We start from the raw sequence: 115,343 nt of genomic DNA, 5'->3' as shown, positions 1-115,343 counted from the left end.
TGGAGTACCAGTACAGGGTGCCGCGCACGTTCGTGGGGTAAAACACCGCCCGCTGTGCCAGCTCGGTGCCTTGCTGACTCTCGCGCACCGTGAACTCCAGCCACGCCTCGCCCGCGACCTTCATCTCGGCGCGCAGCGTCAGAGAACGCCCCGGCTCCAGGTCCACCACGCGCCACCAGTCCACCGGGTCGCCCACGCGCAACACGTCGGGCAGTCGTCGCCCGCGATTCAGGCCGGCCCCGCCCACGAGCTTGTCCCACACCCCGCGCACCCGCCAGGCCAGCGGCCAGGAGTACCAGCCGTTGGTTCCGCCGATGCCCTCGATCACCCGCCACACCGCCTCCGCTGACGCCTCGGTGGTGGTCACGCTGCGGGCGTCCTCGTACACCGGGTGACCCGCCCACTGGGGATCGTTGGGCAGGCTGGCCGCCGCCTGATCCAGGGGCCCCACATCGGCATCCCAGGTGGTGTCCACGGCCCCTTCCCGTTCCCGGCGCAGGGCCAGGGTCACCGCCTCCTCGAACGTCAAGAACCCGGAGGCTGGCGGCGGAATCAGCTCATCCACCCGGCGATCCCCGGTCACCGCGTCGAGCTGCAGCGACTGCACCAGCGGGATGGTCAGGCTCATCGGCAGCGGGGTCACCAGCCCCACCCACATGCCGGAAAGGGTGGGCGCCGGGATAGGCAGCGCGATAACGTGCCGGGGCGCGAGCCCGGCCACCTTCGCGAAGGTCTTCATCACCTGGGCGTAGGTCAGTGTCTGACGGTTGCCCACGTCCAGGGTGGCGTTGATGCTGCCCGGGACATCCGCCGCGGCGAGCAAATAGTAGAGGACGTCGCGAATACCCAGCGGTTCCACCCGGTTCGCCACCCAATCCGGTGCCGGCATGAGCCGCAGCGTGCGGGCCAGGTGCCGAATCATTTCAAAGGAAGCAGAGCCGGAGCCGATGATGATGCCGGCCTGGAACGCGATCGTGTCCACGGGACTGTCCAGCAGGATCCGCGCGACGGCGGCCCGGGAGCGCATATGCGGTGAGAGCTCGGCGCCCTCGGGGTGCAGCCCGCCCAGGTACACGATCCGCTGCACCCCCGCCTCGTGTGCGGCAGCCGCGAGGCGTTCGGCCGTCTGCGCCTCCTGCTCCTCGAAGTCGCTGCCGCCACCCATGGAATGCACGAGATAATAGATGACGTCCTGATCTTCCAGCGCCTCGGCCAGCGCCGGGTGCTGCCGCGGGTCCTCATCCAAATCCACCTGGTGCACCGTCACCTCGGCACCCCAGGGGGTGGCGCGCACCTTCTCCGGGGACCGCACCGCCACGCTGACGTCGTGCCCGGCCTGCAGCAGGCGCGGAACCAGGCGCCCGCCGACGTATCCGGTCGCTCCGAGCACCAGCACGCGCCGCGGCTGCGGGCTGGGCGTGATGGACTCCTCGCCCAGGCGCTGCTGTTCCTTGTCGTCCACCGCTGCCTCGCTTCCTTCTCGGGTTCTGCGATCGTGTCATCCCGCACCCGGTGCGGACCAGGGCTGAACCCCCGTGGTCTGAGGTCAATCAGGGGCTACGAACGGGTCAGTAGGGTACCGTTTAACGAGTGAGTGACTATGTGGGCGTGATCGGTGAGGCACTGGTAGATGTGGTGGTTTCGGACACCGCTGTTCCCCGAGCTCACCCCGGCGGGAGCCCCCTGAACGTCGCGGTGGGTCTGGCCCGTCTCGGCGAGACCGTGCTCTTCGCCGGACGCTACGGCGCCGACGAGCACGGCCAGGTCATCCAGCGCCACCTGGAGACCAACCAGGTCCACTCCGTGCTCGACGCCGATGAGCTCTCCTCCTCCGTCGCCACCGCCCGGCTGGACCCCACCGGTGCCGCCACCTACGAGTTCGACCTCGACTGGACCCTGCCCGGCCCCGACGAGCTGTGGGAGCGCTTCCGCACGGTCATGGATCAGCTCGACGGTCAGCAAGACCTCGCCCACCTGCACATGGGCTCCATCGCCACCATGCTCGCCCCCGGGGCGGCGACCGTCATGGAAATGCTGCGCCGGCTGCACCCCACCGCCACCATCTCCTATGACCCCAACTGCCGGCCCTCCATCATTCCCGACCGGGCCGCCTCCCGCGCTCGCGCCGAAGAGTCCGCCGCGCTCGCGGACGTCGTGCACGCCTCCGATGAGGACTTGCACTGGCTCTACCCGGAACTCACCCTCCAGCAAATCGTGGTGAACTGGCAGGCCCTTGGCCCGGCCATCGTGGTGGTCACCCGCGGTGCTACTGACATTCTCTGCGCCACTGCCGAAGGCACCTGGGAGCAGCCCATCGTCCCCGTGGAGGTCGCCGACACCGTGGGCGCCGGAGACTCCTTCACCTCCGCCCTGCTGGTCGCCCTGCACGATCGCGGCCTGCTCGGTGCGGCACAGCGTCCCCGCCTGCGCGAGCTGCCCCAGGCCGAGGTGGCCTCCGTGCTCGCCTTCGCCGCCCAGGCCGCGGCCATCACCTCCTCGCGCCCCGGTGCTGACCCGCCCTCGCGCGAGGAACTCGACGCCGCGGTCGCTGCCCACCCCAACACCGGCGACACCGCGGACGGGGCCCGGAGGCGCCCGTGAACCCCCAGCGCCCCCGTCCCTCCTCCCGCGCGTCCTCCAGCATCGCCGGTGCGCCCACCACTGGACTGAGCCCGCACGGCGCCCACCTGGAGCGCTCCGCCGCCGGTCACCCTGTAGTGCGTCCCAGCCTGATCGCCACGGATCTGGATGGCACCGTCATTAGCTACCGCCACACCCGCACCGGCCACATCTCCCAGCGCACCATCGAAGCCTTCACCGCCGCCCGCGAGGCCGGCATCCAGGTCGTCTTTGTCACCGGGCGACCCATGCGCTGGCTCTCCGGGCTCGCCGACACCCTCGGCCAGGCCGGACCCATCATCTGCTCCAACGGCGCGGTGATCTACGATGTCGTCGCCGACAAGGTCATCGAAGCTCACCCCATGGCCGGGGAAACGGTGCGCACCGTGCACGAACTCATCAGCGCCTCCGTGCCGCACACCAGCTTCGGCCTGGAAACCCTCAGCGGGTTCGTCATGGAGACCGAGCTCTACGAGTCCAGCCGCCGCTCCCGGCGCCAGCACCCGGAATCTCCCGACGACGACACCGCCGCCCCCGAGTTCACCCTCGCCGACCCGGTGATCAGTGCACTGGGCGAGCACCCCGAAGTGGTGAAGTTCCTGGTCAAGGCCGCCGAGGTGCAGCCGGACTCGTTCCTGGCTACCGTGCGCGGCCTCGTCGGAGAGCTCGTCTCCGTCACCCACTCCGCCCCCGGACTGCCGCTGCTGGAGATCAGCCGACCCGACGTGAACAAAGCGCTCACCCTCGCCGACTACACGAACTCCCTCGGGGTTGCCGCCGAAGAAGTCGCAGCGTTCGGCGACATGCTCAACGACCTGGAGATGATCACCTGGGCGGGCACCGGCTATGCGGTCGCCTCGGCGCACCCTCAGCTGATCGATGCCGCCGATGCGGTGGCCGGCGCCTGTGATGACGACGGCGTGGCCCGCGCCATCGAGCACCTGATCACCCTGCCCACCTGATCCACGTCACCCGAGTCCCGAAAGGCTGGACGATAATGCCCCGCTACCTCACCGACTCGCTCCCCGGCCGACACGGCTGGCCCCTGGCCCTGGCCCACCGCGGCGCCGACCCGCGCCGGGAGAACACCTTGGCCGCGTTCAGTGCCGCAGTCGACCGGGGGTTCGGTTACCTGGAGCTGGACGTGCGCACCACCGCTGATGGCGCCGCCGTGGTCTTCCACGACGAGACCCTGGAGCGGATCACAACCGGTCACGGGAACCTCTCCGACCACACCTGGGCCGAGCTCGGCCAGTTCCGGGTGGTGGGGGAGCACCCTGGTGAGCCTGGTTCAGGCGCCACTGGGGAGCCGCTGCTGCTGTTCGAGGACCTGCTCGCCGCCTACCCGCACATCCACCTCAACGTGGACCTGAAGGACGCCGCCTCAGCCGAAGCGGTGGCCTCCGTAGTGCACCGGCACGAGGCGTGGCATCGGGTGCTCGTGGCCTCTTTCGACGACGCCCACCGGATCGCCTACCGGGACCATGCCCGCCGGCTGACCGGGCGCAGCGACCTGCCCATCGCCCACTCCGGGGGAGTCCGTGCGGTGGCCACCCTCGTGTTCACTCACCGACTGCCGCTGCCGCTGTTCCGCAGGGTCGTCGAGAGGCTCCGGCGTGACGTCGATCTGCATGCGGTGCAGGTGCCGGTGCGCTCCGGGCCGATTCCGGTGGTCACCGCCCGATTCGTGGAGCGCTGCCACCAGGTGGGTCTGGCCGTGCATGTCTGGGTGGTGGACGATCCGGCCGAGATGGAGCGGCTGCTGGCCCTCGGTGTGGATGGTTTAGTTACCGACGACGGCGCGGCGCTGGCCGAGGTCATGGCCGCCCGCGGCCACTGGCCCCAGCGGTAGCGGGACGTTTCTACCTAGCGGCTCACGGATAGCTCGAAGATAGCGAGCTCGACCTGAGCGCGAGTGCGGTTGTAGGGTGCTCCCCAGGCATCGAGTAGTTCGAGGTAGCTTTCGTAACTCCGCGTGGAGCGTGGCTTCAGACGGATTGCCCCCTGGTCCTCAGTGTTGCGAGCGATCCAGCTGGAGACGCGCGCATCGAGGATGGGTGCTGCTTCCGACCCATCGAGGGCATCCTTCATGGAGGCAAAGTAGAGCCACTTGGTGAAAAAAGCACCGCCCAGATACTTCACTTTCTTCTCGTTGTTCATGAGGCGAAATGCTTCGAGCGCATCGTCTTTTTGAGCGGCAATGGCTCCCTCACGGAGCTTCTGGGATACGGTCGGGTCAATCGCCGCGTTGATATTCTCGCGCTTCCGGATACCGGTCAAGATCGATCGCGCACGGAAAGGGCCGTAGCCGCCCGGGCCGCCCCAGATGAGCACGGGAATGAAAGCGCCCAGGACTTGGTCCTTCGCTAGCTTTTCCTGAACGATTTTACGAACCACTTCACGGTCGAGAGTTTCGGGGAGGGCTTCGAGGGTAGCCACCACTTCTGGAGCATCTTCCACGGCACGGATCCAGGGCTCTTTGGTCCACTTGAACGCCTCCTGCGATTCGAGTTTTCCATTGAGGCGTTGGGCCAGAGTATCGGGAATCTGAGGGTGAGGCATGCGGTACTCCTGTATTCCGTGGGGCGTGCCCTGACTGAACAAACACTGATCAGCTGCTTGTTACCTCCACAGAATACGTAACCGCCGACAGTCGTGTAAGAGCCGGGCTACAAGGTATGCCGCAGGTCAGTCAGCGGCTCAGTACGCGGCGGGCTCGTAGCCCACCAGGTCATCCTCTGCGAAGCGGGTGCGCACGTTCTCGAGTTCATCCCAATCCACGTACACCACAGACTGACCGCCGCCTTCGCGGCCCGTGCCGTTGGTGGGCAACGTGAAGCTGGAGATATCCGAAGCCCGCGTGGACGACATGGAGGAACCCAACTGGATCATCTTCGTCAGGCCCAGCTCATTGTCCAGAGCCACGTACGGGGTGGTGGCGCCGATCAGATCAGAAAGCTTGCCCGGATTGGTCATCGTCTCGCGGGAAAGTACCTGGCCGGCCATAGACTGCAGGAACAGCTGCTGGTTGGCCACGCGGCTGTAGTCGCCATCCGAGAAGGACTTGCGCTCGCGGACGAAGGCCAGCGCCTCGTCGCCGGTCAGTGTGATCTCGCCGGCTTCGAAGGGGATGTTCACCGGTGAGGAAGCGGTGAAGGCGCGCGGGTTATTCACGGTGACCCCGCCCAAAGCATCGGTGATGTTCTTGAAACCGTTGAAGTCCGCCACAGCCACATGGTCGATGCGCTGATCGATCAGTCCCTCCACGGTCTGCACCATCAGCGGCACGCCACCATAGGCCATGGCAGCGTTGACCTTCGCATTGCCGTGACCGGGGATCTCCACCCACGAGTCACGCATGATCGACATGATCTGCACTGAATCTCGGTCGGAAGGAATATGCGCCACCATAATCGTGTCGGCGCGGCTGCCCAGGTCAGACAGCAGAGAAGTTGAAGTGTCCGCGCGTGTATCCGAACCCAGCAACAGAATGTTTAGCGGGGCGTCTTCGCCTTCCGGTGGTTCCACCGCGGCGGGGCGCAGGGACTCTTCCGGGAAGGCGTTGTCAATGGTCTCGATATCGCCGAGTCGGCCGAAAAGGCTCCACGCGATAAACACGATGGCACCAATGAACAGCACCAGCGCGATGAGAATCGCGATCAAGCCCTTGCGGCTCTTCTTCCGCGGGCGATCACGGCGGGGAGTGTCCATTAGCGCGTCGGTCATGCCCCTTAGTATCGCATAGGCGCGCCGTTACGCCCGGGTCATGAGGTGCTTGACGAGGGTGAAGCCATCGACGAGATATTCCACTTTGTCCGCTGTGAGGTAACCCTTCTGCGATAGACTCCCCGGTGAATCGACTTCATATGAGTGAATCGGCGCGTGAGCACCAGCCGGTTCTTCCCCTGGTCGATGAACTTATTGGACGAAACACGAGGGGCTCCCAAAACCATGCCGACTCCGCTCAAGCGCCTTCGAAAAGGCCTTTGGCACTGGCGCCAGGGCGGCTACTCTCAGTTTCGAGAATGGCGACGGCGGAGCAAGTACGTCCTCCCTTATTACGGGGTTCAGCAGCCGACCGTGGGCTCGTCTCCCCAACGCATCGACGAGTACTATCCGGCGGTCTCCCCGCTGCAACGGCCGAAATCTTTCCCCGGATTACGTGTGGGAGTCATTCTTGACGAATTCTCGCTGGCCGCCTGGGGACCCGAGTTCGAGATGGTGGTGCTCACTCCGCAGCGGTGGCGTGAAGAACTGGTTCGCGAGCCCATTGATCTGCTCTTCGTTGAATCGGCGTGGGCCGGCAACGGTGGCGCCTGGCAGTACCACCTCACCGGCACGACTGCACCACGTCCTGCAGTCCTCGAGCTCGTTAACTACTGCAAGGCCATGGAAGTGCCCACGGTGTTCTGGAACAAAGAAGACCCGCCGCATTTCGAGGACTTCCTGCCCACGGCGAAGCTCTTCGACGTGGTCTTCACCTCGGACTCCAATCTGATCCCGAAGTACAAGGAGCTTGTCGGTCACGACCGGGTGGACTCCCTTAGCTTCGCCGCCCAGCCCTCCATTCACAACCCGGTGCGCATCAAGGGCTTGCACAAGCAGAACGACATGGCCTTCGCGGGCATGTACTTCTCCCACAAGTACGAGAAACGCCGCGAGCAGATGCACATGTTGCTGGGCGCAGCGGTGCGGGTTTTTGAGCGCGGGGTCTACTCCTTCGACATTTTCTCCCGCCACCACGGCGGTGACGAGAAGTATCAGTTCCCCCAGCCGTTCAAGAAGCACGTGGTCGGATCGCTCCCGTACGAGAAGATGCTCGCGGCCTACCGCGCGTACAAAGTCTTCTTAAACGTCAACTCGGTGACGGACAGCCCCTCGATGTGCGCGCGACGTGTCTTTGAAATCGTCGCCTCCGGTACTCCCGTGGTCTCCACGGAGTCGGCTGCCATCCCGAAGTTCTTCCGGGACAATGAAGTGCCGGTCGTGCGTGATGAAGCCACCGCTGCCTACACCTTGCGGGCCATGCTTAACTCCTCGCAGTTGCGAGACCGCACCGTGCACCGGGCCCAGCGCCGTATCTGGGAACAGCACACCTATGCGCACCGCACCGCGAAAATTCTGAAAACCGCTGGTCTGCGAGTTGATTCGCCTTTCCTTTCGGACCCCAGCGTCAGTGCCATCGTTTCGACCAATCGGCCGCAATTCCTCTTCCAGGCCATTGACTCCGTGGCCGCGCAGAAGGACAAGGATAACCTCGAGCTGGTGTTGCTGACTCACGGCTTCGACGCGCAGAAAACTGAGCTGGAAGCCTACGCGCGTGATCACGGGATCGAGAATTTCACGCTGTTGCACGCGCATAAGAACGACTCCCTGGGTGTTTGTCTGAATCGCCTGGTCAAGGCCGCTGACGGCGATGCCATCGCCAAATTTGATGATGATGATTTCTATGCCAGCCATTACCTCTCTGACAGCATCAACGCCCTGAAATACTCTGGTGCTGATCTCGTGGGAAAGCTGGCGGTCTACATGTACTCCCAGACCGACGACGCCATCGTGCTGCGCAATCCCGGTCAGGAGAACATGTTCACCAACTTCATCGCCGGAGCCACCTTCGTAGGCAAGGGCGATCTGTTCCGGAAGGTTCCCTTCTCCCCGGTCCGTCGTGGTGAGGACACCCGCTTTCTGAGGTCTGCCGAGGAACGTGGAGCGCGGATCTATGCCGCTGACCGCTTCAACTTCATGCAGATGCGTGGAAGCCATAGCCACACCTGGGATGTTGAAGACGTTGAGCTCTACGCCAACGGCATCATCGAGTCATACGGCATGAACGCTCGGCACGTCGTGGTCGATGACGATTTCCACGACAACTGAGCGCTCCAAGAATTCGAGGAACCAGAATGCAGAACACCCCTGCAGCCCCTGCCGCTCAGATTTCAGACGCACCCACCGCGAGACGCGAGGCCCTCGCTGAGGCAACGCATCTGTGGGATTCCGGGCACCGAGTGTCATCACTGGAACTCTTGCGGCGCACCCGAGCCACCCTGGGGAACAACGCCAGCATCCTCATCGAGTATGGGGCGCAGGCTTTTCTGCAAGGGCATGTGTGGGCGGCCCGGGAAGCGCTCCACGATGCGGTGGACGCTGACCCCGCTCACTTGGATGCCCTTGAGTTGTTCCAAGACATCAACCGGGATCTCCCTTCGGCCAAAGGTGCGGCGACCCAGCCGTTGATGACCCTTGCCGAGTCTCTGCCGCTGGGTGCTGATCGAGATGCCGAGGCGGCTGCTTTCCTGGTGCCCAGCGTCGCTCTGGTAGACGCGGTGAACCGTGGCATTCGAACCCTGAAGCGCAGCGAGGACCCGGTGGCGCGTCAGATCAGCCTGCTGTCGACGACCCCGCTTGAGCGCTGGGACGAGCTCGAAGAAGAGGTTTCCGGGGACATTGCGGTGCGCGCACGCTTGGTGCTGGACCTGACCTTGGGCAACGTGGACGCCGCAGCGGTCACCCTCGAGGAGGTCGCGGACGACGGGGTGCCCCGTCGCTCCGTGCGCCAGGCCATCCGTCAGGCACAGCGGCTCGGAAACCACGAGCTGGCCCGGGAGCTGCTGGTCCACTACCGCCGCTCCGAATCGCACACGCCCCAGCTCTCGTCCGCCGTGCGTGACGCCTTGGAGTTCCACCTCGACCAGTGACCTGAGAGGGTGCCGCCGCCTTCGGGAATGCACACAAGGGGGCTGGTATCCTCAGATTTCAAGGAGAATTCAAGGTTTTCTACCGGATTTCTCCCCGCAACGATTCCCAGATCAGATCTTGGAGTGAGCTTGACCGCCGATTCATCTACGCACCTGGACACCGCAGCCGCAGAGACAGCCAACGTGGTCGCAGACCTGGTGACCCGCGTGGAGGAGCTGTCCCAAGAACTGCTCACCGCGTACGGACGCGAAGAAATCCTCATCAAGCAGGTGGACGCGTTGCAGACGCACGATCAGCAGACCACCGCTGAATCGGCCACCGCGGCAGCGTTGCAGAGCAAAGTGGAGAACCTCGAGGCGCAGAACGCCGATCTGCGATTCGAACTGTCCTCGGTGCGTGTTGCCGCAGCCGCCGCACAGGCGGAGCTGCAGGCACTACGCCGGGGCGATACGTCAGCCAACACCACGGCGAAGAACAACTCAACCTCTCAGGGGGGTGACTCGACGCTGAAACGCCGCTATCGCCAGCTGCGTCGCCGAGTAGCTCGCGTGGTGCGTCCCTCATGAACGCGGTGGACACCGCCGACCTGCGTGCCGGCACCCTGGCGCAACGACTGAGATCTATCGCTCAGCGCAAGCACGAGCTCGAAGCACTGCGCGACCACCACCGAACACTCTCGGCTCACGTGGCCTCCCCCTATTTCCGCCACGCAACCGAAAACGGCCAGGAATCACCCTGGCCCGCTGCGAGCGCGCAGGACTACTGGGAACGCCAGCAGGCGGTCGCAGCACCAGCACAACAGCAGGTGAGTGCCTGGCTCACCGAGGCGGAACAGTTGCCAAGTGTAAACCCACCGCACTGGGATCGTCCGTATTCCACCCGCATCGGCATCATCGCGGATCCGGAGTTGTTCTCCACGCTGGAAGGCTCCGTTGAGCTGGTGGCGATCACCCCGGAGAACTACGCGCAGCATTTGACTGAGATCGATCTCTTGCTGGTTACCTCCACTTGGGTAGGCGTCGACGGTGCCTGGTCCGGATTGGCCGATCTGCGCTCGCCCCTGCGCGACGTGGTGGTGAAATCCATCATGCGTGGAGCACGCGATCGAGACATTCCTGTTGCGTTCTGGTCCACCGAGGATCCCCTCGGATTCACCCACTTCCGACGCTTTGCTGTCCACGCCGATCACGTCTTCACCACCGCGGCCGAATCGGTCCCGGCCTACGAGAAGATCTTGCGCACCGGTACCCCGGTTCACGTGCTGCCTCTGGGGATCAACCCGAGCCAGCATCACCCACTGGGATGCATGCGACACGAGGAGCAGAGTTTCCTGCTCTCTGGTCCCTGGGATCGAAACGAGTACCCCGAGCGACGCTTCGCCGGTGAGCGCATTCTCGACGGGCTGGTCCGAGCGGGGGCAGATCTCACTATCTTCGACACCCTGCTCGGGGACACTTCTGTTGGCTTGGATGCCCGCTACCCGGATCGCTTCCTGCCTCACGTGCATCCTGCACTGTCAGGGGAAAAGACTGCTCAGTTGCAACGACTGCTACCCCTGGGAGTGGCGCTGAACGCCGACGCCGAAAGCCAGACGGCATTCGACCGCCGCATCCTCGAGCTGCAGGCCTCCGGGACCATAATCCTCGCGAACTACAACGCCGGCGTGAATACTCAGTTCCCGCACGTGCAGATGCCCGACGGCCCCGTCGATGTGGCCCAGATCGTGGAGCAGCTGTCGCCCAAGACCATCCGCGAAGCCCAGGTCGCCGGCATCCGGGCGGCCTTCAGTTCCAACACCGCAGCCGACCGCATCGGCCAGCTCCTGGATGCAGTGGGTCTTGACGCGCAGCAACTCCGCCACCGTGTGCTCGTCAGCGGGCTCAGTGAGGCAGAGTTCGCCACCTTCGTGGAGGGTCAGACCTACCGAGGCCCGATCGAGCACATCCCTTCGGGTCAGGACGATCAGGTCCGTGGCTCCGAAGGCGGGGATGTCCATGTGCGGCTGACCTCGACAAGCAACGTCGGGCCGAACTTGATCACCGATATCGTCTGCGCCTACCGCTATTCGGACGCCGATGCGGTGACGGTCCACCGCCTGGATTCCGAGGAGCCGGTGTACGAGTACCTCGACGATGTACCTGCCACGGGAAACTCACCGCGCGCTGTCTGGCTCCGAGAAGGCCAGTCCCTGGCCGGCGCTGAGGCCAGCACCAACCAGACGCTGAGCATTGCCTCGGACGCGGTGCTGGCCCACCGAACAACAGTGGATCCGCTCCCCGAACCCGAGCTGTCCATCCTGGTGCCGATCTACAACAACGGACCCCATCTGCGGGATAAATGCTTTGAGTCGCTGCGTCGCTCAAGCGTATTCCCGAACGCGGAGATCCTGTTGGTCGATGACGGCTCCACGGACCCCGAGACCATCAGGATCGTTGACCAGCTGGAAGCGCAATATGCGAACGTGCGCGCCTATCGATTCCCACCCGGCGGATCCGGCAGCGCCTCACGACCCCGCAACAAGGGCCTCGACATGGTCCGTACCCCGTACGTGACCAACCTCGACCCGGACGATGAGCAGAGCAACGACGGCTATGCACGTCTGCTCGAGTTGGTTAAACAGGACGACTACGACTTCTCCGTGGGCAACGCGGTGGTCCAGCACAAGCGCCGGGTCGAAATCGATCACGCGAAGATGCTGCGACCACTCGTCCACGAAGACGGCACTGTGGTCGAGGGCGCGCTCTCGCGGCTCAACTATGCCCCGGTGCGCATTCAAACCATCGTGGCACGCACCGAGTGGTTGCGCGGCCTGGGCATCACCCAGGTCGAGGGCTGCCAGGGCCAGGACACGTTCTTCTTCCAACAGCTCTTCCACTCGGCACGGAAGATCGCGATCACGGATGAGATCGTGCACACCTACTTCGCCGCCGTGCAGAACTCAGTGGTGAACACCGTCGGGATCGGCTTCTACCGCAAGTACGTGGAGCTGGAGCGCTCGCGGGCTGCGTGGCTCGCTGAGGTCGGTTTGCTGGACCACTACAACGAGACCCGCCTGGAGCCGTTCTTCCGGAACTGGTTCATCGGCAAGCTGCCTAGGGTGGCGGAGAAAGATCTGCCGGAATGCCGCCGCATCATCCGCCAGCTGGGGTCTTTCTATCGTGCCCCCGACGAATGGAACGACCCCCGGCTGAGGGAGTTCTTCAGCCCCGAAGCCGCTGCGCAGGACGAGGACTGATCAGACCATGAAGCACAAAGTCGTCAATTTCCAAGCGCACCGGCTCAGCGGCTGGTTCTATGACCCCGACACCGACCAGGCCAAGCCGGTCCTGGACCTGATGGTCGATGGTGAGCCGGTCGATACCCTGAAATGCTCGATCTTCCGGGGCGAACTATCGGCTGCGGATTTCCATACCCGCAACGTCGGCTTCCTCGGCAGTCTGCCGGCTCAGTTCTGGGATGGCACCGAGCGTGAGGTGCAGCTGGTCCACCGCGGATCGGGCACCGTTCTGCAGTCTGAGCGACTCGCCGCTCCGGACCGCCGCGTGGCTTCCTCGACCGTGCGCGGTGAATTCCTGCTCACTCCGGCCGGCCAGGTGGCGGGCTGGGCCGTGGTCGGTGCCGCTGCTACGGAGCCCGCCTCCGTGCGCGTCCTGGTGGACGGTGCCACGGTCGCAGAAGGTCTGGCCGAGCTGAAGAAGCTGCCGTGGAAGCACGGTCGCATCGATCTGAAAGCCCCGCTGAAGAAACAATTCGGCATCCAGATTCCGGCGGACTACTTTGACGACGCCACCCACCGGGTCCAAGCTCATGCTCGTGACGTCGATGGCTCCTGGGTGACCTTGCTCGACGAGACCACGGTGCTGGCGTCGGAGCACGCGTGGATGGCCCGGCACGAAGCCGAGCGCATCCGGGAGGGCCGCCCCGACACGTTCTACAACTGGGTCGAAGACCTCTCCGAGCGCCGTGGCACCAAGGTCGTGGAGCTGAGCTACACCGGCTCCTACGCCTCCGTCGCAGTGAAAGGCCCCGTGGGACACCAGCGCGTGGACCTGCGACTCGGTGACACCATCGCCGTGCTGCACGCGGTGGAACAGGCGGACCCGGCGCCCGAGGCCACGGACAGCACGGTGCACATGCGCTTCGCCGGGGAGCTGCCGCACAGCACCCTCATTCCCGAGCAGCTGAGTCTCTATACCGCCGGAGCGAGCCTCACCGACACCTACGACCTCCGCTTGGGTGGGGAAGCCGGACGTCGCCCGCAAGACCTTCCGGGCGTCATCGAGCAGGACCTGCACGGTGAATTCGTCCGCTCAGACACCGAGCTGAACGGCGCCTTCAACGGCTGGGCCTTCCACACGGGGTCGCTCCACTACCCAGCGCACGTCGTCCTGGAAGAGATCACCGAGAACGATGTGCGAGAACTGGCCGGCGTCGAAGCCACTGGTCGCAGCACGACAGCCATCTCCCGCTACGGCGTCAAGAAGGCCGGATACTGGCTGCCCTTGCCGCCCGAGGCGCTGACGGAAGGGCGCAAGCACCTGCGGTTGTGCCTCTCCCACGGCCCCATCGAAGAGATTCTCTGGGAAGACGAGAATTTCGACCCCACCGATGAGGTCCTGCTCGCCATGGCGCGCCAGTCGCACTCCAAGGATGCGGTGATCGAGCTGTGGAAGAACGCTCGTCGCGCCGGACGCATGGAGTTCTATCTCGAGTTCCTGCGCACCCACCAGCAATCCGCGGCGGAGTTCACCCTGGAGCAGCTCGAAGAGGTGATGGCCTCCCTCCACGCATCCCCGGGAACCAGCCTCAATGCTGCGTCTGGTGCCATCTGGTACTGGGTGGACGAGCTGCGCACGAACACCGGCCGCATCCACTGGTTCACCCAGAATGCGATCCACAACCGCAACGGTGGTGCTCGAGACATCCTGGCCTACGCCGCCAGCAACGGCCGGTACGACTTCAACCAACTCCACGGAATACTCGAGTCCTACCGCATCGAGCTGTTCCGTGACCAGGCTCGCGAGATCCTGCAGGCGGATCTGTGGAAGACCGCCATGCTCTCTCTGGCACGGTATCTTTTCGCCGCCCCGCGCGATGACATCGACTATCTGGATGCGCTCACCCTGTACTCCATGGTGGAGGACTGGTTCGGCCTGGCCGAGGTGACCGGTCCCAACCGATCGTTCTACGGGCAGTTGCTGCACTGGCGCGGCGAGTTCGCGGAGTCCCACCGGGTGCTCACTGCAGGCGATCCTGACCCAGAGCACGAGTACTCACAGCGGCTCATGGCACTCAACGTGCTGAACCCACACATCGGCGATCCGGCGCACGGGCGCGAGGCGTGGCTGACCGAATTCAACCGGCTGATGGAGTCCGACCGCGTGGCCGGCATTGAGCTGGGAGACGACGTCAACTTCTACTCCGTACGCACCGCACTGCCCGCGGCCCAGGACGCAGCCGACGGCCCGCTCGTGACCGTGTTGATGCCCATCTACGAGCCGAGCCCCGCCCTGGATGTGGCCGTGCGCTCGCTGTTGGACCAGACCTGGACCAACCTCGAGATCCTGCTGATGGACGACTGCTCCCCGATGGTCGATGCTCAGGGCCATCCGACGCACTACCGGGAGCAGCTCGAAGCCCTGGCCGCACTCGATGACCGCATCCGGCTGGTCTTCAATGACACCAACCGCGGCTCCTACTCGGTGCGCAACGACGGACTCGACCTCTCCCACGGTGACCTGATCACCATCGCGGACAAGGACGATTGGCATCACCCGCAGCAGATCGAGTTGCAGGTGCGCGACCTGATCACCCACCCGGACCGCGTCGCCAACATGACCAACTGGGTGCGCGTTGACGAGCATCTGACGATGACGCTGCGTTCGGCCACCGGGAAGGTCTTCTACCCGTCGTTGCCCTCGGTGATGTTCCGTCGAGACCCCGTGTTCCATGACCTCGGCTACTGGGACATGGTGCGCAAATCGGGCGACTCCGAGTACAAATCCCGCATCGAGAACTACTACGGTGCCAAGATCGAGCCGATCACCGACGCCCCGCTGGCCTTCGCGCTGATGGAAGGCGGCAACCTCACCCGTGACGATATGGGCGTGGGCTACCTGGCCCCGGAACGGCGCGCATACCTGCGCGGCTACAAGGCCTGGCACCGGGAGATCCGCGAGGAGGACGCCTCCCCCTACCTGGCCAAGTCGCCAGCCACCCGTCCCTTCGTGGCGCCAGAAACGTACCTGCCGATCCGCTCCACCGAGCCGGGGCAGTATGACGTGGTGTTCGCCTCGGAATTCGGCTTCCTCGCCGGCAACTCCACCTCGCTGTTCAATGAGATCAATGTCTGTTTGAACGCCGGTCTGAAGGTCGGGGTGATCCCGCTGCAGAACGGGCTGATCCCCTCGGCCGCCAAGCGCCAGTTCATCCCCAAGATCGATGACCTGATCTTCACCGGCCGGATCGACCGGCTCTCCCTCGACGCCGTGAACAACACCGATCTGCTGGTGATCCGCTGGCCCACCGCCGTGCAGTCGGTGCCCGACGGCCGCTCCGGGCTCAACGCCGGACGCATCGTCATCGTCGCCAACCACGTGCCCTACGAACCCAGCGGCGAACGGCGCAGCTACGACATGGGCACCGTCACCCGGAATGTGGATCGGCTCTTCGGGGTACGCCCGGTGTGGGCACCACAGAGCGAGCGGATCAGCGCCATGATCGAGCCGCTGATGCCCGCCTCGGACCTGTCGGGTATGACCTGGAAGGGCATCATCGAGCTGAAAGACGGCATCGACCGGAACCGGTTCCACTCCGGCCAGCCCGTCATCGGTCGACACGCCCGTGATGATGCGGGCAAGTGGCCTTCCAACCGTGAGGTGTTCCGGCAGGTCTACCCCATCGATGGGTCGGCGCAGGTGTGCATTCTGGGCGGCACGAAGATCCCCACCCAGAAGGGGTTCATGCCGCAGCGCCCGAAGAACTGGGAGATCTACGTCTTCAACGAGATCGATGTCAACGAGTACCTCGAAGAGAAGCTCGACTTCTTTGTCTACTTCCACAGTGAGGGCCAGCTGGAGGCCTTCGGCATGGCCATCCTCGAGGCGATGAGCCACGGTGTGGTGTGTGTGCTACCCGAGCATTTCCGGCCCGTGTTCAAGGACGGCGCGGTGTACGCTGAACCAGATCAGGTGCAGGATGTCATTGCCGAACTGTGGGACGCCGGCCGCTACGCCGCCCAGCAGCAGCGCGGTCGCGCATTCATCGAGGACGAATGCAGCCACGAGGCCTACCTTCGACGTTTGGAGCGACTGGGAGTGCAGGTGACGACAAGGTGATCCAGGGTGAACAGTTCCCGCTGTTGGGATTCAATGCGCTGGACCGGTGGGGCAACCAATGGCGGATCAGCAACCCCTCCATCGTGGATGTCAGCCGGGATGATCAGGGACGACTGGCGCTCGAGAAACACGAGAAGTCCCCGATGCACCTGCTGCTGCGGGCCAAGACGAGCGACCTCAAGAAGCTCGGCAGCGGACGCGGCGTCGCCCTGGCGAACGACCGTGCCTACCAGGTGGGTCTGACCGCGGAGATCGGCGGGCGCCTCGTCGCGCAGCTGGTGCTCCACGAATTCGACGACGACGGATCCCGGCTCACCCGCACCTCGCTGGCCGCCGGCCAGCGGGTCCTCTACGTCGCCCACCCCGACGCGGCCCACCTGGTGGTGACGATCCGCCTCACCGGCATCGGACGGGTGATCGTGCACCAGGTCGAGTTCCAGCCCGTGGACGGCGTGCGCAGCGCCGAGCCCGGGGTGCACCCGATCGAAGACTTCCAGGGCGCGCTGAAGGCCCGCCATGTGCAGACCTTCGATGAGCTCAAGGACTTCTGGCTGGAAGACGAGGACCTCTACCAGCGGATCGCCGACGCCACCGCACACAGTGTGACCGACGGCTTCAATGAGCTGCGCGAAGAGAACCGCCACCTGCGCGAGCAGGTGACCTCGCTGACGGAGACCACCCGCGAACTGCAGCGCTCGCTGCACCAGATCAAGAGCCACCTCGCGCACGCGAGCCTGCGGCAGTCGTTGGCCGAGCTGCCGAACGTCACTGTCGAACCCCGCGGCACCACCGCACCGTCGCATCAGGAAGGTCGCCGATGACCGAGCCCACTCCCTACGACGTCGACGTCATCCTCGCCTCGGATCTGCGGCTGCCCGGAGGCACCACCTCCAGCGTGGCCGAGGAGGTGCGCGCCCAGTCCGAGGCCGGCATCAGCACCGCACTGGTGCACATCGTCGGCTCGGTGACCAACTACCCGCTTCCCTGGAGCCAGCACATCCGCCGCGTCGTGGGTCTGCCGCACGTCCGGCTGGTCACCCCGCATTCCCGGCTGCGCGCCCGCCTGCTGATCCTGCGCCACCCCACCGTGGTCTTCTCCACCCGCAGCCGCCTGGAGAACATCACCGCCGATCAGGTCATTGTCGTCGCCAACCACGCCGCTATCGACTCCGGCGGCACTCAGCACTACGACGTCAAGGCCACCGATGCCAAAGTGCGCGAGCTCTTCGGCGTGGACCCGATCTGGGCCCCCATCGGCCCGGTGGTGCGCGGCACCATGCTGCAGCAGACCACCGAGGTGCCCTTCCGCGATGAGGACTGGGTGAACATCTTCTCCCTGCCCATCGACGACGCACCGCGCACCGGCTTCCTCGGCACCCGCCCGGTGATCGGACGCCACTCTCGCCCGCAGCCGGGAAAGTGGCCCTCCACCGGCCGTGACATCCTCGCCGCCTACCCGGACTCGGGCGACTATGACGTCCGTGTGCTCGGCGGCGCCCAGGTGGCTGAGAAGCTCGTCGGCTACCTCCCGGAGAACTGGCAGGTGATCCCCTTCGGCGGTGAGGACCCGGTGGTCTTCCTGCAGGGCATCGACTTCTGGGTGTACATGCACCACCCCGACCTGAAGGAAGCCTTTGGCCGGGCCGCCATGGAAGCGCTCGCCGCTGGCTGCGTGGCCATCATGCCGCCCTACATGGAAGAGCTCTTCGGCGACGCCGCCCTCTACGCGAAGCCGAACGCAGTCCAGGGCATCATCGACGAGTACTACGGTGACCTCGAGAAGTTCCTGGCCCAGTCGCGCCGAGCCCAGGAGTTCGCCCGCTCCTTCTCCCCGGAGATGCACCTGCGGCGCCTGGCCGAGCTCGGAGTCACGCCCAGCCAGCCGACGGACGAGCCCGAGGCGGGCACCACCGCGGTCCAGCCGATTGCTGCTGTCGGGCCGACCCTGGTGCTCGTCGACGGCGACACCTATGAGGAACGGCTGTCTGCCTACGCGACTGCCCTGGAAAGCAACCCGCTGCTGCACGTGGCCGTGGTCGCCACGAGCCCGCCGGAAGAGCTGAACGGACATGAGGTCAGCTACCTGCCCTCGGCCGCGCGGCTGAACATGGACGCTGCCGACTGGCAGGACTACCTCGGCCACCGCCTGAGCCGGCTCATGGACAGCCTCGATGCCGAGACCGTGGTCTACGACGGCGTGCTGCCCCCGGCCTCGGTGATCGAATCCCTCACCGAGCGCCCTGTGGCCAAGGTCTGGGTGCAGCGCACTCCGACTGTCGACACTGATCAGGGCGATCTGCAGAGCGCGCGGCTGGAAGCCGAGCGCCACTTCCCAACCCTGGCCACCGACCCATCCAGTATCATCGGAGGTGCCGCGTGAGCACGGCGACTCAGCATCTGACCACGATCACCTGGTCCCAGAGCCTCGAAGAATGGTGCACGGAGAAATACGGCGTCCGCGCCCAGAAAGTCTCGGGCCGCACCGAGTTCGCCCCCTACGATGCGCACCGACCCGAGCGCTACCGCGGGGTGCCCGCCGTGCTGGTGGTGCTCACCTCGGCCACCCGGCACCTGCACGCGAACTTCGCCGAGGCGCTGGACCTGATCCGCACTGCCACCAGCGGCTTCCGTGCGGTGCTGGTCACCGATGATTATCACTCCACGGCGCTGACCCGCAGCGACTGGCCCACCGAGCAGATCCTGCCCGAGTCGAGCTGGCTGCGTCAGCACCACACGAATTGGCTGGCCTCGGCCACCGACCAGGTGCGGGCCGCGCAGCGCTACTTCGGTGCCTCCTTCGTGGTTGCCCCCTCGGGCACATCGCATGCCCGCGACCTGCTCAAGGACATCGCCCGGGCCTACAACGCACAGCAGCCGGTGCTCGACGCTGCACTGACCCTGTTCGACCAGGATCTGTCCGACCCCACCGGGGTGAACTCTGGCTACCGCGGCGGGTGGCAAGCGATCGAGGAGTCCGACGATCCGCACTCTACCCGGCGTTTCATCTCCGGCGACGGCGTCACTGCGGTCACCGCGAACCTGCTACGGGGTCGAGGGCACGGCGTGGTGGTGGACCACCGCGGTCTGCTCACCGAAGGGCTGCGTGCCGCGTTGGAAAGCGCGGGCTGGGGTATCGCCGAACTGACGGAAGAAACCTCGACAGCCGAGGGTGACAACCCGTTTACTCGTGGAGCCGCGCTGGCCTGTGCTGATGCACTGCGCCATGCGGGTCCCGCGGTGCTGATCGACGACGTGGTGTCAGGCTCGATGGGATCGTTACGCCGAGGCGAAAGTCAGGATGTCTGGGAGCTGGACGTAGACCAGCTCGGACGGGTGAGCTTCACCGAGGAGAACGCCGAGCGCGTCCTCAGTGAGGTTGGTCGGCTCTACGCGGGCCTGTTCGGCTGATCAGATCACGCCGCGCTTGGCGAAGTAGGCGTGGACGCGGGGGTCCTTCAGCAACGGACCGTGCACCTGGAGCACGTTCATGCCGGAGTTGATGTTCGCCTCGAGTATCACCGGACCGGTGGGGCTGATGATCACATCCCAGCCGATGTACTCCATAAACGTCAGGCGTTGCGCCGCTTCGGTGATGAGCGTCCGTACTTCCTCCCAGTAAGGAACCTGGGCGCCCTCGATCTGCGAACCGGTGTCAGGGTGGTGGGTGAACCACTTCTGTTCACGGCCATCCGGTAGTTGCCCTGCCCGGCTGAGCCGTCCGGTTTCCAGATCGATCTTTGCGCTGAGCCCGCCCTGAGTCCAGTTGTCCACGTGGTTCGACTGGGCAGTGCCGATGCGCTGCACAGCCACTGCGATGAATGGCTCCTTGTTGTTGGAAACGTCCGGCAGGGTGAGTAGACGCAGGGTATTCGTCGCATTCGGATTGAGCGCAGCCTGAGCCTCGTGCTGCACGATGCCGCGCTCGAAGAGCATCGGCTTCTTCTGTTCCTCAATCCAGGCGCGGATCTCGGCGACGGTCACGTCCTCACCGTTCATCCGGTAGCCTGTCTCGGTGCGGGTGATCGCACGGACCAACCGACCTTCGGCGCCGCGCAGCGGCTTCACGAAGACGCGCTGGTTTACTTCCAAACGCGTCTGTAGGAATTTCTGCAGGGCGAGCCGGTCGTCGTTGGGGAAAATGTGCACGGCGCCGCGCACATAGAGACCCAGCAGAGGAACCACATCCGACTTGAGCCCCAGCTGGTTCACCAGCAGGAAGAAAGCGAATTTGTTGTCCAGGATCTCTTGAAGCGCGGTGTGCACCATCCGCTTGGTGCGGGTATAGCGCTGCACATCGGAAACGTACTCGCTGGGGTCGTTGTTCTCGAGGTCGTAGAGCGTGACCGAGCGAGAAAGGAAACCCTTGCGCCACCACAGCGGCCGCCGCTCACTCAGCGGTGCTTCCCAGCGGAACTCCTTGCGGAGGAACTTGCGGTAGTCCTCCCAAGTACGTAGCTTCTTCCGAACCGAGGACCGGGTTTCGGCGGAGGCCTGGACGACTTGTTCCGCCTTCTGTGCCAGCGCCGTGGTCACCGTCGAGGGGCGAGCCAGGGCTTTCTTTAGCCGAACCTTCGCGGCGGAGAGGCTGTGACCGGGTCGATCCATGGAGTGTCGCTACCTTTGGGCTTGGGGGGAGGGGCTTGCCAGTCACCAGGGGACAGGGCCAACGGCGCTATTATGATAGCAGTGAGACACCATTCCAGCGCCGCCGAACCCGTCGCAGCTTCCAGCTCCGGGGTGGAGCCTGTTTTTCTCAGCCGAGACGGCGACCAGCCCATGCGGGCCGGGCATCTCTCGGAACTCATCGACCAGCACGATCCCGGCGCAACACCGCTGGTCCCCGACTGGGATGCCTGGGCTCAGATTCTCGCTCTGGGTGCTCCACTTGCCGGACGCACCCCCTTTGCGGGTATCCATCGCCTCCAACCTGCCGAGTCCGCGCGCGTGGAGGGACAATGCTGGCACGTCTCAGCCGAAAGCTGGTCCTGGGAATCCGTGGACGTCGAGCCGGCGCTCGATCCGCGGGACCTCACCGGCGACGTTCTCGATGTACTTCGTGCGAGGATCGCCCGCATCGACGGCCCGCTGAACCCCATGCTGTCGGGTGGGCGGGATTCTCGGCTGCTCACCGCACTCGCGGCACAGCACACCGACGACCTCACCGCATGGACCACCTCGTCCGATACCGGCACCACCTTGGAAGAGCTGATCGCCGCGCGAGTCGCGGGCACACTGGGGGTGCGGCAGCGCATCATCCCTGGCCGGCATGATCGCTTCGCCGACGATGTGATCCAATACGCTCGTACAGTCGACTACATGGCGTCCTTCCACATCTGGTTGATGCCGGTCGCGGATGAACTGCGTCAGCATCCCGGCACCATTCTGGACGGTCTGGGCGGGGGAGTGTTCCTCGGCGGTGGGTTCCCCGACGCCCCCGAAGTGCTCGCCTCGACGCCGACTCCCCAGCAGCTCGTGGAGTCGCGCTTCACCCGCGTGGCCCGCTATCTCGATGCCGCCGACGAGATTTTTGCACCTGGTCTGGCCGAAGAACTCACGGAGCGATCGCGCGCTGACTTCGACCCGATCGCCCGAAAATACACGGACCACCCCAACGGGGCCACCCTCACCGCGTACCTCACTCGCACGCTGCCGGGCATCTCCATGGCACCCTCCCGGGTACTGGGCGGGGCACAGCCCACGGTCATGCCGATCATGGGCGACGAGGTGATCTCCCTGGCGCTGCGGGTGCCTCACGAGCGCAAACTTGATGGGATCTGGTACCCGGATCTGCTGGCTCACGCCGATGAGCGTCTCACCGCGATGGCCACCGCCGCCGACCTTACCGGCCGCCGCCAGCACGTGCGCCGCGGGGCCAGCCACGCCGCAGCCGACTGGTATCGCACCCTGCTGCTCGGCAGCCCGGTCGCTGGGCTACTCTCCGAGCGGATGCGGACCGCCGACATCCCGGAATGGTCGGATCAGCTGGCCAAGACCAAGCCGCAGCACCTGATCCGCGGACTGGCGATGCTCGCACTTTGGCTGAACGAGTACGAAGACCGGCTCTCCGACAGTGAGATTCCCTTCCGCGGAGGTGCCCGTGCCTGAACAGAGTCAGTTACCGCCATTGCCGCGCCCCTATCCGCACCTGCGGGTCGGGTTTCTCGGTGCCACACCGCTGCCCCAGGGCGCGGGCACCCATATCGACCTGGCCGGAGCGGACATCGAGCAGGTCCTGGCTCGTGGGCTCGACGCGGTCATCGTCGGATCCACGGGTTCGGACGATGCCATCAGCCCCGAGCTCCTCGAGGTGCTCATTGCCTGTGAGTCTGCTGCGGTGCCGATGGTGCTGCGTGCCACCCAGCCCAGCGATCTTGACAGTCCCGTCGCGGCGGTGGTCAGTCAGATCGCGGCAGAAACCCCCGAGCTTTATGAGCTGACGTTGAGTCAGGTCGGTCCGGAACGGGCCTTCTTGATCGAGCCGGTGATCGACGCAGCCGAGGTTCTGACTGCACCGTCTGCTGACAAGGCGGAGCAGAACAGCCTGGCAGACATTACCCGTCGGCGGACACAGGTCGCCGAGCACTCACCTGCATCGCAAGCCCGCAGTTTCGTTGAGTTCTTGGGACTTCCTACAGAACACGAGACGCTGGTGACCGCTGTGATCATCTCGCGTCATGCCAAGAACCTCGACTCCACCCTGGAGAATCTGCGCCGGCAGAACTACCCGAACATCGATCCGCTGCTGGTGATCGACCCGCTCTACGAGCAGACAGCGCGCGATGCTGTGACCGAGTGGGATATACCGGTGCGTGTGGTGGTCTCCCCGCCGCGGCCTACGGCGGCAGACCGGTTGAACCTCGGGGTCCACCACGCCCACGGCAGCATCATCGCGGTGATTGAGGAGACCGGGCTCTACGGTCCTGATTATCTGACCGATCAGGTGCAGGCGCTGACACATTCTGGAGCGCACCTGGTGGGCAAGGCCAGCTGGTACGTGTGGGACGCTGATCCGCAGCGAAGCGTTGTTCATGCGGGCGCGAAGCAACGACGTTTCGACCAGATCCCGGCTTTAGGCACCATGGTGTTCCATCGTGAGACGGCCGCCGCGCTGGGCTTCGTCCGGCGCGGTCCGGCCACGAACCAGGTCTTTGCCGAGGCCATTCGGGCCCGCAACGGCATGGTCTTCGTCTCCCATGCCTATGACACGGTGCTGTTGCAGAAGGGGCAAACCTTGGCTGATCTGGGGGAATCCGCGCTTAATATGGCCGAATCGAATCCATCACCGCGACAGGAGAGATAACGGATCTCTCGGTGACGATGGGGGTACGATGACTGCAGATCCCCAGGGCACGCTGACGTGCTCGTACGTGAACTACAGATGAGCCTGTCGCGCATGAATCCAGTTTCCGCCTCCGCTCCCACGCCCGACTCCGTCCCAAGTCTGAAGCCTGGTGCGATCACGATCGCACAATCCCGTGGCCTCTCGTACCGAGTGCCCGGCACACGCCAGGTGAAATCCAACTACATCGTGCAGTTCCGGTTCGCAGACTCAGCAGGTGCCACCGTGATGGGAATCGGCGAGGGACAACCCCGCGCCGAGCTCACCGCCGACTACAGCGAACTCTCCTGGTCCCTGCTCGAAGAAGTCCTGGAAGAGCTCGAGGGCCGGGAACTAACCCTTAGTGATCCGGAGACCGCACTGAACCAGGTGCGCGGCATCATGGCCGAAGTCGATCAGCTGGCCCACGCCCGCAAGATCGATCCGGGACAGAAGCGCCCCTTCCGTGGCACCATGCTGGCGATTGAGTCGGCTTTGCTCGATGCATTCGCCCGCGCCCTGGGGCTACCGCTGTACGGCCTGCTCGGAAGGGTCAGAGATGCTGCCCCCGGCATTCCGGCAGCGATGGAGTCCACAACCTCATTGAAGTCGCTGCGCAAGGCGCTGCTGCGACAGTGCGACCGCTACGAGCGGATCCGCGTCAACGGCTCGGAAGAGATTGACGAGAACGTGGACTTCCTCGAGATCGTCGCCACGGTCAGCCGCTCCCGCAGCGTCGGCCAGGGAGCGAAGCCCCTCTGGATCGAGATGCACGGAGCGTTGGATCGGGCCGGAGCCACCGAAATGATTGACCTGCTGGCCACCAGCATGCTTGAGGGGCACCTTCCCCGCCAGATCCTGGTCGAACAGCCGGTGATGATGAAGTTCGGCGACCACTTGCCCAAGCTGCAGAAGCGGGCCGACCAGCGTTTCCGAGATGCAGGTCGAGACGACCTGGACCTGATCATCATGGGCGATGAATCCATCTGGGATCAGCACAGCCTCGGAAGGCTGCGGAAACTCGGCGGGCTGCGGGCAATCAATATCCGCCCCGCCCAGGCCGGAGGGCTGTTGGAATCCATCGCGCTCGCAGACCTCGCCGTGCAGCTACACCCTGGCACGGTGGTGACGCTGACGCGCATGGCCGGATCCAGCCGCATCACCGGCTCGCTGCTGCGCCATCTCGCGCTCGCGCTGCCCCAGATCGATGGTGTCAACGCCGCCGGCTTTCCTCACAGCGCCATGCCTTTGGCGCAGTGGGAGGACGGCTTCGACGAAGCGGATGATGAGCAAGACACCGATGATGATGCGCAGACCCTGCGCAACGAATACGGCGAGGGCAGCGGTGACGACTTCGACAGCGAATACCGCGCAGCTGAAGATGACGATGAGGCCGACGACGAGACCTCCTCGACACATGACGGAGGTAACGCGGGGTCAGGCACTCCAGTATCGAAAGCGTCCAAGAACCACGCTGAACGAGTCAAAGCGTCGGAGCTAAATGACGAGGCCGGCCCGGCTTTGGAAGTCCCGCGCGATCTGCCCGGAAATGGGCTGCGCATCGACTACACCGCGGTGGTCACCGATCTGCGGCGCGGAGTGCGCTTTCCTCCGCTGCCCGCACCTCGCAATGAGGGCCAGTTGCCCGCGCGTTACGCGCACTTTGAGGACGTTCGCCCCCTGGGACCCAACGGGACCAAGGGCTACCTGCTGGAGAAGCACGCCCTGGCCCGCGGACTGTCCACCACGCGGTACTCCAAGAGCGCCTTCGCGGCCTCCGACGGAATGCAGCCGCCGGTGACCTTCAAATGGAGCCGCAGCCCGGTATCCTCGGCGGTGGCGATCTCGGTGTGCACCCACAAGGAAGCCACGCGATTGATGTTGGAGCAGGCAGGCGTGCCGACGCCGCGGGGACGCACCTTCCGCAATGGCGATTTCGACAGCGCGCGCCGCTTCGTCGACCTGATCGGTTTCCCCGTGGTGGTCAAGCCGTCCATGGGTATCCGGGGTATCGGCGTGATTGCTGGCATTGAGACTCCCGAGCAGCTTGAGGACGCGTTCGCCCTGATGTCGGACAGCCAGTTTGGTGGCCAGGATTTCATCGTGGAGAAGCATGTGCGCGGTCGTGATCACCGCATCCTGGTGGTCGGCGGCGAGGTGGTCGGCGCCATCCAGCGCAAGCCCGCCACCGCCCGCGGAGACGGGCACAGCACGATCGCCGAGCTGCTGATCAACCGCAACGTGGCCCGGCGCAGCAACCCGCACCTGTGGACCCGCCCTGCGAAATTCGACGGCACCATGGCCCACCAGCTGGAGAAGCTCGGTCTCACCCTGGACTCGGTGCTGCCTGAGGGGGAGGAAGTCATGCTCTCCAACACGGCCAACATCTCCCAGGGCGCGGACTCGATCGACGTATTCGACATACTGCACCCCAGCATCATCGACGCCTGCCAGCGGGCCGTTGCCGCGATTCCGGGCATGCAGTACTGCGGGGTGGACTTCCTGCTGGAGGACCCGAGCAAGGGTCTGGACGAGCAAGACGCCGCGATCATCGAGCTGAATGCCCACGCCGCGATCGGCAACTGTGAGTACCCGATGTTCGGCACCGGCCGACCGGTGGCCGAGAAGCTCATGGAGCTCACCATCGCTCAACGCGGGCTCCAGACTCACGAGCCGGTCGACGAACTGACCGTCCACCTGACCATCCGGGGCCGAGTCTCCAAGGTCGGCTTCCGCAGCTGGTTGCGTCGCCACGCAGAACAGTCTGGTCTGCGTGGCTGGGTACGCAGGATCAACCGGCGCACCGTCGAAGCTGTGCTGCACGGACCCACCGAGCGGGTCACACCACTGGTGGCGGCCTGCGTGTTGGGCCCGAGCCGGGCGCTGCCGGAATCCTACGACGCGCGCGTCATCCCCCTCGCCGAAGCGGAGTTGCCCGAAGGTTTCGAGGTACGCGAACAACCCGAGCTGAGTGACCTCAGCCCGGAGGTGCTGGCAGAAATCGAGCAGGTGCCACCCCGGCGCTCCGAGCAGAACTCTGATCCACGTCCGCAGATCATCGAGGAGGCGGCGCGCTGATGAACCCCCAGACCACCGCAGCAGACTTCGTCGACCAGTCCATCGGCCGCGGGCTCCGAGATGGAGTCGAGATCCACAGGGCCGCACTGGCCGCCGGTTTGAGCACCCGGCTCTACCCGAGACAGGTTCTCGAGGTGTACTCCTCGGACGAATCCTTGGCAACTGCGTTCACGCACGGACTGCCGCAGGCGTCCACCCTGTCCGGGGTGACCTTCACACAGGATCTGCGCATGGGCCGCGGCCTGCTGGAGAAGGCCGGGATCCGCATTCCCCGTGGGGCCACGTTCTCGGTCGGCTACAGCCGAAAATCCGCACTGCGCTATGGGGAGAAGCACGGCTACCCGGTCGTGGTGAAGCCAGCCCTGGGCGACAGCACCATCGACGTGGTGCGCGGTATCCAGAATCAGGACCAGCTGCGCGGTGCCATCGAGACCCTGCTGACCCCGCCGGAACAGCGTCCCGACAGCACCCAGGCCTCGTACGGCATCACCGAGCTGCGGAAAGCCGGGATGAAGAAGGGCAAGGTCACGGTGCCTCCGGGGTACCGGTTCTATGTCCAAGAAGAAGTCGAAGGCGACTACGTGCGTCTGCTGGTCCTCGACGGTGAGATCATCGATGTTCTGTCCTGCCCCGGAGGACCCTGGGCGAGACAAGCCACGCCGCTAGACGAAGACCAATGGCCGCAGGACGCTCGCGCGCTCGCTGCTGAGGTCTCCCGCGCGATCCCGGGTGTCGCCGTGCTCAGCGTGGATGTCGTTGTGCCTGCCGCTTCCTCGGACGCAACGGATGCCGCCCCCGTGGTGGTGGAAGTCTCCGAGCGACCGTGGCTGGAAGTGCAGCACGGCGTCGACCCGGAGCGGGCGCACCGGCTGGCGGGTGAGCTGCTGCGCTTCGGTCTGGGCGCCGACGAGCTTCCTGAATTCTCGGTGCCGACGATCTCCCCAGAGGCTCGGTTCTTCGGCGTGGTGGACACTCAGCAGTTCACGGCCGCCTTAGGGCATGTCGGCTCCGTGTGGAACGTCGCCGTCCAGCCGGTGGATCAGGATGAGACGCTGGGACGGGTCGCGGCCCGGCTCGAAGGCGACCCGGGCCAGATCGCCGAGATGATCGAAGTGATCCTGGACCGCGGAGCGCAGGGCCAGGTGGCCATGCGTGCCGACCTGGATCAGTAAACAAGTCAAGTAGAATACTGCGCGTACCGCGTGATGTGAAAACTGTCACGTCGAGGGGCTATCGCGCAGACGTGAGGATGTCATTCAGTGAGCTCAGGCAAGACCATCGTGATCGAGCGTTCCCATGCGCTGAACTATCGGATGCCGCTGAAGCGTCCCTTCGGAACCGCTCGACACGTCACCAAGGCCACCACGAACTTCATCGCGCAGTTGCACAGCACGATCGACGGTCGACGTATCACCGGTGTGGGTGAATCTCAGCCCCGCAACAAGCTCACTGGCGACCTGAACAACACCCAGGCCTGGCAGTTCTTCCTCGAAGCCACGGAGTCGGTCCAGGGGCGAGAGATTTTTGTGGACGACATTGCGAGCGCGCTGACGTCCATCCGCGGCATCATGGCGGATCTGGCAGAGCTGGCGTCCCAGCGCAGCACCGAGGCCAACCGGGAGCGTCCATTCCGAGGCAGCCTGCTCGGGTTGGAGATTGCCTTGCTTGACGCCGCAGCGCAGGCTTTCGATGTCTCTATTGCGGAGGTGTTGGGTGGCGAGAAGCGCAGCGAGGTGCTCGTCAGCGCCACTACCACCTCCACCGAGAACACTGAAGAGCAGCTGTACCGAAAGACCACCAAGCAGGCGAAGATGTACCCGATGAACCGGGTGAAGGGACGCGGCGATCAAGCCCGCGACCTGGCCGCGCTGAAGGTGATGCATTCGGCCAATGTTGAGGCCGGCACGCCGAAGCCGATTTGGATGGATGTCAACGAGGGACTGAATCCAGAAGAGGCATTCGAATTCGTCGAGAAGCTCGCCCAAGGCATCGCCGCCGGTGAGCTGCCGGGGACCGTCACCCTGGAACAGCCGATTCCCAAGTCCGAGGGGAATCGTCTTCCCGAGCTTCAACGCATCGCCGATGAACACACGGCACGAGCAGGCACCGGCGACATCCGCATCATGCCCGATGAGAGCATGTGGGACATCAATGACCTCGAGCAGTTGCAGGCTCTCGGCGGCTGTCGTTCCATCAACATCAAGACGGCGAAGGCCGGTGGGCTGATCGCCAGCCTGGACACCGCTGAGCGCGCCGTTGAACTGAACCCCGATGTCTACATCTACATCGGCGGCATGATCGGTACCTCGGACCTGACCACTTGGGCGATTCACCAGCTGGTGCGCGCCCTGCCCAGGATTGACTACCTCACTGCGGTTCCCCCAGGAAATGTTGCCGAACGGATCTCGGACCCGCTGTCCCGCATGAAGAAGGGCACCAGCGTCCACCGCAACAGCTCCCGCCCCGGTCTGGGCGCGGCACTGGCCTATGACAAAATCGCTCCCTACGTCACCGCTCATGCCTGGTTCCCTGAGCCGGAGCCCTCAGAGCTGTTGAAGGACGTTAATAGCTACCCGGAGAAACACTTGCGTGGTTTCCGTGAGAAGCAGGTCGACAACCACGTGTTGGAGAAGGAGGCGCTGGGGCTCGGTTTGGATACGACCCGTACGTCGCTGGTGGACTTCGTTGCCCGAGACGCAAAGGGACACCGGATCGGATTCTCCTGGACCAAGTCGACCCTGTCGACGACGATTTCCGCCGGCGTCACCGGTGACAAGCAGACCACACGCGATCTGCTGCAGGCCGCCTCGGTGCCGATGCCGAAAGGACGACGCTTCGACCTCAGCGACGTGGACGCCGCCATCACCTATGCGGAGGAGATCGGCTATCCGGTTGTCTTCAAGCCTTTGCGCGGAACCGGTGGCAAGGGGGTGATCCCGGGGATCCCGAACGCCGAGGAGCTGCGCTGGGCCTTCCAGCGGATGGAGGGCACTGCACTTGGTCGAGCTGGTGTGGTGGTCGAGGAACACTTTGAGGGCCGAGAGTTCCGCGTGTTCTCACTGCGGGACAAAGTGCTGTCTGTGGTTGAGCGTCGACCCGGCGCGGTGCAGGGCAATGGTGAGCTCACCATTGCGGAGCTGATGCTGCAGAAGCATGAAGCTCGCATGCAGAACCCGCATCTGCGGTCGCGGCGCATCCAATTCGATGAGAAAGCTCAGCTACAACTTCAACGGCAGGGCTATGACTTTGACACCGTGCTGCCGGCGGGGGAGAAGGCCATCTATACCTTGAGCCCCAGTTTCCATCAGGGTGGGGAATCGGTGGAGATGCTCTCCCAGATGCATCCGAGCATCCTGGAAGCGGCCGCGGCAGCGGTGCGGGCCATTCCGGGGCTGGCCTATGCTGGTGTCGATTTCATCGTCCCCGAGCCGAGCACCCCGGTAGATCGACAGCGCGCAGGCATCCTGGAGCTCAACGCTCACCCTGCGCAAACCTCGCACGAGTTCCCGATGCTGGGTGAACGCTCACGAGTCTCACGCGAGATCGTGCGATTCGTGGCTGAACGCAGCGGTGTTGACCTCAAGACTGAGTCTGCGCCGACCTTGAACTTGCGTCTGCAGATCTACGGCGAATTCAGCACCAACAGCAATCCCGGCGAATGGATCGCATCCAAGGCCCGGGCGCGAGAGCTGTCCGGGTGGGTCAAACAATGGGGAGCCGATCTGGTGGAATGCGAGATCAGTGGCACGCTCGATCTTGCCTCGTCACTGGTTTCCACGCTGAGCCGTGGCGGAAACGGCATTCGCGTTTCCCGCATTGAGACCACCCACTTGGGACATCAGCACACTGGAGAATTCGAGGTTCGATCATGACTCAGACCGTTCAGGAATCCACCGCTGAATCGAACTTCGACAGGACACTGAAGGCCATTTTGTCGGCCGAGCGCGCCAGCTGGGCCACCGAAGCACAACTACTGGCCCACGGAGTGTCCACGGTGCGTCTGCCGCGTAGCACGGTGGTCGGTATCAGCGGCGGGGAACCACTGTCATCGCTGGGATTCACTGGGGCGCAGGGGCCAGGCTCCACGCTGACGGGTGCCAGCATGGTGGCTCACGCGCCATCGGTGCGTGAGCTGCTCGTCTCGCGCAGACTTCCGGTCCAGGCCGGGCAACTCTGCTTGGCGCGGCAGACGCAGCGCGCCACAAAATTCGCCCAGTCGGTGGGGTACCCGGTGCTGGTGCGTCCCGCCAACGGAAACAAGACCAATCTGGTCCGCACTGTGGTGCATAGCGCCGAGGAGATGCCGGCGGCTCTCGCGAAGGTACGCAAGTTCTCGCGCGGCCGCACCGTCGACCGCGAGACAGAGGTGCAGTCGGCTTGGGTTCAGAAGGTTCCTTCCGGAACGTTGCTACGTCTGCTGGTAGTGGGGTCCGGAGTCGTCGCTGCGGTCATCGGGTCTGTCGAGACAGACGCCGAGACGACCTTCTTGGCGACTGAAGAGATTCATCCCGAGATCCGTTCGCTGGCCGTCGAAGCGCTTGCTGCGTTCCCTGGCCTTGATCACGGCGAAGTGCAAATAGCTGTGGACGACTGGGCCGCCGGTACCGGTAACCAGACGGCCGTCATCATGACGGTCTTGGCATCCCCGAATCTGGATATGTACGCACGGAACGGCGACGCCGGCCGCGCTGTCGTGGCTGAAATGGTGCGGTTCTATCTCGGTGCTGCGAAAATGGCGTATGCGGAGCCGGTACGGCAGCGTCGTACGCGCACGACATTCACCGGTGTGGTGGAAACCCAACGTTTCCGGCGCCGTCTGAAAGCTCGCGTGTCCAAGATGGTCGGCGCCGATGTTGCTGCCTCTGACTATGCCGTACGCGAGGTGGGGGATGGCGTGGTCGAACTCACCGCCAAGGGCGACGTGGAGATCACTGCGATGCTGTCGACGCTGGGGGTGCGTGGATTGGTTCGGGGGCTACGTGCTTCCACCGCGCGCACGGACCTGCTGGACGACTAACGCGACTGCTGAGCGGTGTCGGGGAACATCGCGTCCAGGATCGCACCGGCGGCATTCCGCGGCTGCCCTTCCCAGGGTAGATGATGCATGGAGATCATCGGATTGGCGTTGACTTCTAGGATGGACAACGGCCCGGTCGCTCCTTCTCGAGGCAGGAGCACATCAAGTGCCCCGAGCCTCAGTCCGGGGAACTGGGCCGCAGCCTTCTCCACCTGAGCGACCTCGTCCGGAGTCAGTTCGTCCGTAGCGTCGATGGCATCCCCGCCGCGGTGAATATTGGATGCGCCGAGCAGATACACGCGTTCACCCTCGGTTGGCACGGATGACGGCGTGAAGCCGTGTTTCGCCAGATACTGAATTGCTTCGGCATCCAGGGTCAGCTTCTTGTGGATGTTTCGCCGACGTTCGTTCTTTGATGCGATCAGCGCTTCGATCGTGGACCGGCCATCGCCACGAACGCTGGCCGGGCGGCGGCGCGTGACTGCCACCAGCTTGTTGTCCACGGTGAGGCAACGGTGCTCGACTCCCGTATGAAACTCTTCGACCAGGAGGCTAGAACGGTTGGCGGCCACGCGGTGAAACGCTTCCACGAACTGGTCGTGGGTCTCGACGCCCACGATCACGTCGGTGCCCTGGTTCTCGTCCTTCGGCTTGATCACCAACGGCAGTAGCTTCTCACCCCAGGCCCAGGCGCGGTCGGCATCCTGGGGCGCGAACACCGCATTTTCGGGTGCAGTGATGTCGCGGTTGAGCAACAGCCGGCTGGTGACCTCTTTGTAGCTGACCAGGCGCCGTGCACTGGGCAGGTTCAGATTCGTGCCACCGCCGGACCAGGTGAAGCGGCGGCCTTCGTGAGACAGCACCACCCGCTGAGCTTTCTGTTTCGACTGCGTCACGGTGATTCCGCGCTCGAGAGCCTCTGCGACCATCACTGCATTGGTGTAGCGGCGCGAGTGTAGCCCGATGCTGCGCATGAAGCGCTGGGCAGGGCCGAGATCGTGAACGGGGCTGGAGGTCATGGTCATCCTCGGGGTTGAAGTTGCTGCGGTGACGAATCGATCACTGGGTCGGTTGGTCGGAAGCGGGGACGTCCTCGGCTTCGACGATCCATTGGCAGAAGCTATCCAGACCGCCGGCGACGACCTCGTCATCGAGAGAAAAGTCGGGCGTCTGGCTGAGACCTTCCACCAGGACGCGGTCCGTCGAGTCTGTATCATCTGCGGCACCGGTGACGACGATGTCCACTGCAGCCCAGCGTAGTTCCGGAATCGAGCGTACTGCCCATACTGCTAGTCGTCCTGCATCTGCGATCTCTGCTGAGCTCAGTGGCTGTTCGTCTCGATGCGCGACGAGCGTTTCAGCGCGGTGATGAGAGGCGAGTACTCGCACCCGTCGAGCTGTCGGGCGGGCTTGAACCCAGCTACGTCCGGACGACAGCGCTGCCTTCGCCAGTGAGTCTTCCGACATGAGATGGCTGTGAGGACCGCTCCATGGCGTGCGTGCGGGCCGAAGGCTCACCGCTCCGGGATGCGTGTCGAGGAAACGGCGCAGCTGCGCTGTGGTGGTCACCACCCGTCCGGGCACGCGCGCGATCTCCCGCCGCACGAGGATGCGGTGGATCCATTCGAGGCGAGACATGGCCTTCTCCACCACAAAGCGGTCCGCGGCAGTCAGACCGGATCGGGTCACCAGCACCCAGCCTCGCGGCGTCAGCACCTCGCGAATCTTTTGGCTGGGACGGCGCACCTGATGGGGCAGGCGCTTGAGCGCGTCTAAGAACAAGCGTCGGAACGCGACGGGGGAGTCGTTCTTGACCAGAATCGTGTCGCGGACCAGTGGTTCCGGGGCAGTCAGTGGTTCCGCGATCTCGGGTTCTTCGGTTGGTTCGATGGCTGTTGCTTCGTAGCGCAGCCTCCAAACATCGGCGCCGACATCTTTCGGTTCGCCGTAGGCTGGAAATAGAGCTGCACCATAGGCAGCCTGGGTGTTGATTTCAATGACGTAGGGGCGCTGGGTGGAGTCTTCGATGATGACGTCCGCGCCACCCCAGCCGAGGCCGGGTATGGCACTTACGGCACCGGCGGCTGCGGCTTTGATCTCTTCGGGTGTTTCGTCCAGGGCTTGAATCGTGTCTCCTCCGACGCTGAGGCCGGCCACGTTGCGTACGGTCACCCGTTCGCCGAGTTTTGGCACGGCGTCGATGGTGAGCCCGAGTCTGGATAGTTGGCGGTGCGTGAGAGCATCGATCGGGATGGGACGTCCCTCCAGCGAGGGGTTCAAGGTGCGCTGCAGGTTCTTGTCGGCGATCAGCGCACCGATGGTTGAGGCGCCGTCGCCGATCACGTGAGGCAGGGCACGTCCGTTAACGGCCATCGCCTGATCCGGCGCGGCCATCACGCGTAGCTCCTCAGTGAAATTGATGTGTGGCTGAAGGATCACCTGTGTACCGTTGTCGCGAGCGAAATCGAACGCTTCTCGCACTTCATCGTTCGTTACGAGACCGGTGGAAACGCCCATGCTCTTGACCCCGAAACGAGGCTTGATCACTACGGGGCCAGTGATGGTTTGAGCAATGTCAACGGCTTCGTCTGCATTCTTCACGATGTAGGTGGCCGGGGTCGGTACACCAGCCTTCTCGAGGATCCGAGCGGTGAGCACTTTATCTCCGACAAGCACCGCCCCGAGGGAGCTCTCATGATTGCGGTAACGGAAGCTGAGCAGCCGTTTGCCCCGGCACTCGATCAGGCCCAGATCGCGGTTGAGCCAGAACGTCGTGCCGCCTTCGTTTTCTGCGGCGATAGCCATCATGGCCGCGCCCAGGTGCTTGTTGAGCCCGAGAACCTTGTCTTCTAGGTCGATTCCGGGGCTACGTAACGGCCAATCGCCTGCATCGCCTTCACCGTCGGACGGCTCAAATCGGGCGAAGCGCTGGCCCACCGGCCAGTCACCGGCCTGCAGAGCAATGTAATGACCTAGCTCATCTTCGCCGGTAGACATGGCGGGGTTGGCGAACCGCCAGGATCGTTCCGGACGCTCCGACAGTGCCCGAATGACACGATCGAACTGGCTACGGTCGACCGGGCCCGGTGCTGAAGGGCTCGTGCTGATCGGATAGAGCTTCACTTCTACCCATCGATGACCCCTTTTAGCGTGGACCTCCAATACTGCCCAGAAGCTGAAGGAGAGGCCCTCTTGGTCCGTCGGCGGAATGTCGGATAGGCAGTTCGAAAGCCCGTTGCCGATACCATAGACGACCCAGCGCTGCTGCGTGCGGATGACCTCCTGCAGACGTGCGGCGCCGTGACCAAGCACGAGATCGTAATCTTTGGCTAAGAGTCGATGCGTCAGCGTGAATTGACGTTGAGTCCTCCAGCTATGTTGACCGACAGCCCAGGTCGGTAGCGCAACTTGTAGCGAGTCTGTAGGCGTTGACACTGTGCGTGCTGGTGCCGATGTGGCAACACCCAATGGTGCGCATTTCGGGGCCGCGGCGTCGGCGGCAGCATGTAGGTGAACTTCTCCGCCGCCGAGGCGGGAGGGCAAGACAATGCGGTGTGGTGATTGTGCGGTTTCCAGGTCGTCACCTGCCCCGAATCCCTGGATTCCGTGGGCGTTCAGAGCGGCGCTGGTGGTTTCAATATCGTTCGTGTCGGCAGAACCCGCGGATGGTCGAGCGAGACTGATGGCATCGATGCCAAGGGCGGCTAGCGCCTCGGCTTTCGTGTCGGTGAGATCCGATGCAGGCGTGCTCAGCGAGAGCACGACGGTATCGGCATCCTCGGTGAAACGCCGAAAGGCACTCAAGACAGGGCCTTGTTGCGCCGATTCGTCGTCGACTGGAGTCGCATCACCAACGATGAGCACTCGATACGTCTGTGTCGGATCTACGGGGTCAGCGGAGGCAGTGACAGCGTGGTTCATGGGTGTTCTCAATTCTGGATGCTGAATCCGGCGGCCACAGCGCCCTTCCAACGGCGCGGATCCCGAGGCTCGATCCCGGAGATCGAGTGAACGGTCGACGCGAAAGCAGATACTTGAGTCTCCGTACCGGCGACCATGAGCTCTGGTGATCCTCTCCTGATCTTGATGAACCCCGCCACGTGTTGCTCACGACTGGCCCGAAGAATGCGGTTCTTCACTCGCGGGGTCAGTGTCGACGGATCGGCAAACGTGTAGACGAGACGGCTACGGTACCGGCTCGGGGGCAGAGGAGGCATCATGACTTCGCCGGCATGACCGGAGCTGATGATCTCCAGCGCGGGTCGCAAGTTCAAGCACAGCTGCTCGTCGGTCTTCTCATCTGAGCGACGTGATTCGGGGAAACAGACGTCGATGATCTTGCGTGGCGCGTCGACCCCTGCCCCCTCGGTGGGATACATGTTGACGCCGATCTGGGGTTGGCTATTCAACTCGAGGAAGGCGTAACGCCCTTCGCCCTCCGAACCGGGGCCTTCGTAGAGGACGTCCACCCCTGCACAATGAAGTCCGGGCACCGCTTTCACAGCTTCGACGGCTGCATCCTGGATGTGCTGGGGGATCTGATCGGTCACGTCGATGACGTCACCGCCGGCGCTGGCGTTGGCGGCACCACGCAACTGAATGTATTCACCCTCGGCGGGAACGCTGTTGAGATCGTAGCCGTGGTGCTGAAGATAGTCGGTAATCTCTCGGTCGGGCTTGATGAGGCCCTTGGACAGAAACGGGTTCTTGCGGCGGTGCAGGTTCTTCGCGTCGATCAGCTCTTGGACAGTCGATGAGCCATCGCCCGTGATGTTGGCGGGTACACGCAGACAGGCCGCAATATAGGTTCCGCCGAAGACCAGAATCCGATAGTCGTCTCCAGGTACGTGGCTCTCCATCACGAGCTGGGAACTGGAATGGCTTTGTCGAAGCTGTTCAAAGCGTGTGGTCAGCGTCTCTGAGTCAGGGATATTGGAGAAGACACCTTGACCCATCGCTCCGTCTACCGGCTTCAGCACCACTGGGTAGCCAATACCGTCGGCCAACTCGACGAGCTTCTCTAGGGTGACCGTGGCCGTATCGATGAGCACCGAGCGAGGCACCGGCAGGCCGGCGGCTGCCATGAGCTCATTGGAGCGGTGTTTGTTCTTCGCCGTGGCATGGGCTTTCAGCGTGGTGAGATGAGGACGAGATTGGATGAAGCGGATCGTGCGACCAGAGGAATCGGAGATATGAACACGGCGCAGTCGAGCATCACGAATGGAGACGGTCAGTCCGCGGCGCCATGCCTCCACTGCAAGAACGTAGGTGGTGAGCCGCTCACCGAAGGCTTCGCGAACAACATCGGGTTGAAACGCCGAGGGCCACTTGGGAGGCACAGTGAACTCCTTGAATCGATGGTGATGCTGACGTTAGGACGTCGAAGCTGCAATGAGCTCTGCGACCCAATCTTTCAACCCGGTGGATCCGGACGCCTTCATGAGCACGATATCGCCCGAGCGTAGCAATCCGGGGAGGCCGTCCCCCAACGACGGAAGGTCTGGCCAGTGCTGTACCGAGTCTGTACGGCCCTTCAGTTCCTCGTAGAGCGCGGCCATATGAGTGCCGAAGAGGTAGATATGGTCGAGTTCCGCGGCGAGGACAGCATCGGCAAGGTCACGGTGAATCTGGTCCGCCTGGGGTCCCAGCTCGAGAATGTCGCCGAGGACGGCGACACGCCGTTTCGAACCATCTGATGCCATCGCGGAAAGCGACGCCAGTGAGGAACGTACGGACGCCGTGTTGGCGTTGTACGCCTCGTCGATCAACGTGATCTGTGCTCCGGTGTCGAGGCGAATGTGCGCGGTCTGGCCGCGGCCCTCCAAAGCTTCGAAGGATGCGAGAGCTGCTACACCCTGCCGCCAGCTCTTCAGGCGATGGGCGCGAAGGGCGGCGATCACGGCGAGGCTATTCAAGGCCGTGTGCTTGCCAGCAGGACCCAAGCGGTACTCGATGGGTTGTTGACCGACCATGGCGACAGTGTTGTGCGTTTCGGGATCCCAGGACGCCAGCCGGATGGTGGCGTTCTCAGACTCTCCATAGGTCACGAGCTGACACCCTTCGCTGACCGCGCGTTGAATGAGAACGTCGGCGTGCGGAGCATCGGCATTGATGATGGCAGTCCCACCCGCGGGCGGAGCTTGGAACACATCAGATTTGATGCGCGCCACGTTCTCCAGGCTCTCCATGTGCTCCAGGTGGGCCTCGGCAATCGACGTGATAATTCCGACGTCTGGCGAGATGGTGAATCCGGACTTTCGGAACGCCATCAACGCCGAGCTGGAGATCTCGAGGACAGAATGACTGAATTGTGGCGACAAACTGAGACGCCGCAATGCCATGCGCTGCAGGTTGAGGTTGCCCGGGTTCGTCGCGATGCTTTCTTCACCGATCGCACGCAAGGCATGCAAGAGCATGGCTTTCGTGGTGGTTTTGCCCGCTGAGCCAGTGATCGCGGTGATGCGCTGGGTATCCAGACTCGCGCGGATTGCTGACACGATCCGGCAGGTCAGAGCAAAGGTGTCGTCGGAGAAGAAGACGTTCTTGCCTTCGAGGTACGGAGCACCGCGCAGTTCCGAGGAGCAGATGATGCCCGAGATTCCATAGTTCAGAGCTCGCTGGATGGTCCGTTCAGTCTTCTGACGGCTCGAGAGTGGGGCTTCCTCCGGCACTTGCGGCCAGGAAGCGTCGCGTGGATAGAGAAAGCGACCGCGGGTCTTCCGCTTCGGCGGATCGAGAACCAGGCCACGGAACTCCAGGTCAAGGTCACCCTGATAGGTGAAGGTCGACGCCGGAAGTACGTCGATGAGGTCCTTGACGCGCATTCAGGTCTCCTAGTCCGAGGATGAACAACACGGTGATTGTACGCTCACTTCGTGAAAGGCGGGTCGACAAGATTTCGGACTTTCCCCTACGGGCTCAGTGTGCACGGTAACCTTGGAAAGCGGACAGCGGGTAGATCTTCGCCATGTGCTCGCACTTCGTCCGCCGCTTTGCCGGTTGGCTGTAGCGACCCTCCACCAGAACGATAGATGAGACGCTTCGAATGAACACGACCTTGAACGCCGGGGACGCCTCGAACTCCGATCAATCAGGAACTCACCACGATTCACTCTTGATTACCCGATCAAGGGTGCTGTCATATCGTGTTCCGACCGCCGGTTCGCAGCTTCGCCCGACCAATTTCGTCGTTGAACTTCAAGGCAAGAACCGATTTGGTGATCTCTATTTAGGGCTGGGCGAGTCCCAGCCACGTGGAGCTCGAACAGGTGACGATGTCTCGGACTCGTGGCCATTTCTGGTAAAAGTTGCCGAAAGCGTTGAAGGCGAGAGGATCGACCTTACCTCAACGCAGTCAGCTTTGGACTCAATCAAAGGTGCGATGGCGAGGTTTGTCGAAATGGCGCGCGTCGCATCAACTCAAGAAGCGCAGCGACGTCCGTTTCGCGGGACCCTTCTCGGAGTTGAGGTTGCACTCTTAGATGTGACTGCTCGGGCACTTGGCCTCACGGTCGCTAAACTCCTAGGCCAACAAAACGAGACGGCGCCACTGGCGCCGACGGCACTATCTCGAAAACTCAAAGGGTCTTCATTGAGTAAGGAGATTCGAGATCAGGGAGAATTGTACGGAGCGCTACGATTGCCTCCCAGGAAAACGATCGACAATTCGATCTCATATTTCGAGAGAGTTTACGGAATTGCTAAACATCCAGATGTAAGCCAGGCTGGCAAGCCCCTATGGGTGGATTTCAACGGAGCTCTGAGTAGAAAAGACGCCGAGCAAATGGTGCGTAGGGTCGCTGCGGCCGTAGGGGAGCGGCGGCTTCCTAAGCACGTGATCCTTGAACAGCCGGTGCCAAGCCGGTACGGCGACCATCTTCCAAAGTTACAGAAGCTAGCCGATGACGAGCTTGCCACCTATGGGAGACCGGACTCCGAGATTCGCATCATGATCGACGAGTCCGTTTGGGATAAGCACAGTATCGGGCGATTGAAGAAGATTGGTCCCATCAGGGCCGTGAATATCAGGCCGGCCCAGGCGGGTGGTTTGATACCCAGCATCGAATTGGCAGAGGCAGCGAAAGCGGCCAATCCAGATGTGGTGATCGTCTTGACCAGGATGATCGGTGCAAGCCGACTCACCTCGGCGGCGATGCGCAACCTCGCTCTTGCAACACCAGAAGCCGACGCAGCAACAATTTCTTCAACTGTGGAAAAGGATATCAATCTCACCATTGCGGAGGTGGAGTCGGAATCTGCTCGTGTTCAGCGCAAAGCAAGCGCCGAAGACGCTGTGAGCATTTCAAAGAAAGCTTCGCGAACGGCTAAGTCGTCAATATACCGTGGGTATTTCTCTGCGCGAGTGAGTAGCAAGAAGCGATTCCGTGTTCGCAATGAGGTGGGTCTGGGGTTCCGGCTGGACTACTCGAGTCTCATCAAGCCGACGATCAATATGGCGACCTACCCCGTGCCTACGCCGCCACGTTTCGAAGGAAAGACAGCGAAAACCTATAGTGACGTGGACTATATTCGCCCCCTGGGGCCGTACGGCGTGCATGGTCACCTCGTTGAGCGAGAAGCGCTGGCTCGAGGGCTGAACACCAGACGATTCAGTAAATCGACGTTCATGGCCGATGACGGCATTCAGCAGCCTGTTTCGTTTCGTACCGCACGGTGGCCGCTCACTAGCGCCGTGGCTTCGTCTATTGTTCGACATAAGGAGACGACGCGTCTGCTCTTGAATCGCCGGGGCGTTCCCGTGCCGCAGGGGCGGACATTCGCACAAGGCGACATACATGGCGCGCTGTCGTACGCCAATAGAATCGGGTACCCCGTCGTTCTGAAGCCCGCGGAAGGATCGATGGGCGTCGGTGTAACGGCAAACATCGCAAACGATGACGAGCTCCGTTCAGCATTGCAGCGGCTTGAAAACAGCGTGCTCGGTACGGGTGAGTTCATCGTGGAACAGCACGTTCGAGGCAAAGATTATCGAATTATGGTGATTGGCGATGAAGTTATTGCCGCCGTAGAACGAGTGCCGGCCTCAGTTTTGGGTGACGGAGTGTCGACCGTAGCAGAACTTATACTCGAGAAGAACGCCAACCGAAAGCTCAATCCACATCTTGGACCTTTGAAGCTGAAATGGAATGCCTCTGTGGAGCATGAGATCGGCAAGCAGGGCCTAAACGCTGAGAGTGTACTGCGATCTGGTCAGCGCCTGTTCCTGAACAGCGTAAACAATCTCACCCAAGGTGGTGATTCGATTGAAGTACTTGACGAACTGCACCCAAGTATTGTCCAGGCTTCCATCGATGCCGTTGCGGCGGTGCCCGGCCTGACGTATTGCGGAGTGGACTTCCTCCTTGAAGACCATACGAAGCCACTTTCTGAACAAAGCGGAGCGGTTTGTGAGCTCAACGCCGTCGCCGCGATTCCTGTTGCGGAGTACCCGGTCTTTGGCACTCCTCGACCATTGTCGGAGCGATTCTTGGTGCACACCGTGGAAGCGCTCGGTTTGAAAGCCTGGGAGCAGCGGGCTGATAGCCTCAACCTTCATATCAAGGTCCGAGGCAAAGTGACTGGAGTTGGGTATCGACAGTGGTTTGCACGACGAGCAAACCAGTTCGGATGCTCTGGCTGGATACGAAACGTCACGGGGCGCGAAGTGGAAATCCGAGTTAGTGGTCCTACCGCTGCAGCAACTGCATTGGCGATGTCAGCTGTACTTGGACCGCCGCGGGCTCATCCGACGTCTGTCAGGACCAAGCACGTGCACGATGCTTTGACAGGCTCATTCGAGATAGTTTCAGGCGAGAAGCGGGGAGGAAGTGAGAATGACTGAAGAGATTGCTAAGGCTGCCCAGGCTAGTGAAGTAGCGCAGTACTATTGTCCACCGGAACTTTTCGACAGCTGGAAGGTCCATGTATCTGCGATTCGTCGAAATCTTCACACATGGATGTTGCCGGGTAGCGTGCTTTTGGCCGGACGTTCTGAGGAATCTCTTGGCGAGTTGGCCTTCGCGCATGGAGTTCCTCAAGACTCACGGCTTTCAAGTGTCACCATGGTGCAGGACAAGCGTGTTCGCCGCGCGATACTGGAAGCGAATCGGATATCAGTCCCAAAGGGCGCAACATTCAGTATTGGTCGGGGAGCGATGGGCGCGCGTCGGTTTGCCTCTGAACTGAATTATCCGGTTGTGGTCAAGCCGATGGTTGGCGACAACTTCATTGAGACACGCACCGGCGTCCAGGGGCAGAAGCAACTGAACGCTGCAATCAGCTATCTCGAGACTGCTCCACCGTTTCGCGAAGATTACACGGCGTCTTCATATGCATTCACAGCTATACAAACTCCCAAGGACGACGGTAGTCGGAAAACGCGGGATAACTATCGTTACTTGGTCGAGAAGCATGTTCACGGTGAGTATCTTCGCCTCCTGGGTATAAGAGGGACGATAGCTTCAGCTATCTATACACCGAACGGAGCGTGGGGTACGGAAGGGTTGGACGTTACGGACTCGTTGGATGCAAGCTTCCATGACTTGTTCGAAAGCGTATGCGAGGTCTTTCCAGGACTACCCTTGATCGCTGTAGATGTCGTTGCCTCCATGGGGCACTCAGCTCCAGTAACCGAGCAGCAGGTTCCTGTTGTTGAAGTGTCTGAACGGCCATGGCTTGTACTTCAGAATGAAATAGCTCCGGCTTCAGTCGAAGGTCTCGCAGACGGGATACTTTCGCAATCAGCATCTGACCATGGAATAGAACTGGAACCAGCGGGCCCCACCCTTGTCTCTCGCGCGGTGCGCTGGGAGGGGGTGCCTCACTACACACGTTTCCTTGAAGCCGTTAAAAGTTTCGCAGATGAGCATGAGTTAACAGGGTGGGTAAAAACGCAGGATGAAGTGGGTGGGGTTGCGGATGGACTGCTACAAGGATCCGCCTCTTCAATTGCGTTATTGGGTGAACTCGCTCTTGATGGGAGGCTGGGGCTCGACCCCGTCATATCGATGGACGGCTCGCCAGTTCAAAATTCGAATTTTCACGATTTTTCTATATTATAAATAACGAGCCCCAAAAAAGTCTGCAGGCATTGAGTGTTCTCTAATCTTAATTATTCCATTTTTAGTGTTCCGTATTCGTGGCGAGGTGTTCGAGAATGGCTCGGGCGTCCGCCGGGATCTCTGGTGCTGCCGTGAGCGGCTGACCAATGATGCCGATCGTGACCGTGCGCAAGGGTCTGAATCGCCCCGGGGATAATAGAGGCAGGGAGATTGGAAGAAGGAGATTCTCTCTTGCCAGTGAAATACACAGACGAACTCAAGGCTCGTGCCGTCGAGCTCGTCATCCATGCCCAGGCCGTCCCCGACACCGCGAATGGAGCGATCGCCCGCGTCGCGAACGAGCTCGGGCTGAGCAAAGAGACCCTGCGAGTCTGGGTCCGCAAACACAAAGAATCGGGAAAGGCGACACCGACTGAATCCGTGGATTTGGAAGCGGAGAATCGTCGGCTGCGGGCTGAGTTGGCTGAAGCGAAGCGGGCCAACGAGATCTTGAAATGAGCATCGGCTTTCTTCGCGGCGGAGCTCGACCGCCCATCGAAGTGATTGTCGCCTTCATCGACGACAATCGCGACGAGTTCGGAGTCGAGCCAATCGTGCGCGCCCTGAAAGGGACTGCTGCACGGATTGCTGTGAGCTCGTATTACGCCTACAAGAAGCGTCAACCATCAGCCCGGGCACGCAGGGACCAAGCACGGTTGGTAGTGATCCAGGACGTCTATGAGGCGAACTATTCCTGCTACGGGGTGCCGAAGATGTGGAAGGCGATCAACCGCCAGTACGCCGATCAATTTGGTCCGGTGACCCCCGCTGCACAGTGGAGCGGTTGATACGCCAGTTGGGCATCGGCGGAATCCGTCGGAAGCGGAAGCGTCCGAAGACGGTCTCAGCACGTGCTGAGGAGTGTCCGGATGATCTGGTTGAACGTGAGTTCGCAGCACCGGCTCCCAATTGTTTGTGGGTCGCGGACATCACCTATGTGCCCACGCAAGCTGGGTGGGTGTACACGACGTTCATCCTCGATGTCTTCCACCGGGAGATCGTTGGTTGGCAGGTGACGAATCATATGCGCGAGTCCCTGGCCAGGGACGCTCTGACGATGGCTCTCGCTGCGAAATACCGGGCCGGCGAAGACGTCTCCGGGCTCGTGCACCACTCGGAGCGCGGAGTGCAGTTCCGGTCGATTCGCTATGGGGAGACCCTGGCGGAATCCGAGGTCGTGGCGTCGGTGGGGTCGCGTGGGGACTCATACGACGATGCCATGGCCGAGGCATTGAACTCGGTCTACAAGGCCGAACTCATTGACCGGAAGGTGTGGTCGGGGTTGATCGAGGTGCTGGCGGAGACGTCGAAGTGGGTGGCTTGGTACAACCAGACACGATTGCATTCAGCGATCGGGTACCGCCCGCCTATCGAGGTCCATTCTGAATGGATCGACCAGTCAGGGGTAGAGTCCGCGGCTGCTTAGGAAACCAAGAAAAGGAGCCTCTACCAAACCCGGGGCTTGACAGCGGCTACTGATCAATGACTCAGCCCGGTTTCAAGGTGTGACCACCATCGAGGTCGATGAACACGTCTGGCGTCATACCCGGTACGGGGACAAGTACGTCACCGTGATCATTGATTTGACGCCGATCCGTTCTGGTGCCGGGCCGGCCCGATTACTAGACATGGTCCAGGGACGATCCAAGGCGGTGTTCAAATCATGGTTAGCTCAACGCCCCGCAGACTGGCGGAAGCACGTAGACACGATCGCGATGGATGGATTCTCAGGGTTCAAGACCGCCGCGGCTGAGGAAGTACCTCACGCATCAGCGGTGATGGATCCATTCCATGTCGTTCAACTTGCTGGTCATGCTTTGGATGAGTGTCGGCGCCGGGTTCAACGCCAGACGCTGGGTCGTCGTGGTCGTTCTGGAGATCCGCTCTATGGTGCTCGTCGTACCTTGCATGCCGGAGAAGCCTTGTTGACGGAGAAACAACGTGACAGGTTAGAGGCACTATTCGTCGAGGAACGTCATGTTGAGGTCGAAGCGACGTGGGGAATTTATCAACGATTGATCGCTGCTTACCGGCATCCCGAACCTGGGCGGCGAGGATCGTTGATGAGGAAGCTGATCACTGACATCACGGCTGGTGTTCCGCAGGCGCTGAAAGAGATTCGTCAGCTGGGTCGTACGTTGAAACGTCGGGCGGTTGACGTTCTGGCTTACTTTGATCGTCCTGGCACAAGCAATGGTCCTACCGAAGCGATCAATGGTCGTCTTGAGCACCTACGCGGGACTGCCCTGGGCTTCCGAACCTGAGGAACTACATCTGCCGCAGTCTGTTAGAAGCAGGCGGATTCAGGCCCCAGCTACACGCTTAAATGCGAAGAGCCCCTTATCCTGAACGACTGCAGCGCCAAGCGCAGATTCATTGAGCACAGCGACGTCAACAAGAATCCGCCTGTCACTGGTCTCAATGACTCCTTGGGACTTGCCGAACCAAAGCGTGGTTGATTGATTCCAGTATCGGGCCGCACTCGAGAAAAGTGCGGCGCCAACGCTGATGCCGGATTGGACCATCTCGAATACGCCTTCGTCAGGTATCTTCATGACTGGCAGGCTACCGGAATATAGTTAATGGACTGACGGTCAAGAAACTGTCGCAGTCCAAGTTCGAAGCTATCCATCCCAGATCTCTGTTGGACCAATTCAGGCACGATCAATGGTTCGTCAGTTTGCGTAACCGACAGAACTTTGTGACGGTTACCTCCTGCGTAAATGTCCAGCCTGAACCGAGCAAGACATCACTTGCGTCATACGGAACGCATGGATTCTGAGTAGCCATGCAAATAGGAAATAAGTACCTGACAGTTCAGACCAATCTGTCGGTGGTTCTTCAATACTGTGAGAACTACCATATAGTTAGTCTCGGGCTGTTGCCGCCAAACCATGTTGCTGGACGACTCGTTTCCGGGAGGACGAATGACCAAATTTGATGAAGCTCGTGTGCTGCTCCGCGAGCTGGACCTGCCAGTAACGAATATTAACGCTTTCATGGTCGCTGAGGCCCTGGAGCGCCGCATTGAAGTTGGTGCAATGCCACGCCGGCCACGAATCGTGTTTATGCATGGTTCTGAGTGGGCTGACCCCGTTTTCTAGGTCCATTCGTTATGTGAGTCCTGACCCCCGCGCTCGCGGGGAGAATGGATCACACGATGAGCAAACAAAGAAGGCGTCACACCCCGGAGCAGATCGTCCGGAAACTCGGGCAAGCCGACCGGCTCCTGGGCGAGGGCAATACGATCGCCGATGCCTGCCGCGAGCTCGGGGTTACCGAGCAGACCTATTATCGGTGGCGAAACCAGTACGGCGGCATGAAAGCCGACGACGCGAAACGGCTCAAGGAGCTCGAGAAGCAGAACGCGACCCTGAAGCGGTTGCTTGCCGAAGCAGAGCTCGAGAAGGCTGCTTTGAAGGAGTTGGCTGAGGGAAACTTCTAGGCCCGGGTAGGCGTCGCGCCGCTATCACGCACCTGATTCGCACCTTGCAGATCAGTGAGCGCATGGCGTGCCGCCTGGCCGGGCTTTCCCGCTCCGCATGGCGGCGGCCGCTCCGAGGCGACACCCCGGCAGACCCTGACCAGGCGCTGCGCGACTGGCTCCGGAAGTTTGCGAAGAACCACCCACGTTGGGGGTACCGACGTGCGTACCATGACGCGCGTGCTGAGGGCTGGAATGTGAACCACAAGAAGGTACAACGCTTGTGGCGTGAAGAAGGGCTCCGGGTGCCGCAGAAACGTCGGCGGAAGCGGGTGGGGTCATCAACTGCTGACGCCCCCAAGGCGGCTGCGCCGGGCGTGGTGTGGGCGGTTGATTTCCAATTTGATGTCGATGAGCGCGGCAAAGCGATCAAGATCTGCTCCATCGTGGATGAGCACACCCGCGTGTGTTTGGGTGGTCTTGTGGAGCGGTCGATCACCGCAGAGCGATTCATCGAGCATCTCGAGGAACTCGTCGCTGAGCATGGGGCACCGATGATGCTGCGAAGTGACAACGGGCCGGAGTTCATCTCGGATGCCGTTGCAGACTGGGCTGGCACGAGAACCGGGTTGTCGTACATCCCGCCCGGTCAGCCCTGGCGAAACGGATACGTTGAGTCGTTCAACTCGAGGCTCCGCGACGAGTGTCTGAACATCAACAGCTTCTACTCGCTGCTCCATGCACGGGTCGTGATCAGCGACTGGAAGCACGAGTACAACCACGAGCGCCGACATTCCTCGCTGGGGTACCTGGCCCCGGTCGAGTACGCTCGATCCTGCACCCACACGTTCGAAGAAACCGACTCGCATACTGAGCGGACCTAACTACGGGGGCGGCCCATGAGAGCTACAGGTGGGGTAACGGTCTAACCACGCTGAATACGCGTCTTGCACGTCGCCTGGCAAACCAAAAAGACCTTCAAAGCAGCATTTTCCGCAATTTTGGCATCAATTCAGCTGAAAACGCCGTATTTGCCGCCGACGAGGCAAGGAGGGCCTGGGAATGGGCGAAACCCCTGGGCAAACTTGTCGTTAAACCTCACAATGGAATTCACGGTAAAGACGTTCACGTGGGTATTGAAACCTGGGAGGAGTTCCAGGAAGCCTTCGGACAGGTCTCCTCTGACAGGGGGCGGGTGCTCGTAGAGCAGTTTCGGCCGGGAACCGAACATCGTTGCCTTGTAGTGGACAACAAACTGATTGCCGTTACTAGGCGCCGGCCCGCGAGCGTCCTCGGAGACGGGACTTCCTCCATTGAGGAGCTTGTAACTGCGAAGAATCAAAATCGTGGTCCTATCCACATCAAGTTGAAGACCGGGCCACGCGAAGTGCAGTATCTGGCTAAACAAGGATTGTCGCTTAGCTCCGTTCCTGAAGAGGGGGTGCGCGTATTCCTCACTGGAGCGTCGAATATCCATGCCGGCGGCGACGCGATTGATGCAACGGAGGATATCTCTGCGAGTGAGAAGCGGTTCATTGAGCGCGCCTCACGTGTGATTCCGGGGTTGCGGCTCGCCGGCTTCGATGTCTTGCTCCCCCGTTTTGGAGTGCAGGCGGAACCAAGCATTATTGAAGTGAACCACTCACCAATGACTTCAATGCATCACCTTCCCTGGGAGGGGAAGAAGCGCAATGTTTCGGCGGCCATTATGGACGCGATGTTTCCATTGACGAAAAAATAGTTCTATATCGCATGGGCCCTATATCAGCGGGTCTATTCGTGAGATGCCGTGCAGATGCACCTTGAGAAATCGAAGATCGTCGATAGAAGTTCGAGTTCTTATCTGACATCCGTTGGGGTTTTGATTTGAAGTCGACTGCGGCGAGGCAACGGTGGGGCTCGGCGATCTCATTGTCGCCCCGAACACCGCCATTGTGTGCGCGGGTTATTGTGAGATGCGGCGGGAACGCCGAGCTCCCCGGCCTCAGGCTCCGCCGGAGCTGCAATCTCGGCTATCGGGCTTGTGCGGAACGAGTCCACCTCCTTCTCGGGGATTGGCCGCGCGTTGGCGCGGTTGGTCGAGTGGTATGTGATGGAGCACAACTGCTGCACGCATTACAGTATGAGGAACGCCGCGCCGTTCGCTGGTGCGGCTTCGGCCGCCGCGGTCAGCAAGGTTCGTTGCTTGTCGGTGAAGTTCGATCCCGAAGCGGAGAATGCTTTGGACGCCGCAGAGCGGACGGATCTTCCGATGATGGTGCCCGAGAGTGTTCTGCTACAGCAAGCGGCGGACTCCTCGGTGGCAACGGTACATAGCTTTTTCACATGGAATGCGTCATGCGCGGCCGTCGCGACTTCTAGTAAGTTGTCGATGGCAGTTTGGTGCCCGGTGAGCGGTACCAAGACCGCCAACTTCACGGCCTTCCGGAACGCGAGGCACCGGCGATCGATCGAAGCTGCGTATGTCTACCCATGTCGATCTGGCACGAGTCTTCCCCTAATTCGTTGCGGCCGAGGTCAACCATTCCGGTCAACTCTTTCATGCCACGGTCGCGGGGGTCGAGTTGAAGCCAGATCTGTTCGTCGAGGCCCAGCGTGCTCACTTCGTCCATCCGGATTTGTCGGCCTGCAGGTTGGCGAGTTCGGATTCGACCGCGAATCGCATCGTCTTTTGCGTAGTGCCGAGTTGCTGGACCAAGGCGCGCACGATCGCATGCACGCGGCGGAGGTGCACCATCACTGAGGTCATAGAGCGACCCGTGATCATCGGCGCGGAGACCCTCAACGTTGGGCGACACCTCCACCGATGTCTACCGCATATTCCTCATGATCAGACGGTCGCGCGAATCGCGGTTGAGCCGACCCCGGTCCCGTCCCGCCGCCGTCGTGGCGATCAGTGTCCGTGACATCAGCGCTGGGAGGGTCCATCGTGTGTCGCTGCGGGAATGCCGGGCGGCTCTAATGCACTCGTCAGTTTTCCCATCTAGCGAACAAGGTGCCTGCTTGCTGGTTGCATCGCAAGAATATTCTGGGGAGGTCGGCAGGCTCGATCAATAGTCAGTCATAGTCATTCCTTGATCAAGTACTCAAAGAACGAGGAAGCGGATCCGGCTACGAGTCGCATGTTGGAAGTGAAACTCGGGTTCAGCGACAGCCCCTCGACTCTCCAATGCCCCCGGTTCCCAGACTGGTGATACACGAGGTCTGCGGCCGCCCATCGGAGTTGTGGTATCGCCCGCACAGCATGAAGCGCTAGGCGACTTGCGTCGTCCATATTACTTGGCGCCAGTTGAGATAACGTTTCCTTTGAGAACATAGCGAATGATGTATTTCGCGAAGAGAGAATCGTCACCCGCGGTCCCTGAGGGTACGACTGCACGTACCACCTAGGGTGTTCGTGGAAGATATCGCAATCTTCCGCCGTAGTGATCAACTTCGAAGAGGCGTTTCTCCATCCGTTAGAACTCTTGACTGCTAGGAGAGGGCTGGGTGAGTTGTTCAAGCGCCTTCTTAGCGCATCCTCCGATCGGATGTAGCCGCCGCGTACACGGAAGATCTTCTTGAGCGCCAGGAACGCTCGAATATAACCATGCCTTCTGAACATGCTTGTTGATGCAAGCAAATCTGATGGTCCAAGCATCTGACCAGTGAACCATTGGTCATGATTGTCACGCGAGACCTTGATTAATGTTCTTTGAGTGTCATCTACTTCGTATCCTTGCGAGTCAAGCCAGTCGAAGAATAGTCGACTGAGACGAACTTGTCGGCTGAGCGTCTTCTGGCTGGATCGTTCCGTGCTACTCAACTCCAGGTGCGGTGTTGTCGAATCCGACTCAAAAAGCGAAACACGCGTCAACCACTGTGGAGATGCAATGTCTTTAGGCTCTCCCGTGAATGGGAACGTCGCTCCCGCATAATGTGCGCGGCAGTTTACTTCAATAACGTAAGGCTTTCCGGTCACCTTCTCGGTTACGATGTCAACGGCCCCCCATCGAAGGCCTGGGATGTTGGCGACTGTCTCGCGAGCAAGCGACTTTAGCTCGTCGGAAACAAGGGGTGAGACCTCGTGGGGTTCGCCCCCTCCGCTCAGTCCGCCGACGTTGCGAACGATTATTTCCTTGTTTTGTTCAAGGGTCGAGTCCAGGGAGTAGCCTTGCCTGCCCAGGACTGTGTCGACGATATTGTCTATCGGAATGGGCAGGTATCGGAGGCCGGGGTTGTTGCGGCGTGATTCATTCTTTTGATCTATTAATTGTTTGATGGTTGATTTGCCGTCACCCGTGACCTTCGGGAGGACTCGATGGATGACCGCTACGCATTCTTCGGCCGTCGCCAAGCACCGATACTCTGTGTCGAAATCAATGTACTCTTCCAAAAGCACGGGGAGCTTGCCGGCTGCCGTCGCGTACCGAAATGCTTCGCGTATCTCAGCATCACCTTGAATATCTACAGTGACGCCGTTTCCCTTGGATCCTCCGTTTGGCTTGACGACGACAGGGGCTTGAATCTCCGTAGCTTTTTCAACGGCCTCATCTTCCGTGTAAACGGCGAATCCGCGGGGGGTATTGAGTCCAGCTGCTTCGAGGAACTGTTTTGTCATTCCCTTGTTGGTTATGATCGCCGCGCCAAGTGACGACTCATTCAGGACAGGCCCGTCGATCATGTAGTCGTCACCGTTTACTGTTGCAACGCCTTGCCCTTCGGCAATCCAATGAATTTCCGCGTTGCTGTGTTGCTGCGCCGCATGCGCGAACAGCGATGCACCTACACCGTGGCCAGCGAAAATCATCTCTTTAGCGCCGCTCAGATTAAGGGCGAGGTCTCCATGGGAGGACGTGCCGTTGCCGTTAGAGGAAGCAATGAGGGGTTCTTTGGGTTCCATGTTCGCCTTTGAGTGTGAGTTTTCCGAAGGGTGCGCAGTTGGTCGAAAGTGACAAGATCTGGTTCGAACTTTAGAGGCAGTGCTCGTAAGCGGGGGCTGGGGTAATTGTCGTCAATTTAATCCTACCGCGCTGTTGGTCTAGCGGTCGGGCTTGCATCAAGCATGACCTTGGGGGCTGGCAAGTCGTCTTTGGTAACTAATGTCCATATGTCTAGCGGCCCTGGGGCAGAGATTTTTCTTTGCACGGTGGCGAGGCTATTTTATGCAGGGCAATATTGTGTCAGGGGAATTCGAGGGTGGATGTGCGGGCTCGCTTTCAGTCGTTGGTCGCTGCAGCTTTGTATTGGGTTCCTGGTTGTTGTTGAATTCGAAGGTCAGGTTTCTGGGTGGTCTTATCGCGGGCTAAAGACGTCTTGTGCTTTATACCGATGCTTGGGTTAGCGCTTGGAGCCGGCACATTCGATCCGTCTACTTCTGGGAGCGGCGAGCAGGCCAATCCTCCGGTTCACTGTCAGGGTCCGGTAACCGCCGATGGCGTGGTTACAAGGAATCTCGGCTACGGCAGCGAGAGTTTCCCTATCACCGCATCCGGGATGATCGAAGATACACACTATGTGGTCAGCCGCCACATGTCGCTGACTCCCGGCGTGATCGCTGGCTTCAACGTCGACACCGGAGAACGCGTCTATCAGGAAGACGTCGTGATCGATGGTGATGAGAGTGAAGGCACCTGGGGCGCGACGGTAGCCGGCGACGACCTCTACGTCGGAATGAGTTTCACTGGGGACCGCAGGTCCTCGATCCTACGGCTGGACCATGACAGCCAGGAGCTCGAAGAGGTGGCCTCCACTGCCCCCGCTGCGCTGATCTGGGATATGACCACAGCACCGGACGGCACCATCTACGCCGCGACATCACGGCAGAACGGCGCGGGCCTGTGGGAGTACGATCCCGAGGGCGAAGGTGCCGAGTTCCTCGGCCAGTTCGAAGAGAACACGCGCCAAGACGCTCGCAGTGTGGCGGCTACTGAGGACACGGTGTACCTGGGCCTCGGCAACGCTGAACCTGATCTCATCGCCTACGACCGTGACAGTGGCGAGTCTGAGTCGATCCTTCCCGAGGAACTGGATGATGCTTCCTACGTCTACTCGCTGGAGGCGAACGAGGACGTCATCGTGGCCGGGACCTCCTCGCCGGCAACCCTGACGGTGCTGGACCCAGACGACCCCGATGAGTACGACATGGTCGACGTTCCTTCTGGGACGGTGCAGGCCATCGAGATCGTCGATGACATGGTGTACTTCACGGGTGGTTCCACACTGTGGAGCTATGACCTGGATGAGGGCGAGCTGGAGAAGCTGAGCGAGGTCAACATTCCCGGCGGGCAGACCCGCGGCCTCTACTATCGCGATGGCGTGTTGCATGGTTCCGGGAACCTGGGCCAGCTCTGGTCTTACGGGCTCGACGGGGGCGAGTTCAATGTCCTCGACATGGTTGAAGAGGCGGGGGAGGGAACCCCTGAGGATTCCTCTTATGGGGAGCCCGCGCAGTCACTGGCGGCGGTTGATGGTGTGGTCTATACCGGCGGGCACTTCACCGTCGGCGTGAGAGACACCGAGACCGGCGACCTGACGCAGCTTGACGTGCCCGGTGAGCCCAAGGGGACCCAGATTGTCGATGGTGTGCTGTACATGGCCATGTACTCCAGTGGGAACCTGGTCAGCTACGACCTTGAATCCGAAGAGATGGAGACGCTGGCCAGCGCTCCTCGAGGCCACAACCGGCCCCGCGATCTTCACTACGATGCTGAGGCCGGGCAGCTCTACATGACCGTGCAGGCCGACACCGGCGGTGGCGGGTCGCTCTTGGTCCACGCCATCGACAGCGGAGACAGCGAATCCTATGAGCCCTTCGACGACCATGCGGTCTCGGCCGTCACCTCAGCGGACGGAACGGTCTATGTGGCCGGCAGCAGCGGCATGCAGGACTCCTCCGACGGTGCTGTGCTCAAGGCGCTGGACCCGGACGATGGAGACACCCGCTGGGATATCGACCTGGATCCGGACCTCGGCGGCGTTACCGGCCTGCAGGCGCTGGGCGATGAAATCTATGCGATCACCAGCAAAGGATCCATCTTGAGAGTCGATCTGGATTCGCAGGACGCTGAAGAGATCGCCGACGGCTTCGGCCCGGGCGATCTCATTGAGCACCGAGGGGAGATCTACGGAGCGACCGCTGAATCGGTCTTCACGATCGACCGCGAAGCAGACGAGGTCGAGATTCTGCTTGAAGACCTGGATGGACAGTGGTTCACCTGGCCGAGCCTTGCTTCGGACGGCTGCACCATTTTCGCGATGCACGGTGCTGAGGTGGTGCAGATTGCCACCGATGCACCCGTCGCCGACGAGCCGACGGAGGAAGCGCCCGAGCCCGACGAGCCCGAAGAGACCGATGAACGCGGGTGGGCGATCCTTGGCATCATCATTTTCGGGGTCATGATCGTGGCTGCCGTCGCGCTGATCATGGCGGTAGCGTTGCGAAAGCGTGCGCGAAAGAGCGGCAGTTTGGAACATTAGGCGAAACGCACGCGGCGGGAGCTATTGGCTCTTCACCGCCGTCATGACCTGCTGAAGAACCTTGTACCGCACTTCACCCGGGTCCACGTTCAGAATGGTCGTGAAATGGGTGGAGCCATCGGGGTGCGTCCAGGCGAACGTCACGTGAGCGCGTCCGTCGACCGGCCAGGTTCCGGTTTTCGCCGTGACCATCTCGGGCAACGGCACCACGCGGCTGAGCAACACGCGATGCTGGGTCTTCTTCGGGCGGGCGCGTGGTCCCTCGATGGAGATGTCTCGAGAGAACGTACCGAGTGCGTCGACCAGGAACGGATCTTGGTGAATCCGACGGTGGAGATCCGTGACCTGGGCTGCGCTCATCTTGCCGAAGTTCCAGGGCGTAGAGAAGGATGCCCCCGCGTAGCCCAGTTCGGCCGCAGTATCGTTCATCGCCTGGACGAACCGCTCCACTGGAGTGCCGTCTCCGGGCAGTTGTTCTCCGACCCCGCGGGCGATGACGTAGGGCGCGGTGTTATCCGAGGAAGCCATCACTGCGCGCAACAGGTCGGCGTAGGAGACGACATCGTCTTCCACGAACCGTCGGTAGCTGTACTTGTGCCGATCCTGGCGAGTGACCGTCATGGTCTCGGCCAGCAGCTCGTCGGTCGTTAGTGTCTGACGAGCTACGTACGCCATCATCAGCTTGGTGACTGAGGCGAGCTCCCACTCATCGGGCACCGTGTGGGCGGCGCCGTGGGAGAAGGTCTCCCGACCGGTGCTATCGACCGAGTAGATCGCTGCTTCGTTCGGGAGTCGTGGCGTCGCGGAGTGCAGTCCGGACAGCTCATAGAGCAGGTTCTCCATGCGCGCTTGCACCTGGGTGGGAATCTCACCGTGGTAGACGAGCACCGGGCCCACGGTGCCAGCCCACTGGCGGCGGCCCTTGTGGTCGCCGCCGAGGGTCAGACCGCCCAGGGCGCGACCGTTGGATTCCCGGTTCTCCTCGACCTGGAGGCGAGAGTCGATGGCGAGGCTGGTCCGCTCGGGACTGAACGTCGCGGTGATCAGGTGAGGTTGGGTGTCCGAGGCGGACCGATTCTTGGAGTCGACCCCGGAGTACGAATTCATCGGGGAGCCAGATCGGTCAGCGGAGAAGATCGCGTGTCGGCGTTTCCCGACCCCGTCCAGGAGGAACCGCTTGCCCGGTTCTAGGGTCTCCGCCGTGCCGAAGGCCATGATGGTGTTGGGCTGCCGCAGGATGCCCTCGGCACCGAAACTGGCGGCAAGAACTCCGTGGCCGGCCGTGAACCCGTTCAACTGCCCGTAGGCACCTTCCAAGAGTTCTAGCGCATCCCCGTAGTTCGCCAGCGGCGGGTGCTGGCCGAGACCGTCGGCGAGCTCGACGATGCCACCGTCTTCATTGAAAGTGGTGGTGGTTGGATCGGTCGGGTCGTACACCGCGGTCCAGCCATCGAGGCGTGCCAGGCGCTTGATGCGTTCAGCGGGAGTCGCGCCGTCGTGATCATTGCCGGACACCAGCCACCACGGGCCGGGCAGAGCGTTGCGAGTGGGGGAGATGGCCATCCAGAGTGCGACGGGAAGGTTGTCTTCGGCCCGGGTGCGGAAGCGGAAGATGCGAGAGGTAATGCTGGTGTCGAGCTTGTCGAGGTATCCGGGCACGGCCAGAGGCAGATTCAGTGCGCGGGCCGTGTCCGCATCCGGGACGCGGTAGACGTTCGGCTTCAGGCGCGTTAGGTCGGAGGACGCGCTGAGCACCGGTGGGTTCGTCACCGGAGCGAGGCTGTCATCCCAGTTCTCCTGAGTGCCGTCGAATCCAAGCCGCACCGCGAATGCGTAATCCGGGTCTGGCGGTGGCGTGGTGGTGTGAATGAGCATGGTGGTCCTCCCCGACAGACAATGCTACTTTCCCCGCGCGGTACCTGCCCATTCTGGCGGGGGACGTGAACGAAGTACCGGGGGTAGAATACCCGGGTACCGCTGAATCCCCCAGAGACAGGTGACACCGTGACAGACACGACCGGTCAGCAGTTGGCAGTCGTCATTGGCCAGGGCTACGTGGGGCTTCCTCTCGCGCAGGCGATGAGCGCCGCCGGCGTCTCCACGATTGGATTCGATGTTTCCGCGCAACGCGTGGCTGCACTGAATTCCGGAACCTCACACGTGGATGACCTCAGCGACGAGGCCCTGCAGGTGATGCTCGATCAGGGCTACACCGCCTCGGCTGATGCCTCGGTGATTGCTGATGCTGATGTGGTGGTCATCTGTGTACCGACCCCACTCGATGATGGTGGCGGCCCGGACCTGGGCGCGGTGGAAGCCGCGACGCGCACGATCGCGTCGAATCTCAGTTCCGGAACCCTGGTGATCCTGGAATCAACCACCTACCCGGGCACCACCGAGGGCATCGTGCTGCCACTGCTGGAGGAACATGGCTCCGTGCACGGACGCGACTTTCTCCTGGCGTTCTCTCCGGAGCGCGTGGACCCGGGATCGAAGACTCACGGGATCACCAACACGCCCAAGCTGGTGGGCGGTCTGAACGAGAAAGCGACGCAACAGGCGACGGCTTTCTATGAGCAATTCATCGACACCGTGGTCCCGCTCTCCGGGGCGAAAGAAGCCGAGACTGCGAAGTTGCTCGAGAACACCTACCGGCATGTGAACATCGCCCTGGTGAACGAGATGGCGCGCTTCTGCCACGATCTCGATATCGACATCTGGGAGGTCATCCGCGGGGCAGCAACCAAGCCCTTCGGCTTCCAGAAGTTCACGCCCGGTCCCGGCGTGGGCGGGCACTGCATCCCGATTGACCCCAATTACCTGAGTTTCCAGGTCAAGAAGACCCTGGGCTACCAGTTCCGTTTCGTCGAGCTGGCCCAGGAGATCAACAACTCTATGCCGCAGTATGTAGAGACGCGGCTGACGGAGCTACTCAACGATCACGGCAAGCCTCTCAACGGCTCGAACGTGTTGCTACTGGGCGTCACCTATAAGCCGGACATCGCTGACCAGCGTGAGTCCCCGGCCGTGCCGTTGGCGAAGATCCTGCAAGGGAAGAAAGCCGATGTGGTGTTCCATGACCCGCTGGTGGAGGAATGGCACGTGGAGGAGGAGACCCTGACCCGGGTGCCCGATCTGGACGCGGCACTGGAGCAGGCCGACCTGGTGGTGCTGATGCAGGCACACCAAAGCTACGACGTCGATGACCTTGCCTCACGTTCGAAGCTGTTCTTCGATACCCGCGGTGTGAGCACGGAATCGGACTCGGCTCACCGGCTCTAAGAGTCAGTTGCGGCCGGGGTTAGGCGTTGCGCGCGACGAACTCCCGTAACCATTCTGCAAGGTCCGGGCCGATGTCTTCGTGGCGCATCGCCAGTTCGATGTTGGCCTTGAGGTACTCCAGTTTGTTGCCGGTGTCGAAACGACGGCCGTCGTACACGACCGCGACCACGCCGCCGTACTGCTCCGGATCCTTGGCCAATTCGATCAGAGCGTCCGTCAGCTGGATCTCGCCGCCGGCACCCGGCTGGGTGTGCTCGAGAACCTCGAACACCTCGGGGCGCAGCACATAACGACCAATAGCCGCCAGATTGGAGGGGGCATCCTCCCGGGCAGGCTTCTCGATCAAATCGTTAGCCCAGAGCGATCGCCAGCGCGTGTTGTCCAGCTCACCGCCGGGCTGCACGATGCCGTAGGACGACACCATGTCCTCGGGGACCTCTTGCACGGCGATGACGCTGGCCCCGGTCGCCTCGTGGATCCTGATCATCTCGAGGAGCAGTTCGGCCCCGTCGTCGATGATGTCGTCGCCGAGCAGTGCTGCAAACGACTCGTGTCCCACGTGTTTCTGGGCGCGCAGGATGGCGTGCCCCAGGCCCTTAGGGTCCCCCTGACGCACGTAGTGGATGTCAGCGAGGTCAGTGGCCGCTCGTACGGCCTGGAGCACCTTGTCTTTGCCGCGGCTCTCCAGCACGCCCTCCAGCTCGGCCACACGGTCGAAGTGATTCTCGAGCGGAGTCTTGCTGCGGCCGGTCACCATCAGCACATCCGACAAGCCAGCACCCGCAGCTTCTTCCACCACGTACTGGATCGCGGGACGATCTACCACCGGCAGCATCTCCTTGGGGATGGCCTTGGTGGCCGGGAGGAACCGGGTGCCCAGTCCCGCCGCAGGGATAACCGCTTTCGTGATGTGGTGGTTCATGTGGTCCTGAATCGTTGTAAGCGTGAATCTCAGCCGATGTGTCCATCGAAGTCTACTGGGCGAGACTACGCAAGGAATCTTTCTGGGAGATTAACGGACTGTCGGGCTTGGTATCCTCGTACCGGCAGGGCCGATCAGCACCGGATGGGTCGCAAGCAGCACGACGGGGGACACTCGAATGCGGATTACCGTGGTGGGACTGGGATACGTCGGACTGGCGAATGCCGTCCTATTGGCTCGCAAACATTCGGTGGTGTCGCTCGATATTGATGTGCCACGCGTGGAGATGGTCAACAAGCGCGTCTCCCCGCTGGTGGACCAAGAGCTGATCCAGCATTTCTCAGAGGTGGAGCTGGATCTTTTCGCCACGAACGACCCTGAGGTGGCCTTCGAGGAGCCCGAGTTCGTGATCATTGCGACGCCTACCAACTACGATCCGGACACCCAGTACTTCGATACCTCCAGCGTCGAAGCAGTCCTGCAGCAGGTCGAAGACCTTGCTTCCAACGCGGCGGCGGTGATCAAATCCACCATTCCGATCGGCTTCACCCAGCGCATGCAGGATAAGCACCCCGATCTGCAGATTGTGTTCAGCCCGGAGTTCCTCCGCGAAGGTAAGGCTCTCTACGACAACCTGCACCCCAGCCGCGTGATCGCGTCGGGCGCCGAGGAACCGGCCCGACGCTTCGCCGAGATTATGGCTGATGCAGCCGAGGACGCTGACGTCCCTACGGTGGTGACCGGCACCGATGAGGCCGAGGCCATCAAACTGTTCTCCAACACGTATCTCGCCATGCGCGTGGCCTACTTCAACGAGCTCGACACCTTCGCGGTGGAGAAGGGCCTCGACGCTGGGGCAGTAATCCGTGGCGTCTCGCTCGACCCGCGCATCGGCGATCACTACAACAACCCCAGCTTCGGCTACGGCGGCTACTGCCTGCCCAAAGACACCCGGCAGCTGCGCGCCAACTACGAGGGCGTTCCCCAGAACCTCATTGACGCCATCGTGGACTCGAATCAGACCCGCATGGACTTCATCATTGAAGATGTGCTCCGCCAGAAGCCTTCTGTGGTGGGCATCCACCGCCTGGCAATGAAGGCTGGCTCGGACAACTTCCGTAGCTCGTCCATCTCTGTGGTGCTCGAGGGTCTGCGTGACCGTGGCACCGAGGTGGTCATCTATGAGCCGACCGTCGAGCAAAGCCCGATCGAGGGTGTGGCTCTGGAGAACGATCTGAACACGTTCCTGGAGCGCTCCGATTTGATCATTACCAACCGCGTTAGCGACGAGCTCGAAAGCGTTCGGGAGAAGATCTACTCCCGTGACGTTTACGGCAGGGATTGACCTACAGGCGATATTCCATGATCGAGTCCTCGTTCGAAGGCACGTCTCCGCTTCCCGAGCCCGTGCCTCAAATCACCACAACTCTCAACAAGCCTGCCCGTCGACGACCTCGGACCATCGACGACTCCCAGCACCGGGTTCGTGAGTACGAGTCGGTGGATGCGTTCATGGACGTGACCCATGAGCCCGCAGGCATCGTCACGGTGAATCACCGAAACGTGCCGATCGATCTGCTGGTGGCACCATCGAGTAGCGACACCGTGTTGGTGTTCTTCCACGGTGCCATCGAGCGGCATTTCTCATTGCCCGTGCTCTCGGGCATGGGGATCTCCGGAGGAGTGACAGCGAACCGTGTGTTCGTGTCGGATCCATCCCTGTACCTTAACGAGAAATTGCGACTGGCCTGGTATGCGGGCAATTACGCACAGGTAGACCTTCAGGACCAACTGACCCGGATCCTCGAGCACATCTTCTTCTTGCTCGGTGCGCGTCGGGTGGCCTTCTTCGGCGGTTCCGGAGGCGGCTTCGCCTCGCTGTATTATGCCAGCCGCTTCGAGAATTCCTTGGCGTTGCCGTTCAACCCGCAGACCAATATCCGCCGCTACATGGACTACGCGGTCGGCAGTTATATGAACATGGGATTCCGGGTGAATGCGCCACGGCGACGGCGACTGGCGAACAAGCCACTCTCAGTCGTGAGCAACCTGTGCACGCTCTACCATGAGCCGCAGCCGCCCCTGGTCGCGTACATGCAGAACTTGAACGACAAGACGCACATCCGTGAGCAACTGCGCCCGTTTCTGCGGCAATCGCACGCCGATAACCGGATGATGTTGTTGGCGGAACCGTGGAAGGCCGGCCATACGCCGCCACCGAAACCGCTGTTGACCAATGTTCTCGATGTGGCGTCGTCGGCAGCGTCCTGGGAAGACGGCTTGAGCGAGCTCGGATTCCAGACCCTGGACTACGAGCGCCGTCAGCGGATGGGGTTCAAGGGGTTAGCTGCAGGTCGGGGTTCTGCTTAGCGTAGGTGTCCTTGACCGGGGCCATGGGTGTACTGATGCTACATCGTCAACGTGCCGGACCAGGCCGTATCATTGGGCTTAAATGAAAATGAGTTAATTTTAGGATCTTGATGGGGGAAAATTGAAGATTACACGATTTCGAATTGAGAACTATCGCGGCATCCGTGATGCTCATGCGGAAGACTTGACCCGTCTTCCATTTGTTATCATGACAGGCCGCAACGGTACAGGCAAAAGCCTCATCCTGGAAGCTTTGGCTGCAGTATGGGCCGGTGAAATAAATCTGCCGGATCTTGTAGGTCCATACTCCAACTCGCTGTCAGTGGAACTTGCCATTGAACTCTCAGACGGTGAGTACGAATCGCTGGAGCAATGGCTAGACGATACGGGGCAAGGTCCCATCGAGCGTAGAGAAGAGCACGTACTGCAGGCCGTGGCAACATCCACTCAGGAAACGGGGCATTACGTACAACGTGACGGTGTCATCGAATCGTTGCAGAGCAGATACTTCGCCGACAATTACTCGTTTGCGAACATCGATTTGCTCTCAGCTCGCCGTCAGCCGACGCTCAACGCTGAAATTGGAGTGGATCTGAACCTGCTCGACGCCGGACAAAACGCCTTGCAGAGGCGGCAGATGATGCAGGATGAAATTCGATGGAAAAATGCGCAGCACATGCCCGATGTTGGTTCCTATCTGACGGCTCTCGATTACCGTGAGTATGTTGCTCGTCGAAACGATGGTTTGATCCCTGGCGAGTACGATCGACTCCAAGAAGCTTTTCGACATGCCACCGGTAAGACAATCTCCAGGCCGAATTTTGATCCCAACACTGGACGCCCCGAAATTGTAGTTGAAGTTCCTTCCGGGGTGACGCATGGTCTCGCGGATCTCTCGAACGGAGAGCGGGAGATGATTGGAATGTTCTACTACATTAGCCAGCTTGCCTCGCGCGGTGGCGTCCTATTGCTGGACGAACCAGAAAGGCACCTGCATCCCACATTGCAGTCAGCCGTGTTAGAGGCCATCACATCTCTCGCTGGCCAAGGGCAAGCGTTGATAGTTACGCATTCACCTACAATTGTGGCTACCATCCCTCAGGAGCAGATTTGTTCGGTGCGTGGCGCCTGGGAAGTGGCTGAAAATCAGTTGCGATGGGCCTCCGACTCCCAGGATGCCTTTGAGCCCCTTGCCGAAGTCGGGATTCAGCCCAAGGACCTGCTCCAGATGGAAGCTATCCTTGTCGTTGAAGGGCAAGATGATGCCAATCGATTGCAAATGCTCTTCGTGGAAGAACTGTCGCGGGTGAAAGTGTTGGTGGCGGGAGGCCGCGATCGGGCGCTGAGTATTTACCACGCACTTGGTCAGGCTGACGTTGGAGTGCCGCATCTATGTGTGGTTGATCGAGACTTTCTAAGCAGCGATGAGGCATCTGCACTCGAGAAGAAGGGCGTTTTCGTTTGGGGCGCTCGCATGCTGGAGAACGTCTTATTGCATGCCCCGCTTATTGCCGAAGCGGCCGGGAAGCCTGAAGATTATGTAATACAGATTATTCACGATTGTGCGGCCGAATTGAGAGCGAATGCGATCACCGTATTCACTGAACATCGCACTCTGAAGCTTCCAGTTGAGTCTCCCGACGGAGAATTCAGCGGGCTGCGGGGGCATATCGAAGATCAGATTTTCATGTGGCAGCAGAGGCTGAAATGCGGTGAGCAAGTTGCTGTCGAGGTTAAAGAGGAGCTGGAAAATGCATGGGAAGAGTCATGGCATCGTTACGTTGATGGAAAGAAGCTAATAGGTGCGGTCAATGCGAAACTAGGTGTCTACAGGGACAAGGTCACATTTATCGAGCATCTTATACGCTGGGCTCGATTGAATAAAGAAAAAATGCCACCCGAATTACATCGTTTCGAACAACGGTTATTGGAAAGCACTTCTCCCGTAATTAAAGATATTAGCAGCGCGAAGCCTGCCGAGAGTGACCTTGAAGTGCGAGTTAGGAGAGAACTCACTGATGTGGAGCCTGACTCTCGTCTCAATATTTCTGATTGGCACTACGGCGGCTGTTTTGGACAATGAGTTTCTCCGATACTTCCAGGGATGGCTTGCTGGCTGCAGTGGGTCCGTGGCCTGAATCATTGACTCTCATCGCACGTCGTTGAGGCTGAAGCGTAATTCGATAGTAGTTTTGGTTGAGTGACCTTGATCCGATTGATGTGGAGAGCTCGTAGTTACGCTCGCCGCCGACGGATGGGGCTCAAGGGGTTAGCTGCAGGTCGGGGTTCTGCTTAGCGTAGGTGTCTTTGACCGCGGTGAGGAAGGTGTTGGCGTACTCGAGCTCGCCGCGCCCGATGGCGGAGGCGAAGGTCATGTACTGTTCCATCTTCTGCTTGGTGTCCCCGTCGGCCACGATCTGACCGTCTTCCAGCCACAGCACCCGGGTACACATCTCCTCGATGGATCCCCGTGAGTGGTTGACCAGGAACACGGTGCCGGCCTGCTCGATCATCTTGTCCATGGCGTTTTTTGAGCGCTCCTGGAACGTGGCGTCGCCGGTAGCCAGCGCCTCATCCACCATTAGGATTTTCGGCTGGGCCGCCACGGAGATCGCGAACTTTAGGCGAGCCCCCATGCCAGAGGAGTACGTGTTCATCGGCTGGTTGATAGAGGGGCCGATCTGCGCCAGATCGATCACTGATTCCCGGGTGGCCTCGGCCTCCTCAGGGGAGAAGCCCATGGCCAACAGGCCCAGAATCACGTTCTCGGATCCCGACAGGTTGGGGATCAGCGCGGCACCCACGCCCAGCAACTGTGGCTTAGCGGAGGTGTACACCCGGCCGGTGCTGACTGATTCCAGTCCAGACAGGGCGCGTAGCAGCGTGGACTTACCGGAGCCGTTGCGGCCGATGACCCCGATGAACTCGCCCTCGCGGGCAGCGAAAGAGATGCCCTTGAGCACCGGCTTGATGATGCGGCGGGTGTTGAATCGCAGAGGGTTCCGCGATTTCTGGACGGTGCGGACTTTGTAGCCGAGGTGGATGTTGTCGGCCAAAACAGTAATGCGGGGATCAGCGCTCGTCACGGGCGTAGTCCTCCTCAGCCTGCCAGAAGTAGATGAATCCGAAACTCAGCAGACCCACTGCCCAGGCCGCCAGGCCCAGCCAGGTGGATAGATCGGGGATGGTGTTCTCCATGAGGATGGTTCGATAGGCGTCCAGGATCATGTACACCGGGTTGGCCTTGACGATGGCCAGGGCAGTGGGGTGATCCAGGAACCGCTCGACCGGGAAGATCACGCCCGAGGCGTACATCAGCACACGCACTACGAAACTCATCGCTTGAGCGACATCCGGGAACTTGAAGCCGAAGCGGGCAAAGAAGAACGCGATCCCCAGGTTGATCAGGGTCTGCAATACGAGCACCACGGGCACGAATAGCCAGACGGTGCTGATCGTGACGTGCGGTGGAATGGCCAGGATCATCACCATCATCACCACGATGATGAGTACCTGGGCCAACAGCTCGCGGATCACCAGTGAAATGGGGATCGCGGCTCTCGGATAGGAGAACGACTTGATCATCGCCTTGGAACTGACGATGCAGCGCACGCTCTGCGACAGGGTGCCAGAGGTGAACTGGAACATCAGGATGCCGATGATGATGAACGCCACGAAGTTGTCCATGCCACGGCTGACCCCGAGCACCACCCCGAAGATCAGCCAATAGAAGGCAGCCAGCAAGATGGGGCTGAGCACCAGCCAGAGTGGCCCCAGGCGGGTGTCATTCGTGCGGCTGAGCACCTTGTTACGGGACTCACGCATGATGAAATGACGCCGCTGCCAGACCTCGGCCAAGTACTCACCCATCGGGGCGCGGCCACCCATGGGTTTCAGGTGCCTGGTCTCGCCATAGAGGTCGGTGACTCGACCGGCCAGGTGCGTGGTTTCCATCTCCCGCAGGAAACGCAGCTCATCCTGGTCGAGCGTACGCCGAGCACGGCGCACGGTGGCGCTGCTGCGGCCTCTGTATTGCGTAGTCATCCACAACAGGGTATCGCGAACAGACAGCCGGATCTGATTCTCGTTGGGCGCATCTGAACTCCAGCCCTCACGGAGGTGTGCTCGCTACGCTGGAGGGCATGACTGAAACGCGAGCCACCCCGTCAGAGCAGATCGCCCCGATCGTCGCTTCCCTGCGCGACACCGCACGGTCCCGAGCCACGCACAGCCGCCGGTTCCGGGTGGAAGGGCTGAAGGCACTGCGCCGGATGCTGGACGAGCAGTCGCATCGGATCGCCCTGGCGCTGCGCGAGGATCTGGGCAAGTCCGAGACGGAAGCGTTGGCCACCGAAATCGGAGTGGTGAAGTCCGAGGTGGACCACACGCTGCTGCATCTGACGGATTGGATGGAGCCGAGCCCGGTGAAGGTGCCGCTGGCGTTCCAGCCAGCCAGCGCCCATGTGGCGCCGCGACCGCTAGGCACGGTGTTGATCATTGCGCCGTGGAACTACCCGTTTCAGCTGGCGATCAACCCGCTGGTGGGGGCGATCGCGGCCGGGAACACCGTGGTGGTCAAGCCTTCGGAGAAGGCGCCGGCCACCTCGAAGGTGATCGCCGAGCTGGTGGAAGAGTATCTGGATCCCCGCGCCGTGCGCGTGGTGGAGGGTGGCGCCGAGGCGGTGACCGAGTTGCTGGAGCAGCGCTTCGACCACATCTTCTACACCGGTGGTGAGCGCGTGGGCCGCATTGTCTATGAGGCGGCGGCGAAGCAGCTGACTCCGGTGACCCTGGAGTTGGGCGGCAAGTCGCCGTGCGTGGTGTCCGACGGGCGCAACTGGCAGACGATCGCCCGGCGCATCGCCTTCGGCAAGTTCACCAACGCCGGGCAGACCTGTGTGGCCCCGGACTACGTGCTGGCCGTGGGGGCGCGCTCGGAACGGGAGCTGCAGAAGCGGCTGCCCGAGGTGATCTCGGAGTTCTACGGCGCGAATCCGGCGGCGTCGAAGGATTATGCGCGGCTGGTCGACACGGCTCAGGCCGAACGGCTGGAGTCGCTGCTGCGCGAGGCCCTGTCCGGTCCGAACCCGGCGCGACTGGTCTCCGGCGGCACGGTGGATGTGCCCGGCCGGTACATGGAGCCCACGGTGCTCGCCGACGTGGACCCGGATTCGGCGCTGATGCAGGAGGAGATCTTCGGGCCGATCCTGCCGATCATCCGGGTGGACACGTTTGACGAGGCGATCGCCTTCATCGCGGAGCGCCCGCACCCGCTGGCCGCGTATCTGTTCACCGACCGGCATCGGTACCACAAGGCGTTCCAGGAGCAGGTCACCGCCGGCGGGCTGGGGTTTGATGTCGCCCTGCTGCACGCGGGATTACACACCTTGCCCTTCGGAGGGGTGGGGCCCTCTGGGATGGGCAGCTACCACGGGGAGGCCAGCTTCCGGACGTTCTCGCAGATGCGCCCGTCGCTGACGAAGTCCGACCAGGTGGACACCTTACGCATGGCCTACCCGCCCTACACCTGGCCCAAACGCCAGGCGATCAAGCGGCTGATGTAGCAGCGCACTTGATCGCCTGAGGTTCGGTGATGGGGGTGTTCGTTAGCGGCGCTCGACCGTGACGTCACCGACGTTGGTGCGAGCCACGATGGTGGGACCGCTTCCTTCACGGAGGTCGGAGTCGACATCAAGTTCGCCCACTTCGTTGGTGGCGCGCACGGACCAGGCTTCGCAGCAGGGGACGGTGACGTCCACATTGCCGACGTCCAGTCGGGCGATGACATCGGCGCGGTGGTCCTCGGTGAGGCCGATCTGCAGCTGACCCACCTGGCCCTGGGCGACGATTTCCTCACTGGCGGACACGGCCGGCAGGTTGATGTTGCCCACGTTGGTGGACACGTGCAGCCGCTCGAACGAGCCGGAGGCCTCGATATTGCCCACGGAGTTACGTACCGAAAGATCCAGCGACTCGGAGAGCTCCGTGGGGATGACCACCAGCAGGTCGAGGCTGTCGCCCAGGGCCCAGCCGATATTGCCCTGGAAGTTCGGGCGCTGCAAGGTGACCGAGGTTTCGGCGTTGCTGCCGGTGCCCTCTTCGCTGATCTCCCAGTGGCCCTGGGTGGTCTCATCCGTGTCGGTGAGGGTGGTGGAGCCGCGATCGACGAGGCCGAGCTCGATCTCATCGACGGCTTCCGAGACCTGGACGCGCACGGAGCCCACACCGGAGTCCAGATCCAGGGAGGTGGGGGTGCCGATGCTCTGACGCAGCGGGATCTCTTCGAAGTCGGCGCGGTCAACGGCAGCAGCGATGCTGGAGGCACCGAGGCCGCCGAGGCTGAGCAACACAGTGAGTGCGGCGATGACGGTGATGGTGATGCGCGTGGACCGCGCGTTGGTGGGGTCGGTGGGACGGGACGGGATCACGGTGGAGGTTGGCATCAGTGGTTCTCCGATTCGAGATAGCGCAGCACGGCCATCACGCGACGGTTCTCGCCGTCGACGGGTGGCAGGCCAAGTTTGATGAACAGGGAGGAGACGTGCTTCTCGACGCTCCCGGGTGAGATGAACAGGGTCTGGGCGATGGCGGCGTTGGACCGGCCCTCGGCCATGAGCTGGAGGGTTTCCCTCTCGCGCGGGGTGAGCTCGTTGAGCACATTGCTCTGCCGGGAGCGGACCAGGATCTGCTGGACCGCCTCCGGATCCAGCGCGGTGCCGCCGGAGCCGACCGAGGCGACGACGCGGAGGAAGTCCTCCACGTCCGCCACGCGATCCTTGAGCACGTAGCCCAGGGAGCCGTTGGATGCAGCGATGAGCTCGGAGGCGTAGCGCTCCTCCACGTATTGGGAGAGCACCAGCAGGGCGACGTCCGGGTTCTGAGCCCGGATCAGCGCGGCGGCGCGAATGCCCTCATCGGTGAAGGTGGGTGGCATGCGCACATCCACGATCGCCAGCTGCGGAGTGTGGCGGCTGACGGCATCGAGCAGGTCGTTGGCGTTGTCGACCGCGGCGAGGACGTGATGTCCGGCGTCGGTGAGCAGCCGTTCCAGCCCGGCCCGCAGCAGCACCGAGTCTTCGGCGATGACGATGGTCATGGGGGTCGTCTCGGGGCTGCTGGTCATGACTGCTCCTCGGGGGTCGGGGCCGGCTGGTGCTGGGCCTGCGTGGTGAGCGGGACGTGGGCGGTGATCACGGTGGGTCCACCCACGGGGCTGTCGATCTCGAAGGAACCGCCGGTGGCGCGCACCCGGTCGCTCAGCCCGGCCAGGCCGGTGGAGACCCCATCGCGGCGCACCATGGCTCCGCCGCGGCCGTCGTCTTCAACGCGCAAGTAGAGCTGCTCGTGCTCCACCGTGACGAGCACCGTGGCCCGGGAGGCATGGGAGTGCTTGGTGATATTGGTCAGCGTCTCGGCGATCACGAAGTACGCCACCGCTTCTTGTTCGCGCGGCAGTCGACCCGGAACGGAGACGTTGAGGTCCACCGGGATGGCGGAGCGGGCGGCCAGTGAAGACAAGGCAGCGTCGAGTCCGCGATCCGACAGCACGGCCGGGTGGATGCCGCGGGCCAACTGACGCAGGTCCGTGATCACTGCTTTTGCTTCCGTGTGAGCCTCGTCGACCAGGTGCTTGGCGGAGTCGAGATCCTGATCCATCTTGGTCTTGGCCATCCCCAGCGTCATGGCCAGGGAGACCAGCCGCGGCTGGATGCCGTCGTGCAGATCGCGCTCGATGCGCATCCGCTCCTGCTCGGCAGCGTCGACCGCGCCCTGACGGCGGGCCGAGAGCTCGTGCACCTCCTCGCGCAGCGCCTCATCGCCATTGGGCAACATGACCCGGGCCAGGCCGCGCTCGGCGAAGACACCCGCGGTGAGGGCAGCCAGGCCAGCGAGGAACCAGAGCGCGCCGCCGAGGATCAGCAGCACCGGACCGGGCTGCCAGGCCAGCACCCGGGCGTCCGGGACCACGATGGACGCCTCGATGGAGGTCCACAGCGCCCAGATGCCGGAGTAGAAGACGAGACTGGGGAAGAACGCGATGAACATGTTCAAGTGGTGGTGCAGCACCGAGCGCCAGAACGGCCAGGAGATGACCGTCAGGCCCAGGGTGTGCAGCCAGCCCAGGAAGCCGGGCTTGTCGGAGACGGAGCGAGCCGGCTCGATGGTGTCGATGCCGTGGACGGCCAGGGCGCGGCGGCGCTCGAGGCGTGCGATCCAGCGCATGACCATCACCCAGGGCACCAGCAGCAGCACGCCCATCAGCCCGGCAGGCAGGGAACCAATGCCGGTGAAGAAGATGGACACGCTGACGATGAGCCAGGTGACGGACAGCAGTCCGGAGAGGAGGACGCTGGCCGCGCCCACGAGGAAATAGGGGCGAGGAGCTGTGGTGGTGGTGTTCATGGTTCCACCCTATTTTTGGACCGTGCCGGCGCGGAACGCGGTTCTCCGCCGAGATGACCGAGGGTTTTCCCTACCAGCCTACGGCCCGGCCTGCTGGCATCCCTAGGATGTTGTAGTGCGGCGCCGGGGAGCACTGCGTCGAAGTGAAAGTTGCTGTGCTGACGCCGATAAGGTGACGGTATGGGACGAATATGGAGTGGTGATCATGTCTCAACGAATTGTTCGTGAACCTTCTGGCCGTGGGTCGGTCACGTCTCGCGCTCTCTCCGTACTTGATACCTTCGAGCCCGGACGGGAGCATCAGACTTTGAGCGATATCTCTCGGCGGGCTGGTTTACCTGTGGCCACAGCCCATCGCTTGATTAGCGAACTCGTAGACTGGGGCGGGTTGGAGCGGAAAGGGAAGCACTATTCCGTCGGCCAGCGCATTTGGGCTCTCGGCCACCTTGCCGTGATGCAGAAGAGCTTGACCGGGGTGGCGGCCCCACACATGCAGGATGTTCTCTTCATTACACAGAACGTTGTGAATCTTTTCGTTCCTGAAGACAACGATGTGCTTTTGGTTGAGCGAATGTCTGGTTCGTTGGTCAAAGTCCCTTTTCGGAGGGTGGGCGAGAAGGTCTCTTATAACGGTTCTGCCGGTGGCAAGGTGCTGCTGGCATATGCGCCCGACAGTGTGGTCGAAGCAGTGTTGGAATCTCCGGCACGCTATACGAAAAAGACCTTGGTTTCTCCTGGTGAGATCAAACGTGAAAGCCGACGAGTGCGAGAGCAGGGATTTGCCACCTCTATGGAGGAGACGGCTGAAGGGCATTACGGGCTGGCCGTGCCGATCACCATCGGCGATGGTCGCGTCGTCGCAGCGATCGGTGTGGTGACCCTGGCCGGTCCTGCTCCTGTGGGCACGGTGGTTCCGGTTTTGCGGATCGCAGCTCGCGCCATCGGCCGGCAACTGACGTTGGATGATGGTGGGGTCTGGTCAGTGTGAGGCCACCGTGAAACGCTGACCGCTATGGGCCACTGATATGGGTCCCGAATACGTCGTTGCCGCCCGGGATTGCCACATGTCTTCGGACATTTGCCCCGCTAAATGAGACAGGACGAGGTGCTTCGCCCCCGCAGCCTTGGCGACACGCCCAGCTCCCTCGGGTGGGGTATGAGAGTTGGCTTGATGCGCGATAAAGGCTGGTGCGAATTTTTTCCGTCGGTAGAAGTCAAGATTCACCGCCTCGTGGATGAGCATGTCGCAATCGCGAGCAAGCGCAACCAAGGCCTTCGATTCCGCTGTATCGCCGGAGATGACCGCAGAACCGTAGCGTGTGTCGAATCGATATGCAACGGCCGGAAAAACGGGGGGATGGTCGACCAAGACGGCACTCACCACCACGTGCAGGTCACGATAGACCTCGAAGATCCGTTCGCTTCCTGGTTCCGGAACATCGAGATCTACGGTTTCCAACAGATCGGAGAAATGCGGTCGCGACTCATCATTCTCTCGAATGTGAAGGTCGTAGCTGAATGCCTCCTGGATGTGGGCCATCATTCCTGACGTGCCGTGCAAGCGGGGATTCTTCTGTTCGAAAGACGGGTCTGGTCCGGGGCCGAATAGCTTCACTTGTTTTTCGAATCCGTCCACCGGACTGCCCCAGTTCCACATGAGAAATGCGGGTAGCTCGGCCACATGGTCCGAATGGAGATGTGTGATGAACCCGGCGCGAAGATGCTTGCCGCGAAGTCCTGATTCGTGAGCGGAGCGCGTGCAACCCAGCCCAAAATCTACGATGTAGAAGGCGCCATCTACGAGGACTGCGGTGGACATGCCTGCCTCGCATCCTCGAATGGCAGGGCCGGCGGCTACGCCCAAGGTGATGATCTCGAACTGAGGCACGTTCTGCTGGTTGCTTGGCAATTGCTTGTGTTCCATTCCGTGTTTGTCGTTTCGTCTCAGCGTTGCGACAGCCGACGTCGATTGATCGTGCGAAGCTCGAGGTAACTTTCGAGTCCCCAGCGACCACGCTCTCGTCCCACTCCCGAATGACCCCAGCCGCCGAAGGGCGCATCGACTTCCACCACCGTGTGCTGGTTAATCCAGACAGTGCCTGCTTCGATGTGTTGTGCGATGGCGGAGGCACGCTCTTCGTCCGCGCCCCATACGGAGGCTCCCAGCCCGAAAGCGTCGGCGTTCAGCGACTCGATGAGTTCGTGGAGATCGGCGTAGCCCACAATGGGCAGGGCCGCGCCGAACTGTTCCTCGCTCACCAGCGGAGTTTCAGGGTCAGGAACGGAGACAATTGTCGGATCCCAGAAGTACCCGGGCAGATCGCAGGTGGACGCGCCGCCGATGGCGACGGTGCCGCCATCCACCACCGCTCGGTCGACGAGTTCGCGCACCCTGTTGAGTTGATTCTGATGGTGCAGGGGGCCGAGCGTGGTGGTGGCGTCGAGGCCATGCCCCACGGTCAAACGTCCCACGGCTGCCGTGAAGGCCTCGATGCAGTCGTCGAGTCTGGCTTGCGGCACATAGACTCGCTTGACAGCCATGCAGACCTGCCCGGCATTGCGGAAGGCCGACGCGACGATGCCCTGTGCTGTTGCTTCCAGATCGGCGTCCTCCAAGATAATGGCAGGGTCATTGCCCCCAAGCTCGAGGGTGGCCCGCTTCATAGTGGGGGCGGCCTGCTGGATCATGGCGACTCCGACCTCCGTTGACCCGGTGAAGGAGATCTTCCGAATTGCGGGGTGTTCGCTGATCGCTACTGACATTTCTCGACCCGGGTCGGTCAGGACCTGCAGCACTCCTTTTGGAAGATGTCGTTGAAGCACCTGCGCGTAGGCCAGGGTGGATAACGGTGTGGTGGCGGCTGGTTTGGAGATCACGGTGCACCCGGCGGCGAGGGCTGGGGCGACTTTCACCCCGAGTAACGAGATAGGAAAATTCCAGGGCGTTATTGCCCCGACTAGTCCCACCGGAAGTTGTTGTACGCTCACCGAACGACCGCTTCGCTCCGGCAGTTCAGTCGATTCATCCCATTCAAGGTCTGCGTAATAGTTCAAGAGCTCTGCAGCGGTCATGAATTCCGTTTCGGCCTCGAGGAGAGGCTTGCCCTGCTCGCGCGTCAAAATCGCCCCGAGCGTGCCGACGTTCAATCGGAGGTCTGCAGCCGCAGCACGCATTGCTTCCCGTCGAGCATCTCGATTCTTGGCCCACACGCGGCTGATGGACTGTGACTCCTGCACCGCGCGTTCCAGGTCCTCTGCCGAAGACCATGGTGCATGATCAACTAGTTCTAGCGAGGCGGGGTCAGTGATATTGAAGGTTCGCATCGGGCGTTGACCTTTCGTGGATCGCAGAATCGAACGGTTCCCACTCTTTCACCGGTGCGCGCGGGGATCTTTTTTCTTTCCGACAGATGGAAAGAACGAGAAGGCTCATCTGTGATCTTCATTACGCTTGCGGCACGAGGTTTCATGACGGCAGGAGAAAAAATGACCAAGACCGAGAATCCGGTTCGCCCTGTGCTCGTGACGGGTTCGTCCTCAGGTATCGGTGCCGCCATTTGTGCGGTGCTCCATGATCGGGGGGTGCCCGTGATCGGTGTCGACCGGAATCCTCGATCATCCACGCACTGGGATGCGATCACGGCCGACCTAACGGACCCCGCGGCAGTCCTTTCGATCCTTGACGCCCTTCCCGACAAATTGGCGGGTCTGGTCAACGCTGCTGGTGTCCCCGGTACGTATCAGGCAAGGAACGTTCTCGCAGTGAACTTTCTGGCGCTGAAGGAGATCTCGACTGCGGTGGCACCGCGTCTTGACCGTGGCGGCTTCATCGTCAATATCTGTTCTTCGGTAGCGGAGGATTGGAGCGATCGAGCCGACATGCTCTGCGCGGCGATTCAGGAGAACGACCTTGACAGCGTCATGGAACAATTCGCTGGCGAAATTGCTGAAGGGGCCTACCGGTTCTCCAAGGAATGCGTGCGCGCGTGGACGCAGTTTCAAGCGGCCCACTTGCTGCCTCAGGGTGTCCGCGTCAATTCAGTGAGTCCTGGACCGGTGGACACGCCAATTCTGAATGATTTCAAAGCGGACCATGGGGTCGAGAAAGTCGAGAGTGCCGCGCTCGTCACGAATGGTTTCGGTAAACCTGAGGATATAGCGCACGTGGTGAGCTTTCTGGCTTCGCCCGCAAGTGTATGGATCAACGGCACTGACGTGGTTGTCGACGGAGGGCTACAAGCTGCGCGGAACGTCGGCCCGATGGGCGAGGTCTCGCGGAAAGGGTGAAAGATAGATATGGAACACAAGCACAAGAGAAGAAGAACGCCGCACTATCTTTCCGTCGTGATATTGGGGGTTTTGGCTCTGGCCATGACGTCCTGTGGCGTTGGCCAGGGTAGCGCGGTCGAAATCGACGACGGTGACGTTATCCGAGTGGGCGTGGTCCCGACGTCGGCAGCGGCTCCCTTATCCTTGATCCACCGATGAGCATGCTTGGTACTGGTACGTAATTAAGAACGAAATGCCCGTCTGACCGGGAAGAATGGCACTTGTTCAGGGTTCCGTTCCACCGCGATGAGAGGGCATCTCGCAGATGCAAGTTTCCCACACCCGTTCCGCACTGTCAGCTTCCTTCGACGAGCCGAACCTCATCGGCTCCGCCGGACTGGTCCCGATGATGGAGCTGGCCGCCGAGGCCGGCCTGCACCAGCTGGCCAAGGGGCGATTGACGGTGCCGACCGACAAGGGCGCCAACGCCGGGGCCAAGATCGCGGCCCTGGTGGCCGGCATGTGCGCCGGAGCCGACTCGATCGACGACATGGCCATCCTGCGCCACGGGGCGATGAAACGAATCTTCAACGCCTGCTACGCGCCCTCGACCCTGGGTTCGTTCCTGCGTGCGTTCACCTTCGGGCACGTCCGCCAGCTCGACGCGGTCGCCTCCGGACTGTTGGCCAACCTCTCCGTCAGGGCATCGGTGCTGGGAAGCCCCGGCGCCGGACAGTTCGTCTATGTGGATGTGGACGACACGATCATCGAGGTCCACGGCTATCAGAAGCAGGGCTCCGGGTACGGATACTCGGGCGTGCGTGGACTCAACGCCTTGCTGGCCACGGCGAGCACCGAGACTGCGGCCCCGGTGATCTTGGGTCAGCGTCTGCGTCGCGGAGCGGTGGGCTCCCCACGCGGGGCCTGCCGGTTGATCGCCGACGCGCTGGCCACGCTCAAGCGACTGCCTCCGGACTCTGGCGCCCGGATGTTGGTCCGTGCCGACTCGGCTTTCTACGGGCACGCCACCGTGGCCACCGCGTTGAAAGCCGGTGCCGACGTCTCGGTCACCGTGCGGATGAATCTGGCGGTCAAGGCCGCCATCGCCACCATCGCCGACGATGCCTGGACCGGCATCGAATACCCCGAGGCGATCTACGACGAGACCACCGGCACCTGGGCCTCCAAAGCCGAGGTCGCCGAGGTGTCCTTCACCGCGTTCACCTCGAGAAAGAAAGCCGAACGGATCCCCGGACGGCTGGTGGTGCGCCGCATCCCAGAACTGAACCTCAGGCAGGACGACGGGCAGCCGACGTTGTTCGACACGCACCGGTTCCACGCCTTCTTCACCACCGTGGATCCGGAAGTGTTGGACACGGTGGCCGCGGACCGGACCCACCGGCAACACGCGATCATCGAGCAAGTCAACGCCGACCTGAAAGACAGCGCCCTGGCCCACCTGCCCTCCGGCCACTTCGGGGCCAACAGCGCCTGGCTGGTCTGCGCGGTGATGGCCTACAACCTCACCCGCACCGCCGGGATCCTCGCCGCCGGCACCTTCACCAAAGCCCGCACCGGCACCATCCGGGCCAGACTCGTGAACATCCCGGCCCGAATCGCCTCCAGCGCCCGCAAAATTCGAATCAGACTGCCCGAGGCCTGGCCCTGGCAACAGGGACTCGAACGGCTCTTCACCGCCATCCACCCGCCACCACAATCGGCATAGCCAACCGACCGAACGCTGCGCCCCGGCACGACCGAAGGACCAACAGTGGAACACCACCGGCAGCGAGGCCGGTTACTTCCTCACGCCCAAAATCGATTCACCCGGTGCTTCCGGAATCACACTCCGGCCTGAACCCGCGTCGGTGGATCGAGGCTTATACATTGCCATGGAACAGGGGTACTTTGAACAATACGGACTGGATGTAGAGGTCCAGATCGCACAGAACGCCGCGGCGGTGGCACCTTCTGTACTAAATGGTCAGTTGCAGTTCGGCTTCGCGGCTGCCTCGCCGTTCATCGGCGCCGTCAGCAGGGGGCTTCCTCTCTATGCAGTAGCGAACTCGTCGTCGAATTCGGTCGACGGATCGGACGAGACGGGGCTCGTCGCCGTGGCGGATTCGCCGCTGGAGCGTCCTCGTGATCTGGTTGGTAAAACGGTAGCGGTGAACGGACTGTCGGCACTGCCGCATGTGGCCGCGATGGAAGCGATTGAACGCGATGGCGGCGATCCGGATACGGTGACCTTCGTGGCGATGCCGTTCCCTGACATGATCGGCGCATTGCGGCAGGGTCGTATCGATGCTGCTGCGCTGGCGGAGCCGTTCTACAGTCGCTCACTTGATGCGGGCTACCAGCAACTCAGCACTCTCTACGCCACAGCATTCGAACCTGGTTCCACCACTACCCTGTACTTCACGGCGGGCCCGTTTATCGAGACGAACCCCGAGGTGGTCGAGAACTTCACCAACGCGATTGAACTGGCTATCGCGGACGCGGCGCGGGACGATCAACTGGTGCGCGACGTTCTCGTCGAATACGGGAACATGGATCCACAAGCCGCACAGACGATGGGATTGCCTCATTACTCGACAGAACTGACTCCACACGGTCTGGAACAGATCAGCGATGTCATGGCCAAGTTCGACATCATTACTGAGCCTATTGAAGGTTCGGAGGTGATCTACCCATGACCGCGATAGCAAGTACTCGCCGTCCTCGGCTTGAGGGTGCGTCCACACATATCCTGGAGAAATCGATTGGCTGGGTGACGATTCTCGTGGCCCTGGGCTTCTGGCAGATTTTCAGTGTTGCCGGCGTCCTGTCTTCGGACGTGTTCCCCAGCGCAGGGGCGGTGATCGTCGAACTGGTCCAGCTCATCATCACCTCAGCCTTCTGGCTGGACATCTGGGCTACCGTCTCCGGAGCGCTCATCGGATTGCTGCTGGTGCTAGTAATCGGGTCGGTCGCCGCGCTGCTCATCGGGACCATGCGTCCTGTGGACCGATCCACCTGGTTCGTTATCGAATTCCTGAAGCCCGTGCCGCCGATTGCCCTGATCCCGCTGGGCCTGCTCCTGTGGGGGCCGAGTCCGACGATGAAAATCGCGTTGGTGACCTTCGGCGCGATGTGGCCGTTCTTGACTCAGATGGTCTACGGGATCCGGCAGACGAACAACGTCGCCCTGGATATGGCTTCGTCCTATCGGCTGGGATGGCGGCTGACGACACAGCACATCGTGCTGCCGACGCTGGTGCCCTACGCACTGACCGGTCTGCGGATCTCCGCTTCCATCGCCGTGATCGTCGCGGTGGTCACGGAACTGGTCGGAGGCGCCGACGGCATCGGCCAAACCATCGCCGTGAGCCAGGCGAACGGCGTCCTGGACACGATGTACGCCTACATCATCACGGCAGGAGTGCTCGGAGTGGGCATCAATGTGGTCTTCGGACTCCTTGAGAAGCCACTGCTTTTCTGGCATCCGTCGCAACAGGGAGGGAAGAACTGATGAGCGTTCACGCTGATTCCAGCGTCTCGACTCGAACCAGGACGCCCTGGAGGACCTCGACCTCACGAGGGTTTACCTGGTTCGCCTGGCGAGCCTGGCTGCCCATCATGATTTTTCTCCTGTGGTGGTTCGCCTCCCAAGGTAGCGAATCTCTGTATTTCCCACCCTTGCAAGATATTCTGACGACGTTTTTCGGGTATTGGTTCGGTGAGGGCTTTACACAGGACTTGCTGCCCAGCGTCGGAAAATTCTTGGCCGGATTTACCATCTCTGCGGTGTTAGGTGTGGGCATCGGGCTACTGCTGGGGATGAACCGGTGGCTACGCCTGGCTTTCGACCCGTTGATCATGTTCATGCGCAGCGTTCCTGGGCCGGTCCTGGTACCCATCGGGATTCTGCTGATCGGCATTGGGGCGGGGATGAATATCTTCATCATCGTGCTTGGCGCACTGTGGCCGACCTTGCTAAGTACGATCGACGGCGTCCGTGCCCTGGATTCGCAGCTGAAGGATATGACCCGGTCGTACCGGCTGACCATGTCTCAGCGGATATTCTCCGTGATTCTGCCGAATGCAGGACCACAGATTTTCGCGGGGCTACGGACCACGCTGCAGATCTCGATCATCCTGATCGTGGTTTCGGAGATGGTGGCGTCCGTGAACGGGATCGGATTCCAGCTGTTGTATTCACAGCAGACCTTCGCCGTAACGGAAACCTGGTCGGGGACTCTGCTTCTTGGCGTTCTTGGATATGGGGCTTCGTTGATCTTCATCTTCGTTGAGAAAAAAGTACTGGCTTGGCAGCACGGCATGCTGGCCCTGAGCGGAAAGGACTGATGATGACCGAGCACACGATGGAGGCCAGCCTTCTCCAGGTACAGAACTTGAAGAAGAACTTCGGTAGCGGAGAGAAGCTGGCTCGGATCCTCGAGAATGTCACCTTCGAAGTGAACGCAGGCGAGTTCGTCTGCGTGGTGGGTCCTTCCGGTTCAGGAAAGACCACTCTGCTGAGAACTATCGCCGGGTTGCAGGCTGCCACCCAAGGTCAGGTGGTCTTCGAAGGGGAGACTGTGACCGAGCCGCCGGCGAAAATGGCCGTTGTCTTCCAGGACTACAGCCGGTCGCTGCTGCCATGGATGACGGTGAGCAAGAACGTGATGCTGCCGCTCAAGAACAAGTTCCCGGATCGAGAGCGCAAAGAACGCGCAGAGAAGGCGCTGGAATCGGTCGGCCTGGCAGGCAAGGGCGGTTTGTATCCCTGGCAGCTCTCCGGCGGTATGCAACAGCGTGCAGCGATCGCCCGAGGGCTGGCGTATCAGCCCGACGTGCTGTTGATGGATGAACCATTCGCCGCTGTCGACGCTCAGACGCGTATCGAGCTCGAGGACCTCGTGCTGAAGATCCGCGCCGAATACAACACAACCATTTTGTTCGTGACGCATGACATCGACGAAGCCGTGTACCTGGCCGACCGTGTCATCGTGCTGTCCGGTGCACCGACCTCGGTGACGGAGAACATCGTGGTCGATCTGCCCCAACCGAGACACCAAGTGGAGACCAAAGGACTGCCCGAGTATGCGCGACTACGGAACCGGGTGTTCCAGCTGATCCAGGAAGCCAAATCCCACGCGGTGATTGGCTGACCGAGCCAGACCTCGGGCGCCAATTAGGCAGATCGCCCTCTTTCTATTAGGCAATTTGACACGTTCGTACTAGGCAAATCGCGCTGATCCTATGAGGCAAATCGCGGTGTGCGGCGATGCGTAGAACTGCACAGGCCCGGCACCTCGGGAATGAGGTGCCGGGCCTGTGTGAATCGTCAGTGGTCAGCTACGGTGCGTGCTGGTGAAGTGACGACCCTGTGGGGAGCGCTGTCCGCGCCACCAGGCGGCAGCACCTAGGCCGACAAGTAGCAGCCCTCCGAGGGCCCATGGGAGGAACTGGTCGGCACCGGTGCGAGCGAGCAGACCCTGCTTCTTACCGGCCTCGGACCCGGATGCCTCTGCCGCGTCGCCGTCCATCACGGGTTGAACGTCGCTGCCCGTGCCAGTCCCCGCGTCACCGGCGCCAGCAGCACCGGAGTCAGCATCGTCCGAGGTTTCGCCCGCCCCGGTGTTGCCCGAGGCTTCCTCTTCTGAGTTCTCCCCGGCGTCGTCGCCGCTCTCGTCGGAATCGCCATCGGAACCACCGCTGCCTCCGTTTCCGGATCCGTCCTCAGTATTCTCGGCCACGGTGACTACGGTGGAGGCGATGGCCTGGTTGCCATTGGCGTCCTGCACCGTGTAGGTCAGGGCGTAGCTACCGGGCTTGGAAGCATCGACCGCGCCGATCACCTCGACCTCGGCGGTGAGATCGCCGTCGGTGTCATCAGTCGCCGACACACCCGCCATCGGGTCGAAGCTCTCACCCACGCTGATCTCGCTACCCTCGGGGACGGTGAGCTCGGGGGCGGTGACGTCGGTGCCCGCTGCGGTGGCGGTGAACACCGACATCTGAGCGATGGAGCCGGGGGTGAGGTTCTCGCCGGTCTCGGCGTCGCGACTGACGGCGTACCAGGCGTACGTCTCGCCCTCGGTGAGGCCCGACCACTGAACGGAGGCGGGCCAGCCGGACTCGGCGGTGTCCTCGCCGATCACGTTGTCTGTTGGGGTGGTGACCAGCACCTCCTCGGTGGTGAAGCTGGTCTTGCGGGTCTCCAGCTGGATGGGCAGGCGGGTGTCGTCCTCGGTGCCGTTGTAGCGCTCGCGGTCGTCGTACTCGGTGGCGCCGAAGTTCTTCAGCAGCGGGGAGTAGGTGTCCACGGCCATCTCGCCGCGGTCGACGTCGAACTGCAGCAACCGGAAAAAGCTGGAGCCGAACCGCAGCATGTCGTCCTCGGAGCGGCCGTCGACGCCGGTGAGGCCCAGCTCCTCGGCGCTAACCGTGTAGAACTGGTAGTCGGCCAGCAGCTCCACGATGTTGTTGTTCTCGGCGCCCACATCCTTGCGGACCTCGATGTCCACCCCGTGCTCGTGACCGGAGAGCACCAGGAACACGTTGGAGTTCTGCTTCAGCACACCCTCGTCGATGTTGATGCCGTCGTGGGAGAAGGTGGCGCCGCGGCCGTCAGGGTTCTCACTGGGCTTGCGGTGGGCGTGGGTGAGCAGGATGGCGTTGCGGTCGGAGTACTGCTTGAGCACCTCGTCCGCCCACTCGATCTCCTCGTCGGTGACGTCGTAACCCAGGTGCAGGGCGATGAAGTCCATGCCGTCGACGGTGAACAGGTCGTAGTGGTTCTGGTTGTCGCCGTCGGCATAGGGGGTGTAGCTGGCCTGAGCGTCTTGCCAGCCGGCGGTCTGTTCCAGGGCCTCGTAGCGCTCCGGGCCGAAGTAGTCGTTATAGAGGCTGTCGGGCCCGACGTCGGCACCGGAGCGGTTGTCGTGGTTGCCCGGCAGCACCCCGTTGACGATTTCAGCGTCGTCGAGAATCTTCTGCGCCTCGGAGACGAACTCGAACTCGTTGATCGCGATCTGGCGGTACTCTTCTTCGTCGTCGCGTTCGGTGGCGGTGTGCCAGTTCTCCATGATGTCGCCGGTGTGGCCGACGTAGGCGATCTTGCGTTCCTCGGCGTTATTGACGATCCAGTTCATCACGTCGGTGTAGCTCTGAGCCCAGACCGACTGCTGCTCCTCGGAGTAGGATGCCTCGACCGCGCCCTCCGCCAGGTACTGGGAGTCCGTGAAGTGCGCCAGCGAGAAGTCGTAGTCGTCAGGGTCCTCGAAGCCGTCGCGGACTTCATTGTTCAGGTCGTCGGCGAAGGGGTCCTCGCCGGTGACCAGCACGCGCACGGTGTCGTTGTTCTCGCCGCCGCGGTAGTCCTCGGAAATCTCGGCGGTGAGGGTGAGCTCGTCGCCGTCGACGCCGCGGCCGCCGGCGAGCTTCTCCCAGGACTCGGTGGTGTGGTTCCAGGCCAGCAGGTTGACCTGGCGGGAGGGGTCCACGGTGCCGGACCAGCGCACGGCCTGGCCGTCCACGGAGTTTTCTGGGGTGTCGGCGTCGACGGTCACATCGAAGCGCTGGAACGCGATGCTGCCCGGAGCGGCGGAGAGGGACTGGCCGGCGCCGTCGAGCTCCTCGGCCTCGGTGTAGTCGAACTCCAGGGTGCCCGGGGTGGACTCGATGAGGCCCTGGAAGCCTGTCTCGGCCACATCGGCGTGGCCCTCGTAGAAGGTGGAGGTGACGTCGCCGCCGTCGGGGTTCTCGGCGCGGGCCGAGAGGGTCACCGAGCCGGACTCCTGCCCGGTGTCGGTGCCGCCAGCGACCGGGATGGAGGATGAGGTGAAGGGAATCTCCTGGCGGACCGGGGTGCCGAACACGGTGGTGCCTTCGGCCACGATGGTGTGACTGCCCTCGGCCAGCCCCGGACCGAAGGTGTCGCCGGGGGTGATGTCTTCGCCGTCGAGTGTGTAGGTGAGGTCGCGGCTGAGCAGCGGCGCGTTGTCCCACTCGACGTCAAAGACAGTTTCCTCGCTGATGTGCTCCTCGGCGGCGGGCGTGCTGGAGGCTAGGGCGTAGGACTGTTCGCGATCCTCACCCAGGGCTTCGGCGCTGCGGGCGGCGATCTGCGCGGGGGTGAGTGGCTGTGAGTACAGGGCCGAGTGCGCGATGGTGGAGGTGGAGTGGAACTGCGAGGACCCGTTGGAGGCGTCCGCGCCGAGCACCATGTTGTGGGCGGCCGGGTTGGGCGGCCAGGTGATGGTGGAGTTTCCGGTGGGGGTTTCGGCGACGAGCTGGCCGTCGAGGTAGAGCTTCACCGTCTGGGACGGGCCGTCGTAGACGCCGACCGCGTGGTACCAGCGGTTGGGCTCAATGTCGATGCCGGCGTTGTGGTAACTGCCGGTGTTCACGGCGAAGGTGAGGGTGTTGCCGTACATGGTCATGGAGAACCCGCCGGCCTCCTTGTTGGCGCACATGTTGGTTTCGCCGGACTCGGGCAGGGCGCCGTCGTAGCGGAAGGTGCACTCCAGGGTCATCGATTCGCCGAGCGCGTCATAAGCGTCACCGAGCGGGTAGAGCAGGGCGTCGTCGCCGTCGAAGGTCATAGCCGGGCGCAACAGGCCCGCCTCGGCGTTGGGGGTGGGCTCGCCGTGGACGGTGACCTCGCGGTTCGCGGCGCGGTCGGTGAACTCTCCGTCGGAGAAATCGACGTCGAACACATCGGGTTCGGGGACCTCGGGGGTGGCGGTGAAGTCCTGGTGCAGGGCGGAGACGTGCTCCGCGGTGACCGGCTCGCTGAAGACGCGGGCGCTGCCGAGGGTGGCGTTGGCGTGCTGGCCGGGGGCGCCCTTGCCGCTGTCGGCGCCGAGGACGATGTTGTGGGCGTCTGCGTCGGCCGGGACGGTCATGGGGCCGCCGGCGGCACTCTCGCTGACGAGCTCGCCGTTGAGGTAGAGCTGGATGTTCTCGCCGTCGTAGACGCCGACCGCGTGGTACCAGCGGTCCGGATCAATGTCGGCCCAGGCGAAGGTGTAGCCGCCCTCGGCGTGGATCATGAACGCGGCGCGGGAGTCCTGGACGACCATGGCGAAGCCGCCGGCCTCCTTGTTGCCGCACAGGGTGTCTTCTCCGGTGGTGCCGTCAGCGCTGAGCTTGAAGTTGCACTCTACGGCGAAGCCGTCGGAGAGCTGCTCGTAGTCGGCTTCGGTGATGGGGTAGGAGTAGGCATCGGTGGAGCCGTCGAAGCTGGCGACGGTGCGGCCGAGCTGGGGATCGACGGCGAGTGAGGGCTCGCCGGAGACGGAGACGTCGCGGCCTGCGGCGGTGTCGTCGGCGGTGCCCTGGTTGAAGTCCACGTCGAGCAGATCGGCGACCGGGGCGCCGGGGGCCGGGGCGGTGGGGGCTGCTACGGCGGGCAACGCGGTGGACAGCGTGGCGACACCGACGGACAGGGCCAGGACGGCCTGGGGCAAGCGTGTGCGGGGCAAAGTGATCTCCTTCTGGAGCGACTGAGTGCGTAAGAAAGTCGAAACTGCGTGCAGGCGCAACGACCAGTGGACAGTCGATCAGAAGAGAGCGAAAACGGTATCAACGCAAGTCAAAGCCTGGTTGGCCATGAAGTGGAGAGGGGGTTAATCGCTACGGCTCGAGCGCGCTGAGTGGCGCGACGACCGTTCCGTCGTCCGCGGTGAGTGTCGAACCGGTTCCGGTGACCACGAGGCGGAACGCTGGCTCGCCGACAGCCTGCGTATCGACATGGTCGATCACTGCGCGGAGAGATTCGATGCCTGCTTTCATCTGGCCTCCACCGAGCTTGACCTCGACAGCTCCCCAGCGACCATCGGGGAGAACGACGACTGCGTCCATCTCCTTCCCGTAAGAATCGCGGTAGTGGAAGACCTCGCCGTCGAGGGCCGCGGCGAAGACGGTCAGGTCGTGGACCACGGCGCTTTCGAAAAGGACGCCCAAGGTTTCGAGGTCGGAGCTGAGCTGTTGCGGGCCTGAGCCCAGTGCAGCCGCTGCCAGTGCTGGATCCACCAGGTGAAGTTTTGGCGAGGTCCGCAGTCGGGCGCGAGAGCGGAGCTTGGGCGCCCAGGGGCGTTGCGGCTCGACCACAAAGAGGCGCTGGAGGAGTTCGACGTACGTGCCGACGGTCTCGGCCGAGATGGTGGGAGCGACTGCGCGAATATCAGCGGCGAGCGTTTTGTAGGTGACATCGGCGGCGGTGGAGCGCGCCAGTCCCTTGATGAGCTGGTTGACCACTTCGGGTTCATGGCGGACGTCTGACAATCGACGGATATCCGTCCTCGCGATGTCATCGATATAGGCCCTGAGGCGTTGCGCTGATTGGGCGGCGCTCAAGTGAGTCATCGCAGGGAATCCAGGGGTGAGGATCGACGCGATGACCTCATCTAACTCCATGCTGCCGGTGGTGCTGACTTCTGGGCGGTCGCCGTCGAAGAGTTTCGCCAAGCTCACTCCACCGCCGGTGCGCTCGAATTTTTCGTGCCATGTCATCGTGCGCTGCCGCAGACGGAGCAACCGTCCCGCGCCCGTATGTCGGGTGATGTCATCGGCCGGTAGCGCTGAGCCGGTGAGAATGAAGAGGCCCGAATGTGGTGAAGCATCAACGGCGCGCCTCACCATATTCCATAGTTCCGGGGCGGTCTGCCACTCGTCGAGAAGCCGAGGATGGTCTCCTTGGAGCACTGAACGTGGAGACACCTCCAGCATGCGTTGGGTGTCGAGGTCGTCCACGAAAGCGTAGGACTCGGCTAAGTGCAAGGCCGTCATCGTCTTGCCCGTGGCGCGAGCCCCCTCAATCACGACAGCACCGGCTGCTTCAAGGGCGCGAATCAAGGCTGGGTCGATCACGCGCGACCGGTACTCTTGCCCAAGGATTTCAACGGTATCCATAGGGATAGTCTACTCCTAGGCCGGATAATGCAGGACCTCTAGGCCGGTTTTTGCAGATGTTCTAGCCTGGATATTGCAGGATTCCTAGCCCGGATGTTGCAGGATTTGGGCTGGCTTCTTGAGTCCCCTGTGGGCCTTTTATGCTTTTTAGTCTTTTTATACTTTGCCCAGTGTTGGTGGTCTGACGGTCCGCGAGTGTCGATCATGTCGACTGATCGACACTGGACAGTCCGGAAATGATGCCTTCAGTGAGGGACGTTTGGGTCACCTTGTCCTGGTCGCGATGCGCACGGCGCCAGACGTGGTACCCCACGAGTTGAATGAGGAACGGATGCCCGCCGGTGGCATTCGCTAGGTCGCTGAGCGCTTGTTCGTCGATCTGAACTCCGGACTCTGAGAATGTTTCCGCGAAGGAAGTCCGCACTTCGGAGATGGGCGCAGTGCGGACGTCATACCGCTCCGCGCGTCGGAGGAAGGTCGTTGCGCCGTCATTGAGTAAGTCAGATACTGCCTGAGGTTGGCCGGCCATTGCCAAGCCGATGGGCAGGCCCTCACGGATGAGATGCTGGACAACGGTGGCGAGTTCGTCGAGTTCATCACGATCGATCGCATGAATCTCATCAACAGTGATGAGCAGTCCCTTGTCCATTTCTGCTAGCCGGATCAGCAGGCGAGTGATCGTGTGACGCCAGTGAGGTTCTTTCTCGGAAGCAAGCTCGGACTCGAAGGTGTCCACCTGGGCGGTGATGCGTTGAATGACGTCGACGTTGGCCCTTTCGGAAATGACGAGCCACCCTGCTTTTCGCGCCTCTTCTTCGATCGCCGACAACATCACTGTTTTGCCGATGCCGCGGGGTCCGGTAAAGATCGACAGGAGGGCGGGCGCGCCAGGGCCGTCCTCGAGGGATTCTGCGAATGCCTCTACTATTTCGGCGCGGCCGATGAGTTGCGGAGGGCGGGCGCCGGCGGTGGGCTTGAACGGGTCCGCCACAACGCTCCTTTAGTCCTCTGTGCGTGCCTTCAGCGATAGTCGGCCGCGTCAAAGCCCAACTCTGCAGCGAGATCACTCAGCGGCTGGGCTTGTTCGCCCTGGCGCTCGCGCACCATGTGGGCGATCTCGATTTCCTCGATCGCAGCTAATAGCGACGAGTACGACTCAACGGGATTCATCACAGTGTCTGGACCTCCTCTAAGGAAAGCATGCCCGTGTTTTGCGAAACGCGCCACCAACGTGTCGGGGATCGAGTCAGCTGATCACGCGGTCCACGATGCGCTGGGCCTCGTCCTGAACCAAAGTGAGGTGCTCGGCGCCCAGGAAGGATTCCGCGTAGATCTTGTACACGTCCTCGGTGCCGGAGGGGCGGGCGGCGAACCAGGCGTGCTCGGTGACCACCTTCAGCCCGCCGATGGCCGCCCCGTTGCCGGGAGCCTCGGTGAGTTTGGCGAGAATCGGTTCCCCAGCCAGGGTGTACGCGGTGACGTCGTCGGGGGAGAGGTTCTTCAGCTTCGCCTTCTGCTCGGGCGTGGCCACCGCGTCGAGGCGGGCGTAGACCGGGCTGCCGTAGCGCTGGGTGAGTTCGCCATAGTACTGGGAGGGGGAGCGGTTCGTGACCGCTTGAATCTCGGCGGCGAGCAGGCACAGCAGCAGCCCGTCCTTGTCGGTGGACCAGGGGGAGCCGTCGAAGCAGACGAACGACGCACCGGCAGACTCCTCACCCCCGAACACCCCGGTGCCGGAGAGCAGCCCGGGTACGAACCACTTGAACCCGACCGGGACCTCGGTGAGGTTCCGGCCCAGGCCCTCGGCGACGCGGTCGATCATCGAGGAGGACACCAGGGTCTTGCCCACGGAGGCCTCGGCCGGCCACTCCGCGCGGTGACGGTAGAGGTAGTCGATGGCGACGGCGAGGTAGTGGTTGGGGTTCATCAGCCCGCCGTCGGGGGTGACGATGCCGTGGCGGTCGGCGTCGGCGTCGTTGCCGGTGGCCAGGTGGAAGTCGCTGTCGCCGCGCACCCGCTCGATGAGGGAGGCCATCGCGAAGGGGGAGGAGCAGTCCATGCGGATCTTGCCGTCCCAGTCCAGGGTCATGAACGCCCAGCGCGGGTCGACCTCGGGGTTGATGACGGTGAGGTCGAGGTCGTGGACCCGGGCGATCTCGGCCCAGTAGTCCACGGAGGCCCCGCCCATCGGGTCGGCGCCGATGCGCACCCCGGCCTCGCGGATGGAGTCCAGGTCGATCACCTGCGGCAGGTCCTCGACGTAGCGGGCGCGGAAGTCGTAGCGGCCCAGCTGCGGGTGGCGGGGGACGTCGTCGGGGTTCAACCGCTGCACCTCGGCCAGGCCGCCGGCGAGCAGCTCGTTGGCGCGGTCGGCGATCCAGCCGGTGGCGTCGGAATCGGCCGGTCCGCCGTGGGGCGGGTTGTACTTGAAGCCGCCGTCGGCGGGCGGGTTGTGCGAGGGGGTGATGACCAGCCCATCGGCCTGCGGGCCCTGGGGATCGGCGGCGTTGTGGTGCAGGATCGCGTGGGAGACCGCGGGGGTGGGGGTGTAGCCGTCGCGGGAGTCGATGAGGGTGTTCACTTCATTGGCGAGCAGCACCTGAACGGCGGTGTCCTGGGCGGGGCCGGAGAGCAGGTGGGTGTCGCGGCCGATGAGGATGGGGCCGGTGACGCCCTGGTCGCGGCGGTACTCGACGATGGCCTGGGTGATGGCGGCAATGTGGTCGTCATTGAACGAGGTCTTCAGCGAGGAGCCGCGGTGCCCGGAGGTGCCAAAGACGACCTGCTGGGTGGGGTCGGATGGGTCCGGATGGTTTTCGAAGTACGCCGCGTGCAGGGCATCGGTGTCGATGAGGTCTTCGGGGAGGGCGCGGGTTCCGGCGCGCTCGGCAGCAGTGTTTCCCATGCGGATATTATCGGCTCCGGCGTAGGGTGAAAGCTATGGATCGGGAACGCCCAGGGTGGTATCAGAGCTCGGAGAAGCCGGACAGCGATGCGCGCGCCGAACAGACGCCGGAGGCGCACGGGGAGCGTGAGGAAGCGCAGCGGCGGGAGCCGAGCTGGCGGCGGCGCGACAAGTACGACCCGTTCGAGCGGCTGCGTCGTCGTCGTGCCCAGGCTGAAGCCGAACGCGCCGAACAGGCAGAGCAAGCAGAACGAGCCGAAAGAGCAGAAGCGCAGCGGCGCTCGCCGTCGAGGGCAGCGCCGGCGGGGAACCCGTACGCGGATCAGCCGTTGGCCGGACCCTGGGGTGACGGATCCGCGCAGGAGACGATCGCCGGGGACTACCCGGTGATCGCCAACGACCCCAAGGAGTCCAAGGAGTGACCACCCCGGTTGCGGCCGTGAGGTCTACCCCGTGCTCCTTTGCTGTTGCTAGTGTTCCGGGGTGTCGCATGCCGCCGAGGGGGCGTTATGGCATGGCACCGGTGGGAGAAGTGCATGGATACGGAGCACATTCAGTGGATCTCGTTCGAGAGGATGAGCGAACGAACAGATCATGATGCTCAGCGCACCGACGCCGAGTGTGACCTCGTGGCGGCTGCGGCGGCAAGCCACGGTCGTGTTGAACCCATGACGGAGGTGCTACGCCACGCTGGCGAACGGCTTCCCCTGGTTGGCCAAGGACAGACGCGGCGGCATTGGGAGTTGCTGGCCACGGTAGCGTCACAGGACTTAGTGGCCGCACGCGTGTTGGAACCGCACCTCGACGCCACGACCATTCTGGAGCAGGCTGGTGTGTCGGTTCCACAGGGATTACTGGGTGTGTACGCGTCGGAATCCGGCGGGCAGACGGTGCGCGCAGTACAGTCAGGATCCGCGTGGAAGCTGAACGGCACCAAACCGTGGTGTTCTCTCGGATCTGTGTGCTCGGCTGCCGTCGTGACAGCCATCGTGGGCGATGAGGACGCCGCGGCTTCGGGAGCGCTGAGGCGCCGAGCGTTTCTGGTGGATCTGGAAGCGGGGCGTCAGTCTGGTGCTGTGCGAGACTCTGGTGAGAGGTGGCCGGCGCTGGGGCTGTCCGCCGTGACCTCCACCGCCCTGGAATTCCACGAGGTCAACGCGGTTCCCGTCGGAGATCCAGGGTGGTATCTCACCCGTCCTGGATTCGCGTGGGGTGGGATCAGTGTGGCGGCTTGTTGGCTCGGCGGCGCCATCCGCTTGATGCGGACGCTCCAGGCGCGACAGCCACGCGACGATTTCGCGGCGGCGGCACGGGGGCGGGTGGACCGAATGCTCGCTGCTGCGGCGGCACTCATGATCGAGGCGGCCCGACACCTTGATGAGGGAACACTTGACGGTGACGCGGCCGAGATGGCAGCGGAGCGACTGCGGGGAACGATCGCCGAGACCTGCACGGAGGTCATTCGCGTGGTGGGCGAAGCCACCGGGCCGGGCCCACTGGCTGGCGACGCGGCGCACGCTAGGGCAGTGGCCGATCTGCAACTGTACGTGCGCCAGCACCACGCCGGTCGCGATGATGCCCGGCTGGGCCATTTGCTGGCGGAGCGGCCGGGGTGGTCGTGGTGAGCTTTGATCATCGCGATCACGGCACCACCGAAGAAGCCTGGCTTGACGCGGGTGTGGGTAAGCTTCCGACGTTGAGCCTGCCGCAGCTCACCTCGGACAGCACGGTGCTGGTCATAGTGGCACACCCTGATGACGAGACGCTGGGAGCGGCGGGGCTGATCCGGGCCGCCCTTCGAAGGGGGGCTGAGGTGCGACTCTTGGTGTGTACGCAGGGAGAAGGCTCGCACCCGGAATCACCGACCCACACTCCCGCCGCCTTGGCTCGGTTACGCCGCCAGGAGCTGTCCGACGCCGTGGAGGTACTCGGCGAGGGGTTATCCGGTCGACTGTCGTCAACCATGCTGCGTCTGCCCGACGCCGGGCTGCCCGCTGTCCCCGAGGAGGTGCTGGCGGCCGTGGCAGAGGCCGTGGCGGCGGCGCAGACCGACGAAGGCGAACTGCTGCTGGTGACGCATTTCCATCGTGACGGTCATGGGGATCACGAGGCCGTGGCCTCTGCCGTGCTGCGGGTCGCGGCCGAGCAGGCGCTACCGGTGTATGAATTTCCCCTCTGGTATTGGCACTGGGCGGACCCCCAGGGGCTCGGAGTGAACGACGCCTGGCGCGGTTTCGCACGGTTTCCCGTCTCGTTGGATGACCAGCGCGCCCGGCGCGCAGCATTGCAGGCGTACCGGAGCCAGGTCACTCCACTGTCGGACAACCCCGGGGACGAAGCGGTGGTGACCGGGGCCATCGTTGAGCATTGCGACCGTCCCTTCGAGACGTACTTGGTGACTGGCTCGGAGAACCCCGGATCCCAGCGCGCTCGGTGGATTTTCGATCGCGTACACACCTCCGCGGACGACCCATGGCGATACCTGGACTCTGATTACGAGGCGCGCAAGCGGGCGCTCACTTTAGCGCAGCTACCCTGGCCCCGCTACCGCCGTGTGGTGGAAGTTGGATGCTCCATCGGCGTTCTCACCGCCGAGCTGGCGCTCCGAGCAGATGACGTTACGGGGCTGGATGCCTCAGGGGTGGCCGTGGAACGTGCCCGACACCGGTTGCGCGGGTTGTCCGGAGTCAGGGTCGAACAGGCAATCGTGCCCGACGAATGGCCGGCACACTTGAACGGGCCGGACGCCGTGGACTTAGCGGTCGTCTCCGAGGTGGGCTACTTCCTCAGCGCCGCTGAATTGGATCGGCTCGTGGCCCGACTGGGCTCCGCCCTGACACTGTCAGGACAGATCCTGCTGTGCCATTGGCGCCACCCCGTCTCGGGCTGGCCGCTGGACGGGGATGCCGTGCACGCCCGATTGCGCTCGGACCCGCGGTTTCGAGTGATCAATGAATACCGGGACGACGACGTCGTGATCGACGTGTTCGCACGCGCGGTGGGAGCGGAACAGGCGCTCGTGGTCGTTCCGGCACGCGACGAACAGGCGCTGCTCCCGGGCTGTCTCGATGCACTGACCTTGGCGCTGGACCGGTTCGAAGCGCTCCACGCTCAGGGCTCAGCCCGGGCCGTGGTGACGGTGGACGGCAGTGCCGATCGCACACTGCAGATCGCCCGGGATCGGGCCGAGGCAGACGCGCGCTTCCATGTGGTGAGCCTTGACCCCGGTGCCGCTGGGGGTGTGGGTCGCGCGCGGGCTCGGGGCATCGACACCGCGGCGACCTGGTTCGACGCTGACGCTCGGCTCTGGGTTGTCTGCACCGATGCTGACAGTCGTGTGGCGCCAGAGTGGCTGGCGAGCCATGTCGTGCTCGCCGAGGGTGCCGACGCCGTCTTGGGGACGGTTGCGCTGGATCTCGACTCAGAGGAACAGTCCTGGAGCAGCGATGGGAGGACGAGTACCGAAAGAAGATCATTTCGGGAGGACCCCGAGATGTGGAGGAACATCATCACATCCACGGTGCCAACCTCGGCGTGAGCTGGGCGGCGTATCAGCGTGTGGGGGGCTTTTCCGAGGTGGACTGTGATGAAGACGTGCAGCTCGTCGAACGGCTGCGTCGTTCCGGCGCGCGGGTGCGGAGTAGCACGCGGATCCCTGTGATCACCTCGGATCGGTATGAGGGGCGCGCGCCTCGCGGTTTTGCAGCGGACTTGCGCAAGCTCATCGGCGAGGGGGCCGCAGAAGGATCCTGATCAAGCAGCTGCCCCGTGCGGGTGGCGCTCGACTACTGAGCCAGCAGGCGCTCCATTCGGGCGGAGAGGGCCAGCAACGGGGCCTCGGTACCTGGGCGGCCGATGGCCTGCACCGACCAGTTCATCCCGTCCTCATCGGTGAGCACCGGGATGGAGATGGCGGGCAGCCCCATCACGTTCACCATGGAGGTGTAAGGGGTGAACTGGCACTGATACGCGTAGTCGTCGGCGGGCTCGCGCTCGGTGAACGCACCGATCGCCGGCGGTGCGAACGCCAGCACCGGCGTCAGCACGATGGACGCTGCTGCCAGCTGACGGCGGGTATCGGCCGCCCAGCCGGTGAGCCGGGATTCGGCCTCGGCCAGCACCTCGGGGGTGTAACCGCGAGCGAGGTTCAGGAAGTGCGCGGCCAGCGGCTCCATCTTGTCCTCCGCACCTTCGGGCAGCGGCGCTTCGGCGAGCCCGGAGGTCCACACGGTGCGGAAGTCCTCGTGGTAGCCGGGCTGGTAGTCCAGGTCCAGCTCGGACACGGTGTGGCCATCGCCGGCGAGCAGGGTGACCGCACGGGTGAGTGCCTCCACCGCTCCGCGCGCCAGGGTGATCTCCAGATCCGGGTGGAACGGCGACGCCGTCGTCCAGCCGATGCTTGTCGGCGCGATGCCCTGACGGGCCGCGCGGCGGATGGTGTCGAGGTAGTAGCCGGTGGTGGCGGTGGGGTCCGTCATCGCGTCGAAGAGCAGCGCGGTGTCTTCGGTGGTGCGGCCCAGGGGGCCGTTGACGCCGAGGTTGCGCACCGTGTCCCGCTGGTCATCGGTGGGCAGGGTACCTCGGCCGGGCTTCAGCCCCACAATGCCGCAGGCCGCGGCCGGAATGCGGATCGAGCCGCCGCCGTCGGAGCCGGGAGCCACTGGCAGCATGCCCGACGCCACCGCTGCCGCCGCTCCGCCCGAGGACCCACCCGCCGTACGCGTTGGATCCAGTGGGTTGCGCGCCGGTGGGGACACCCGGTTCTCCGAATGCGGCGGCAGCCCGAACTCCGGCGTGGTGGTGGTGCCCAAAAACACCGCCCCGGCCAGGCGCAGCGCCGCCGGCAACGGGTCGTCCTGCGCGGCGGGCGGGGCATCCTGGAACACCCGGGAGGCGAACGTGGTTGGCACCCCCTGCACCGCGGTGAGGTCCTTGAATCCCAGCGGCAGCCCGTGCAGCGGACCAGAGCGCCGCGGGTCGGAGGCGTGCTCGGCGTCGAGCTGACGTGCCCGCTCCAGGGCCAGGTGCTGGGTCACCGTCATGAACGCGCCCAACTGGGGGTTCTTCTCGTCGATCACCCGCAGGAAATGTTCAGTCACGTCGACGGCGGTGCGCCGGCCCGCGGCCAGATCATCACGCAGCTCGACGGCGGAGGGGTAGCTTGCTGCTCTCGGGGAGTCGCTCATGACCCCACTGTATCGGCCGCCGCTGGACGGCAACGACCTATATTGAGACCCTGAGACGCACCCAGATCTCGCTCCCGGAAGATTTCCGAGACCCCATCGATGTCGCGCTGGGACCAGGACTTTCCTCTGGATCAAGGGGAACTCCATCAAAATTCTTGCCATTTTTGCGACGTGAGTTTCCACGTGGTGGGCATGTCGTCAACGTCGCTCGGCACTCAAAGAATCCTCAACTGCAGACGCCGGGGCGGAGCAATTTCCGGCCCATCAAGGAGTAATTGGCAAAGCGTGGAGTGATGAGAAAGGCATGGTGCTGGCAGAGTTCCCGGCCAAGAAAGACGGCTGGATCAGGAAGCTTGTGGAGGATCAACCATTCTCACTCGCTGAGGCTGCGTCACGCGAATAGCGAGACCATCGCGGAGAGTGTGCTTCCATCCCTCGTCACGTGGAATGCATCGAAAAGTAGCCAGAACGCGCAACGAGATCGGTAGGCTGTGGGAATGAGCATGTACGAGACTGTCACCGTGAACGAGATCCCCGAGGGCGCCACCATTCTCGACGTCCGCGAGGACTACGAATTCGAGGCAGGCCGCGCAGCCGGCGCCCAGCACCTGCCGCTGGATCAGCTGCCAGAGCGCTTCGACGCCGAGCTGGACCCGGACACCGACTACTACGTGATCTGCCGGACCGGAGGCCGTTCCGCGCGCGCCGCCGAATTCCTGCAGGCGCGTGGATTCTCCGCCTTCAACATTGCCGGTGGCTCCGGCGCCTGGCTGGAGGCCGGCAAGCCGATGGAGGCCGACGGCGGCGCCGAGCCGATCGTGAAATGAGTCGACCGGTCTACGCCTTCCTCGGACCGGAAGGCACCTTCACCGAGGCCGCGTTGCGCCAGGTGGTCTCGCCCGACGACGGCGATTACCGGCCCGTGGGATCTGTGATCACCGCGCTGGCCCAGGTGCGGGCGGGGGAGGCGCAGTTCGCCGTCGTGCCCATTGAAAACTCGGTGGAGGGCGGGGTGACCGCCACCCTGGACGACATTGCCGGTGACGAGGGCCTGCAGATTGTGCGCGAGGTGCTGGTGCCGATCAGCTTCGTGCTGGTGGGGCGCACCGAGATGGACCTGGAACAGATCACCAGCGTCTCCACCCATTCCCACGGCTGGGCGCAGGTGCGCAACTGGGCCGCGAAACACCTGCCGAACGCGGAGTTCATCCCGGCCTCCTCGACAGCAGCCGGGGCGCGCGGACTGCTCGACCCGGAGACCCACTACCAGGCGGCGGTGTGTTCGCCGCTGGTCGCCGAACAGGTGGGCCTGCCGGTGCTGGCCCAGGCCATCGAGGACACCGCCGGGGCGGTCACCCGCTTCGTCGTCGTCTCTCAGCCGGGGCCGATCGGCGAGCCCACCGGCTCCGACAAGACCACCGTGGTGGTGCCGCTTCCGGAAGACCGGCCGGGCGCGCTGATGGAGATTCTCGACCAATTCTCCACCCGCGGGATCAACCTCTCGCGCATCGAATCGCGGCCGACGGGGGCTGGACTGGGAAGCTACTTCTTCTCCATCGACCTCGAGGGCCACCTCGCAGAGGAACGGGTCTCCGCAGCGCTGGCCGCGCTGTACCGACTCATCCCGGGCGTGCGGTTCCTGGGGTCCTATCCGCGGGCAGATCAGCGAAGGTACCAGGTGCCCGAGCACACCACCGATGCCGCTTACCACTCCGGTCAGGCCTGGGTCACCGAACTGTTGGGCCGCTCCGGAACCTGAACCCGTAGCGACTCCGGCTGCACCCGCGCGGAGATCTCGCGGACTTGACCGGAGGCGTCGCCGTCGAGCTGGGAGGTCATCGGCTCATGCAACACGATCTTGCACTGGGTGGCCTGGTGCGACTCCAGCACCGGCAGTTTCCGGCGCGATTTCAGCAGGGTCTTGCCGGCGATGCGCAGCCAGTCCACCACGTGGCGCGGCGAAAGCAGAACAACATCGAGCAACCCGTCGTCGATCACGGCGTGCGGGACGAAGTTGATGCCTCCGGTGAGCAGGCCGCAGTTCGCCACCATCACGGAGCGCACCTGGTAACGCTGCAGGGGGCCGCCGTCGAGTGACACGGAGATCTCCTTGCGCTTGCCCGCGAGCTGGCGCATGCCGGCCTCGCCGTAAGCCAACCACCCGGCGTGCTGCTTGAGGGTGTCATTGGTGGTGTCCATGATCTCGGCGTCATAACCGACCCCGGCAATCACGGTGAAAGCGGTGCGCTGCACGGAACCGTCCTGGTTCGTCAGGCGGATCGAGACCGTGTCGATGGCGCGGTGATGACCCTGTAGGGCGATGGCGATGCACTGCTCCATATCCGCGATGGGTAGGTGAAGGTTGCGGGCCAGCAGATTCCCGGTGCCCAGGGGAAGGATGCCGAGTGAGGCATCCGTGCCGGCCAACACCTCGGCCACCCGGCGCACGGTTCCGTCGCCGCCGGCGGCCAGCACCACGGTAGCCCCGTCGGCCAGCGCCTGTTCCGCCATCGCAGTTCCTGGATCGGTTTCGGTGGTTTCGTAGACCATCACCGGTGGCATGCCTGCCACCCGCGCGGTGACCTCCACTTGGTGTCGTGTTTCGGCGGCATGGGGCTTGACGGGGTTCAGGATCAGGGCGACCTTCTGTGCCGGATCGAGCGACCGCGCCACCGAAGGCACGGAGGAAATGGTCTGCACCTGCAGGCTCACCGAGTCGAGCCCCTCCACCAGCCGGTGGACGAGGTGGGCCTGACGCCGGAGCTGGACGCTGAGCACGATGACCGTGACGAGCAACAGCAGGATCAGGGAGAGGGCCACCACGGCCAGGATCATCTCAGCGCTCATAGATCTAGTGTAGGTCCGCCTTTGACAGAACTGCTCCTCTCCGGCAGGTGTGGTTTAACGCGTTCGGGTGGCCCCGAACGACGTCGAGGCCACCCGAGACGGGGACCGGAGATTCTCGCTGAACGGCTCCCCTGCGGTACGCACGTGCAACGTACCGCCGGAGCCGAAAGCGAAGGAGCGGATCGAGGGCGCCGGAATGAAGCAGTTCGACGAAACGGCGCTCTACTCCAGATCCACCTCACCGGCCAACCTTGCTCATCCTGACGGAGGTGATCGTTGACGTGCCTCGAATCGGTGCGACGCGATTCCGACCCACTCACTCTCCCGACGGGTTGCGTCGAGTAGGGAAGAAGGCGGTCTCAGTGCTTCACAGTGCACGCGGATAGTTCCGCGTCGAGGGCACTGCCTGTCGCCCCGAGTCTCGAGCTCCCACAACTCATCATCGGCCAAGACCAGCAACCAGAACGCGGAAGATGATCTGGCCTGATCGGTGTCACTATGGGCGCATGGCATGGCACACTCCGCTGGTGTGACTTAGGGGTTAATAGCCGTGGGCTCGCTGCCTCTCGACGTAATCTCGATCTTCCGAGGTTTGGCGGACTCGGCCACCGGAATGCTGAGCCGCAGAACCCCGGCGTCGTAGCCCGCGGTGATTTTACCCGTATCGAGATTGTCGCCTAGAACAAGCTGACGACTGAATGTTCCCCGAGGACGTTCCGCGGCCAGGGACGACTCGCCGTGGTCGGCGGCGGGACGCTCGGCTTTGACGGTCACCACATTGTTCTCGACATCGAGATCAATGTTTTCTGGTGTGACGCCGGGGATGTCGAGTTCAATGTGAAAGGTGTCTCCATCACGCCAGGCATCCATGGGCATGATGACTGGCCGTGCCGAGGTGCCATGACTGGCTCCAAAGGCCTCCCTCGTCAGTCGATCGAATTCCCGAAACGGGTCCGTGCGCAACATGATCATGGTTATAGCCTCCTCATTTCATCGAGCAATACGGTTCGGTGATACGATGTGCATCACCTGATGTACATATTTCATAGCAGATATTAGTATCGCGTGTCAACAGCAGAGTTGATTTTAGTGGCAATAGGAACGGATAGCAGATGTCAGAGCCTCGAAGGACCTTCTCGATTTCGATGGCAGCAGAGCTGTCAGGGGTAGGGATACGGTCCGTGCGGCTCTATGAGGCACGCGGCCTCGTATCGCCGGTCCGAACGAAGGGTGGAACGCGTCGCTACGGTCGTGAAGACATAGTCCGGCTGCGACGCGTGCGGGACCTGATGGAAGAGGGGATGAATCTGGCGAGCGTTGAAGTCATCATGATGCTGCAGGATGAGAACGTGACACTTCGCCGCGAGCTGGCGAATCTGAAACGTCAGAGTTCAAACGCTGACGGGGACGGTGTTGCCCAGAACTGACCGTGCCGCCGGATCCACACCCTCCAGGCGCAGTAGCCTTGTGGCGGACCGACATGACATGTCGTGACTTCGGTAGGCTGGTGCTGTGATTGACGTCAAGCACCTCACCGAGAACCCTGATCAGTACCGAGCCTCGCAGCGTGCCCGCGGAGCGGATGAGGCGCTGGTGCAGCGCATTATCGAGGCCGACGCCGAGCGTCGCTCCGCGCTGTCTCGGTTTGAATCTCTGCGTGCCGAGCAGAAGTCCTTCGGCAAGAAGGTGGCACAGGCCCAGGGCGAGGAGAAGCAGCAGCTGCTGGCCGAGGTCAAGGAGCTGGCCGCTCAGGTGAAGGCTGCCGAGGCCGAGGCCAACGAGAAGGAAGCGGAGCTGGATGCGTTGCAGCGCGTCTTCCCCAACCTCATCATCGAGGGCATCCCGGCCGGCGGCGAGGACGACTTCAGCGTGCTCAAGCAGGTGGGCACTCCGCGCGATTTCACCGCCGACGGGTTCGAACCGAAGGACCACCTGGAGTTGGGCGAGCTGCTCGGCGCGATCGACATGGAGCGCGGGGCGAAGGTCTCCGGATCGCGGTTCTACTTCCTGCGCGGCGTGGGTGCGCGCCTGGAGATGGCCCTGATCCAGATGGGCATGGACCTGGCACTGAAGAACGGCTTCACCCCGATGATCACGCCCACCCTGGTACGACCCGAGACCATGCAGGGCACCGGGTTCGACGTCGAGCACGACGACGAGATCTACCGCCTCGAGCGCGACGATCTGTACCTGGTAGGCACCTCCGAGGTGGCGCTGGCTGGGCTGCACGCCGACGAGATCCTGGACCTGAGCGGCGGCCCGACCCGCTACGCCGGCTACTCGAGTTGCTACCGTCGCGAAGCCGGTGCCGCGGGCAAGGACACCCGTGGCATCATCCGCGTGCACCAATTCAACAAGTTGGAGATGTTCGTGTACACCACGGTGGAGGAGGCCGAGGCGGAGCACGCCCGACTGCTCGCCTGGGAAGAGGAAATGCTGGCCAAGATCGAGGTGCCCTACCGAGTGATCGACACGGCGGCTGGCGATCTGGGCATGTCCGCGGCCCGCAAATTCGACTGCGAGGCGTGGGTGCCCACGCAGGGTGCGTACCGTGAGCTGACCTCGACATCGAACTGCACCACCTTCCAGGCACGTCGCCTGCAGATCCGCGAACGCGTGACCAACGACGACGGCTCCAAGGGCGGCACCCGCGCGGTAGCCACCCTCAACGGCACGCTGGCCACCACCCGCTGGATCGTCGCGATTCTCGAGAACCACCAGAACGCCGATGGCACCGTGACCGTGCCCGAAGCGCTGCGCCCCTACCTGGGCGGGCTCGAGGTGCTCCCGCTCGTTTGAGCGAGGCGCCCCGGACCGGCGCCCGGCGTCGTGGGGTTGCTTAGGCCACCGGGGCGGCGCCGAGCCGGGCCAATGCCAGCTCGATCACCAGGTCGGTGTATTCGTGCGTGCTCAGCGGGCCGTGCAGATCGGCGGTGCGCCACTCCGGGCGCGCCAATACCTCGGTCAGCGTCTGCTGTACCGTGCTGGCCACGCGGATCAGTCGGTCGCACGCGGCCTGATGCCCCAGGTAGGCCATCATGAAACCGGTTGAGGACAGCATCGATGTCGGATTGGCCACGTTCTGTCCGGCCAGTGAGAGAGCCGGGCCGTGGTGTGCTCGTGCCATCACGTGGGAGTATCCGGCGCTCAATGAGGCGGAAATTCTGTGTGACCCGGTGACCTGCGCGGCCTGCTGCGAGAGAATCCGGCCAAACAGGCTGGTGGTCACAATGACGTCGAACCGGGCCGGGTCGCGTTCAAGCCACGCCGCCATCCGATCGACGGACTCCTCGTGGTATTCCACCTCCGGATAATCAGCAGCCACATCACGCATCGTCTGCAGAAACAGTCCTTCGGAGACCGGCATCGCATCCGCCTGATGCGCGGCGGTGACGTGCTGGCGCCGGAACCGGGCCGTCTCGAAGGCGCTGCGAGCGAGATTCTCGATGCCCTCACGGGTCACCTTGCGCGTGGACAACGCCAGATCGGGGGTCGGCATCATCTCGAAGGGACCCTCCGGTGCGCCGCGATCAGCGAACATCCCATCGGTGTTGTCCCGCACCACGAGCAGATCGACCGAGGGACGGAACGGTGAAGTCACCCCTGCGTAAGTGCGCGCCGGGAGAAAACGAGAGTGCAAGCGCAGCTCGCGGATCAGCTCGCGCTCCGGGTCGAGTCCTCCTAACCCTGGAGCAGGGTAATGGGCCAGATCCAGCGGTCCGAGAATGATGCCGTCGGCTTCACGTGCCGCGGCCAACGCTTCGGAAGGGAAAGTACTGCCGGTCTCGCACAAGGCAGACCACCCTACCGGCACCGTGACGATCTCATGGGTGATGCCCATGAACCTGAACATCTCCTCGGCCAGGCGCCGGGCAGCCTGAGATACTTCATACCCGATACCGTCGCCTTCGAAGAGGGCGAGTCTCATCTGTGCCACTGCTGGTCAACCCCTGTTCTGTGCGGTGCCCTTGTCATACTGTGCTCGCCATTCCCCTCGCAGGAGCGATAGCGCATAGCGTAATAGTGTTAGACGAGATAAGCTCTGCTTCCTCATGTCCGCTGAGGGTTAACAGGAGGGTGAAGTTCAAGAGGGACGCGCTGTTCATCGCGACTTCACGTCCGGTTTGTCGAACGTGGTTGACTGGGACCATGCTGAACGACCCGCAGGAAACGCCGTCCACTCCCGGCCGCGCGAGCGCGCCGTCCCCCTCGACTGTATTGCCCTCCGGCGAACAGCGGAAGATGGTCTGTCTCGACGTCGATGGCACTCTGGTGGACCACGATGGGCACATGTCTGAGGCCGTGCGCTCGGCGGCACGCGACGTCGTCGCCGCAGGCCACCACGTGATGATCGCGACCGGGCGCTCGCTGCAGGCAACGCTGCCCATCATTGAGACCATCCGGCTGCGCAACGGCTTCTCGGTGTGCTGCAACGGCGGCGTCACTATTCAGCTGACCGATCAGCTCGAGGAGGGGTACGAGGTGATCGACCGTCGCACCTTCGATCCTGCCCCGGTGTTGGAACAGCTACGGCACCGGCTGCCCAGCGCGAAGTACGCGATTGAGGACGACGCCGGAAACTTCCTCTCCACCGAGCGCTTCCAGGACATGAGCTTCGGGGTGAAGGCGCGCGGAGTGTCCTTCGATGAGCTGCTCAATACCACCGCGGTGCGCCTGGTCGTGTTCTCAACGGATGCCTCCACCGAGTCGTTCTCCGAAGCGGTGGAGGCGATCGGGCTGCAGGGCGTGACCTACTCGGTGGGATGGAGCGCCTGGCTGGACGTGGCCGCCGCCGGGGTCACGAAAGCCTCCGGGCTGGAGGCGCTGCGCGCCCGGCTCGGGGTGTCCCTGGACGACACGGTCGCCATCGGGGATGGTTACAACGACGTCGAAATGCTGGCCTGGGCAGGCCGAGGGGTGGCCATGGGCCAGGCTCCGGACGACGTCAAGCGCATTGCCGACGAGGTGACGGAGGATGTCTACGACGACGGGGCCGCCCTGGTGCTGCGCTCCTTGCTGCGGTAGTTTGAGGAGCTGTATCAACCGCCGCACGGAGAACAGGGGCGCAGCATGACCGGGTTTCAGGTCGATCCCGAGGAGATGAACCGACTGCAGACGGCGCTCGAGGATTCGTCGTCGTCGTTCCTGGACCGCACCCTGCCGGAGAATCCCGGAATGAACGTGCTCGGCGACCCTGGAGTGGACGCCGCCATGACGACGTTCGTCGCCAACGCCGGAACCCACCATCGGCGTTTCGGCAACCGGTTCTCCTACCTGGCATACGAGGTGGGCGAGTTCTCCCAGCACAGCCAAGCCACCGATGAGGAATGGGGCGCCGCCCTTGACCGGAGATACGACCACATGGACCTGGTATCCACCGTGCGCCGAGTCTTCGGGGGATGACTGATAGGCATGGGAATTTACGCAAACCTCATTGGTGACGTCCCCGGCCAGCCCGAGGGCATTCTGGCATCCGCGACCACGGTCCGCGATCTCGCTGATGCGCTGCAGACCGACTATGACGACGCCTGGGCAGCGAAGGAACTCCCCGACATCTGGGAGGGCGAGGCGGCGGAAGCCTACAACACGGTCATTTATGATCAGTCGATGCAGATTTCTGACCTCGAGGAAGGTGTCCGCCGAGCCTCGGGGGCGCTGGAGGACTACGGCTGGGTGGTGCGCACGGAACAGCAGCGTTGCGACGGGATCCGGGATCGGATGCTGGAACTCGACGCCGTGGTGGAAACCGCCACCGGGCTGGTGGAGATGATACGGGCCCATCTGCAGGTGATGCCCGAGGTCGCGGAACACCAGCAAGCGTACGTGGAATCGGTGACCACGGTCCGGCAGGCGGCCGTCACCTGTGCGGCGCTGCTGGCTGAGGGCGCACACGTCGAGGTCTACAACTACAACGATCAGGGGCAGGACCTCGGCGCCCGCACGGACCTGCGGCAACATCAGCTGGAAGAGATTGCCTCTGATCTCGAGAACGGGCGGATCTATCCCGACGACATCAACCAGCGCGGTATCGGCGACTGTTACCTGCTGGCCGCGTTGTCGAGCATGGCGCGCACTTCTGAGGGGCGCGAGCACATTTCCGACATGGTCAAACCCCACTATGAGAACGGCGAGCTCACCGGATTCATGGTGACGCTGCCGCGGGACCCCAATGACCCACATTCCGGAGAAGGGCGCACCGTCTTTGTGGATGAAACCTACGTGCACGGCAGTACCGGCACGAGCGCCGACGCGAATGTGTTCTCGGTGATCGAGGCGGCCTACGGGCAGGTGTATCCGGCCGGCACGCTGCCCGAGAACTCTGACGGAAATGGGCTCACCGGAGGCCGCCCGGACGACTCACTCGAAGAGCTCACCGACACCGACTCCGAGGTGGTGCATCGCAAGCGGGGAGTGTTCGGGTGGGGCGCCGGATATGACGATGCGCAGCGCGAACAGATCACCGCGGCCACCGAGGAAGGCCGACCCGTGGTGGCGGCCACGGCAGGGATTCCGGATGAGGAACGCAAAGAAGGCGTCGGCATCGTGACCGTCACCATCGACGGTGAGGAACAGCAGATCGAAATGGTGGGCACCCACGCCTATGAGGTGGTGTCCTCCGATGAGAACGGGGTGACCCTGCGCAATCCGTGGGGATACAACAACCCCGGCAGCGGCACCACACCCATGGGCGCGACGTTCACCATCTCGTGGGAGGACTTTGAAGACTACAGCAGCGACGTTTCCATCGGAGGGGGATACTCATCATGACCGACGCATCACCCGACCAGGCCCCCGGACCGATCCGCTTCACCTTCCGGGGCACCGAAGTATTCCGCCCGGGCGCGGAAATGTTTCCCGCGTACACGGTGTCGGACGCACGGATTGAGGACGGTGTGATGATCGCGGTGCTGCGCGGCGTCGACCCCCACCCCGACGGCGGAATTCCGCCCACCCGACTCACTGCGGGGCAGAGCGTGGCCGACGCCCGCGCCGGGACGTTCACGCTACTGCACGTGAGCCCGCAGGTAGGTGGACTGGCCCCCGGGACGCGCCCCTTCGCCACGACGATCGAGTTTCAGCCCGACCCCGGGTTCGCCCTGGCGCCAGGGTGGGACGTTGACTGACCGGGCGGGCGCCGTCGTGCCCGGGGTATCGCGCGGAGCACTGATCGCACTCGGCGCACTCGGGGCTGGTGTGGCACTCGGCGCGCTCGCAGGCTGCGCCGCCGCGGAGCCCGACACCGAGCCGGAGCCCCTCCCGAGCGCCTGCGACGGCGTCACCCTGGGGCTGGAGGGTGGCACCGTGTTGCGCCCCGGCGTCGAGCTGTTCCCCGCCTACACGCTGTCTGGGGTGTGGGATGACGACGACGGCGTGGTCGCCGGCATCACGGGAGTGGATGAAGGCGACGGCGGATTCGGCCGGGTCGAGCTACGCCGCGGTGAGACCGTGGAAGATCCCGTGGCCGGAGTGTTCACCCTGCTCGACGCGACGCCGGCGGACGGCGGCGAGGGCTCACCCGCCGCCACCCTGTGCCTCGACCCGCACCCGGATTTCGAACTCGCCGACGGGTTCTAAGACCTGCCGCATTGGCAGAACGGGGCTGATCAGACGTCGCGGCCCTGGGGCTCGTCGTCGGCCGTCTCCTCGCCGAGCGCGGCGAACCGCTCGATGGACGCTGCCAGCTCCGCCTCGGCGGCGGCGCGATCAGCCCACCCCTCGGCCTTGACCCACTTACCGGGCTCCAGATCCTTGTACCGGGTGAAGAAGTGCTCGATCTCCTGCAGCAGCCACTCCTCAACATCGGAGAGCTCCTGGATATGGTCGAAGCGCTTGTCGGCCGGAACGCACAGCAGCTTGGCGTCGCCGCCGCCGTCGTCGGTCATGTTGAACACGCCGATCGGGCGCGCCTCGACGATCACACCGGGCACCAGATCGAAGCCGGGCAGGTACACCATGGCGTCCAGCGGGTCGCCGTCCTCGCCCAGGGTGTCCTCGAAGAACCCGTAGTGAGTGGGGTACTGCATGGGGGTGAACAGCACGCGATCCAGACGCAGACGACCGGTCTCGTGGTCGAACTCGTACTTGACGCGCGATCCGGCGGGGATTTCGATGGTGACGTCGTGGCTCATGGGGCAGGCTCCTAGCATCAGGGAAACGTGTCAGAACCAGGGTATATCCTCGGCCGGGGCGGGCGCGTCACGTCCGCGCTGGTACGCTCTCAGGTGTGCTTGCTCGCTCCGCCACTTCCGCGCGCGCGACGCGTGCCCGAGGACTGGCGGGGACGCTGATCGCCGCACTCGTGCTCACCGGGTGCACCGTGCTGCCCGCACCCGAGGACCGTGCCGCCGAGCTGAAAGCCGCCGCGGCCGAACGCGCCGCCCTCACCCAGGTGTCGATCCCCGCCACCAGCCTGGGCGGGGCGCGCCACTGGCTGACCGACGCCCAGGAAGAACTCGCCAACGTGCTGGACGTGGCCACCGAACCGCCGTCGGAGGTACTCGCCCTCTCTGAGGAAGCGCCCGTGCCCTCCGCCGAGACCCTGCAGCGCCGGCTGAACACCGTGTTCGCCGGTACGGACTTCACCACCGCGGCCCTGGTCACCGACACCATGACCGGCGAGGTGCTGTACTCCCGCGATGCCGACGCCGCACGGGTGCCGGCGTCGTCGCTGAAGATCCTCACCGCCGCGGCCGCCCTGCACGAGATGGGCCCGGACCACCGGTACACCACCCGGGCGGTGCTCGACGACGGAACGGACGACCTGGTGGTGGCCCTGGTGGCCGGTGGGGACGCGCTGCTGGGTACCGGAGCGGGGGCGACGTCGGTGGATGGCCGGGCCGGGCTGGGCAGTCTCGCCCAACAGACCGTGGACGCGCTCGCGGACCGGTTAGACGGGGAGTCTGACGAACCCTCAGACGACGCCGGCGCACCGGCCCTGCGGATTGTGCTCGACGACGGCGGCTACTCCGGTCCGCAGCTGACCTGGAACGACTCGATGGTGTCCTCCGGGAACATCTCCGCCGTCCAGCCGATCGCCGTGCACGGGGCGCGGGCTGATTCTGGCACGGGGACCGACCGCGTGGACGATCCAGGTGCCCACGCCGCCGCGGTGTTTCGCGCCCAGGTGGTCCACGCCGCCGAAGAAGCCGGACTCGACCTCACCGTGGCCTCCGGCGTCGAGCGGGACGCCACCTCCGGGCTGGGGGAGCGGGACGGTACGGAGCTGGGCGCCATCGAATCCGCCACCGTGGCGGAACAGGTGGAATACCTGCTCACGTACTCCGACAATCAGGTCGCCGAGGTCACCGCCCGCAACGCCGCGCTCGCCTCGGGCCGCTCCGGCAGCTTCGAGGGGGTGGCCGGACTGCTCACCGCCGCCGCCGACGCCCTGGGCGTCGACGCGCGCGGGATCACCATTGCCGACGGGTCCGGGCTCTCCGCGAAAAACCGCATCAGTACTACACAACTGGTCGCCATCATGGACGCCGTCCAACAGCGCCCCTGGCTCGCCGAGACCGTGTGGGGGCTGCCCACCGCGGGGCTCGAAGGCACCCTCAGCGAACGGATGGCCGGCACCGCGGCGGCCGGGACGGTGCGCGCCAAAACCGGCACCCTGGACCGGCACTCCTCGCTGACCGGCACCGTGGTCACCGTAGACGGGCGCCAGCTCTGGTTCTCGTTCATCAACACCGGGTCCGACTCGGAGATCATGACCGAGGCGCGGGAGGTTCAAGACCGGGCCGCCACGGTGCTCGCGGACTGCGGCTGCTGACAGGTGGTCGCCGTCGCCGCGGGTGTGGTGGGATGAAACTATGTCCCCTCACGCAGCCCATACCGACCAGCTCATCAACTGGGAGCTCGCCGCCGATACCGCCAGTCGACTCAGCCTGGGCGGGCCGAAAACCAACCTGCGGCAGGCCCGGGACGAGACCCGTGCTCTGCGTCGCGCCGCCGAGGTGTCGGTCGATCACGTGCACCGGATCACCGGCCTCGACGCCGCCCGCGACCTGCGCGACTCCGAGGTGCTGGTGGTGGACCGGGTGCGCTGGGCACAAGCCAACCTGCAGTCGCTCTCCGTGCTGCTGGCTCCGGGTCTGGAACGGGTGCGGGAACAGGCCCCGGACCAGTTCGCTGCGGCCACCCGCGGACTCGGATCCACCCTCACCGGCGTCCAGGCCGGGGGACTGCTCAGCCTGCTCGGCACCCGCGTGCTCGGCCAGTACGACCCGTTCATCGCCCTGCCCGACCACACCGGACAACCGCTTGGCCCGGCCGGCGGCAGGCTGATGTTGGTCGCCCCGAACGTGATGCAGGTCCGCCAGCAGCTCAACGTCCGCCCCGACGATTTCCGGCTCTGGGTGTGCCTGCACGAACAAACCCACCGCGTGCAGTTCGCCGCCGCGCCCTGGCTGCGCCACTGGTTGCAGGAGCAGATCACCGGCATGCTCGCCTCGCTGTACACCTCCACGAGCCAGTGGCCCGACATGCTCGACCGCGCCAAGGGTGCGATCTCCAAGACAGGCGAGGGATCCGATACGGGGCCAACCGGATCCCTACTCGACGCCGTCACCCGTGACGAAGACCGCGAACGGCTCTCCCGCATCACCGCGGTGATGTCGCTGCTCGAGGGCCACGCCAACGTGGTGATGGACGCGGTGGACCGCAGCGTAATCCCCACCGTCAAAACCATCCGCCGCCGCTTCACCGAGCGAGGGCAACAGGGCTCGGCGCTGAGCAAACTGATCCGCCGCCTGATCGGCATGGAAGCCAAGGCACGCCAGTACCGCGACGGGCAGCGCTTCGTCGACCGCGCCATCGGCCTGCTCGGCACCGACGGGTTCAACCAGGTGTGGACCGCGCCCGAGCTGCTGCCCACCGAGGAGGAGCTCCACGACGCCGACGCCTGGGCGAGGCGGATCCGTGCCAGCTGAGTCACCAGCCGCGCCGACTCCCACCGGGCCCGACGTTTGGCCACCGACGACGCGCTGGCCCGCACCCCTGAACGCCGCGTTGCCGCAGCTGAAACAGCTCCCCGCACACACCCTGCTCGGCGTCTCCGGCGGGGCCGACTCCCTCGCCCTGGCCATCGCCGCCGCCGTGGCAGACCGGACAGATCACTCCGATCGACAGGTCACCGCCGTCGTCGTCGACCATCAGCTTCAGCCCGGATCTGCCGACGTCGCCCAGCGCACCGCCGCCGTACTGGAACGACTCGGCATCACCACCCACGTCCGCGCCGTCACGGTCGACTCCGGGGCCGGGCTCGAAGCTGCCGCCCGTGACGCCCGCTACGAGGCCTTCCGCGACGTCGCCGAGCTCACCGGCGCCACCATCGTCGCGACGGCCCACACCGCCGATGACCAGGCCGAACAGGTGCTCCTTGGGCTGGCCCGCGGCTCCGGGCTGCGTTCGCTGGCCGGCATCCGCCGCACCCGCACGCATGGCCCGCTCACTGTGGTCCGCCCCCTGTTGCACCTCACCCGCGCCGACACCGAGACGATCTGTCGCTGGGCGGGGGTGAGCTGGTGGGAAGACCCGATGAACGACGACGGCGCGCGGGCCCGGGTCCGCCACCGGCTGCTGCCCGCCCTGGAAGACCCCGGTACCGGCCTGGGCCCCGGGGTTCGCGCCGGGCTCATCCGCACGGCAGACCTCGTGGCCGACGACGCCGAGGCCCTGGAAGGCTGGGCGCACCGTGTCTACGCGGGCGCGCGCGCAGACATCCCAGCCGACCCAGCCACCCCTGCCACTGTTGCGCTCCGCCTGGACCACCTCGCCCCGCTGCCGACAGCCATTCGCCGTCGCGTGCTCGCCCTCGCCGTCGTCGAGCTGGGCTCCACCCCCACCGCCGAACGCCTGCACGCCGTCGATGCGCTCATGGACCGGCGCCCCGGGAGCTCTGCCGGGCCCATCGAGCTACCCGGTCTCCACGTCACGCGCGAGCGCGGCTCCGAATATGCGACACTGTTGATGTTCCGACGCCTCAGGAGAGCCCCACGATGATCGAAGACGACGTCCGCGAAGACCTGCTGCACGTACTCATGTCGAAGGAGGAGATCCAGCAGACCGTTGCTGATCTCGCCGCGCAAATCGACCGCGACTACGCCGACAAAGACGTGCTGCTGGTCGGCGTGCTGAAGGGGGCGGTCATGGTGATGGCCGACCTTTCCCGCGCCATCCGTTCGCACATCACCATGGACTTTATGGCCGTGTCCTCCTACGGTTCCGGCACCAAGTCCTCGGGCGTGGTGCGGATCCTCAAGGACCTCGAAACCGACTTGATGGGCCGCCATGTGCTCATCGTGGAGGACATCATCGACTCCGGACTCACCCTGTCCTGGCTCAAGACCAACCTCGAGTCACGCGGCCCGGCCTCCGTCGAAATTTGCGCGCTGTTGCGGAAGCCGGAGGCCATGAAGACCGAGATCGACGTGAAGTACGTGGGCCGCGACATCCCCAACGAGTTCGTGGTGGGCTACGGCCTAGACTTCGCCGAGCAGTACCGCAACCTGGAGTTCGTGGGCACCCTCGCCCCGCACGTGTACTCCTGACTGTCCTCTTTCTGCGAACGCTGGCGTGATGGTGCGCCGCGAGCTTGACCGACCCGGTACCGTATGAGGGGTGTGCGCTGGCGAACAGGAGACTGAGTGAACATCAAGAAGATCTTCAAGGGGCCGATCATCTGGATCGTGCTTGCGGTGCTGATGCTGCTCCTGGTCGTGCCAGTGCTCACCCAGAGCTCGAGCCAGCGCGTGGACACCTCCGTGGGCATGGAGCTGCTGGCTGACGACGCCGCGACCCAAGCGTTGGTGGACGACGGCGAAAACCGGGTCGATCTCACCCTGCGCGAGGATCTCACCCTGGATGACCGGGAGCTGGGCACTCAGGTCCACTTCTTCTTCTCGGAGGCCCGCGCCGAGAACGTGATCTCCGCCGTCGAGGGGTCTGACCTGGACGATTACACCGATGAGCCGGTGCAGTCGAACTGGTTGCTGAGCATGCTCGGTTTCCTCATCCCGTTCCTGATTATTGCGCTGCTGTTCTGGTTCCTGCTCTCCCGCATGCAGGGTGGCGGTGGCAAGGTCATGCAGTTCGGCAAGTCCAAGGCGAAGCTGATCACCAAGGATATGCCGCAGGTCACTTTCGTCGATGTGGCCGGCGCGGACGAAGCCGTCGAAGAGCTCCACGAAATCAAGGAATTCCTCTCCGAACCCGCGAAATTCCAGGCCGTCGGCGCGAAGATCCCGAAGGGTGTGCTGCTGTACGGTCCGCCCGGCACCGGCAAAACCCTGCTGGCGAAGGCTGTGGCGGGGGAGGCCGGGGTGCCCTTCTACTCCATTTCCGGCTCCGACTTTGTCGAGATGTTCGTGGGCGTGGGTGCCTCCCGCGTGCGCGATCTGTTCGAGCAGGCCAAAACCAACTCGCCGGCCATCATCTTCGTGGACGAGATCGACGCCGTCGGCCGTCATCGTGGCGCAGGCGTGGGCGGGGGCAACGACGAGCGCGAGCAGACCCTGAACCAGCTGCTGGTGGAGATGGACGGATTCGACGCCACCACCAACGTCATTCTGATCGCCGCCACCAACCGGCCCGACGTGCTGGATCCGGCGCTGCTGCGCCCGGGACGTTTTGACCGCCAGATCCCAGTGGAGGCCCCCGATCTGGAGGGACGGCATAAGATCCTGCAGGTCCACGCCCAGGGCAAGCCCCTGGTAGAGGGTGTCGATCTGCGCGCCCTGGCGAAGAACACCCCCGGCTTCACCGGCGCCGACCTGGCCAACGTGCTCAACGAGGCCGCCCTGCTCACCGCACGCTCGAACGCGCAGCTGATCGACGATCGCGCCCTCGACGAGGCGGTGGACCGGGTGATGGCCGGGCCGCAGAAGCGCACCCGGTTGATGAAGGAACACGAGCGCAAGGTCACCGCTTACCACGAGGGCGGTCACGCCCTGGTGGCGGCCGGGCTGCGCAATTCCGCGCCCGTCACCAAGATCACCATCCTGCCCCGCGGCCGCGCCCTAGGGTACACCATGGTGGTGCCCGAAGACGACAAATACTCCGTCACCCGCAACGAGCTGCTGGATCAGCTGGCCTACGCCATGGGCGGGCGCGTGGCCGAGGAGCTGGTGTTCCACGATCCCTCCACGGGTGCCTCCAACGACATTCAGAAGGCCACCGACACCGCCCGGAAAATGGTCACCGACTACGGGATGTCCTCCCGGATCGGCACCGTGAAGCTGGGCTCCGGCAACTCCGAGCCGTTCCTGGGCAAGGAGATGGGCTCCGGGCGCGACTACTCCGAGTCCGTGGCCGGGATGGTGGACGCCGAGGTCCGGGCCCTGCTCGACGGCGCGCACGCGGAGGCGTACTGGATTCTGCAGGAGAACCGGGACATCCTGGACCGGCTGGCCTACGAACTGCTGGAACGGGAGACCCTGAACCAGAAAGAGATCGCGGAGATTTTCGCCGACGTGCGCAAGCGCGAACCCCGCGACATCTGGCTCTTCGACGAGTCCCGCCCCGTGTCCGACACCCCGCCGGTGCTCTCGCCCGCCGAAAAGCGCGCGCAGGAGTCAAGTTCAGATGCTGACTCGGAGACTGAACCCGAAGCAGCCCCGGAAGAACACTCCGACTCCCTGGAGCCGCTGGTCGACCCGAACCCGGGCACCGAACTGCCGGGCCATACCGGCGAGACGAACGAAGGAGACCGCTGATGGTGGACCAGCCGCGCATCGAAGCCGCCGTCAAGGAGATCCTCGCCGCCATCGGGGAAGACCCGGAGCGCGACGGCCTGCAGGAAACCCCCGCCCGAGTGGCGCGTGCCTACGCCGAGACCTTCGCCGGGCTGAACCAGACTCCCGACGAGGTGCTGGGCACCACCTTCGACATCTCCCATGACGAGCTGGTGTTGGTCAAGGACATCCCGTTCTACTCCACTTGCGAGCACCACCTGGTTCCGTTCCACGGTCACGCCCACATCGGCTACATCCCCTCGCCCGAGGGCGGGATCACCGGGCTGAGCAAGCTGGCTCGGCTGGTGGAGGTCTTCGCCCGGCGTCCCCAGGTGCAAGAGCGGCTCACCACCCAGATCGTCGAGGCCCTGATGGAGCACCTGCACCCGCGCGGAGCCATCGTCGTCGTGCAGGCAGAGCACTTGTGCATGTCGATGCGCGGGGTGCGTAAACCCGGCGCCAAAACCGTCACTTCCGCCGTCCGCGGGCAATTGCGCGACGCCACCACCCGGGCCGAGGCCATGAGTCTGATCCTGGAACGCACCTAGACCACTTAAGAGAAGGACCTTCATGTCATCCATGGCCGCCATCCCCGGAACCGGACCCTCCACCGGCCCCGTCGGCGTCGTGCGCAAGGTCGCCCGGCGCCGCTTCGCCGACCTGCCCACCGACCGCACCCTGGTGATGGGCGTGGTCAACGTGACCGACAATTCGTTCTCCGACGGCGGCAACCACTTCGACGCCGAAGCGGCCATCCAGCACGGGCTGAAGCTGCACTACGCCGGGGCTGACCTGATCGACGTGGGAGGGGAATCCACCGCACCCGGCCGCGACGCCGTGGACCCGGACGAAGAGCAGCGCCGGGTCTTGCCGGTGATCGAGGCCCTGGTGCGCGCCGGCGCCGTCGTCTCCGTGGACACCCGCCATGCCGCCACCGCCCGCGCGGCCCTGGCCCACGGCGAGGTGATCATCAACGACGTGTCCGGGCTGAATTTCGAGCCGGAGATGGCCGAGCTGGTGGCCGAGTCGGGCGCGCATTACATCATCACCCACAACCGGGGTGACGCCCACACCATGGATGAGCTCGCCGATTACGACGACGTCGTCACCGAGGTGATCCGCGAGCTGTCTGAGGTGAAGGATCAGTTCATCGCCGCCGGGGTTCAGCCCGAACAGCTGATTTTCGACCCGGGGCTGGGCTTCGCCAAGTCCGGGGAACAGAACTGGGAGCTGCTGCGCGGGGTGGAACGCCTGGTGGCGCTGGGCTTCCCGGTGCTGGTGGGCGCCTCTCGCAAACGATTCCTGGGCACCCTGCTGGCCGATTCCCGCGGTAATGCCCCGGCACCCGTGGAGCGTGATCATGCCACCGCCGCGGTGTCCGCGCTGGCCGCCGCGCACGGGGTGTGGGCGGTGCGCGTGCACGACGTCGCCGCCTCCGTGGACGCCGTGAAGGTGGCAGCCGCCTGGGGCGGACCGAACACCGCGCCGCAGCACTCATGATCCGGCTCACCGGACTGCGCGCCCGCGGCTATCACGGGGTGCTCGAGCGGGAACAGGCCGAGGGACAGACGTTCCTGGTGGACCTGGAGCTGGAGCTCGCCGAGGCGGTGCTGGACACGGCAGCCCGCACCGATGACGTGGCCGAAACCGTGAACTACGCCGAGGTCGCCGACACCGCGCTGGGCATCCTCGCCGGGGAGCCCGCACGGCTGATCGAGACGGTGGCGGTGCGCATCGCCGACGCCGTGCTGGCCACCCAGCCGCGGGTATCGCGCGTACAGGTGACGCTGCACAAACCCGAGGCGCCCATTCCGGCGGACTTCGCCGACGTCGCCGTCGTGGTGAACCGGGAACGGGGATGACGGTGGGGACGAGCGCTCTGGCCGTGCTGGCCCTGGGGTCGAACCTGGGGGACTCCGCGGCGCTACTGGATGCTGCGTTGCTCGGCCTGGCCGCGAAAACTCGGGTGACCGGTATATCGCCCCGGGCGCGCACGGCCCCCGTGGTGGGCGAGATCGGGCCGGAGGACCAGCCGGACTTTTTGAACCAGATCGTCACCGTGGATACCGAGATGAGCCCGCTGCAATTGCTGGAGGTAGCCCAGGCGCTGGAAGCCGACGCCGCGCGCACCCGCGAGGTGCGGTGGGGCCCGCGGACCCTCGACGTCGACCTGATCTCCTACCGGAGCCGGGACGCGGCAGGACAGCTCGGGCCCGACACGGTGCTCAATACCGACCGGCTCACCCTGCCGCATCCCCGCGCCCACGAGCGTGCGTTCGTGCTGGCGCCCTGGGCATGGCTGGATCCAGACGCCACCCTCAACGGTGACTCAGTGGCCGAGCTGGCCGACCGGGCGGCGGATCGCGACGGCGTGCACCTCGTTGACGAGCCAGAAGAGCCGCGCGCATGAGCCGCCCCGCCCTGCCCACGCTGCGCCCGGGTCTGCTGGCCCTGATTCTGGTGCTCACCGCGGCGCTGGGCTGGCTCGCCTCCTACGTTGCCGCCGAGCGCGGCTGGGTTACCCCGGTGCTCGGGCTGACCTCGGTGATCACGATTGCCGCCGTCGTCGTCATGCTCCTCGTGCTGGGGGTGCGCGTGCGGCGCGACCGTTCCCGCCCCGTGGCCGCCCGGATGAACCCGCTGGTGGCCGCCCAAACCGTGGTGCTCGCCCAGGCCGGAGCCTACGCTGCCGCGGTGATGATGGGCTGGCACGTGGGCGTGGTGGTGCACCGGGTTCCGCTGACCGGCTGGGGTTCCGTGGGTGAGGCTGTCACCATGATCGCCACTGGTCTGGCCTTGCTGGTGGTCGGGTGCGTTGTGGAACAATGGTGCCGGATCGCCGACGACGGCGACGGTGAGGGCGGCTCCGGAACGGGGCCCGTCACCGGTCCCGATGGCATCCCGCAGGTGGGGCGCCACCGGGCCTGACCTCAACGAAGGAGAACGATGGATCAGCCGGCCCCCGAGGCTCCGCCCACCCCGGAGACTCCGCCCACGCCGCAGGCCGTCGAACCGCCAGCATGGTCCGACCCCGATGCCGGCACTGCCCGCGGCCTCGACGACAGCCGCGTGGATTGGCGGCCGGTCTCCCCGAAACTGGTGCCGCTGCGCCTGATCACCGGCGGGATCTCCACCCTCGTATGGACCGCGATTCTGGCCATTCCGCTGATCCTCAAGCTCGCAGGCGTCTGGCCTGGGCTCTGGGACTGGACCGCCTGGGGCCTGCCCGCCGCCTCCCTGCTGTTCGGGATCGTCGAGCTGTGCATCGTTCCGCGGCAGGTCCGCGCCATGGGCTACGCCGAACGCGAAGACGACTTCCTCATCAAACGCGGCATCCTCTTCCGCGAGGTAGTGGCGATCCCGTACGGGCGGCTGCAGTACCTCGACGTCTCCGACGGCCCGCTCCAGCGCGGCTTCGGCTTACGCACCCTGAAAATCAGCACCGCCGCCTCCGACACCTCCGGCGAGCTCACCGGCGTGCCCCAGGACGAGGCCGAGCGCCTGCGCGAACAGCTCACCGCGCGCGGCCAGGCACGATTGGCCGGACTGTGAGCCCCGCGACCACGCTGAACCATGCGGACGGCGACTGGCACCGGGTGCACCCCATCTCTCCGGTGGTGCGCTCCTGGCTCACCCTGGTGGCGATCATTGCCGTCATCGGCACCCAGTTCACCGACGAGTTCTACTCCGTGGTGGTGGAGGACGGGCTTGACCTGCAGTCCGCCGCCCTGCTGATCACCGCGGGTGCGGTGGTGGCGGTGCTGCTGCTCATGGTGGGCGGGTTCTACCTGTCCTGGCGGTTCTACCGGTACCGGATCACCGAGGAGATGGTGCAGGTGCACTCCGGATGGATTTTCCGCCAGCAACGCCACGTGCGGCTGGACCGGGTGCAGGCCATCGACATCAAACGTCCCCTGCTCGCCCGGATTTTCGGGCTCGCCGAGCTGAGCTTTGAAGCGGCCGACGGTGGCGGGTCTGCCGCGATGACCCTGGCGTTCATTCGCGGGGCTGAGGCCGAACAATTGCGCGTGGACATTCTGCAGCGTGCCGCCGGGGTGCAGAAACCGGCGGGGTCCGAGCTCAGTGATGCTATATGGCCCGTCAGCGAGGACCTGACGAGCCATATCGCATCACCGAACGACGAGACCGGGCTCAGTGGCGCGCACGAGGAACCCGCCCCCGAACAGACCATGCTCACCGTGCCCACCGGCCGCCTGGTCTGGTCGATCCTGCTCACGGCGTTCATCACGATCGTGGTGCTGGTGGTCATTCTCGTGGCCGGGATCCTCGTGGCCCGCTCCCTGGGCGAAGAGGTCATGACCGGGCTGCCCTCGTTCGCCGCCGCCATTCCGATCGTGGTCGCCGCGGTGGCCGGGGTCTGGTCCCCGTTCTCGCGCAACTACAACTTCACGGTGTCCACCTCCCCGAACGGGTTGCGCCTGCGCTCCGGGTTGCTTGAAACCCGGCAACAAACCGTGCCCCCGGGCCGCGTGCAGTCCATCCTGATCAGCCAGTCGCTGCTGTGGCGCCCGTTCGGTTGGTACCGAGTGCGCGTCACCGTGGCCGGCTACGGCATGACCACTGATGGCAAAGACGTGGTGCTGCCGGTCGGGACCTTCGACGACGTGCTCCGCGTGCTCACCGTGATCGCACCCGACCCCGGCACCGCAAACGCCCGCGAACTCATTCAGGCCGGTCTCACCGGCACCGGCTCGGCCCACGGTTTCGTGACCACCCCGCGGCGGATGCGCGTGCTCGACCCGCTGACCTGGCGCCGTCAGGGCTTCGCCGTCACACCCACCCTCGTCCTGTTCCGCACCGGCCGGCTCACCCGGTACCTGTGCCTGATGTCGCACGAGCGCATCCAGTCCGCCCAGGTCAGCCAGGGACCCATCGAGCGGCGTCTCGGCGTGGTCAATGTGCACCTGCACACCCCCGCCGGCCCGGCGACCATGCGGCTGAACCACGTGGACGCCGCCGTGGCCAGCCAGCTGTTCTTCCACGAAGCGGACATTGCCGCGGTGTCGCGGCGCATCGCCGACCGCAACCAGTGGATGATGCCCGAGGAGCTCCAGCAGTTCGATCGGCGCACCGAAGAAGCCCGCCGCGCCCTGGAGTCCGCATGAGTGTGGACGAACCGGCCACCGGCGACGTGGGCGCTGTGCCCCGGCTGGCCAACGCAGACTCCCGCCCCGGCCGCCTCGGCATCGGGGTGATCGGGGCCGGCCGGGTGGGCGCGGTGCTCGGGGCCGCCCTGCGCAACGCCGGCCACGCCCTCACCGGAGTGCACGCCGTCTCCGAGGCCTCCCGCACGCGCGCCGAGGCCCTGCTGCCCGAGGTGCCGGTGCTGGAGATCCCCGAGATCCTCCGCCGCTCCGAGATGGTGCTCTTCGCGGTGCCCGACGACGTGCTGCCCGAGCTGATCACCGGGCTCGCCGACGCCGGGCACATCGTCACCGGCCACCTGCTCGTGCACACC

The 115,343-nt window shown here is 63.5% G+C and carries 95 protein-coding genes, 1 pseudogene and 1 other annotated feature (2 of these 97 only partly in view); of the genes and pseudogenes, 64 read left to right on the top strand and 32 right to left on the bottom strand.

The window, feature by feature from the left end; genetic code table 11:
- Window positions 1-1,462, bottom strand: partial view of an SDR family oxidoreductase gene (locus O1A05_RS03665; RefSeq protein ID WP_270106721.1) — the 5' portion only. The gene continues 113 nt to the left of window position 1, outside the view; 1,462 of the gene's 1,575 nt are visible here — the first part of the coding sequence; the start codon lies at window positions 1,460-1,462; its stop codon lies off the left edge, out of view.
- Between the two features lie 128 nt (window positions 1,463-1,590).
- On the opposite strand from O1A05_RS03665, the gene O1A05_RS03660 reads away from it, so the two are divergent.
- Genes O1A05_RS03660 through O1A05_RS03650 form a run of 3 tightly spaced genes read left to right on the top strand, consistent with a single transcriptional unit; the run spans window position 1,591 to window position 4,471 of the window.
- Entirely contained in the window at window positions 1,591-2,601 is a 1,011-nt protein-coding gene (locus O1A05_RS03660; protein ID WP_270106720.1) for a carbohydrate kinase family protein, read from the top strand.
- The gene (locus O1A05_RS03655; protein WP_270106719.1) at window positions 2,598-3,581 is read left to right on the top strand and encodes an HAD family hydrolase; all 984 of its coding nucleotides are present in this window, start codon (window positions 2,598-2,600) and stop codon (window positions 3,579-3,581) included. Before O1A05_RS03660 ends, O1A05_RS03655 begins: the two co-directional genes overlap by 4 nt.
- 35 nt (window positions 3,582-3,616) lie before the next feature.
- Window positions 3,617-4,471: a glycerophosphodiester phosphodiesterase family protein gene (locus O1A05_RS03650; RefSeq protein ID WP_270106718.1), complete on the top strand. Its 855-nt coding sequence runs from the start codon at window positions 3,617-3,619 to the stop codon at window positions 4,469-4,471.
- A gap of 14 nt (window positions 4,472-4,485) precedes the next feature.
- Here the strand turns inward: O1A05_RS03650 and O1A05_RS03645 are convergent, their stop codons facing one another.
- Both O1A05_RS03645 and O1A05_RS03640 read right to left on the bottom strand, forming a co-directional pair.
- Complete coding sequence (locus O1A05_RS03645; RefSeq protein ID WP_270106717.1) at window positions 4,486-5,181, bottom strand: 8-oxoguanine DNA glycosylase OGG fold protein; 696 nt, start codon at window positions 5,179-5,181, stop codon at window positions 4,486-4,488.
- Window positions 5,182-5,319: 138 nt separating this feature from the next.
- On the bottom strand, window positions 5,320-6,345 hold the full coding sequence (locus tag O1A05_RS03640) for an LCP family protein (RefSeq protein ID WP_270106716.1): 1,026 nt from the start codon (window positions 6,343-6,345) through the stop codon (window positions 5,320-5,322).
- Between the two features lie 354 nt (window positions 6,346-6,699).
- Here O1A05_RS03640 and O1A05_RS03635 point away from each other — a divergent pair, with 354 nt between their 5' ends.
- The 8 genes from O1A05_RS03635 (at window position 6,700) to O1A05_RS03600 (ending at window position 20,060) form a co-directional block, all read left to right on the top strand.
- On the top strand, window positions 6,700-8,493 hold the full coding sequence (locus O1A05_RS03635) for a glycosyltransferase family protein (protein WP_270106715.1): 1,794 nt from the start codon (window positions 6,700-6,702) through the stop codon (window positions 8,491-8,493).
- 26 nt (window positions 8,494-8,519) lie between these two features.
- Window positions 8,520-9,314, top strand: a complete 795-nt coding sequence (locus tag O1A05_RS03630; RefSeq protein ID WP_270106714.1) for a hypothetical protein — start codon at window positions 8,520-8,522, stop codon at window positions 9,312-9,314.
- A gap of 129 nt (window positions 9,315-9,443) precedes the next feature.
- Window positions 9,444-9,881, top strand: coding sequence for a hypothetical protein (locus tag O1A05_RS03625; RefSeq protein WP_270106713.1), 438 nt, complete (start codon window positions 9,444-9,446; stop codon window positions 9,879-9,881).
- Complete coding sequence (locus O1A05_RS03620; protein ID WP_270106712.1) at window positions 9,878-12,550, top strand: glycosyltransferase; 2,673 nt, start codon at window positions 9,878-9,880, stop codon at window positions 12,548-12,550. The genes O1A05_RS03625 and O1A05_RS03620 overlap by 4 nt, the downstream gene beginning before the upstream one ends.
- A gap of 7 nt (window positions 12,551-12,557) precedes the next feature.
- A complete protein-coding gene (locus tag O1A05_RS03615; protein WP_270106711.1) occupies window positions 12,558-16,652 on the top strand; it encodes a glycosyltransferase in 4,095 nt (1,364 codons plus the stop codon).
- Window positions 16,649-17,473, top strand: coding sequence for a hypothetical protein (locus O1A05_RS03610; protein ID WP_270106710.1), 825 nt, complete (start codon window positions 16,649-16,651; stop codon window positions 17,471-17,473). Before O1A05_RS03615 ends, O1A05_RS03610 begins: the two co-directional genes overlap by 4 nt.
- Window positions 17,470-19,032 (top strand): glycosyltransferase, encoded by a 1,563-nt coding sequence (locus O1A05_RS03605; protein ID WP_270106709.1) that lies wholly within the window; start codon window positions 17,470-17,472, stop codon window positions 19,030-19,032. The genes O1A05_RS03610 and O1A05_RS03605 overlap by 4 nt, the downstream gene beginning before the upstream one ends.
- Window positions 19,029-20,060, top strand: a complete 1,032-nt coding sequence (locus tag O1A05_RS03600; protein ID WP_270106708.1) for a hypothetical protein — start codon at window positions 19,029-19,031, stop codon at window positions 20,058-20,060. The genes O1A05_RS03605 and O1A05_RS03600 overlap by 4 nt, the downstream gene beginning before the upstream one ends.
- On the opposite strand, the gene O1A05_RS03595 is transcribed toward O1A05_RS03600, so the two are convergent.
- Window positions 20,061-21,257: a sugar-transfer associated ATP-grasp domain-containing protein gene (locus O1A05_RS03595; protein WP_270106707.1), complete on the bottom strand. Its 1,197-nt coding sequence runs from the start codon at window positions 21,255-21,257 to the stop codon at window positions 20,061-20,063.
- 81 nt (window positions 21,258-21,338) lie between these two features.
- On the opposite strand from O1A05_RS03595, the gene O1A05_RS03590 reads away from it, so the two are divergent.
- From O1A05_RS03590 to O1A05_RS03565, 6 genes are all read left to right on the top strand, one after another.
- The gene (locus O1A05_RS03590) at window positions 21,339-22,757 is read left to right on the top strand and encodes an asparagine synthase-related protein (RefSeq protein WP_270106706.1); all 1,419 of its coding nucleotides are present in this window, start codon (window positions 21,339-21,341) and stop codon (window positions 22,755-22,757) included.
- On the top strand, window positions 22,750-23,952 hold the full coding sequence (locus O1A05_RS03585; RefSeq protein WP_270106705.1) for a glycosyltransferase: 1,203 nt from the start codon (window positions 22,750-22,752) through the stop codon (window positions 23,950-23,952). Before O1A05_RS03590 ends, O1A05_RS03585 begins: the two co-directional genes overlap by 8 nt.
- Before the next feature lie 93 nt (window positions 23,953-24,045).
- Entirely contained in the window at window positions 24,046-27,048 is a 3,003-nt protein-coding gene (locus tag O1A05_RS03580) for an acylphosphatase (RefSeq protein WP_270106704.1), read from the top strand.
- Entirely contained in the window at window positions 27,048-28,220 is a 1,173-nt protein-coding gene (locus tag O1A05_RS03575) for a hypothetical protein (protein ID WP_270106703.1), read from the top strand. The genes O1A05_RS03580 and O1A05_RS03575 overlap by 1 nt, the downstream gene beginning before the upstream one ends.
- An 87-nt stretch (window positions 28,221-28,307) precedes the next feature.
- Window positions 28,308-30,920, top strand: coding sequence for an enolase C-terminal domain-like protein (locus O1A05_RS03570; RefSeq protein ID WP_270106702.1), 2,613 nt, complete (start codon window positions 28,308-28,310; stop codon window positions 30,918-30,920).
- A complete protein-coding gene (locus tag O1A05_RS03565; RefSeq protein WP_270106701.1) occupies window positions 30,917-32,065 on the top strand; it encodes a hypothetical protein in 1,149 nt (382 codons plus the stop codon). The genes O1A05_RS03570 and O1A05_RS03565 overlap by 4 nt, the downstream gene beginning before the upstream one ends.
- Here O1A05_RS03565 and O1A05_RS03560 read toward each other — a convergent pair.
- Genes O1A05_RS03560 through O1A05_RS03545 form a run of 4 tightly spaced genes read right to left on the bottom strand, consistent with a single transcriptional unit; the run spans window position 32,062 to window position 38,889 of the window.
- Window positions 32,062-33,084, bottom strand: coding sequence for a hypothetical protein (locus tag O1A05_RS03560; protein ID WP_270106700.1), 1,023 nt, complete (start codon window positions 33,082-33,084; stop codon window positions 32,062-32,064). The two genes, O1A05_RS03565 and O1A05_RS03560, sit on opposite strands and share 4 nt — an antisense overlap.
- Before the next feature lie 40 nt (window positions 33,085-33,124).
- Window positions 33,125-35,986, bottom strand: a complete 2,862-nt coding sequence (locus O1A05_RS03555; RefSeq protein WP_270106699.1) for a CapA family protein — start codon at window positions 35,984-35,986, stop codon at window positions 33,125-33,127.
- A gap of 8 nt (window positions 35,987-35,994) precedes the next feature.
- Window positions 35,995-37,404, bottom strand: a complete 1,410-nt coding sequence (locus O1A05_RS03550; RefSeq protein WP_270106698.1) for an ATP-binding protein — start codon at window positions 37,402-37,404, stop codon at window positions 35,995-35,997.
- A 33-nt stretch (window positions 37,405-37,437) separates the two neighbouring features.
- On the bottom strand, window positions 37,438-38,889 hold the full coding sequence (locus O1A05_RS03545; protein WP_270106697.1) for a UDP-N-acetylmuramoyl-tripeptide--D-alanyl-D-alanine ligase: 1,452 nt from the start codon (window positions 38,887-38,889) through the stop codon (window positions 37,438-37,440).
- A gap of 221 nt (window positions 38,890-39,110) precedes the next feature.
- Between O1A05_RS03545 and O1A05_RS03540 the strand changes: the two genes are divergently transcribed.
- The 6 genes and pseudogenes from O1A05_RS03540 to O1A05_RS03515 all read left to right on the top strand — a co-directional run.
- A complete protein-coding gene (locus O1A05_RS03540; RefSeq protein WP_270106696.1) occupies window positions 39,111-41,906 on the top strand; it encodes an enolase C-terminal domain-like protein in 2,796 nt (931 codons plus the stop codon).
- Window positions 41,899-43,125, top strand: coding sequence for a hypothetical protein (locus tag O1A05_RS03535; RefSeq protein WP_270106695.1), 1,227 nt, complete (start codon window positions 41,899-41,901; stop codon window positions 43,123-43,125). Before O1A05_RS03540 ends, O1A05_RS03535 begins: the two co-directional genes overlap by 8 nt.
- Window positions 43,126-43,362: 237 nt before the next feature.
- Entirely contained in the window at window positions 43,363-43,623 is a 261-nt protein-coding gene (locus O1A05_RS03530) for a transposase (RefSeq protein ID WP_270107494.1), read from the top strand.
- Complete coding sequence (locus O1A05_RS03525) at window positions 43,620-43,952, top strand: hypothetical protein (protein ID WP_270106694.1); 333 nt, start codon at window positions 43,620-43,622, stop codon at window positions 43,950-43,952. The genes O1A05_RS03530 and O1A05_RS03525 overlap by 4 nt, the downstream gene beginning before the upstream one ends.
- Window positions 43,629-43,757, top strand: a sequence feature (AL1L pseudoknot). Its footprint overlaps the gene before it by 129 nt.
- Entirely contained in the window at window positions 43,880-44,590 is a 711-nt protein-coding gene (locus O1A05_RS03520) for an IS3 family transposase (RefSeq protein WP_333482005.1), read from the top strand. The genes O1A05_RS03525 and O1A05_RS03520 overlap by 73 nt, the downstream gene beginning before the upstream one ends.
- Before the next feature lie 40 nt (window positions 44,591-44,630).
- Window positions 44,631-45,490: pseudogene (locus O1A05_RS03515) on the top strand (ISL3 family transposase); the annotation flags it as partial.
- On the opposite strand, the gene O1A05_RS03510 reads toward O1A05_RS03515, so the two are convergent.
- Complete coding sequence (locus O1A05_RS03510) at window positions 45,468-45,719, bottom strand: hypothetical protein (protein WP_270106692.1); 252 nt, start codon at window positions 45,717-45,719, stop codon at window positions 45,468-45,470. The pseudogene O1A05_RS03515 and the gene O1A05_RS03510 overlap by 23 nt on opposite strands.
- 372 nt (window positions 45,720-46,091) lie before the next feature.
- On the opposite strand from O1A05_RS03510, the gene O1A05_RS03505 reads away from it, so the two are divergent.
- The 3 genes from O1A05_RS03505 to O1A05_RS03495 all read left to right on the top strand — a co-directional run bounded on the left by O1A05_RS03505 (window position 46,092) and on the right by O1A05_RS03495 (window position 48,329).
- Window positions 46,092-46,268: a hypothetical protein gene (locus O1A05_RS03505; protein WP_270106691.1), complete on the top strand. Its 177-nt coding sequence runs from the start codon at window positions 46,092-46,094 to the stop codon at window positions 46,266-46,268.
- A gap of 56 nt (window positions 46,269-46,324) precedes the next feature.
- Window positions 46,325-47,472, top strand: a protein-coding gene (locus tag O1A05_RS03500; protein ID WP_270107484.1) for an IS3 family transposase whose coding sequence is annotated in 2 segments (ribosomal slippage) — window positions 46,325-46,595 and window positions 46,595-47,472 — 1,149 coding nt in all. Because the reading frame shifts where the segments join, the coding sequence is not laid out codon by codon here.
- 245 nt (window positions 47,473-47,717) lie between these two features.
- A complete protein-coding gene (locus tag O1A05_RS03495) occupies window positions 47,718-48,329 on the top strand; it encodes a hypothetical protein (RefSeq protein ID WP_270106690.1) in 612 nt (203 codons plus the stop codon).
- Window positions 48,330-48,703: 374 nt separating this feature from the next.
- Here O1A05_RS03495 and O1A05_RS03490 read toward each other — a convergent pair whose 3' ends face one another.
- The 4 genes from O1A05_RS03490 to O1A05_RS03475 form a co-directional block, all read right to left on the bottom strand.
- The gene (locus O1A05_RS03490) at window positions 48,704-49,006 is read right to left on the bottom strand and encodes a hypothetical protein (protein ID WP_270106689.1); all 303 of its coding nucleotides are present in this window, start codon (window positions 49,004-49,006) and stop codon (window positions 48,704-48,706) included.
- Window positions 49,003-49,191 (bottom strand): hypothetical protein, encoded by a 189-nt coding sequence (locus O1A05_RS03485; protein WP_270106688.1) that lies wholly within the window; start codon window positions 49,189-49,191, stop codon window positions 49,003-49,005. Before O1A05_RS03485 ends, O1A05_RS03490 begins: the two co-directional genes overlap by 4 nt.
- Window positions 49,188-49,337: a hypothetical protein gene (locus O1A05_RS03480; RefSeq protein ID WP_270106687.1), complete on the bottom strand. Its 150-nt coding sequence runs from the start codon at window positions 49,335-49,337 to the stop codon at window positions 49,188-49,190. The genes O1A05_RS03485 and O1A05_RS03480 overlap by 4 nt, the downstream gene beginning before the upstream one ends.
- Before the next feature lie 318 nt (window positions 49,338-49,655).
- Window positions 49,656-51,470: an ATP-grasp domain-containing protein gene (locus O1A05_RS03475; RefSeq protein WP_270106686.1), complete on the bottom strand. Its 1,815-nt coding sequence runs from the start codon at window positions 51,468-51,470 to the stop codon at window positions 49,656-49,658.
- 593 nt (window positions 51,471-52,063) lie between these two features.
- Here O1A05_RS03475 and O1A05_RS03470 point away from each other — a divergent pair.
- On the top strand, window positions 52,064-54,046 hold the full coding sequence (locus O1A05_RS03470) for a hypothetical protein (RefSeq protein ID WP_270106685.1): 1,983 nt from the start codon (window positions 52,064-52,066) through the stop codon (window positions 54,044-54,046).
- Window positions 54,047-54,067: 21 nt separating this feature from the next.
- On the opposite strand, the gene O1A05_RS03465 is transcribed toward O1A05_RS03470, so the two are convergent.
- Complete coding sequence (locus O1A05_RS03465; RefSeq protein ID WP_270106684.1) at window positions 54,068-55,921, bottom strand: serine hydrolase; 1,854 nt, start codon at window positions 55,919-55,921, stop codon at window positions 54,068-54,070.
- 204 nt (window positions 55,922-56,125) lie between these two features.
- Here O1A05_RS03465 and O1A05_RS03460 point away from each other — a divergent pair, with 204 nt between their 5' ends.
- The gene (locus O1A05_RS03460; RefSeq protein ID WP_270107493.1) at window positions 56,126-57,328 is read left to right on the top strand and encodes a nucleotide sugar dehydrogenase; all 1,203 of its coding nucleotides are present in this window, start codon (window positions 56,126-56,128) and stop codon (window positions 57,326-57,328) included.
- 19 nt (window positions 57,329-57,347) lie between these two features.
- Here the strand turns inward: O1A05_RS03460 and galU are convergent, their stop codons facing one another.
- The gene (gene galU, locus O1A05_RS03455) at window positions 57,348-58,250 is read right to left on the bottom strand and encodes a UTP--glucose-1-phosphate uridylyltransferase GalU (RefSeq protein ID WP_270106683.1); all 903 of its coding nucleotides are present in this window, start codon (window positions 58,248-58,250) and stop codon (window positions 57,348-57,350) included.
- Window positions 58,251-58,428: 178 nt separating this feature from the next.
- Here galU and O1A05_RS03450 point away from each other — a divergent pair, with 178 nt between their 5' ends.
- From O1A05_RS03450 to O1A05_RS03440, 3 genes are all read left to right on the top strand, one after another.
- Window positions 58,429-59,595, top strand: coding sequence for a nucleotide sugar dehydrogenase (locus O1A05_RS03450; RefSeq protein WP_270106682.1), 1,167 nt, complete (start codon window positions 58,429-58,431; stop codon window positions 59,593-59,595).
- Window positions 59,596-59,612: 17 nt separating this feature from the next.
- Window positions 59,613-60,620, top strand: a complete 1,008-nt coding sequence (locus O1A05_RS03445) for a hypothetical protein (protein ID WP_270106681.1) — start codon at window positions 59,613-59,615, stop codon at window positions 60,618-60,620.
- 121 nt (window positions 60,621-60,741) lie between these two features.
- Window positions 60,742-62,703: an AAA family ATPase gene (locus O1A05_RS03440; protein ID WP_270106680.1), complete on the top strand. Its 1,962-nt coding sequence runs from the start codon at window positions 60,742-60,744 to the stop codon at window positions 62,701-62,703.
- Between the two features lie 178 nt (window positions 62,704-62,881).
- Here O1A05_RS03440 and O1A05_RS03435 read toward each other — a convergent pair whose 3' ends face one another.
- Complete coding sequence (locus tag O1A05_RS03435) at window positions 62,882-63,706, bottom strand: ABC transporter ATP-binding protein (RefSeq protein WP_270106679.1); 825 nt, start codon at window positions 63,704-63,706, stop codon at window positions 62,882-62,884.
- On the bottom strand, window positions 63,693-64,664 hold the full coding sequence (locus tag O1A05_RS03430; RefSeq protein ID WP_270106678.1) for an ABC transporter permease: 972 nt from the start codon (window positions 64,662-64,664) through the stop codon (window positions 63,693-63,695). Before O1A05_RS03430 ends, O1A05_RS03435 begins: the two co-directional genes overlap by 14 nt.
- Before the next feature lie 98 nt (window positions 64,665-64,762).
- Between O1A05_RS03430 and O1A05_RS03425 the strand changes: the two genes are divergently transcribed.
- Window positions 64,763-66,184 carry an aldehyde dehydrogenase family protein gene (locus tag O1A05_RS03425; RefSeq protein ID WP_270106677.1) on the top strand — a complete coding sequence of 474 codons (1,422 nt, stop codon included), beginning with the start codon at window positions 64,763-64,765 and terminating at the stop codon, window positions 66,182-66,184.
- A 42-nt stretch (window positions 66,185-66,226) separates the two neighbouring features.
- Here O1A05_RS03425 and O1A05_RS03420 read toward each other — a convergent pair whose 3' ends face one another.
- Genes O1A05_RS03420 through O1A05_RS03410 form a run of 3 tightly spaced genes read right to left on the bottom strand, consistent with a single transcriptional unit; the run spans window position 66,227 to window position 69,023 of the window.
- Window positions 66,227-67,063, bottom strand: coding sequence for a hypothetical protein (locus O1A05_RS03420; protein WP_270106676.1), 837 nt, complete (start codon window positions 67,061-67,063; stop codon window positions 66,227-66,229).
- Window positions 67,063-67,716: a response regulator gene (locus O1A05_RS03415; RefSeq protein ID WP_270107492.1), complete on the bottom strand. Its 654-nt coding sequence runs from the start codon at window positions 67,714-67,716 to the stop codon at window positions 67,063-67,065. The genes O1A05_RS03420 and O1A05_RS03415 overlap by 1 nt, the downstream gene beginning before the upstream one ends.
- Window positions 67,717-67,739: 23 nt before the next feature.
- On the bottom strand, window positions 67,740-69,023 hold the full coding sequence (locus O1A05_RS03410; protein WP_270106675.1) for a sensor histidine kinase: 1,284 nt from the start codon (window positions 69,021-69,023) through the stop codon (window positions 67,740-67,742).
- 205 nt (window positions 69,024-69,228) lie between these two features.
- Here O1A05_RS03410 and O1A05_RS03405 point away from each other — a divergent pair, with 205 nt between their 5' ends.
- Window positions 69,229-70,011 carry an IclR family transcriptional regulator gene (locus O1A05_RS03405; protein ID WP_270106674.1) on the top strand — a complete coding sequence of 261 codons (783 nt, stop codon included), beginning with the start codon at window positions 69,229-69,231 and terminating at the stop codon, window positions 70,009-70,011.
- Here O1A05_RS03405 and O1A05_RS03400 read toward each other — a convergent pair.
- Both O1A05_RS03400 and O1A05_RS03395 read right to left on the bottom strand, forming a co-directional pair.
- The gene (locus tag O1A05_RS03400; RefSeq protein ID WP_270106673.1) at window positions 70,003-70,947 is read right to left on the bottom strand and encodes an MBL fold metallo-hydrolase; all 945 of its coding nucleotides are present in this window, start codon (window positions 70,945-70,947) and stop codon (window positions 70,003-70,005) included. The genes O1A05_RS03405 and O1A05_RS03400 overlap by 9 nt on opposite strands.
- 20 nt (window positions 70,948-70,967) lie before the next feature.
- The gene (locus tag O1A05_RS03395) at window positions 70,968-72,347 is read right to left on the bottom strand and encodes an aldehyde dehydrogenase family protein (RefSeq protein WP_270106672.1); all 1,380 of its coding nucleotides are present in this window, start codon (window positions 72,345-72,347) and stop codon (window positions 70,968-70,970) included.
- A gap of 111 nt (window positions 72,348-72,458) precedes the next feature.
- Between O1A05_RS03395 and O1A05_RS03390 the strand changes: the two genes are divergently transcribed.
- From O1A05_RS03390 to O1A05_RS03365, 6 genes are all read left to right on the top strand, one after another.
- Window positions 72,459-73,310, top strand: coding sequence for an SDR family oxidoreductase (locus O1A05_RS03390; RefSeq protein WP_270106671.1), 852 nt, complete (start codon window positions 72,459-72,461; stop codon window positions 73,308-73,310).
- Between the two features lie 307 nt (window positions 73,311-73,617).
- The gene (locus tag O1A05_RS03385) at window positions 73,618-75,018 is read left to right on the top strand and encodes an IS1380 family transposase (protein WP_270105289.1); all 1,401 of its coding nucleotides are present in this window, start codon (window positions 73,618-73,620) and stop codon (window positions 75,016-75,018) included.
- Between the two features lie 166 nt (window positions 75,019-75,184).
- Window positions 75,185-75,988 (top strand): ABC transporter substrate-binding protein, encoded by an 804-nt coding sequence (locus tag O1A05_RS03380; RefSeq protein WP_270106670.1) that lies wholly within the window; start codon window positions 75,185-75,187, stop codon window positions 75,986-75,988.
- Entirely contained in the window at window positions 75,985-76,803 is an 819-nt protein-coding gene (locus O1A05_RS03375) for an ABC transporter permease (protein WP_270106669.1), read from the top strand. Before O1A05_RS03380 ends, O1A05_RS03375 begins: the two co-directional genes overlap by 4 nt.
- A 107-nt stretch (window positions 76,804-76,910) precedes the next feature.
- On the top strand, window positions 76,911-77,639 hold the full coding sequence (locus tag O1A05_RS03370) for an ABC transporter permease (protein ID WP_270106668.1): 729 nt from the start codon (window positions 76,911-76,913) through the stop codon (window positions 77,637-77,639).
- A complete protein-coding gene (locus tag O1A05_RS03365; protein ID WP_270106667.1) occupies window positions 77,639-78,445 on the top strand; it encodes an ABC transporter ATP-binding protein in 807 nt (268 codons plus the stop codon). The genes O1A05_RS03370 and O1A05_RS03365 overlap by 1 nt, the downstream gene beginning before the upstream one ends.
- A gap of 183 nt (window positions 78,446-78,628) precedes the next feature.
- Here O1A05_RS03365 and O1A05_RS03360 read toward each other — a convergent pair whose 3' ends face one another.
- The 5 genes from O1A05_RS03360 to pgm form a co-directional block, all read right to left on the bottom strand.
- The gene (locus O1A05_RS03360; RefSeq protein ID WP_270106666.1) at window positions 78,629-82,765 is read right to left on the bottom strand and encodes a LamG-like jellyroll fold domain-containing protein; all 4,137 of its coding nucleotides are present in this window, start codon (window positions 82,763-82,765) and stop codon (window positions 78,629-78,631) included.
- A 151-nt stretch (window positions 82,766-82,916) separates the two neighbouring features.
- Complete coding sequence (locus O1A05_RS03355) at window positions 82,917-84,194, bottom strand: ATP-binding protein (protein WP_270106665.1); 1,278 nt, start codon at window positions 84,192-84,194, stop codon at window positions 82,917-82,919.
- A gap of 202 nt (window positions 84,195-84,396) precedes the next feature.
- Complete coding sequence (locus tag O1A05_RS03350) at window positions 84,397-85,185, bottom strand: ATP-binding protein (protein ID WP_270106664.1); 789 nt, start codon at window positions 85,183-85,185, stop codon at window positions 84,397-84,399.
- A 29-nt stretch (window positions 85,186-85,214) separates the two neighbouring features.
- Entirely contained in the window at window positions 85,215-85,364 is a 150-nt protein-coding gene (locus O1A05_RS03345; protein WP_270106663.1) for a hypothetical protein, read from the bottom strand.
- Window positions 85,365-85,440: 76 nt separating this feature from the next.
- Window positions 85,441-87,099, bottom strand: a complete 1,659-nt coding sequence (gene pgm, locus O1A05_RS03340) for a phosphoglucomutase (alpha-D-glucose-1,6-bisphosphate-dependent) (RefSeq protein ID WP_270106662.1) — start codon at window positions 87,097-87,099, stop codon at window positions 85,441-85,443.
- Between the two features lie 35 nt (window positions 87,100-87,134).
- Between pgm and O1A05_RS03335 the strand changes: the two genes are divergently transcribed.
- The 3 genes from O1A05_RS03335 (at window position 87,135) to O1A05_RS03325 (ending at window position 90,637) form a co-directional block, all read left to right on the top strand.
- Window positions 87,135-87,521, top strand: coding sequence for a hypothetical protein (locus tag O1A05_RS03335; protein ID WP_270106661.1), 387 nt, complete (start codon window positions 87,135-87,137; stop codon window positions 87,519-87,521).
- 153 nt (window positions 87,522-87,674) lie between these two features.
- The gene (locus O1A05_RS03330) at window positions 87,675-88,724 is read left to right on the top strand and encodes an acyl-CoA dehydrogenase family protein (RefSeq protein ID WP_270106660.1); all 1,050 of its coding nucleotides are present in this window, start codon (window positions 87,675-87,677) and stop codon (window positions 88,722-88,724) included.
- Entirely contained in the window at window positions 88,721-90,637 is a 1,917-nt protein-coding gene (locus tag O1A05_RS03325) for a PIG-L family deacetylase (protein ID WP_270106659.1), read from the top strand. Before O1A05_RS03330 ends, O1A05_RS03325 begins: the two co-directional genes overlap by 4 nt.
- Before the next feature lie 247 nt (window positions 90,638-90,884).
- Here the strand turns inward: O1A05_RS03325 and O1A05_RS03320 are convergent, their stop codons facing one another.
- Window positions 90,885-92,285, bottom strand: coding sequence for an amidase (locus O1A05_RS03320; RefSeq protein WP_270106658.1), 1,401 nt, complete (start codon window positions 92,283-92,285; stop codon window positions 90,885-90,887).
- 497 nt (window positions 92,286-92,782) lie between these two features.
- Here O1A05_RS03320 and O1A05_RS03315 point away from each other — a divergent pair, with 497 nt between their 5' ends.
- Both O1A05_RS03315 and pheA read left to right on the top strand, forming a co-directional pair.
- The gene (locus O1A05_RS03315; RefSeq protein ID WP_270106657.1) at window positions 92,783-93,112 is read left to right on the top strand and encodes a rhodanese-like domain-containing protein; all 330 of its coding nucleotides are present in this window, start codon (window positions 92,783-92,785) and stop codon (window positions 93,110-93,112) included.
- Window positions 93,109-94,044 (top strand): prephenate dehydratase, encoded by a 936-nt coding sequence (gene pheA, locus O1A05_RS03310; protein ID WP_270106656.1) that lies wholly within the window; start codon window positions 93,109-93,111, stop codon window positions 94,042-94,044. The genes O1A05_RS03315 and pheA overlap by 4 nt, the downstream gene beginning before the upstream one ends.
- Here pheA and O1A05_RS03305 read toward each other — a convergent pair.
- Window positions 94,002-95,132, bottom strand: a complete 1,131-nt coding sequence (locus O1A05_RS03305; protein WP_270106655.1) for a diacylglycerol/lipid kinase family protein — start codon at window positions 95,130-95,132, stop codon at window positions 94,002-94,004. The genes pheA and O1A05_RS03305 overlap by 43 nt on opposite strands.
- A 534-nt stretch (window positions 95,133-95,666) precedes the next feature.
- The gene (locus O1A05_RS03300; protein WP_270107491.1) at window positions 95,667-96,101 is read right to left on the bottom strand and encodes an Hsp20/alpha crystallin family protein; all 435 of its coding nucleotides are present in this window, start codon (window positions 96,099-96,101) and stop codon (window positions 95,667-95,669) included.
- Window positions 96,102-96,277: 176 nt separating this feature from the next.
- Here O1A05_RS03300 and O1A05_RS03295 point away from each other — a divergent pair, with 176 nt between their 5' ends.
- Together O1A05_RS03295 and serS are read left to right on the top strand one after the other, a co-directional pair.
- Complete coding sequence (locus tag O1A05_RS03295; RefSeq protein ID WP_270106654.1) at window positions 96,278-96,559, top strand: MerR family transcriptional regulator; 282 nt, start codon at window positions 96,278-96,280, stop codon at window positions 96,557-96,559.
- A gap of 85 nt (window positions 96,560-96,644) precedes the next feature.
- Window positions 96,645-97,931 (top strand): serine--tRNA ligase, encoded by a 1,287-nt coding sequence (gene serS, locus O1A05_RS03290; RefSeq protein WP_270106653.1) that lies wholly within the window; start codon window positions 96,645-96,647, stop codon window positions 97,929-97,931.
- A gap of 40 nt (window positions 97,932-97,971) precedes the next feature.
- Here serS and O1A05_RS03285 read toward each other — a convergent pair whose 3' ends face one another.
- Complete coding sequence (locus O1A05_RS03285; RefSeq protein WP_270106652.1) at window positions 97,972-99,060, bottom strand: isocitrate/isopropylmalate family dehydrogenase; 1,089 nt, start codon at window positions 99,058-99,060, stop codon at window positions 97,972-97,974.
- A gap of 221 nt (window positions 99,061-99,281) precedes the next feature.
- Between O1A05_RS03285 and O1A05_RS03280 the strand changes: the two genes are divergently transcribed.
- From O1A05_RS03280 to O1A05_RS03260, 5 genes are read left to right on the top strand one after another with little or no spacing between them, the layout of a single operon-like run.
- On the top strand, window positions 99,282-100,157 hold the full coding sequence (locus O1A05_RS03280; protein WP_270106651.1) for an HAD family hydrolase: 876 nt from the start codon (window positions 99,282-99,284) through the stop codon (window positions 100,155-100,157).
- A 45-nt stretch (window positions 100,158-100,202) separates the two neighbouring features.
- Window positions 100,203-100,535 carry a hypothetical protein gene (locus O1A05_RS03275; RefSeq protein WP_270106650.1) on the top strand — a complete coding sequence of 111 codons (333 nt, stop codon included), beginning with the start codon at window positions 100,203-100,205 and terminating at the stop codon, window positions 100,533-100,535.
- A gap of 9 nt (window positions 100,536-100,544) precedes the next feature.
- Complete coding sequence (locus O1A05_RS03270; RefSeq protein WP_270106649.1) at window positions 100,545-101,900, top strand: C2 family cysteine protease; 1,356 nt, start codon at window positions 100,545-100,547, stop codon at window positions 101,898-101,900.
- Window positions 101,897-102,256: a hypothetical protein gene (locus O1A05_RS03265; RefSeq protein ID WP_270106648.1), complete on the top strand. Its 360-nt coding sequence runs from the start codon at window positions 101,897-101,899 to the stop codon at window positions 102,254-102,256. Before O1A05_RS03270 ends, O1A05_RS03265 begins: the two co-directional genes overlap by 4 nt.
- Window positions 102,249-102,707, top strand: coding sequence for a hypothetical protein (locus O1A05_RS03260; RefSeq protein ID WP_270106647.1), 459 nt, complete (start codon window positions 102,249-102,251; stop codon window positions 102,705-102,707). The genes O1A05_RS03265 and O1A05_RS03260 overlap by 8 nt, the downstream gene beginning before the upstream one ends.
- A gap of 29 nt (window positions 102,708-102,736) precedes the next feature.
- On the opposite strand, the gene O1A05_RS03255 is transcribed toward O1A05_RS03260, so the two are convergent.
- Entirely contained in the window at window positions 102,737-103,261 is a 525-nt protein-coding gene (locus O1A05_RS03255) for an inorganic diphosphatase (protein WP_270106646.1), read from the bottom strand.
- Between the two features lie 95 nt (window positions 103,262-103,356).
- Between O1A05_RS03255 and dacB the strand changes: the two genes are divergently transcribed.
- The 13 genes from dacB to O1A05_RS03190 all read left to right on the top strand — a co-directional run.
- Complete coding sequence (dacB, locus tag O1A05_RS03250) at window positions 103,357-104,904, top strand: D-alanyl-D-alanine carboxypeptidase/D-alanyl-D-alanine endopeptidase (RefSeq protein ID WP_270106645.1); 1,548 nt, start codon at window positions 103,357-103,359, stop codon at window positions 104,902-104,904.
- Window positions 104,905-104,944: 40 nt separating this feature from the next.
- On the top strand, window positions 104,945-106,063 hold the full coding sequence (locus O1A05_RS03245; RefSeq protein ID WP_270106644.1) for a zinc-dependent metalloprotease: 1,119 nt from the start codon (window positions 104,945-104,947) through the stop codon (window positions 106,061-106,063).
- Window positions 106,053-107,135, top strand: coding sequence for a tRNA lysidine(34) synthetase TilS (gene tilS, locus O1A05_RS03240; RefSeq protein ID WP_270106643.1), 1,083 nt, complete (start codon window positions 106,053-106,055; stop codon window positions 107,133-107,135). The genes O1A05_RS03245 and tilS overlap by 11 nt, the downstream gene beginning before the upstream one ends.
- Window positions 107,132-107,683: a hypoxanthine phosphoribosyltransferase gene (hpt, locus tag O1A05_RS03235; RefSeq protein WP_270106642.1), complete on the top strand. Its 552-nt coding sequence runs from the start codon at window positions 107,132-107,134 to the stop codon at window positions 107,681-107,683. Before tilS ends, hpt begins: the two co-directional genes overlap by 4 nt.
- Before the next feature lie 96 nt (window positions 107,684-107,779).
- On the top strand, window positions 107,780-109,846 hold the full coding sequence (gene ftsH / locus O1A05_RS03230) for an ATP-dependent zinc metalloprotease FtsH (protein ID WP_442867659.1): 2,067 nt from the start codon (window positions 107,780-107,782) through the stop codon (window positions 109,844-109,846).
- Window positions 109,846-110,412, top strand: coding sequence for a GTP cyclohydrolase I FolE (gene folE / locus O1A05_RS03225; protein ID WP_270106641.1), 567 nt, complete (start codon window positions 109,846-109,848; stop codon window positions 110,410-110,412). The genes ftsH and folE overlap by 1 nt, the downstream gene beginning before the upstream one ends.
- Window positions 110,413-110,434: 22 nt before the next feature.
- Window positions 110,435-111,364 (top strand): dihydropteroate synthase, encoded by a 930-nt coding sequence (gene folP, locus O1A05_RS03220; RefSeq protein ID WP_270106640.1) that lies wholly within the window; start codon window positions 110,435-110,437, stop codon window positions 111,362-111,364.
- On the top strand, window positions 111,361-111,726 hold the full coding sequence (gene folB, locus O1A05_RS03215) for a dihydroneopterin aldolase (protein ID WP_270106639.1): 366 nt from the start codon (window positions 111,361-111,363) through the stop codon (window positions 111,724-111,726). Before folP ends, folB begins: the two co-directional genes overlap by 4 nt.
- Complete coding sequence (gene folK / locus O1A05_RS03210) at window positions 111,723-112,274, top strand: 2-amino-4-hydroxy-6-hydroxymethyldihydropteridine diphosphokinase (RefSeq protein ID WP_270106638.1); 552 nt, start codon at window positions 111,723-111,725, stop codon at window positions 112,272-112,274. Before folB ends, folK begins: the two co-directional genes overlap by 4 nt.
- Window positions 112,271-112,792: a DUF3180 family protein gene (locus tag O1A05_RS03205; RefSeq protein ID WP_270106637.1), complete on the top strand. Its 522-nt coding sequence runs from the start codon at window positions 112,271-112,273 to the stop codon at window positions 112,790-112,792. Before folK ends, O1A05_RS03205 begins: the two co-directional genes overlap by 4 nt.
- Window positions 112,793-112,810: 18 nt before the next feature.
- Window positions 112,811-113,416 carry a PH domain-containing protein gene (locus O1A05_RS03200; RefSeq protein ID WP_333482004.1) on the top strand — a complete coding sequence of 202 codons (606 nt, stop codon included), beginning with the start codon at window positions 112,811-112,813 and terminating at the stop codon, window positions 113,414-113,416.
- Window positions 113,413-114,990 carry a PH domain-containing protein gene (locus tag O1A05_RS03195; protein WP_270106636.1) on the top strand — a complete coding sequence of 526 codons (1,578 nt, stop codon included), beginning with the start codon at window positions 113,413-113,415 and terminating at the stop codon, window positions 114,988-114,990. The genes O1A05_RS03200 and O1A05_RS03195 overlap by 4 nt, the downstream gene beginning before the upstream one ends.
- Window positions 114,987-115,343, top strand: the beginning of a protein-coding gene (locus O1A05_RS03190; RefSeq protein ID WP_270106635.1) for a Rossmann-like and DUF2520 domain-containing protein. Its footprint extends 591 nt past the window's final position; only the first 357 of its 948 coding nucleotides appear in the window; the start codon lies at window positions 114,987-114,989; its stop codon lies off the right edge, out of view. The genes O1A05_RS03195 and O1A05_RS03190 overlap by 4 nt, the downstream gene beginning before the upstream one ends.

It is taken from the genome of Citricoccus sp. NR2 (assembly GCF_027594385.1).
Lineage (GTDB): Bacteria > Actinomycetota > Actinomycetes > Actinomycetales > Micrococcaceae > CmP2.
The sequence above is the reverse complement of the archived record's forward strand: the minus strand, read 5'-3'. Positions and strand labels throughout refer to the sequence as shown.

What these genes read in the sequence shown, in the direction of transcription:
- O1A05_RS03650 (WP_270106718.1), top strand. Translation starts at nt 3,617, where the DNA reads ATGCCCCGCTACCTCACCGACTCGCTCCCCGGCCGACACGGCTGGCCC.
- O1A05_RS03645 (WP_270106717.1), bottom strand. Translation starts at nt 5,181, where the DNA reads ATGCCTCACCCTCAGATTCCCGATACTCTGGCCCAACGCCTCAATGGA.
- O1A05_RS03640 (WP_270106716.1), bottom strand. Translation starts at nt 6,345, where the DNA reads ATGACCGACGCGCTAATGGACACTCCCCGCCGTGATCGCCCGCGGAAG.
- O1A05_RS03630 (WP_270106714.1), top strand. Translation starts at nt 8,520, where the DNA reads ATGCAGAACACCCCTGCAGCCCCTGCCGCTCAGATTTCAGACGCACCC.
- O1A05_RS03620 (WP_270106712.1), top strand. Translation starts at nt 9,878, where the DNA reads ATGAACGCGGTGGACACCGCCGACCTGCGTGCCGGCACCCTGGCGCAA.
- O1A05_RS03615 (WP_270106711.1), top strand. Translation starts at nt 12,558, where the DNA reads ATGAAGCACAAAGTCGTCAATTTCCAAGCGCACCGGCTCAGCGGCTGG.
- O1A05_RS03605 (WP_270106709.1), top strand. Translation starts at nt 17,470, where the DNA reads ATGACCGAGCCCACTCCCTACGACGTCGACGTCATCCTCGCCTCGGAT.
- O1A05_RS03595 (WP_270106707.1), bottom strand. Translation starts at nt 21,257, where the DNA reads ATGGATCGACCCGGTCACAGCCTCTCCGCCGCGAAGGTTCGGCTAAAG.
- O1A05_RS03580 (WP_270106704.1), top strand. Translation starts at nt 24,046, where the DNA reads ATGAATCCAGTTTCCGCCTCCGCTCCCACGCCCGACTCCGTCCCAAGT.
- O1A05_RS03575 (WP_270106703.1), top strand. Translation starts at nt 27,048, where the DNA reads ATGAACCCCCAGACCACCGCAGCAGACTTCGTCGACCAGTCCATCGGC.
- O1A05_RS03565 (WP_270106701.1), top strand. Translation starts at nt 30,917, where the DNA reads ATGACTCAGACCGTTCAGGAATCCACCGCTGAATCGAACTTCGACAGG.
- O1A05_RS03560 (WP_270106700.1), bottom strand. Translation starts at nt 33,084, where the DNA reads ATGACCTCCAGCCCCGTTCACGATCTCGGCCCTGCCCAGCGCTTCATG.
- O1A05_RS03555 (WP_270106699.1), bottom strand. Translation starts at nt 35,986, where the DNA reads ATGAACCACGCTGTCACTGCCTCCGCTGACCCCGTAGATCCGACACAG.
- O1A05_RS03545 (WP_270106697.1), bottom strand. Translation starts at nt 38,889, where the DNA reads ATGCGCGTCAAGGACCTCATCGACGTACTTCCGGCGTCGACCTTCACC.
- O1A05_RS03540 (WP_270106696.1), top strand. Translation starts at nt 39,111, where the DNA reads ATGAACACGACCTTGAACGCCGGGGACGCCTCGAACTCCGATCAATCA.
- O1A05_RS03535 (WP_270106695.1), top strand. Translation starts at nt 41,899, where the DNA reads ATGACTGAAGAGATTGCTAAGGCTGCCCAGGCTAGTGAAGTAGCGCAG.
- O1A05_RS03525 (WP_270106694.1), top strand. Translation starts at nt 43,620, where the DNA reads ATGAGCATCGGCTTTCTTCGCGGCGGAGCTCGACCGCCCATCGAAGTG.
- O1A05_RS03510 (WP_270106692.1), bottom strand. Translation starts at nt 45,719, where the DNA reads ATGAAGATACCTGACGAAGGCGTATTCGAGATGGTCCAATCCGGCATC.
- O1A05_RS03505 (WP_270106691.1), top strand. Translation starts at nt 46,092, where the DNA reads ATGACCAAATTTGATGAAGCTCGTGTGCTGCTCCGCGAGCTGGACCTG.
- O1A05_RS03480 (WP_270106687.1), bottom strand. Translation starts at nt 49,337, where the DNA reads ATGACCTCAGTGATGGTGCACCTCCGCCGCGTGCATGCGATCGTGCGC.
- O1A05_RS03475 (WP_270106686.1), bottom strand. Translation starts at nt 51,470, where the DNA reads ATGGAACCCAAAGAACCCCTCATTGCTTCCTCTAACGGCAACGGCACG.
- O1A05_RS03470 (WP_270106685.1), top strand. Translation starts at nt 52,064, where the DNA reads ATGATCGAAGATACACACTATGTGGTCAGCCGCCACATGTCGCTGACT.
- O1A05_RS03465 (WP_270106684.1), bottom strand. Translation starts at nt 55,921, where the DNA reads ATGCTCATTCACACCACCACGCCACCGCCAGACCCGGATTACGCATTC.
- O1A05_RS03460 (WP_270107493.1), top strand. Translation starts at nt 56,126, where the DNA reads ATGAGCGCCGCCGGCGTCTCCACGATTGGATTCGATGTTTCCGCGCAA.
- galU (WP_270106683.1), bottom strand. Translation starts at nt 58,250, where the DNA reads ATGAACCACCACATCACGAAAGCGGTTATCCCTGCGGCGGGACTGGGC.
- O1A05_RS03450 (WP_270106682.1), top strand. Translation starts at nt 58,429, where the DNA reads ATGCGGATTACCGTGGTGGGACTGGGATACGTCGGACTGGCGAATGCC.
- O1A05_RS03445 (WP_270106681.1), top strand. Translation starts at nt 59,613, where the DNA reads ATGATCGAGTCCTCGTTCGAAGGCACGTCTCCGCTTCCCGAGCCCGTG.
- O1A05_RS03430 (WP_270106678.1), bottom strand. Translation starts at nt 64,664, where the DNA reads ATGACTACGCAATACAGAGGCCGCAGCAGCGCCACCGTGCGCCGTGCT.
- O1A05_RS03425 (WP_270106677.1), top strand. Translation starts at nt 64,763, where the DNA reads ATGACTGAAACGCGAGCCACCCCGTCAGAGCAGATCGCCCCGATCGTC.
- O1A05_RS03420 (WP_270106676.1), bottom strand. Translation starts at nt 67,063, where the DNA reads ATGCCAACCTCCACCGTGATCCCGTCCCGTCCCACCGACCCCACCAAC.
- O1A05_RS03415 (WP_270107492.1), bottom strand. Translation starts at nt 67,716, where the DNA reads ATGACCATCGTCATCGCCGAAGACTCGGTGCTGCTGCGGGCCGGGCTG.
- O1A05_RS03410 (WP_270106675.1), bottom strand. Translation starts at nt 69,023, where the DNA reads ATGAACACCACCACCACAGCTCCTCGCCCCTATTTCCTCGTGGGCGCG.
- O1A05_RS03405 (WP_270106674.1), top strand. Translation starts at nt 69,229, where the DNA reads ATGTCTCAACGAATTGTTCGTGAACCTTCTGGCCGTGGGTCGGTCACG.
- O1A05_RS03400 (WP_270106673.1), bottom strand. Translation starts at nt 70,947, where the DNA reads ATGGAACACAAGCAATTGCCAAGCAACCAGCAGAACGTGCCTCAGTTC.
- O1A05_RS03395 (WP_270106672.1), bottom strand. Translation starts at nt 72,347, where the DNA reads ATGCGAACCTTCAATATCACTGACCCCGCCTCGCTAGAACTAGTTGAT.
- O1A05_RS03385 (WP_270105289.1), top strand. Translation starts at nt 73,618, where the DNA reads ATGCAAGTTTCCCACACCCGTTCCGCACTGTCAGCTTCCTTCGACGAG.
- O1A05_RS03380 (WP_270106670.1), top strand. Translation starts at nt 75,185, where the DNA reads ATGGAACAGGGGTACTTTGAACAATACGGACTGGATGTAGAGGTCCAG.
- O1A05_RS03375 (WP_270106669.1), top strand. Translation starts at nt 75,985, where the DNA reads ATGACCGCGATAGCAAGTACTCGCCGTCCTCGGCTTGAGGGTGCGTCC.
- O1A05_RS03370 (WP_270106668.1), top strand. Translation starts at nt 76,911, where the DNA reads ATGATTTTTCTCCTGTGGTGGTTCGCCTCCCAAGGTAGCGAATCTCTG.
- O1A05_RS03365 (WP_270106667.1), top strand. Translation starts at nt 77,639, where the DNA reads ATGATGACCGAGCACACGATGGAGGCCAGCCTTCTCCAGGTACAGAAC.
- O1A05_RS03355 (WP_270106665.1), bottom strand. Translation starts at nt 84,194, where the DNA reads ATGGATACCGTTGAAATCCTTGGGCAAGAGTACCGGTCGCGCGTGATC.
- O1A05_RS03345 (WP_270106663.1), bottom strand. Translation starts at nt 85,364, where the DNA reads ATGAATCCCGTTGAGTCGTACTCGTCGCTATTAGCTGCGATCGAGGAA.
- pgm (WP_270106662.1), bottom strand. Translation starts at nt 87,099, where the DNA reads ATGGGAAACACTGCTGCCGAGCGCGCCGGAACCCGCGCCCTCCCCGAA.
- O1A05_RS03335 (WP_270106661.1), top strand. Translation starts at nt 87,135, where the DNA reads ATGGATCGGGAACGCCCAGGGTGGTATCAGAGCTCGGAGAAGCCGGAC.
- O1A05_RS03330 (WP_270106660.1), top strand. Translation starts at nt 87,675, where the DNA reads ATGAGCGAACGAACAGATCATGATGCTCAGCGCACCGACGCCGAGTGT.
- O1A05_RS03320 (WP_270106658.1), bottom strand. Translation starts at nt 92,285, where the DNA reads ATGAGCGACTCCCCGAGAGCAGCAAGCTACCCCTCCGCCGTCGAGCTG.
- O1A05_RS03315 (WP_270106657.1), top strand. Translation starts at nt 92,783, where the DNA reads ATGAGCATGTACGAGACTGTCACCGTGAACGAGATCCCCGAGGGCGCC.
- pheA (WP_270106656.1), top strand. Translation starts at nt 93,109, where the DNA reads ATGAGTCGACCGGTCTACGCCTTCCTCGGACCGGAAGGCACCTTCACC.
- O1A05_RS03305 (WP_270106655.1), bottom strand. Translation starts at nt 95,132, where the DNA reads ATGAGCGCTGAGATGATCCTGGCCGTGGTGGCCCTCTCCCTGATCCTG.
- O1A05_RS03295 (WP_270106654.1), top strand. Translation starts at nt 96,278, where the DNA reads ATGGCAGCAGAGCTGTCAGGGGTAGGGATACGGTCCGTGCGGCTCTAT.
- O1A05_RS03285 (WP_270106652.1), bottom strand. Translation starts at nt 99,060, where the DNA reads ATGAGACTCGCCCTCTTCGAAGGCGACGGTATCGGGTATGAAGTATCT.
- O1A05_RS03280 (WP_270106651.1), top strand. Translation starts at nt 99,282, where the DNA reads ATGCTGAACGACCCGCAGGAAACGCCGTCCACTCCCGGCCGCGCGAGC.
- O1A05_RS03275 (WP_270106650.1), top strand. Translation starts at nt 100,203, where the DNA reads ATGACCGGGTTTCAGGTCGATCCCGAGGAGATGAACCGACTGCAGACG.
- O1A05_RS03270 (WP_270106649.1), top strand. Translation starts at nt 100,545, where the DNA reads ATGGGAATTTACGCAAACCTCATTGGTGACGTCCCCGGCCAGCCCGAG.
- O1A05_RS03265 (WP_270106648.1), top strand. Translation starts at nt 101,897, where the DNA reads ATGACCGACGCATCACCCGACCAGGCCCCCGGACCGATCCGCTTCACC.
- O1A05_RS03255 (WP_270106646.1), bottom strand. Translation starts at nt 103,261, where the DNA reads ATGAGCCACGACGTCACCATCGAAATCCCCGCCGGATCGCGCGTCAAG.
- O1A05_RS03245 (WP_270106644.1), top strand. Translation starts at nt 104,945, where the DNA reads ATGTCCCCTCACGCAGCCCATACCGACCAGCTCATCAACTGGGAGCTC.
- hpt (WP_270106642.1), top strand. Translation starts at nt 107,132, where the DNA reads ATGATCGAAGACGACGTCCGCGAAGACCTGCTGCACGTACTCATGTCG.
- folE (WP_270106641.1), top strand. Translation starts at nt 109,846, where the DNA reads ATGGTGGACCAGCCGCGCATCGAAGCCGCCGTCAAGGAGATCCTCGCC.
- folP (WP_270106640.1), top strand. Translation starts at nt 110,435, where the DNA reads ATGTCATCCATGGCCGCCATCCCCGGAACCGGACCCTCCACCGGCCCC.
- folB (WP_270106639.1), top strand. Translation starts at nt 111,361, where the DNA reads ATGATCCGGCTCACCGGACTGCGCGCCCGCGGCTATCACGGGGTGCTC.
- folK (WP_270106638.1), top strand. Translation starts at nt 111,723, where the DNA reads ATGACGGTGGGGACGAGCGCTCTGGCCGTGCTGGCCCTGGGGTCGAAC.
- O1A05_RS03205 (WP_270106637.1), top strand. Translation starts at nt 112,271, where the DNA reads ATGAGCCGCCCCGCCCTGCCCACGCTGCGCCCGGGTCTGCTGGCCCTG.
- O1A05_RS03200 (WP_333482004.1), top strand. Translation starts at nt 112,811, where the DNA reads ATGGATCAGCCGGCCCCCGAGGCTCCGCCCACCCCGGAGACTCCGCCC.